Origin of the sequence: Nostoc piscinale CENA21 (assembly GCF_001298445.1) — a bacterium.
In the GTDB taxonomy this organism is placed as follows: Bacteria; Cyanobacteriota; Cyanobacteriia; order Cyanobacteriales; family Nostocaceae; genus Nostoc_B; species Nostoc_B piscinale_A.
Genome location: NZ_CP012036.1, coordinates 1,212,369 through 1,305,152, shown reverse-complemented (window position 1 = coordinate 1,305,152; position 92,784 = coordinate 1,212,369). Strand labels below are relative to the sequence as shown.

Genomic DNA, 92,784 nt, shown 5'->3' with positions numbered 1-92,784 from the left:
TTCGCCCTTCAAGATTCGCCACTTGAAGATTCGCCCGTTGAAGAATCGCCCGTTGAAGAATCGCCCGTTGAAGAATCGCCCGTTGAAGAATCGCCCGTTGAAGAATCGCCCGTTGAAGATTCGCCTCGTAAAGATTCGCCTCGTAAAGATTCGCCTCGTAAAGATTCGCCCCTTGAAGATTTGCCCACAAAAAATCTTTCGCAACTAAAATACAGTTTTGTAAATCTAAAAAACTGAGACAATCTAAGCACAATACATCAGCACCCCAACTAACTCGTTGCCCATGTAAACGAGAAATCCAAGCCCCAAAAGCATTAGAGGCTTTTGGTTTTTCAGATACTTCAGAAGTTTCAAGATCAGGCCATTCAATCTTGGAAATCTTTTGCGTCACCCTAGCGCAAGCATTTAAAACAACTAATAATGCTTCTTCTGCGTTACGTGCTTGTTGATTGGCTTGATGAAAGCTTTTGATTTCCGGCAAAAGTTCCATCGGCATTCCGTGACGTAGCATAAAACCAATTAAGCTGCACAACATCTCTTGCCATTTGCCAACATCAACTTTATCTTTATCTTGCTGTAAACGAATTTCATTAATCACGAACTGAAAGAGGTAATTATCCATAGCAGTTGAACCAAAAAGCTCTGCCCACTTTTTTAAAGCATCTTTTTCTGTCCAGGTTATATATGAATTTTTTTTTACTCAGTTCTTGCATTTCATACAGGCGTTTTACTTCCCAGACTATACGCCTTGCAGTTAGATACTCACCAAAGCTTTTATGCGTAAATTCAAAAGTTTCTTCATCTTGTTTATACCCACTCTTACGGAAATAAAAAGCAGTTAACAGACGAGTTATACCAGCTTTGCTATCTGAAGCTTTAAAAACATCTAAAACACGTTTGAGAATCTCCTGTTCACAAAGACTTTCGATTTTTTTAACTGTTGTGGTGCGTCCATCACCTCCATGCCACGCCGCAATAGCAATACCTTCTAGGATTCTGATAAAATCTTCCTCCTCAACGCCCCTAATATGCGGATTATCATCAGCCCAAACTCGCCGATAAACTCGCGTTAATAAAGATGCGTAAATATCATTGAGGTTACTATTTTCAGAAAGGAATGACTGATCTTGGTCATAACTTAAAGCAACTAAATAATTTAGCAAAGGTTGAGCAGTAATTTCTCGCAACTGGCCTTTGTCTAATTCTGTTGGTAAACCATCATATCCGCGATTACTAGCTGAACCGTAAGAACGCCACCACAAATGTCTTTGGTCTTCATCTAACAATTTCTTTTCATCAACGTAATCAGTTTTTTGTGCCTCCTCTATTAAATAAGGCAGAATATACAAGATTTGTTTTTCTTTGCGAAACTCACTGCTGTTATTTTGGACTACTAATTCTCGACCACTAATTAAAACTTGCAAACGAGTCTGACTGGTGTTTGCTCTAGTTACTTCTCCTCTGACTTCGCTTACAAATTTTTGAGCAACATCAGCGCCTAGTTTTCCTTGCATTGATAGTTCATCTAAACCATCAAATATAATTAGCAACCTTGGCACAAAATTATCTTGCTCTAATGGATTAGATGACAGAGGTGTATCTCGTCGCATTGAGTTGATAAATTTGCCAATTTCAGTAACTAAATCACCTTCTGGATTAAACAAGTGTAGAGGAATAAATAAAACATAAACTTTTGGTTGATTAGTTTCTTTGCTTAACCAAGTTTTTGCCTGTTTAGCAGCAAATATTTTAGTAAAAGATGATTTACCACTGCCTGGACTACCACTAATAACCCGAATAGCATCTTTAGGGTTAGCTGCATCTAGCCAAGTTTGAAGCTCTGTGTCTAAATCAACAACAACTTTTTGAATTTTTTGTTCTCTTTTTTCATCGTTACGTTCTTCATAATAAGCACGCAATGATATATAAACTTGCTGCAAGGTAAAAACTTCATCAAACATTCTTTGATTAATTTGGTTTTGCAGCCAAGCAAAATAACGTCGCCAAGAAAGTTCCCGTTTAGCTTCTCGTTCTACTGCTTTAATAAATGGAGTGTCTAGTTCTGCTTGTAAACGAGCATATTTATCAGAATTATTTGCCCATTCTTCATGCAACGCCGAGATAAACTGAATTGGTAAACGTTGACTGATAGCTTCTGATTGTGCTTGGTTGAGATTTAAACTTTGTAACCACTCAGCAAAAGGAGTTTTAATAGCTGCAACAATAGATAAGTCTTGGGGATTTTCAAAAAAGTCTTGGTAAATAGTAATTTCTTCTTGGTCGAGTTTTTCTAAAGATTGGCTGAGGCGATGTTCTGAAATTATTTTTAAATCATCAAGGTTGACTTCTTGATGTTTGTTAGCTTGTAGGATTAAATCTTGATTGTCTTCGACTAAACTAGCCATTGTTTTGATGAGAGACTGAAAAATCAACACCCAAGCAAGTTCTCCTGGTTCTTTGGCTAACCCAACGGCTGCACCAATATCAACAATATTCTCTGGTAAGTTCCCCCAATTAGCAGTAGCCGCATTCGCTCCAACTTTAATAATTCCTGTAAAGAAACTCCGCCAATCAACATTAATATCTTTGTTTAAAATACCGATAGGCTTGGTAATGAGAATCCCAGGTCTTTTACTCATAGGTGTTGGGTAGTGCTGGTAAAGACATTTAATTTGTAAGTAAGTAGACAAAAATATTTACAATCATTGCGAGTGTAGCGAAACAATCTCACCTTTTGCGATCGCTACCATTCGGGAAGCCGCTTTTTGTCTAAGTTCTGCTTCGCTCTATTTGCAATGACATTGTGTAATTAATTGTGTCTCACTACTTATATATACACAACATTAGTACAACAAGGCAAAAGTACAAAGTCAAAAGGAAAAAGAAAGAATAGTCATACCACAAGCCTTTTAGCAACTCCTCTGCAAATGTCAATTTACGCCGCGCTGTACTAGTTGTTTAATCAGCAATGTCATAATATAGCCTCACATTGTAAATTCACTCAGTTACATTGTTAATGGGTTGGCTTACACTATGAATGTACCAAATCATATTGTGAATGCGTTGCCTCACATTGTTAATCTACCAAGTCACATTGTGAATGCGTCGCCTTACATTGTTAATGCGCTGGGCTTACTTATTAATTCATCATGAGAAGTCTTTTAAAGAACAAAATATAAGGCAATACAGTTTATTTAAGTCTTAAACTATTGGTTCAAGTCAATTTTTTGAACGAACCGCAAAGAGCGCAAAGAGCGCAAAGAGAAAGAAGAGATTACTAATTGAACCTGTGTATACAGTAGGGGTATGAGAGGATGTTTGAAAAGTCTCTGGTGGTGTATCAAATAATTTTAGATCCCCCTAAATCCCCCTTAAAAAGGGGGACTTGAAGAGGCTCTTAGCCCCCCTTTTTAAGGGGGGTTGGGGGGATCTATAAGTGCCGATATACACAACCAACCACTTTTCAAACAACCTTTAAGATAGAAAAAGTTTTTTTAGCTACTTAATTGCAACTAAATTGTTGTAAGTTGAGTGGAGCGATCGCTCTACCCAACTTACTTTTTTATAACCTGTTAGCTGTCGCCTCTTCCCTGAATATTTAAAGCTCGTCCTTGAACTGTGGGAGCGGAGGGAACGTTTAGTAAACTGTTGATGGTTGGTGCAATATCAATATTGCGAATTCTGCCAATATTACCACGACGCTGAATGTCAGGGCCAGCAGCATAAAAGATGGCACTGAGACTTGGTATTGTAGGATCATAACCATGCGCCCCGTAAAAATTTGGTACAGAAAATACAGAATTATCATTGTCTCCTAAACGGGTGACGATGGGGCTTTGTGTACCGTCAAAGTTGTATCCCGATCGCATGATTGCAAACACATCACCAGTATCTTGACCAACAAATTCGCTTGTACCCAAGCCAAATTTTGGATCGTTGACATCGCTGGGTAATGGGCGGGGGTAAATTAAGTCAAAGACTGCTTGTTGTCTTCCCCGGACGTAATTAGGATTGGTATCAAGCAATTCTCGCAATGCTGTGATTAGTTGCTGTTGTAAAGTAATATATTCCGCACGACTGACAACACCGTTTGGTTCACGTCCTTGCAGATTAATATAAATGTTGGCGGCTGGCCCTGATGTGACAGCGCGGACTTTAGTTAAGTCAAAGCCGCGATTTCTGAGGTAGTTATTTAAGTTAACGGCTGTGTGGAAGGGAGCAAAGCCGTGATCGGAAACAACTAAAATGTTACTGTTGGGTGTACTTTGGCGATTTGTCCCCACTGCGTCGATGATGCGCTGAACGGCATTGTTAGCAGCTTGATAACCGACTTGTACGTAAGTTCTATATCGCGCCACTTTGGCTTTATCTTGTCTAGCGCCAATCGATAATGGATTTGTCGGATCACTAGGTTGACGGGAATCAGTTAATAAAAATTGGTGTTCTGAGCCATCTGGTTGTTCAATATAAACCATGACTAAATCTGCATTGGGATTTTTGTTAATGGCTCTCAATGCTAGTCGAGTTTGATAATCGACAAACAGTTGTACTTGGTCTTCGTAAATTGCTTCTAATTCACTGTCAGGGAAAGTGGTAAATCCTGGGCTGAGGCGTTCTGGAATGCGGAAATCAGCTTGGGGAGACCAAAAACCAACATGAGTCAGGATATCATCGACACTGGTTTGTACTCCGGGATTGCGAGGAATTGCATTTGCAGAATAACGTGCAATGCGAACAGTACTCAAGTCTGGCGCAAGATTGCTGACGTAAAATGCTGTACCTGCTTGATTAGAACTGCCTTCGAGATAAAATAAACTAGATTTGCGATCGCTCGCTTTCACATAAGCCGGGCCAGTTGCAGGTAAACTAAAAATACCTGTGGGAATGCCAATTTGAGCATCAAAAAATACTAATGTATCGTAGTTGGTGCGGCGATCGTTAGTTGTATCTAGTGCCGCAACTTGAATATCATAATTGACACCACCAACAGTAAACTGATCATTTAAACTTGCTTGTAAAATCGGACTGTAAGAAATTCTGCCTGCGTTATTCAATTGTGTCACTATCAAACTAGCAGCAGAACTAAAGTTAGCAGTAGTTAAACTAAAACCCCTCGCACCTGTTCCAGCAAATGCCCCAAAGGGAACGGTGTAAGATACAGTTCTGGTGCTGGCTGGTTGAATAATTGGACTATTAGTCAAACCGGGGACGCGCACATCAACTCCATCTGCACCGGGAAATGTAGCCGCCACCACTTGCTTACCATTGCGCTGAAGCCCGACCCAAATTGGTTCCGCCGTTGGTTGTACACTGGCGCTAGGGCCGATTGTGGAATAACCGCCAATTGGTGCGCCAAAACCACTAATGTTAGAGGTAAAGGGACTGGCGACTAAATGGAATGTATTAGAGTTAATATCGTTGCGAGCAGCAGTGGAACCTGTGCCAATGGCTACGTGACAAGCCGCAGTTAAAGAAGCACTGCAAGTAATATTTCTTTCAGCATAAACACCTTGTCTTCTGAGTAATCCCAATCCCTGGCGGCGATTTAATACACCATCTCTTAAGTACTGCTCGACAAAATCTGGTGTGGCACCATCAAGAGAAATTAAAATTACTTTGGGGCTTGGTGTATTTGATGCTGGTTGAGATGCGAGAGAATGCACACCAAAACTCAAGAAAACAGTCACCAGCATTATTGCAGACAGGCGGAAAAATAACTTATGTCTAAAAGTCTGCCTTAGCCACTGCCATGTTTGATTTATGCCATAAAATTTTAAATACTTGCTCACTTGTCCTCCGTTAGTCTGCGACCGTCATTTGTTTGGGATGATTGCAGATCAAATTTATTGACGGTACGTTAACGAAAGACTATGAAAATTTTAAGCCAAGAATTCTATCAGAATCTGGTTTGATAGGTGAATAGACAAGGGAGAGAGGAGAGACAAGGTAGATAAGGGAGATCAGGGACAATTGCCAGCGCCGAACCATTTGGGAGAAAATAACAATGGAATGCGCTCTCACTTGGGCGATCGCATTTTAGAAGCCACAGCAATAGCGGTGAATGCTTTACTTAGCATTGATAACTTTGATGAAGCGGTGAAGACGGCTTTGCAAGTGATGGGAGAAAGTTTAGATTGCGATCGCTTGGGTGTGATTGAACATTTTCCCATTCCATCAGCGACTTTACCAGGTTGGCGATCATTGTATGAATGGAATGCACCGAATATCATTGCTCAAATCTCCCATCCCACTTCAGCCCAAGGAACCTACGCCGGGATTGAGGAATGGTATCAACGGCTGCAAGCAGGTAAAAGTATTAGCTGTTTGCTAGAAGAAATGCCAGAACCGTTTCGCAGTGGACAAGCTGTTCTGGGCGTGAAAGCATTGTTCGCTGTACCGATTTTTGTCGAAGAACTATTTTGGGGAGTTTTGAGTTTTGATCACTGTCGTCAAGTCAAACACACTAGTACTGCCGAATTAACATTGTTAAAAACTGCCGCCGCTTGTATTGGTAGTGCTATTCAGCGTCAACGTATCCGCCAAACCGAGCAAAAACGCACGGAAGAATTAGCAAAAGTTAACCAAGAATTACAACAACGCGATCGCTTACTTTCTGTAGTTGCTCAAGTTACCAAAAATCTCTTAGACACAGAAGATATTGATGTGGCAATTCCTCAAGCTTTACAAGCCATTGGTGAAGTTGCCAAAATTAGTCGCGTGCAAGTCATCCTCGAACGCCAAAACCCAACCACTCACAAATTACAACACTGCGTCACTTACGAATGGGTAGCTGGAGGTATTTCTGCTCAAATTCATCATCCAACAATGGCAATTATTGATAATGATGATGCCGAATTTTTACTGCGAGAACTATATGCAGGTCGTTCCATCTGGCATTTAGTAGATAACTTACCCCATCCCATCAAAGAGCAATTCCAATCACTAAACATTAAATCATCTGGAGGTGTACCCTTATTCATCGAAGGGCGCTACATCGGTTGTGTGGCTTTTGATGATTGTGTCACACCGCGCCATTGGAATCAGCAAGAAATGGATGTCCTCACCACTGCGGCGGAGGGAATTGGAGCCGCACTGCACCGCAAACAATTGGTTGCACATCTCATTCAAGAACGCGCCAGTACTGTAGAAAAACGAGTTGCAGAATTAGTCAGAGCCAATGAATCACTGCGTGGTTGTGTGAATCGATTGGCAGATGAACCAGATTTAGAAACCTTCTGGGAACATATTTTACTAGAAGCATCCGCCCAAGCTCAATCTTATGCCGCCGCTTTGTTTCTGTATGACGCATCAACTAACACGAGTTTGATGAAACGTTATGTCAGAGAAGGTAAAGTGATTCCAATTCACACAGATCCAGAATTTGTGCAATTTCGCCTGCCAATTTCCGCAAATATTTTTTCTTATTGGCAAGAGGCGCTATTTAAAGGCGAGGTAATTTTTTTTTAATGTTGAAGATAACAAGAAACTGCTCGGCGCAAGAATTAAATGGCATCGCGCTCAAGGACATCGTTCCATTGTACGTGTACCTTTAATTTTGGGCGATCGCCCCTTGGGATTCATTGGTTTGTGTTTTCGAGAACCCAGAACTAGTTTACCTGCAAATATTGAATTAATTATCGCCTTAGCACAGCAAGCCACCTTAGCCATCCATTTAACTTCTCTTGCTGAACAAAGTCGTCAAGCCGCAATTTTAGAAGAACGCAACCGGATGGCTAGAGAAATTCATGATACTTTAGCGCAAGCCTTCACTGGTGTGATTGTCCAATTGGGTGCAGCTTCCCGCATCATCCCCCAAGATTTACCAGAAGTCCAAGAACACATCACCCAAGCCAGAGAACTAGCGCGAGAAGGTTTAGCCGAAGCGAGGCGTTCGGTAAATGCTTTACGTCCCCAAATTTTAGAAACGCAAAATTTACCTACAGCTTTTCATCACTTAGTAACGCAGATGTCGGCGGTGATTGATACTCAGATTATCTGCAAAGTGATTGGGGACGCTTATCCCTTAACAGTCGATGTTGAAAATAACTTGTTACGCATCGGCCAAGAAGCATTGACAAACGCCATTAAACATGCGTTCGCCAGCAAAATTGTGATTGAATTGGTGTATGAACCGACGCAGTTTATTTTAAGGGTGAAAGACAATGGTAAGGGATTTGCACCAGAAAGTTTAGCTGTTGTTAAAGGTTTTGGCTTGATGGGAATCAAAGAAAGAAGCGATCGCATCAAAGCCCAGTTAACCATTAAAAGTTTGCCACAACCAGGCACAGAAATTACCATCCTGATTCGTCGAGACTAAACCATGACTGACAACCACCCCATCCGCATCTTGATAGTTGATGATCATCCCGTCGTGCGTCAAGGTTTAGCCGCCATGATTGATCGCGAATCAGATATGACAGTTGTCGGACAAGTTTCTAATGGATATCAAGCAGTAGAGATATTTCGTCAACTGCAACCTGATGTCACCTTAATGGATTTGCGAATGCCAGAAATGGACGGCGTAGCAGCAATTACTACTATATGTAGTGAATTTGCCAATGCTAACATTATTGTCCTCACCACCTACGACGGCGACGAAGATATTTATCGTGGGTTGAAAGCTGGGGCGAAGGGTTATTTACTCAAAGATGCAGAACCAGATGAATTACTCTTAGCAATTCGCATCGTCAACACCGGACAAAAATACATTCCCACATCCGTCGGCGCTAAATTAGCCGAACGAGTGGGGATATTGCAACTCAGCAGTCGGGAACTAGAAGTGATTCGGTTGATGTCCACAGGGAAAACCAACCAAGAAATTGCGGCGGTATTGCAGATTTCCGAAGGCACTGTAAAATATCACGTCAATCATATTCTCAGTAAACTGGGCGTAAGCGATCGCATTCAAGCCGTCATCACCGCCCTCAAACGCGGAATTGTCACTTTGCAATAAATGAATTTATATCATTACTATTCGTGAAATAGAATGACTACACAATTTTCTTCATTTCATACTTCACACTTTTTCCACTAGCCAAAAGTTAAGGTCATATCCCTATCTCTTAGTTAGTCATCAACTCACCTTGTGGTCTATGTAAAACTTCAACTTTGGACTAGGGACAAATGTTAACTGATTTTATAAAGTAAACCATAGATGTTGAAAGCCATACCAAGAGTGATGTTCGGGGTTTTGGTGTTAGTTTCTATACCGAAGAAGAGAATTTAGACATAGTAATATCATGTCAAAACAAAAACTGAGCCGGATTTTGCTTTCAGTTGTAATTCTGAATACAGCAGTGGTTTCTGTAGCAGTGGATTGGAATGCCACCCATATCTTCAATCCCACTTGGGTACCTCATGCCCGATTTCATGATGTAGTGATGTTGTGGCTACTTAGTAGTTTATCGGTAGTTGCTCTTTGGTTACTGTGGAGGCGATCGCCAGAACCAGATATCAGTGTCACTGTGGCAACTTTAGTTCCTGTACTTTTCTGGACACCTTTTTTCTTCACAACCTTACTAGTTCCCGGTACTGATTTGAGTGCATTACCGGATGAACCCCTACCCGTAATTGTTGGGATACCAATTTATCCTAACGTTGTCGTTGCTACCATTAACGAAATCTTAGCGGCAATTGGTTACTGGCTCTACCGCAGTAGCCCCAAGACATCTACAAAAATTATCTAGCTGGTTCAGATGTGGAGGTAGGGAATGACAATTAACACTAAATCTTCAATTTAGCGTGGTGTTTCACCATCTATTCATTCGCGGCTTCGTACAGAATTTATACTGAATTCTACTTCGATAATTTATTTTTGGAGTACCCTTGTGCTACCTGGATTGCTAGTACTGGCTCATATTGGACATAGCGAATTTTATACCAAAATCTTGATTCACCAACAGCTCACTCCAAGTTTGATCATCACTGGATTGGGTATAGCCTTTTTATTTGGAGCCGGACACGCCTTTTCACCAGGACATGGCAAAACAATGGTGGCGGCTTATCTTGTCGGTTCACAGGGAACACCAAAACAGGCGCTAGTATTGGGACTTGTCACCACTATTACTCATACATTAGGAGTTTTTATCTTGGGACTTGCGGCTTTGGTGGCTGCACAGTATGTCTTGCCGGAAACACTATATCCAATTCTCGGTTTGCTCAGTGGTCTAACTGTATGCGGAGTTGGTTTTTGGCTTTTAGATGAACGCCTTACTACTCCTGAACATACACATAAGCATCATCATCACCATCATTCACCAACCAAATCGCTGATTGCATTAGGAATTGCTGGAGGTATTGTACCTTGTCCATCGGCACTGGTTTTATTATTGAGTGCGATCGCTCTGCATCAAGCGGCTTACGGTGTAGTGTTAGTTAGTGCATTTAGCTTCGGATTAGCATCGGTGTTGGTTGCAATTGGTTTGGTTGTTGTTTATGCCCATCAATGGATAGATCATTTACCCAACAGTGCCAAACTGCTGCAAAACTTATCGATGGTGGGTGCTGTTGGCGTAATTGTCATCGGTGCAGCATTAACTGCAATTTCTGTGATTTAGGGCAGTCAAAGTTTGGCACTACGTTTGCAATATGGCAGTGGCAGAATTTTTGGCAGTGATTTTGCCGCTTGAGGATTACAAATTACAAATTATGAAAGAACCATGTCAATACCCATCGCCTGGTGTGATTGCGATCGCTCGGCGTGTCAAACCAGGGTTAGAAGAAGCTTTTGAGGAAGCAACCAAAGGCGTGATTCTAGCAGCCAGCACCTTTCCCGGCTATATGGGGAGTGATGTGTTATATCCGCTAACGAAAAAAGGCGAGTGGCAGTTAATTTTACGGTTTGACACCGCTAAACATTTACAAGAGTGGGAAGAATCTGTAATCTGTCAAGGTTGGATTGCTCGCGCTGAAGCTCTCACAGTAGATGGAGCCAAGGTGATGCGCGTCAATAGCCTAGAAGCTTGGTTTGCTCTCCCAGAAATTCCCAACGCCTTACCGCCACCCAAATGGAAAACTGCGATCGTCAGTGCAGTTGGTCTTTATCCCGTGATTTCAACTCTGCCGAATTTTCTCAGACCAATTACCAGTGGGCTACCTATTTGGATAGCTAGTTTGGTGAACATTAGCATTATGATGCCCTTGATGACTTGGGTGATTATGCCCCAGGTAACACGTTTATTTAAAGGTTGGCTTTATCCATCTCAGAGTAAGAAGAAGTAGGACGCATAACACATGACCAACAATCAAGATTTATTCTCACCCATCCAGCTTGGTGACTACACATTACCCAACCGAATTGTGATGGCTCCGATGACACGCAATCGTGCTGGGGAAGGCAATGCACCAACACTACTAAATGCTACATACTACGCTCAACGTGCCACGGCTGGATTAATTGTCACAGAAGGTTCGCAAGTATCACCCCAAGCTCTGGGTTATCCGGCTACACCCGGAATTCACTCTCAAGCACAGATTACAGGTTGGGAAGAAGTGACAAGAGCAGTACATAGTGCAGGTGGCAAAATCTTTTTGCAACTATGGCATACAGGACGCATTTCTCACCCTTCTTTACAAGCAGATGGCGCATTACCTGTGGCTCCTTCAGCGATCGCACCTGCTGGTAAAGCCATGACTTACACTGGTGATCAACCCTTTGTTACACCTCGCCCATTGGATTTAGATGAGATTCCCAGTGTGATTGATCAATTCCGTCAAGGCGCGAAGAATGCCCTAGAAGCTGGTTTTGATGGTGTGGAAATTCACGGAGCCTTTGGGTATTTAATTGATCAGTTTTTACAAGATGGCACTAATCAACGCAGCGATCGCTATGGTGGTTCCATTGAAAATCGGGCGCGATTTCTGTTGGAAGTCACAGAAGCAGTATGTAGTGTTTGGGGTTCAGCACGGGTAGGCGTGAAACTATCCCCCAGCAACACATTTAACGATATCCATGATTCTGATCCAAAATCAACATTCAGCTATGCGATCGCTGCCCTCAAAAACCTTAACTTAGGATATCTGCATTTAATGGAACCCACACCAGCCGATATTCGCCACGGTGGTAAACCAATTCCCGTTGCAGAATTTCGCCCTTTATATCCTGGTGTGTTAATTGCCAATGGTGGTTACGATAAACAAAAAGGTAATGTTGCGATCGCGAATGGCATTGCAGACTTAATTTCTTTTGGTGCATTATTTCTCGCTAATCCCGACTTACCCAAACGTTTCCAGTTGGATGCACCCCTAAATCAAGGCGATCGCAATACATATTATGGTGGTGATGAAAAAGGTTACACAGACTATCCTTTTTTACCTTCTTAGTGCTGAGTGCTGAGTTAGAAAAAAGTACTCAGCACTTTGCGCCTATAGCAATCCTAAATCATTGATAAACATCTCTCCCTTGTCCCCCTTGTCTCCCCTATCTCCCTTGTCTCCGTTCTTCAAACACCTATAGCCTTAAGCTCTCAACCCTAATTAGCTTGACTAATCGTAGAACTAGAAAAACTACGTTTGAGCATAAACACAGCTAACACAATTCCTAAAATTGCTAGTGCTGTTGTTGGATAAAAGAAAACTGTATAACTGCCAAAAATATCTCGAATTCTGCCAGCTAACAAAGTTCCGCCTAATGCACCTGCGCCATAAGCTGTGAAAACTACACCGTAATTTTTGGCATAGTCGGCGGCGGAGAACAAAATTAAGGTGGTGGTTGGAGCGATCGCTAACCAGCCACCAAAAGAAAAATAAAATAGGGCAAATGCTATTAAATAAGTAGCTACAGTTCCTTGACCAGCTTTTAGCATCATCAAGGATGCAATTAATACTAAAGTAAAAGAAACAATTGCTGCTAACTTCGGACTAAAACGGTCAGTAAACCACCCAAAAAACAACCGACCTAAAGCATTAAATACTGCAAATAAAGAAACTGTACCTGCGGCTGTGGTTGCATCTAGTTTAATGATTTCTTGAGCTAGAGGGCTAGAAATACCAATTGCTGCCAATCCTGAGAATGTGCCGATGGTGTAGCACAGCCACAAACCATAAAATGCTGGTGTTTGCAAGATTGTCTCGGAATTGGTGAGTGCTGTACTTCCCGAAACTGCAACATTGGGATTCCAATTGGCTGGTTTCCAATCTGGAGGCGGTGTTTTTAAAACAGTGGCGATCGCTAAAATAATCAGTGTAAAAGTTATACCTAGAATCACAAAAGTTTGCCGTACTCCGTAAGCATCAATTAGTGTTTTCGTCAAAGGTGCAGTAATTAACGGCGACAACCCAAAACCAATCACAGTTAAACCCACTGCAATACCTTTCTTATCAGGAAACCACTTAGCGATTACAGCCAACGGTACACCATAAACTATACCTACACCCGCACCAGCGATCGCACCGTAGGTAAAAGTTAATAATTGTAAATTGCCATCCAAACTCGACAAAATATAACCCAGTCCCATAATTACACCACCAACTGCGGTAATCGTCCGAGAACCAAAGCGGTTAATGTAAAAGCCGGTAATTGGCATCAATATGGCAAACATGATTAGCAAAACCGTAAATGGCAACAAACTTTCTGTTGCATTAATATTCAGTAATTTTTCTAGAGGTTTTCTAAAAATACTCCATGAATAAACAGTGCCAAGACAAAGTAAAACAATTGCACCTAAAGGAATTAGCAACCATCTGCCTTTTTCTACGGGCATACCAAAAAGCCGCATATATTACATCTATCCTGTGAAATTATTTTTTCAACAGTATCTCACTTTTTGGTCTGGAAAATAATGTGAACTAATGCTTTTCCCACAATCTCCTAGTCTCTCTTTTGACTTTTTATTTTTAACTTTTGCCTTGTTTTCCCAGCCTGTGTTTAAAAAAACCTAAAAGTCTGGAGATAGATAAAACTAACAGCTAAATTTGTTACAGTTACCTAGCAATCACAGTTAAGTAGTTTGAATGAGTAGCCAAGCAGCCCGCACCTACGCTTTTTTATCAATTGCAGCAGCAGTTGTAACTATTGGTTTAAAGTTTGGAGCTTACCTGCTAACAGGATCAGTAGGGCTACTTTCTGATGCTATTGAATCATGTGTAAATTTGCTGGCGGCACTAGTGGCATTATGGGCATTGACTTATGCAGCGAAACCCGCCGATGCTGAACATACCTTTGGACATTCTAAAGCCGAGTATTTTTCGAGCGGTGCTGAAGGCGCATTGATTGTTGTGGCAGCTATGAGCATTGCTCTAGAAGCTTGGGGACGCTTGCAGCATCCCGAACCACTGACTCAACTGGGATTAGGGCTAGTGCTTTCATTAGTAGCTACAGTAGTGAATGGTGTGGTGGCTGTTGTCTTACTCAAAGCCGGCAAACGCTTACGTTCTATTACCTTGCGAGCAGATGCTCATCACCTCTTAACCGATGTCTGGACTTCTGGTGGTGTGATACTCGGAATTTTGCTGGTGCAGGTAACAGGTTGGTTGGTACTTGACCCCATCATTGCCCTATTGGTAGCAGTTAATATTATTTGGGCAGGATTTAATTTACTGCGAGAAACCTTTTCTGGACTACTAGACACGGCTTTACCAAAAGAAGAACAAGAAATTATCCGGCAGATATTTAGTGAATACGAACATCAAAATATCCAGTTCCATGCCATGCGCTCTCGATTAGCAGGAACTCGTCGCTTTATTTCCTTTCACGTATTAGTACCAGGAGCCTGGACAGTACGCCAAGGACATGATCTATGTGAAGAGATTGAATTGAAAATTATTCAAGCACTACCAGGAAGCAGTGTTATTACTCATCTTGAGCCTGTGGAAGACCCTACATCTTGGGACGATTTGGAATTGGAACGTCTGAGTCAACATTAATAGGACTGACATACAAAAATTGTTTGTAGAGACTGGGTGTCAGGGTTTAAAGGTATCAGCACTCAGCACTATCAGGACTTACGCACCAAGATTGTCTATGAAGATTGGGTGTAAGGGTGTAAGGGTGTGTGGCGGAAGGGTTTTAGATACATACACCCCTATACCCCTGTACCCCTACACCCTCGCCAAAACCCTTGATTTTTCGTTTTTATGCGTAAGTCCTAACTATTTCGGTAATCAGCCACAAGTAGTATGAAAAAACTGAGATGTCGTTAATTTTTCTTTCTTAGGATACAAGACATCTCAAGAAAAAATAATGCACATTAAAAGTAGTGCGAAAATTCTCAAATTACGATTCATATTTAATTTCTGAAAAAAAGTATACCCGACAAATACTTTTGCCTACTCTCTACTCTCCACTGACACAGATAATTTCACAAAACACAACAGATTACTGTAGGAGATGAATTATTATGGCACTACAAAATGCTGCAAGATTTTTTAAGGCAGTCAAAGCAGATCAAGCATTGCAACAAAAACTCAAAGCCACAGCTAATCCCGAAGCATTTGTCAAAATGGCGAAAGAACGTGGCTATGATTTCACAGTCGCAGAATTAGAGGATGAAATAGATCATTTATCACCCGAAGATTTAGCTGCGATCATAAATCCAGGCTGGGGGCCAAGACGGCATATTAATCCCAGATAGTTCGGGAAATAAAAGGCAAAAAGCCTATACTCAAGACATAAACAGGATTTACACACCAAGATTGTCTGTGGAAATTGGGTGTAAGGGTATATGTATCAAACACCTCTACACCTTTACACCCTTGTCCAAATCCTTGATTTTCCATCTCACTGCGTAAGTCCTAGATCACTTGTATATGCTTTTTGTCTTGGATTTATGATGCTGAACGCGCCTGTGCTAAATCACGTATCAGCAAAGTCTTAGAATTAATGTAATCCGTCAAATTCAGAGTTTCTTCATAATTTAGGACTTTGTTGCTTTCAATCTGTCCTAACAATAACTTAACCAAGTCTTTGTCGTTAAGTCCAAGAAGAGTACTGCTTTGGGTTTGTTCCACTACAGCCCAAAACTGACGTAATATTTTGGAGTTGACAACGCACATCTTCATTACCATCGCTCCTGGCTGAAATGAACTCAGATCAGTGCTGACACAATCTAAAGAAAATCTTAAATTATTGAGTTTAACAGAATCTCATATATTACAAAAACTTATTAATTATATTTAGATTTACATATTCAACAAAATTTATTCATTAAAACCTTCGTCTTTCGTCAGTACAAGTTACCAATGATTCATGACACCCCTACACCCTTACACCAAGTCTCTAGAGATAATCTTTGTGCGTAAGTGCTACACTTATCCTCCTATATTGGTAGACGAGTCATACTTGTAACCGATGGCAAAGACTCTCAAAAACTGGTCAAATACAAGTAGTGTTGCCCATACCGGAGTAATGACAGACCGCGTTTTAATTCTTGGAGGCAGGGGGCGAATTGGTAGTAGTGTCGCGCAGGACATTGCGAACCATACGCAAGCTAAAATCACCATCACTGGGCGTACTCCAGAGATGAGAAATTTGCCATTGGCAGAACGAGAGCAGTATTTAGTTTTAGACTTGGCGGAAGTTGATAAACTACGAGAAGCGATCGCTAATTCTGATTTAGTCGTTCACTGTGCTGGCCCGTTTCACTACCGCGATGCCAATGTTCTGAAACTATGTATTGAACAAGGCGTTAACTATGTAGATGTTAGTGACCATCGTTCTTTTACTAGCAAAGCTTTAAGTTATCACGAAGACGCTGTTGCTGCTGGGGTTACAGCAGTAATTAATACAGGCATCTTCCCTGGTATTTCTAACAGTATGGTGCGCCAGGGTGTGGAACAATTTGATGAAGCAGAAACAATCAAGCTCTATTATTTAGTAGCTGGTTCTGGTGGTGCTGGTATCACAGTTATGCGAACAACTTTTTTAGGCTTGCAGCATCCGTTTGAAGCTTGGTTAGATGGTAAATGGCAGCAAGTCAAACCTTATAGTGAAAGAGAAATTGTTAACTTTCCTTACTATCAACGTAATGGAGTTTACTGGTTTGATATGCCAGAAACCTTCACATTGCCCTACGCCTTTCCTACTGTTAAAAATGTAATTACTAAGTTTGGTTCATTTCCTGATTACTATAATCATCTGACTTGGATAGCAGCACATATTTTTCCTAAATGGTTAATGCAGCGTCGTGGCATGATTGAGTTTTTATCTCATGTCAGCCATACAATGACAGATTTTACCAATCTTTTTAGCGGTATTGGTGTAGCAGTTAGAGCAGAAGTTACAGGCAAAAAGAACGGTTCAACAGGGGTTTATGCTTCTACTGTACTGCACGATAATGCTGCTGTAGCAACTGGCTGTGGTACAGGTACAGTTGCTCAATTAATTCTTGAAGGTAAACTAAATAAACCTGGAGTTTTACCTGTAGAAAATGCCTTACCAACAGATTTATTTACTCAAGTGATGGACAGTCGAGGCATTAAAATTGAACATTTCACTAAATCTGCCTAAAATCATCAGCAACATCCTCATTAAAATCAATAAAATAGTTATCACTGCTTGGTTTAATTACAATAAACCATTTTAATATTTATCTATTAATGGGGTAGCGATCGCATTTTGTTCTTCTGCTGGTAATTTTTCAACTTCTGCGATCGCAATCACAGTTGATATCATCATTAATAGTTCACCAAAGTTACATTCTAGTAAGATGAATCTTATTTGTGAAGCTATTTTTCAGCAACCTTTATCCTAGTGTCAATATTTCTGCTAAAAAAATTTACAGATAAAGGCAATATTTTCAACCACTGTAAACCCAACAGAGGCTCAGGAATCCCATTACCAGCTAAAACAGGAATTATATACTCCTGTCCATCTAATTTTACTTTTCCTTCATAGACATCAAAAAAACGCCTCACCCCGTGCCATTTGCATAGTTCGATTTTGTTCAATTAAATTCCATCCCAGGCTTGCAGCATCTTGAATATCAATTGCTAACCAACCTGTAGTAAATCCTGTATCTAATAGCAAGTCAATCGAATACTCCTCTCCATCAACAGCTATTAGCTCTATCTCAAAAATTAGCTCCCCAATTTCCCCAAACTTGCCTGAAATCATATTCTGTCGCAAGCACCTGTTTCATTGAGACGGAAAGTGACTAGCCACCCATCAGAATATTTTTGACGTGCTTTTTGTTCAGCAATTTCTATATCTGGATCAACAAAATAATCACCACTATTTGGTTCAATTACAATAAAGCAGTTGTAATGTTCATCTATTAATTGCGGAAAAACCTCATCAAAAACGACACGCGCTTTTTGTCCACGAACATTTTTTTTCAGCTTCCCGTCTAGCTAACTCTTCTGGTGGTACTGTAAATTCTGGAAATATTCTACCTTGATGACGACGGCGAACAGGCTTTGTATTCGTCATAGTTGCTTTACCATAGGCTTGTGTTTATCGTAGCTTACAATAATGTTGTGAGCGATCGCTCCAGTTAGAGTAATTACAAAATGCTGAGATAAACAATAACAGTTGCTCAAAAATATTCAACTACCGCAGCAATAGCTGTAGCTATTTCTTCCATAAATTCACTTGAACATTCTCCAACTTTGCGAATTAATCTTTGCACATCCATACCGCGCAATTGTAAAACATCTACAGCAGAAACTTTTGTCAGATTATTAGTTGTGTCTGGTTCAATTTTGACGTGCCAAATATTGCCAGTGTAATATTCTTTCCAGTCTGTTATGGGTGCAATTAATTTAATTGGTAATTGACCAACACCATCAGAACTGACCACCACAGCAGGTCTGATTTTTTTTGATTTCTGCTCCTAGTGTTGGGTCAAAATTAGCCAGCTAAATATCACCCCGTCTAGGTATAGGAGAGCTAGTAGTCAAGCAAGTCTCCTGTCTCTAATTCTTGCCACTCTTTATTTTGTTGGTAATGTAGTAACATTCGCTCGGCTTGTTCTGCTAATATGCGTCGCCGTTCTTCTAATGGCAACTTCATAAACTCGCGTCTGTTGATAGTTTGAGGTTTTACAGATATGGCTTTTGTCTCAATTTGTGTGTTTTCTATCTCAGAAGTAAATTTTGGTATTTCCATAAATTAACGTTTGAATAGCTTTTTACAATTTATGATATCAAGTATTTGATTTTGTTAGCGTAGCTTACCGTAGGTATCACCTATGCTGAACCCTTCTCCTTTAAGCTTTCTCTGCTGAGAAAATAAACACCTCTTCTGATGTAGTTGTCCAAACAAACAAGTTTTGCTTGTCAATATCCAACTCTATCGCAACTGCTTCTAGTTGATGGATAGTGTTATCTTCATCTCTGTATTTAACTAAAGTAGTGAATTGACCAATTTCTAAACTTGGTTCGGTAATTGTAAATTTAACTGGTCGATTAAGCTTGTCTGGTTTCCATCCAGCTATGCCAGTATTTTTTATGCTTTCAGTATGATATTTTGTCACCAATTTATTATCTAAATTATGCCACCATTCAGTAATTATCTGAGATTGTTTTTTATATTTTTCTGTATTATCACAGTACCAACGAATAGAATTATTACTGTACCTGATTGCCTCTATGACTTTTTCTTCCCAATTCTCATCATCTGGATTTATAGAAGTCATTTTCCCTTCAGCTTTTGAGAGTTCTACATAGGCATAAAAGGCTTCAGTATCTTCTCTGTGTTTGAGAACATAATCACGTAGTTCATCACGATTCATACCTTGATACTTAGCTAAAGTCATGCTTTATCCTCCGATGATTTATAGTATCCACTCGGTTCAATCTCGAATTCTATATTTTCTCCAGCAAGTACGTATAAATTACCTGTACGTTCGTCCAGCCTTACCAGTTCTATACTTTTATATATTTTAGTAAGTCGATAACAAATTCTATAGAGTGCTTGAGTTTGTGCGTTTGTGGGTTCCATGTACCCTGTACTTGGTATATTTATTATATATTTTTCAATTAACAGTATATATGTCTTAGGTTAAGAGACGAAACCCAACAATGGTAACGTGTTTGTTAGGTTTCGCTATTGCTTACCCCGACCTACAACTTAAATTTCAAGGTAGTCTCAAATGACCTCCTTCTTTACGAATTTTTTCTAACCCTTCAGGATCATTCACTTCAACTATTCCATCTACTAAATATTCCCACTTTGGAACTTGTGGGTCTAGCGGCACACCTTGCCAATATTTTTCAATGTACTCTTGCTTGGAATCAGTGTAGTACAGATCAACCATGCGTATCGAACTTTTGACACACCAGTTGCACTTGGAATTGTTACTTTTAGTATTAAAGTATTTGCGCCTAGCATCGAGCGGATATGTGCGTATCCAATAGATGTATTTTCCGCAACCCAAATACAAGCCAATCTACTTACAGCATTTGGTGCAATATTTCGACGTACTTCCTCGAAAGCTAATTCCATATCACCAATCGCAACATTTCTATCTATGTCCGATTTTTGAAGCCACTTTGTATCAATACTACCAACTCCAACATAACCACCTGAACGAATAATAGCAGCAGTCGATACATACCAAGCGGTGCGAGGTGATACAACACCCATCGGTATACGACTTTTTTTCAAAATTTCTATAGGAAGGTCTTGTACGCAAAGGTAAGATACTGAAAGGCCAGGATCGGAAATTGCAAGAAAATTTGGAGAAGATAGACGACCAGATGAGGCAATATTAGAACATGGATACCAATCATCTAAATTAATGCCATGAATGAAATCACCAGGATAAGGACTGATCCTCATAAATTTTTGTCCACTGCTTGCTATAAAACTTCATAACAGCCTAGCCATAATATCAATAAAACAAAAACGGTAGAGAAATTTCTCCTCTACCGTTTTCTAAAATTTACTTGAGACTTAATCCCAAACGTTAATTACGACTCAATTCCTTGAGGTAACAATTCCCGGCGCTGTTGAGAACTGACTTGCACATTGCCGTTTTCATCGACATCAACAAGGGCAGTATCGCCATCTTTGATGCGACCAGAGAGAATCTCTTCAGCAAGGCTATCTTCTAACAAGCGCATAATTGCCCTACGTAACGGTCTTGCACCGTAGCTGGGGCTGTAACCTTCTTGGATGAGCCTGTCTTTGAAGCGTTCGGTGACTTCTAAGGTGATGCCTTTTTCTGTCAGGCGACCAAACACTTCTTTGAGCATGATGTCGGCGATTTGGGTGACTTCTTCGCGGTTGAGTTGACGGAAGACGATAATTTCATCCAAACGGTTGAGGAATTCTGGGCGGAAGTACTGTTTGAGTTCTTCGTTAACCAGAGTTTTAATGCGGTTATATTGCGATTCACCAGCATCTTCATTAAATTCAAAGCCGATGGTGGAAGCGCCTTTTTCAATTACCTTAGAACCGATGTTGGATGTCAAAATCAGCAAGGTGTTCTTGAAGTCAACGGTGCGACCTTTAGCATCGGTTAACCGACCGTCTTCTAAAATTTGCAGCAGCATATTGAAGACATCGGGGTGGGCTTTTTCGATTTCGTCGAACAGCACCACGGTATAAGGACGACGACGCACAGCTTCGGTTAATTGACCACCTTCGTTATAACCAACGTAGCCTGGAGGCGAACCAATTAGTTTGCTGACGGTGTGGCGTTCCATATATTCCGACATATCCAGGCGGATCATTGCTTCTTCGGAACCGAAGAAGTAAGAAGCCAAGGATTTTGCCAACTCAGTTTTACCTACCCCAGTCGGCCCGGAGAAGATAAAGCTGGCGATGGGTCGGTTGGGGTTTTTCAAACCGACACGCGCCCGACGGATTGCCCGTGAAACTGCTTTCACTGCGTCTTCTTGTCCGATGAGGCGCTGATGCAAGGTGTCTTCCATGTGCAGCAACTTCTCGGATTCAGACTCGGTGAGCTTGTTGACTGGTACACCTGTCCAGGAAGCGACGATGTGAGCAATGTCTTCTTCGGTAACAACTGGTTCTACACCGTCACCACTTGCACCGTTGGTTTTGCTTTGGGCGATCGCGCGGATTTCGGCTTTGATTTCCATTTCCCGATCGCGCAGTTCCCCGGCTCTGTCAAAGTCTTGGGAACGCACTGCATCATCTTTTTCTTTTAAGATTTGGCGCAGTTCTTTATCTAACTCTTTGGCTGCGGGGGGCAGTTGGGAGTTGATTAACCGCACGCGCGAACCTGCTTCATCAATCAAGTCGATGGCTTTATCTGGCAAGTAGCGATCGCTGATATAACGGTCAGACAATTTCGCTGCTGCGATTAAAGCTTCATCAGAAATTTTCAACTTGTGATGTTGCTCGTAGCGATCGCGCAATCCATGCAATATTTCTATAGTTTCATCAACTGATGGCTCACCTACCATGACTGGCTGGAAGCGGCGTTCTAAGGCTGCATCGCGCTCGATGTGTTTGCGGTATTCGTCGAGGGTGGTGGCACCAATACACTGCAATTCACCTCTTGCCAAGGCGGGTTTGAGGATATTTGCTGCGTCGATCGCACCTTCGGCTGCACCTGCACCAATTAGGGTGTGTACCTCGTCAATTACGAGAATTACGTTACCCGCCTGGCGAATTTCATCCATGATTTTCTTCAGGCGTTCTTCAAATTCACCCCGGTATTTGGTACCTGCTACCAGCAAACCAATATCTAGTGTGACTACGCGCTTGTCTTCCAGGATGTCGGGGACATCTTTGTTGGCAATGCGGCTCGCTAAACCTTCCGCGATCGCAGTTTTACCAACCCCTGGTTCACCAATCAGCACTGGGTTATTTTTTGTCCGGCGACCCAAGATTTGAATTACACGCTCAATTTCTTTCGCGCGTCCTACGACTGGATCAAGTTTATTGTCCGTCGCCATCTGGGTTAGGTTCGAGCCGAATTCATCCAAGGTAGGAGTTTTAGTGCGTCCCGATTGCCCGGTCGCCGAAACCTCTGCTGTTTCTCCCAGCATTCGGATGACTTGGGTTCTTACCTTAGATAGATCCACCCCAAGGTTTTCTAGCACCCTGGCTGCTACACCTTCCCCTTCCCGGATCAGGCCCAACAGCAGATGCTCGGTGCCAATGTAGTTATGCCCTAATTGGCGCGCTTCTTCTAGGGATAGTTCCAGAACCCGCTTTGCCCGTGGCGTAAACGGAATTTCCACGGCCACAAAGCCTGAACCCCGGCCTATGATTTTTTCAACTTCAATACGGGCATCTTTGAGATTGACACCCATTGATTTCAGCACCTTGGCCGCAACTCCTGTGCCTTCCCCAATCAGACCCAGGAGGATCTGCTCGGTTCCCACAAAGTTGTGACCTAAACGGCGGGCCTCTTCTTGGGCCAGCATGATTACCTTAATGGCTTTTTCTGTGAAGCGTTCAAACATGGCATTTTTCCCATCACCTGCGTCGTGCCGGTACGCTGATTTTAGCACAGGCTAAGGTTTTGGGTGTCTGTATCAGAGATAATAGACATCCAAGGGAGACTACTCAAATTGATGGGTGGATTTGTCAACTGTTGATGAATTTTGCTACGGCTACCGAGTTGAGGAGCTTTGATTTACTAGCTTTTCAGCTTGAGTTGTAAATAGTTAGCCGTTGTTATGATAATTTAATTTTACCAGTCACAAATATTAATTATTAGCATATTTTGAATTCAAAAGTCAAAATTTTTCTAAAAATATTTTTTATTTAAAATATAAAAATTTTTCTTATTAAAAATTCTAATGAATTAACTAGAGGGCTAGGGGCTAGAGAAGATGGTTTTCTTGTTTGGTTATGAGTTTTCCCCTGAGTAACTGATACTATGTCGCCAAAAAATGAGCCAGATACGGAAGTTGTACCTCAATCTAACCTTTCAATATCATTCCGGCTAACCCCCAGCCTCTAGCCTCTAACCCCTAACTAATCAACTGCCAAGAAAATTCACTCAACTGTTTGCTCACAATGGTGTGCCACTGGTCTAAAGTTTTTTGAAAATGTGGATATTGCAATTCTGATAACCACAAAATCAAAGCATCTTCGTTGTTGTCTTTGTAATAATGTCGTCGCCGCCCCGCCGTTTTAAAGCCAAATTTCTCATATAAGGATATGGCGGCAATGTTAGAAGCTCTAACTTCCAGGGTGGCGCGTTCTAAACCGCGATCGCAAGCAGTCTTCAACAGAGCATACAATAAAGCCTGACCCAAACCCTGACGGTGGTATTGGGGATGAATCGCCAAAATAGTAATGTGGGCTTCATCGACAATCGACCAAAAGCACCCCATACCCAAGAGTTTAATGCTTGACAATGGTGCAAACAAACCCAGTAACTCGCTGTTCGGGCTTTCTAGTTCGCGTTGATAACCTGCTAAAGTCCAAAGACCACCAAAACAAGTTTGATCAAGTTCGAGGATGGTACTAAGGTCATCAGTTGTGAGCGGCCGCAATTTTAATTCTGATGAAATCACATTTAACTGATCAAAATTATAAGGGGGACTTACTGGCAAGGTTTTCAACAAAACTCTGGTGTTCTGGACTAGCCAAACCTTGCTGCAAAACTGCTAAAACTTTTGCTAAATTCCCGGCTAATAATGCCGCTTTATCTAAGCATAAACCCGGAAAGACACGAGAGTAAATCACACCCTCATGATTAGGTGCAAGTTTGATATATTCCCCTTGCTCTAACTTGAACCAATCAAATTCATTATCATACACACGCCAGACTAAATATTCTTGCACTTGATTGCGGCGGTATACTTTTAACTTGTCGTGTAAATCCAAAGAAACACTACTAGCAGCAACTTCTACAATTAACTCTGGCGCACCTTCAATATAATCATCATCGCTAACACTGGCCTGTCCGCCATTAGTAATTAGCAAACAAGCATCTGGTTGGGGTTCATTATCGGCATCTAAGCAGACAGTGGCATTATCTCCCAACTCTACTCCAGGCGTAGCAGATTCATATAAACCCAACCAAGCCATAACATAAGCATGGGGTTTACCATGACTTCTAAAACGTAAGGGAGATGCCATATAAACAATTCCTTCAATCAGTTCCGCTTTTTTCACTTCCGGCATAGCATGATAACGACGCTCAAATTCTATACGGGTGAGTTTGTCGCCGTTTTCCAAAGGTGGCAGGGTTGATAGAAGAGTAATAGGAGAACTAAGCGTCATAATTTTTTCTCCAAAAATTCGACTGTGAGCCATAAACCCTAATAATCAATAGATTAAAAGGATCATGGTCAACTGAAACAGCGTTGATCAAAAGTGCTGCATTCAAACTAACTGACCTTAAGAGTTGATTTCCGGCTATGGGAAACTTTTCTTGTACTTTTTACTCAGCACTGAGTTGGTAAACTGAAAATCGGGACACTTCCTCAAGCTCTTAATTTGTATAAGGACAACTTACATAGTTATGGTATCGACTCACCCCACTGAGGTTCAACATACTGGGACTCAGTATTTACCTCAAAAGCGCAATCCAAACGAAACTGTTTCGCCAAACCAGGAACTTTTACCTTTAACAGCTAAGGTTAATAGTGATGACTGTCTGGAAATTGGTGGGTGTGATGTCACAACCCTAGTGCAGCAGTTTGGTTCGCCACTCTATATTTTAGATGAAGAAACTCTCCGTGCGGCTTGTCGGCAATACCGAGATGCTTTTAAGCAATATTACCCTGGTGTATCTCAAGTATTATATGCTTCTAAAGCCTGGAATTGTTTAGCCGTTTGTGCGATCGCAGCCTCGGAAGGTTTGGGAATTGATGTCGTCTCTGGCGGCGAACTTTACACAGCTTTAGCTGCTGGCGTTAGTCCTGAAAAAATTTACCTCCACGGTAATAATAAATCCCAGCCAGAGCTAGTTTTAGCAATTGAATCAGGTGTGACCATTGTTGTCGATAACTGGCAAGAATTACACAATTTGGTGCAATTGACCCAAAACACCCAGCCAGTTCGGATCATGCTGCGGCTAACTCCGGGGATTGAATGCCATACCCACGAATATATTCGTACAGGACACTTAGATAGTAAATTTGGCTTTGATCCCAACGACTTAGACGAAGTATTTTCCTTTGTCAGCAAGCAACCTTCCTTGAACTGCATAGGCTTGCACGCTCATATTGGTTCCCAAATTTTTGAACTGCAACCCCATCAAGATTTAGGGGCTGTGATGGTGCAGTGGTTCCGTGATACTGCTAAGTATGGTTTAAGTTTAACGGAATTAAATATTGGTGGTGGATTAGGCATTCGCTATACAGAATCCGATGATCCCCCAAGTATTGAAGATTGGGTAAAGGTAATTTGTGAAGTTGTTCAAGAAACTTGTGCTGCGGAGAATTTGCCTTTACCAAAGCTATTATGTGAGCCAGGGCGATCATTGATTGCCACAGCTTGTGTTACTGCCTATACCGTTGGCGCAACAAAAGTAGTACCAGAAATTCGTACCTACGTATCTGTTGATGGTGGGATGTCCGATAATCCCCGACCCATCACTTACCAGTCAGTTTATCGGGCTGTAGTTGCTAATAAAATGTCTGCTAATGTAACAGAAACAGTCACTGTAGCTGGCAAACATTGTGAATCAGGAGATATCCTAATTAAAAATGCCCAACTACCCAAGACTGAACCAGGAGATATTCTCGTGGTTATGGCAACTGGTGCGTACAATTACAGTATGGCATCTAACTACAACCGCTTACCCCGACCCGCAGCCGTAGTAGTAGCCAATGGCGAAGCAAATTTGATTTTGCAACGCGAAACTTATCAAGACTTGATTCGGCAAGATTGCCTCCCGGAAAGACTAAAAAGAGGTAATTAGTCCTTGGTCATTAGTCATTTGCAAAAAACTAATGACTAATGACAAATGACAAATGACCTACAGTATTAAAGACAGAAAGATAATCCAGATGTCATGAAAGATTGGTCAAAGCATTGGCTGACAAACCTAGGATGGTCACAGTCCTTGCTACTTGGGACTCTGGATATAGTATTAGTGCTGGCGCTGACGTACATGATACTAGTGATTATTAGTGAGCGCCGGACACTTTGGATGGTGCGAGGATTTATTATTTTAATGTTGGCATCGGCACTCAGCGGTAGATTAGGCTTACCACTGCTGAACTTTGTCTTGGAAAAATTAGTGATTGGTTGTGCTGTGGCGATGGCGGTAGCCTTACAATCAGAATTTCGGCGTTTTTTGGAACAATTAGGGCGCGGAGAATTACGCCAGTTGTTTCAAACATCAAGTTTATCCATCCCCAAATCTGATAGTGTGATTGATGAAATTGTGGATGCGGTGAAAGAACTTTCCAAAAACCGAATTGGAGCTTTGCTAATTCTGGAAACCACTGGCCCAATTGACGAGCGAGATTTTTCTGTGCCTGGAGTTAAGCTGAATGCCGAGGTCTCTAAAGAACTTATACAAACAATTTTTCAGCCAAAAACTTTGTTACATGATGGAGCGACATTAATTCGCGGCTCACGAATTGTATCATCAGGTATAATTCTACCACTTTCGGGACGCACAGCCTCGCGCCAGTTGGGTACACGCCATCGGGCAGCGATGGGAATTACTGAGCGGGTCGAAAATTGTATTTGTGTAGTTGTATCAGAAGAAACTGGTTCTATTTCCTTAGCGGAACGGGGAACTCTAAATAGACCACTGACCATTAGAAAACTAAAAGAGTCCTTAGAGACTCGATTATCTCCAACTGTAGATCGGGAAGCCGTTGCTCCGGGATTATTAAGTTGGGTGCGTCAGATTGGTAGTAAAGCACTGGTACTAGTTTCACGTTTACTTGGATTACCATCGACCGCTTCACGAGACAAAAAATGACTGTACAACAAACTGAACTGCTATATTTGCCTCCCGACTTGAAACGGGAACTACTGCCCAAACACGTTGCGGTGATTATGGATGGCAATGGTCGATGGGCTAAACGTCAAGGCTTACCGCGAATTATGGGACATAAGCGTGGTGTCGATGCTTTGAAAGATTTGCTGCGTTGTTGCAAAGATTGGGGAATTGAGGCACTGACAGCTTATGCGTTTTCCACGGAAAACTGGAAAAGACCGCAGGAAGAAGTAGATTTTTTGATGACTTTATTCCAAGTAGTTTTACGTCAAGAACTGCGGGAAATGGTTGAGGAAAATGTGCAAATTCAGTTTGTAGGAAATTTGCAGGCTTTACCAAGGTCGCTGCAAGCAGAAATTACCCGTTCAATGGAAGCTACCAAGAATAATCGCAGTATTAAATTTTCTGTGGCAACTAATTATGGCGGACGACAGGAAATTTTACAAGCTTGTCGAGCGATCGCCCAAAAAGTCGAGCAAGGTATCCTCAAACCAGATGAAATCGATGAAGCGGTCTTTGAAAGTCATCTGTACACAGCCGGAATTGATGACCCTGATTTATTAATCCGTACTAGCGGTGAAATGCGCCTTTCTAATTTCCTCCTCTGGCAAATGGCCTACGGAGAAATTTACATTACTGATACGCTTTGGCCGGATTTTGACCGGGCTGAATTTCACCGGGCTTTGTGTGCTTATCAGCAACGCGACCGGAGATTTGGGAAAGTGTAACAAAGGGAGTAGAGAATGGGGAATAGGTATTAGTGAAAGAAGATACAAGGGAGACAAGATACTAGGACTTACGCATAAAAACGAAAAATCAAGGGTTTTGGCGAGGGTGTAGGGGTACAGGGTATAGGGGTGTATGTATCTAAAACCCTTCCGCCACACACCCTTACACCCTTACACCCAATCTTCATAGACAATCTTGGTGCGTAAGTCCTGGGTACATAGGGTAAAGGGAGAGATTTTTCCTCTTCTCCCTGCCCTCTGCCCCGTTTCCTCTTACCACTCACCAGTTCACGGGCCAGAAAACACAGCTTGTTCAATATCTTCCCGGCTGAGAGAATACTTGAATGAGCGTTGAATTTCTTGGCGATTTTCTCCAGCTTCAAGATATCTCACTACGATTTGTTCAATATCTAGCCAAAGTTCAGCTTGCCAATCAGGTCTTTGCACGCGCCAACAATGAAGTTGTGTTTCATCTTGTTGACAACCTTGGTCTTTTAACCATTGCTCAATTTGTGGCAGAGGATGATTATATAAAGGAGTATCTGCTGGCAGAAGAGACATAAGAATTTGAGATGGTGCGTTAAGAAATGGTTGATTTGAAGAAGGGAAAGTTATAGTTTGGCAATTCCCCAGAACTAGGGAATTGGGAGAGGGAAGATATTTGCTGTTTTGGGGTTAGTTGGGGTGATTGAGTTTGAAAAGCTGCTTCACCACGAGCGAAGCCAATGGCGATCGCCAGTAATAAACATCCCACAAAAGTCAGCCCCAGAATAAATAAAGCAAAAATTTCCCCAGAAGAAAGGGGGCGATCGCTGGCATCCAGGTAAGCCGATTTCGAGTAATCATAAGAATAACGCACCGGACGATGCAAATCCGCAGGCGCTTGAATTACACCAAAGCGGGAATAACCAATTTTCAAATCATAGCTGAGTCGCCTGTCTGGATGGCTTAAAGTGGCGTAGGCTTCATTAATTTGCTGAAATTTAGCAGTAGCAAGGGACGCAGGTAATTCTGTAGTGTCAGGATGATAGCGTTTACTCAGTTCCCGATAAGCACGGCGAATGTCGATTACCGATGCTGAGGGATGCAGTCCTAATAAAGAATAGTAGGAGGTTTCACGACTTTGTGGCATTGCCCCGTTTTGGTTCACGGCTGTTTGAGGTTTGCAATCAAGTTTTTTCTAATATTGTAAACCTGCCTGCCTGTTCCACAGAGGGAAAAATCATTAGACTTCAACGCTATTTTTCAGTACAGACTCCTAGCAAATCCAATAATTGTCAGGACTTACTGTTTTTTGAGAATGGGTGTAGGTATGTAGAATTAATAGGGGTGATGAGGGAGACAAGGAGGACAAGGGAGACAAGGGAAATAAGATAGATTATTTATTGGTATTGCTGAAAGCAGTGTGAACCGATGCAAAAAATTATCCCCACACTCAACAATACCAATAGTATTTCGATACTTACATTATTTTTTCTGCATTTCTTGGCGCTTTTGTTCTAAAGTCGCCAGTAATTTCAGCACAGGCGCTTCAAATTCGGCATTTCTTTTGTTGACGGCTTCAATAGGTGGTACAGAAAGAGTATCTGGAAAATTGAAAACTAAATCACCGATACGGATTCCTAAAGGTCTTAAATGTCCACCCTGGAGTTTGGCGCGGAAATTTTCTGGTGGCTTTTGCAAGCTATTATAGAACCATTCCCTTGTAGATTTGCCAATGTTATCTAAAGGAAAATAAACTAAACCCAGCAAATTAAATAAATTACTGTTTTTAATTAAAGCCTCGGTTTCTTGGGGAGTTGGTTTAACGTTAAAACCAAGACTGATAATAAAATCTGCTAAGGCTTTGGGTTTAATTGCGCTGTCTAGTCCAGTATTAACTGGTGCTAATAATAGAGATGCTTGGCTTTTAATAAAAAGACTGTTAATCTTGACATTCGATGAATCAAAATATGTTTGGTTCTGGTCTATATCTTGATTAACATAATAGGAAGTTAATTCTTTAGCATTGGTACGTTGCTTTTCTAAGTCACGAATTAGGTTTAATAAATCATTGACGATACTTTGAACTTTTTTTAGCTTGTTTTTCTGGGGATAAATTTCCTGAAGTTTCTTTGATTATTTCCCAAACAAAAGCTTCTATTTTTTCTGGCTCTTTAGGTAAAGCACTAAAAGCTTCTAAAAGAGCAATATACTTACAACCAATACTGTGACCTATCCAAGAAAAGTTAGAATCATCTAGATATATTTTATAGTCATAACCTGCTACTTCTGCCATTCTGACTAGTTCTGGTATGAGCTTATATTGTTCTCGAATGAGAAATCCTGACTCCCTATAATGGTCAAAAGTAAAGTTGAATGGCAAGAGAATAATTGTATAGCCTTGCTTATACAAGCATTCCAGCAAATAGCGATAAAAAAACATTGGCCCAAATGTGCCGAAAAAAGCTCCACCAATGAATTGAATTACGCCTTTAGGTTGGGGATGTAGTGCTACCCAGCTAAAAGAAACTGGTTGAAATCTCAATTTTAAATTCTTCATGTTTGTGCTTGATAAACAGTACAAATTGCGGGTGTGCTGATGAATCAGAACACGCCTGAGAAAGATAAGATGAGATAACTAATAACTTCTCAGAATCTCATTTGATTCGGAAGTAGCAGTAATTTACAGCAGATGATAAGTGACTGAAGTACAAAGTTTAGTTCTCGAATTGAGATAGAGGACGATTGTGATTTTGAATTCTGCTGTATGTTTGTGGTTTGTCATTAAATACTGCACGTTAAGTAATAATTACGTTAACTGTAATCTTTCTTTACAATTGATGATATTGTCTTGTAGTGTCTTCATCTGAACTACTGTGGCAAATAGGTTGATAAAATCTAGACGCAGATAGCAATTATGCACCAAAAATAGTGGAATTTGGAGATTTTATGCCCAAGCTCAACGTTAAACAAAAAAACTGGTTACTTTCAGCCCATGTTGCATTTGGTAGTATTTGGTTTGGTACAGCGTTGAGCATGATAGCGATCGCCTTAAAAAATAGTCATACTACTAACGGTGATGAATTGTATGCGGTTAATGCTGCTTTGAAATTGCTTGATGATTTTGTGATTATTCCCTCTGCGAACCTGTCTTTACTGACTGGTGGACTGCTTTGCTGGCTAACTATTTGGGGATTTTTCAAACATTATTGGGTAATCTTCAAATGGGTTGCGACAGTGACTTTGATTACAACTGGAACTGTGTGGTTAGGGCCTTGGTTGAATGCTGCTACTAGTATTTCAGATGTTGAGCGATCGCAAGCCTTGAGTAATCCTCTGTACAATTTTGATATCAAAGGTGTTTTAATCGGTGGTGCTATTCAAACTTGCTTTATACTTGCGATTATTGCCGTTTCCGTACTGAAACCTTGGGGTAGAAGAATTATCAAATCCGCAGAAGCATCTCCGGCTTTAAAAACTGAGACGAAAGTAAATTAAGTGTCGGAAATCAGAATTCAGAATTTTGAATGAATCATTCTGAATTCTGACTCCTGAGTTCTGAATTCTTACATTTTTTGATAGCGCATTCCAGGGAGTTGGGAAACCAAACCCATGAGTTCGAGTTGTAATAACAAACCAGAAACAGAACTAGCGGGAATGCCGGTTGTTTGGACGATCGCATCAAAGGGTAAAGTATTACAGGCGATCGCATCAATTATTTGTTGCATTTGTGGTGATAAATTCGGTAAACTCAACGGTTCTGGGCTTGGGGAAGGTGTGACTGTATCTAATTTGGGGACAGCTCCCAACAAAGTTAATAGTTCATCTAATTCTCGAAAAATTATCGAAGCACCTTGGGAAATTAACTTTAAACAACCTTGGGATGGATAATCATCTAATCTTCCTGGTAGTGCATAAACATCTCTGCCAAAATCGTTGGCGTAAGTAGCAGTAATCAACGCACCAGATTTTAAAGGCGCTTCCATCACTAAAATTGCCCGACTTAAGCCGGCAATAATTCGATTACGTCGCGGAAAATGAGTCCGGTCAGGTGGGGTTTTGGCGGGATATTCACTTAAAACTAAACCTGCGCCTAAAATCTGCTTGTACAAATCTCGGTTTTTGTGGGGATAAATCACATCTACACCCGTTCCTAAAACAGCGAGTGTACGTCCGCCAGCTTTGATTGTGGCGCTGTGGGTTTCGGTGTCAATTCCCTCCGCCATCCCAGAAACCACGGTAAAGCCATTTTTCGCCAAAGCTGTGCTGATTTGACGAGTCCAACGAATCCCATACTCCGAAGGTTGACGAGTCCCAACAATTCCCACCATCGGTTTTTGCCCGAAGTTTTCAGCTAAATCAACTTCACCCCGATAATACAAAACAGGCGGCGGACTAGGTGTTTCTAGTAATAAGCGGGGATATTCAGCATCGGCTGGTGTCCAAAAATGCGAGTTTTCTTGCTGGTGTTGGGTAAGTAATTGTTCTGGATGTAATTGCGATCGCATTTTGATTACTTTGCCCAAAGTTTGCAAACCAAAACCCTCAACTTCCCCTAATTCAGCTTTACTAGCCTCCCAAGCTGTAGATAAACTACCAAAATGCTGTTTTAAACGTTGCAATAAAACTGGGCCAATTCCCGAAATTTGCCCCCAAGCTAACCAATATGCGCGTTCTTCTACCACTTACTGACCTCACACCCACTCTAGTTGAGTATTCCCAAATCATCCGCAGTAGCTACAGTTTTTTCATTTCAACTTTTTTGATGGAGCAGCACCTTAATTTTTAACAACTTTTAAAGTTTGCAAACTTGAATCTGCACATCCACTGATTATCCCGCCCATTGCTTGAATTTGTTGCAGATATGCTAAAGCTGCTTTAGTAATTATTTCTCCTGGCATTAAAACGGGGATTCCCGGAGGGTAAGGACAGACAATTTCGGCACAAATGCGATCAATTGTTTGTTCTATTGATAAAGTTTCACTAGGGGCAAAAAAACGCTGTCCGGGGAGATACCTGCACCTTGTACTCAGCAAAATTCTGCTCAATTGGAGTCTTAATCAAGATTCTGTGACGGTGATACTTTTCGGCAAGAATTTGGCAAGCTGTAATTAATTGCTCAATATCGTTGATTGTGTTTCCCAAACTAATAATAAAAGTCAAATTATGTAAGGAAGAAAATTCCGCAGTTACCCCCAACTTTTCATCTAAAATTTCCTCCGCCTCAAACCCAGTTAAACCTAATTTACTGACGTTAATTGTCAACCGAGTTCTATCTAATTCCCGAAAACCAGGTGATAATTGTGGCGACAAAATTGATAAACCGAGAATTTGACTGATTTTGTTCCTGGCTATATCTGCAAGTTGCAAAGTCCGTGACATGAGTTGTTCACCATTCAGCGCCATTTGTTGACGTGCAGCATCTAACGAAGCTAAAAGTATGTAACTCGGACTGGTAGACTGAACTAGTTGCAAAGCTTGACTAATGCGATCGCTATCTATTCTCTGTCCTTGAATATGCAGCATCGATGCTTGTGTCATCGCACCAAGAACTTTATGAATTGACTGCACAGTTAAATCTGCACCTGCGGCTAAAGCTGGGGTAGGTAATTCAGGATGAAAAGCGAAATGTGCGCTGTGGGCTTCATCAACCAACAAAGGAATATTATATTGATGGGTAATGTTGGCGATCGCACCTAAATCTCCACAAACACCGTAATATGTGGGATACACTATCAACACCGCTTTGGTATCGGGATGCTGTTGTAAGGTAGTTGCGACAGCTTCGGGCGTGATACTGTGGGCAATATCAAAAACCGAGTCATATTCAGGATTGATAAAAATTGGGATCGCACCAGAAAGAATTAAACCCGCGATCGCTGAAGAATGCACATTGCGCGGCAAAATGATTTTATCGTCTGTACCACAAGTAGCGAGAATTGCTGCCTCAATGCCACAAGTAGAACCATTGACAAGAAACCATGTTTGTGAAGCACCAAACGCCTCTGCTGCTAATGCTTGGGCGGCTTGAATTACACCTTGGGGAGAAAACAAACTATCTAACTCAGCTAATTCGGTTAAATCTGTCCGAAATAACTTTTCACCCAGTAAATCAGCCAATACTGGCGATATTCCTTGACCCCGCTTATGTCCAGGAGTGTAAAACGGCGCATGAGGCTTAATTGTACAAGCTTTGAGCGCATCTAATAAAGGTGTTTGGTATTGATTAGGCATGAATAAGTTTCAGACTTCACACTTCATACTTTTAATATCTTCTTAATCTCCGCTTGATTGTCGGTTGATAACTTCATCGCATTTATACAGCAAATTCATTAAGGGTGGATATGGATTTTATCAATTGCGATCGCCTCTTATCAAATCGTTATAAACGGCGGAGTGTTTTACTGGGTGCGGGATTTTTTACAGGTTTAGCATTAACCAGCCAATGGGAACCAGCATTAGCAACATCGAGATTTTCTAGCTATCCCTTTACTTTGGGTGTAGCGTCTGGCGACCCATTACCAGATAGTGTGGTGTTATGGACAAGGTTAGCACCAGACCCCTTAAATGGCGGTGGAATGCCATCAAGAAACGTGGTGGTACATTGGGAAGTCGCCCTAGATGAGAAGATGCGAAAAGTTGTCCGACGTGGTAAAACTTTAGCGATCGCAGATTTAGCCCATTCAGTACATATTGATGTTCAAGGCTTAGAATCTAACCGTTGGTATTGGTATCAGTTTCGCGTTGGTAATGAACTTAGCCCCATTGGTCGGACTCGCACAGCGCCAGCCTTTCATAGTTACATCAGACAACTAAACTACGCCTTTGTTTCTTGCCAAGATTGGCAAAATGGCTTTTACACCGCCTACCGCCATCTAGCCGAAGAAGATATTGAGTTAGTTGTACATCTAGGTGATTACATTTACGAGTACGGGCCAGAAACAGGCGGGCCGCGTCAGCATAATAGCCCAGAAATTATGACTCTGACAGACTACCGTAACCGTCACGCCCTTTATAAAACCGACCCAAATTTACAAGCGGTTCATGCAGCCTTTCCTTGGATAGTCACCTGGGATGACCACGAAGTAGAAAACAACTACGCCAACTTAATTTCCGAAGATAACATCAACCCAGAAGTCTTTGCCCAACGTCGCGCTAACGCCTACAAAGCCTACTACGAACACATACCATTGCGTTTATCTTCATTTCCTAATGGTGCGAACCTGCAACTTTATCGACGCTTGAGTTATGGCAACTTAGCCCAGTTCCACGTTTTAGATACTCGTCAATATCGCACAGACCAACCCTGTAATGATGGACTCAAGCCCCGTTGTGTGCAAGCCTTTGACGCAAATGCCACAATGACAGGCTCACTGCAAGAACGCTGGCTATTCAACGGATTAGACCTATCTCGCGCCTGTTGGAATATTATTGCCCAACAGACAATGTTTGCTCAATTTGATTTTGATGCCCGTCCTGAGATTGGATTATTCAATGTAGACCAATGGGATGGCTATGTAGCGGCACGTAATCGAATTGTGAACTATCTCAACTATCGCCGACCTTCTAACCCTGTAGTAATTACAGGCGATATCCATTCCAGTTGGGTACACGACATTAAACTTGATTTTAATAATCCCGCTTCCGTAACCGTAGCGACTGAATTCGTTGGTACTTCCATCACCTCAGACTTCCCCACCTCATTCATTGCACCAGTGCAAGCCGCCTTGAGAACTAATCCTCATACCAAGTTTTTTGATGGTGCATTCCGGGGTTACGTCCGTTGCCAAGTTACTCCTAAACAATGGCAAAGTGATTATCGGGCAGTTTCTAGCATTGTTGATCCCAATGCTTCTATCAGCACCCTAGCTTCCTTCGTTGTCCAAAATGGGCAACCAGGAGCATATCGGCAAGCTTAATTTTGCCAATCCTGTTAATAACTAGATTGTTGTAGGTGGGCAAATACCACCTACAATTTTTGCGTAATTTCATAGAGGAAAATCTGAAGTTTTGTTAACCAATGCGTAATTCTTCGTAGTCACTCTGAAGTTATAAATAGAGAGAAAAAGTTCACACCTCAAGCTTGTGACTTTTAACTCAGCAATGCTAAACAGCCAAATTCATTTGTCTACTAAATTAAAAGGTCAACCAAAATCTATGCAATCCCAAGAAACAGAACCAACAGTTATTGATTCGCAAATATTACCAGAGTTACACGCTGAGTTATCCAAAGAAATATACAGTAATCTGAATCATGATAAACTAGCTGAATTATTAGAAAAATATGGTCTGTCAGATCTAGAATCATTTCAATTACAGTTCTTAATCGACCTAAGTCAAGTTAAATCTAGCCAAGAAAATCAAGGAATTTTGCCTAGTATTACCCCGCCAAAGGTTAAATTACAAGGTTATTACTACAATGGACAATGGTATAGCTGTGGTTTTCCTTAAAAATACACTGCATCTTGCTCATACAAGACAAAAAGCAGATTGAGAAACATTTTTTCTGTAGTAAATATTAGAATGGTGTAATCTTTCTTTTACTATTACTAATAAGTTACGAAAACAAAATAAAAATTTTCTCAATCAAAAAAAGTGGTGTTGTCTTTATTCAAGATAACACCGCTTTTTTCATACATTTAGTAATATTTGATAAAACTCTTTTCTCTAAAAATAAAGTTGCAGAATAGCAGTAAAAATAAACTTTGATAATAAGCACAACAAACGAATTTTGTCAATTATTCAACAGGTTATTGCATTTTAAAAGTACAATCACAATTGTTCAGTGAGTTGTGCGGAGATATGAGCAATCTTCATTGGTGGTCAAGAATTTTAGGCAGTGCAATAGGCAGTGTTATAGCTTTTTCTGCTAACTCAACTTCTGCCCAAATCATGCAGGATGGGACATTACCCACCAATTCTCAAGTTACAACCCAGAACAATACTACAACAATTACAGGGGGTACTCGCGTCGGTGATAACCTCTTCCATAGTTTTTTGAATTTTTCTGTCCCTGCTAACACTACAGCTAGTTTTCAAAATACTGCTGGTATTCAAAACATTATCAGCCGCGTCACAGGTAATTCTATTTCTGAAATTGATGGTACTCTCCAAGCTGGAGGTACAGCTAACCTGTTTTTGATTAACCCCAACGGAATTGTGTTTGGGTCTCAAGCGACATTAAATATTGGCGGTTCTTTTCTGGCAAGTACAGCTAGTAGGATTAACTTTGCTGATGGCAAGACATTTAGTGCGACAGATACACAAGTTTCATCTCTATTATCTGTCAGTATTCCCATTGGTTTACAATTCACAGCGATCGCGGCTCCTATCCGCAATTTATCTCAAGCAAGTCCCAATGGTGCAATGAATGTGATTGATCAACCTGTTGGCTTACAGGTGCAGTCAGGTAAAACATTAGCACTAGTGGGTGGTGATTTATTCTTAGATGGAGGAAATATAACAGCGAAGTCGGGAAATATTGAATTAGGAAGTGTTTCCCCTAATAGTCTAGTTACTCTCAAGCCTATCAGCCAAGGTTGGGTCTTGGGATATGAAAGTGTCAATAATTTTCAAAATATTCGACTAGTTCCACGAGTAGTTGGTAGCACGACGATAGGTTCTGTCATAGATGCTAGTGGTGTAGATGGTGGTGGCAGAATTACAGTACAAGGTAACATTGTCGAACTAATTAGCCGCCATGCAATTGTTACAAGTCAAACTCTAGGTATGAGAGACGGACAAGACTTAACAATTAACGCTAAGAACTTAATTCTTCGGGATGGCGCACAAATTCGTGTTTCTACCTTCAACAAGGGAGATGGGGGAAATTTGAATGTCAATGCTTCTGATTCAGTGGAGTTAATTGGTGGGAGTTTTGAGCCAGTTATGAATCGTCCTATAGCCACTGCATTGGTGAGTGATACTGCTGGTGATGGTCATGCGGGTGATATTACAGTTAACACTAGTAGATTGCGCCTACAAAATGGCGCAGAAATATCAGCTAGCTCTGGTGGTAATATAAATCCTTCAACTTCGACCTTGATACCAGCTAAAGGTAACGGAGGAAATATCACAATAAATGCTTCTGATTCAGTGGAGATAACTGGTATCTTAGCAGTAGGTTTTCCTAGCAATTTGTCTGCCACAACCATAGGCCCTGGAGCAGCAGGTACAGTGGCAGTTAATACAGCAAAATTATTGATAAGAGATGGCGGTATAACTGTTACTAGTCGAATTCCAAGACTTCCACCTGGTACTAAATATCAAGGAAATGTCAATGAACTAGGTACAGCAGGTGAAATAAATGTAAATGCTGGCTCTATTCTACTGGATGAGAAAGGACAAATCACCTCTAATAGTCAAGGTGGTGGAGGTGGGGATATTACGTTGCAGGTGCAAGATGTATTATTATTACGCCGCAGTAGTCAAATATCCACTAATGCAGGTACAGCCAACGCTCCAGGGGATGGTGGCAATATTACTGTTAATGCGCCTAATGGTTTTATCGTCGCTACTCCCCAAGGGAATAATGACATTACAGCCAATGCCTTTTCTGGTGCTGGTGGTAGGATTATCATCAATGCCAATAATATATTTGGCTTTGTGCAACGGAGTCGCGCTGACTTAGTACAAATATTAGGTACTGAAGATTCTAGACAACTAAACCCCAACCGACTCCCCACCAGCGATATTACCGCCTTTTCGCAACAAAACCCTTCATTAAACGGTACTATTCAAATCAATACTCCCGATGTTGACCCCAGTCGCGGTTTGCTCGAACTTCCCGCAGAACCTTTTGATGCTTCGCGGCAAATTGCCACATATTGTAAACCAGGGGGTAAATTCAAAAAAGGTTCTTTGATTGCTACAGGTAAAGGCGGAATTGCACCTAGTCCTACAGACCCCTTAATGGATGATTCAGTTTTAGTAAATTGGATTACTCTTGATGGTGAAAGTGAAAATAGTGTTAGTCATTTACCCCATCATATAAGCAGGCAAAAATTAGATTCTGTAACTCAAGAAACTCAAATTGTCCCCGCTCAAGGCTGGGTACAAGATGGTAAAGGTAATGTAACTTTAGTTTCCCAAGCGCCAACTGTGACACCCCATAGTCCATTACTTAATCCTGTGTCTTGTGCTGCTAATTTGTAATTAGGAGTGTGTTGTGTCAAAACTTAATGCACAGAAAAAAATGGTGTATTACGGCTAATTCGCACTGTCTTAAGTGCTGAATCTTTGCATAGCTGTAATACACCCTAATTATATGTAGCAGTCCTAGTTGATATGTGAACAACAAAGACAAGGGAGAGAGATGTTTATTCTGAGTTATGAGCCAATTTTTCTAAGATAAAGAATCTAAATCCAGGGCTTGCATTCCTTGAGTTTTGGCAAAGGTGAGCATACTGATCAATTGCAACCATACTAATAAGCAAGTCAATAAACTCATTGGTAAACCAACTCCCAAGGCCAGAATAGGGGGAAAACCAAAGATGGCTAAACCTGAATAGAGAAAAAGGCTAATACCAAAAGTAATACCGATAAATGGTACTAATAATTGTTGGGAATAAACATTAGATTTGGATTTTTCTGTACTATTTTTTTGCCATTTCTGCACAATAGTTTTAAGTGTGCCAGATAACCCAGCACCAGAAGTTACAGCAATGAATAAGCCAATAGCTAGGAGAAAATAAGGTGGTTGTTCTGGGAAGTAGTACATGGAAACTCCGAATTATATTAAAAGGTCAGAAAATTTAGTGTTTGTAATAGTGTGCTATCAAAATGATAGGAGGTAAAATTACCTCCTGTTATCCGATGGGAGTTTACAGGTTTTAGTGTGTGATACCTGATGCCGAATCTCCTAAATTAACAAAAGCTGTAGCTCTTGGTAAAATAGCGGCTACTCCTTCTCTAGAAAATTCTGTCAACAAGCGAATTGCGACATCGATTAAACGATTGGGTTTAATGTCATCTTTGACTAAATCCCACAGGCGTTGTACTTCTTCTGTATGCAGACGGTCATCTTCTGTGAGGGCTAATACTAATTGTCGCCGCAGAAATTTACCTTCTTCTGATAACAGAAATTGCAGTCCCATTTGGGCTGTCGGTAATACATCAAAGTTAATATCTGTGCGAGCGATCGCAATTAAATTTTCCAATCGCTGCCATTGGAATTTACCATCTTTGAATAGCACATTCAGCAACCGTCGGCGCAATTGGGGAGACTCGCCTGTAAGTAAGCGTCGGGCAATGTAAGGATAACCAACCTCAACAATTTTAAAATTGGGGTTGAGGCTGAGGGCAATTCCTTCTTGTGTGACTAATGACCGAATAATTAACGCAAACTTAGCCGGGACTCGAAAGGGATATTCATACATTAATTCCGAAAATTCATCGGTAATGGTTTTGAAGTTAAAATCCCCAACGTTTTTACCAATTGCATCACCTAACACAGCTTCTAGTGCTGGTACAATTGGCTCAATATTTGTGTCGGCAGTCAGAAAACCCAATTTGACAAAATCTGTAGCTAAGTCCAGATAGTCTTTGTTGACCAAATGTACTAAAGCATCAACTAAATTTTCTTTGCTGGTTTCTTCTAACTGATCCATCATGCCAAAGTCGATGTAAGCCATACGACCGTCGGGCATAGCAAATAAGTTACCAGGATGGGGGTCAGCGTGGAAAAAGCCGAACTCTAGCAGTTGACGCAACCCACAAGTGACAGCAATTTGGATAAGAGCTTCTGGGTCTAACCCAGCAGCGCGGATACTTTTTGTATCTGTTAGCTTCAAGCCATTAATCCATTCTAGGGTTAATACTCGACTGCTAGTGTAACGCCAGTAAATTGCCGGGACTTTTACCTGTGGGTCGTTGCGGAAGTTGTTGGCAAATTTTTCGGCGTTCCGGCTTTCGTTGATGTAGTCAATTTCTTCAAATAATTTTGTCCCGAACTCGTCCACAATTAAGGTCAAATCGTGACCGAGATTTAGGGGTAGCCAAGGTGCAAGCCAACCAGCAGCCCAGCGCATTAAATAAAGGTCTAAGGTGAGAACTGGTCGGAGGTTGGGGCGTTGTACTTTGACGGCAACTTCTTCACCACTAATCAAACGTCCCCGATAAACTTGACCTAAACTTGCCGCCGCTACAGGTTTTGGTGATAATTCGCTGTAAACGGCTGATATTGGGCAATCAAGTTCTTTTTCGATAATTGCATAAGCGATCGCATTATCGAAAGGTGGCAGTTGGTCTTGTAATTTTACCAACTCTTCTAAGAAATCTTTGCGAATCAAGTCAGGCCGGGTGGAGAGGGCTTGACCGACTTTAATGAATGTGGGGCCTAGGCTTGTGAGTAGTTGACGCAACTGGGTAGCTCGCTTTCCCCGATTCTGCTCTACTTGATTTTGCCATTCATCCCACTTTAGACTCAAAATGAATCCAGCAAAAGACCAGATAATTCTCAGCAAGCGTCCCCATGCTGACCAGGGGCGGTAACGATAGTGACGAGCGATCGCTTCTGGATTATATCGCTTTAGCTGAGCAGGTTGATACTGACCCACGCTTTTGTTTGCCTCTTCAACTGGGAAATCTACACTGTTGTTTTTCAGCATCCTAAAATACAAGCTGATTGCTCGTTAGGATAACCTGAGCTTTTTATAAAAAACTATTAAACTTTACCTTTTTTCGGGTACACACGCAGCCATAAAAGCTTACCGTGCTTACCTAAATTTTTTATCTTTTTCTTAATTATACTTTATAAAAGTACAAAAAATCACCGCGAATCGGGCAAAAATCAATGTGCAATAGTTAAAGAATTGTTAAGAAAAGGCTTTTTTGGGTATATTGTTACTGAGCCGGGATGTAATTATGTTTATTTGCTACAAGTTATCAAGTTTGGAGGGTGACTTGTAGCGATCGCACTTGCTTACTAGTGGTTCTTGTCAGTTTGCTGCATTTGAGTTGTTAGATCGCGCTTGGCTGACAAGCTAACAACTGTTCTACCGCTTTCTGCTTGCTTCTTTTGCCAGTCTGCAAACATCGCGTCTAAGTCGTATTTAAAAGACTTGAAGTGTTCTTCACGGATTTTATGAATTTCATCTAAAATTTCGTCTTGTAAAATGATTCAATCTCCTAATAGTTCGTAGGGAGTTCAAATTACGGGTAACTGATATCCAAAATCAAAGCTAATCTCTGCAAGTTTTCTTTGAATTTGAGCATTTGCAATATGCTTACAGTTCCACGTTAGCAAGTAATCCAGGCTGTGAAAGGTTGCTGCTGCAATATGAACCGCATCGTCAGATGCTTTGGGAGGAAGATTGCTTCGTCTGAGAAATTGCGCCACCAGATTTTGTACAGCTTGATTAAGTTCTACTAATGGCATCCTGTTAAGAAGTTCTAGACGATTAGCTGCAATTTCAGAGTCTCCCCGCGACACCTCATCTATGACAACTTGTGAAATGTAAAGTGTAAAGGTACTTCTGCGAGATTCTCACCACTCTTTTGTGACTTCTATGTTTGCTGCCAGAACTAGATTTATGGTTGGTCTAGCTGTCAGGAAAAACGTGCCTTATTTACTAATAAAAACTAACTAAATTGTCAAAATAGTCTAGATAATTGCAAAAATTAAAAAATAGATAAACAAATTAAATTAATTATTTACTAAATCGTAAATTAGTTTATTTTTCAGGAAATAAATCTTGATTCAGCTAAAATTAGCTGAATATCTAGGAATAAATAAGTAAACTTATGACTCAAAATAAGTGAAACTCTCAGTTTCATTATTCACAAGTTAGTTTAAGCTAATGATCAAACTCTCTCTAAATAGTTATTATCCGTTGCTGCCAGAAACTGTTTATTTTTAATTCCGCATTTGATCCACTTTTCTTTACCTAACAGATTTACTGTTATCTGCCTCATGAGTGCAAAATTTTGTGGAGCATTATCTTTTCTAATCCGACAGTCATCTTCTTTTAAAGCTACATCCAATAACGGCAGTCGCTACAACGGGGGGAACCCCCGCAACGCGCTGCCTCCCCAATGTAATGAATTTTCTATTCCCCAGTGATGGCGAACAGAGTTAGTAAATTGTTTGGCATCATCTTCAAGACTACAGAAAATATTATCTCTTTACCTGATACACCTGCAGAATGTAGGTTATATGTAAATTTCTTAACTAATTTCTGGATTCAGTAATATTCTTATTGTATGTAAATGTATAGTTAATTCTCCAGTCTTATGTCTAACCAAAAATCAAACACTAACCCACAACCCAATAAAAAATCTAATGAAACCTCAGCGCCCCGCAAGAAACCTCTGAACAATGGTAAGCCTAATAAAACCGAACCCTGATTATCAATAATTATTGATTACAAATAATGCCTCAACAGTAGAGACGTAATTACTAATTACGTCTCTAAATTAATGTCTATTTATTCTTCACCTGACTTTTGGCTTGTTCTAATGCAATTTCTTTAATGGCTTGGTAAGAATTGACATTTGCAGTTCCTTCAATCGCCTTAACTGCTAAATCTTGTACTTGTTTCAGTGCAGAGTCTAGTTGTTTCGAGAGATTTTGAATACGTGTTTCTTGATTGGTGATAGTTTGTTCTAGAGATTGTAATCTTTGTTCATAAAAACGCTTTTGTCCTTCGACTTCTTTGCCATATAAATCAGCTTTTACTTTAGCTTGGTAATGAGCAATTCCTTTACCTTCTTCTGTAGCTTTTTTGATAGCTGCTTCTTTCTCTTTCGGAAATGCTTCTACCTTTGCTTTTGCTTCTTCAAATTGCTTTTCGCGTTCCGCAATTTGTTTTTCCTTTTCAGACAATTGCTTTTCTGTTTCTTGCTGAAATTCTTCTAACTGTTTATATAAAGTTTTTTGAGCTTGTTCATATTCATCAGAGCTTAACTTACGTTGCAATTCCAAATCATATTTATACTCGGCTGTATCCCGCTGTCTGGTTTTATTTAAATTATCATTGCGTTCTTTAATTGATTGCTTATATTCATCCTGTTCTTTTTGCCAAGCAATGCGTTGCTCAAGTATTTCTTGTGATAATACTTCATAACGCTGATTATATTCTTCTTGATATGCCTTAGAATTATCTTCATAGGCTGTAATCAAAGTGTCTAAGGTATCCTCAGCAATTTCTAAATTATGTAGTTGCTTTAAGGCGGTAATTTCTGTTTCTACAGATTGTCTAATTTCTCCTAATTTAGAAGCTTGGGTGGTTAACTGTTCTGATAACTCATTTGCCGCACTACCAAAACCCAATTGAATTTTAGCTAAACTTTCAATTGTATAATTCATCTTTTGTTGGATAGTTGTAGGCTGAGTCATAGTTGTATTTTGCTCTAATTTTGGCTTTTCTACGTTGGCATTTTGATTTGCTTTTAAGGCTTGATTTAGTTGAGTTTTTAGCCCTGATGTTTCTTTTGTTAACTCTTCATAAGCTTGCAGAATTTCAGCTTTAGTATTCTTATCTGTGAGTTTCTTACTAGCCATATTTAACCTCCAATGATTATCAATAATTCAGATAAGAATTATCTATTTAGTCGCCGAATTACCAAAAGCTCTCATTGCTAAATCTTGCGCTTGCTTCAGAGTGGCTTGTAATTGTGTGGAAATACTTTCAATTTGTTCGACTTGCTTGGTAATTGTCTGTTCTAAGCTTTGGATTTTGAGTTCATAGCTTTGCTTAGTAGATTCCCATTCTTTCTCAAATAAATCAGCCTCTATTTTGGCTTTTTGACTAGTTTCTTTAATTGCTTCTTCTCGCGCCTTTTTCACTGCTTCTTCCAACTCAGTGGGGAAGGCTGCTACTTTTTGCTGATATTCTTTAAATAAAGCTTGATTACTAGAGAAAACTTTCTCCCGTTCAGTCCAGTTTTTTTCTTTTTCTTGTGTCTTTTCTTGGATATCTCTTTCTAAGTGACGTTTCTTGGCTTCATAAGCATCTGTGTTAAGCTTACGAGTAGTTTCTAATTTATATTGATATTCTTCTTGTTCTTGTTGACGTTCTTTGTTGGTAGTATCACTGTATGCTGTGACAGCTTCTTCATACTCTGATTGTTCTTTTTGCCATTCTTTGCGCTTGATAGCAATTTCTTTTTCAATAGCTTCTTTTTTACTGGTAGTATCTTGTTCTAAAGTTTTTAACTTTTCTTGATGTTCTTGTGTGAGGATATCTAATGTATCTGCGACAATTCTAATTCTTTGCAGTTCTTGAAGGTTTTGAGTAGCAATTTCTATCGCTCGGTTGAGTTCATCTAGTTTGGAGTTTTCTTTAGCCAGTTTTTCTGATAGGGAGGTGACAATGCTACCAAATTCTAGTTGTAAATCTGCTAAACCTTTAACAATGCTATCAACTGTATATGTAGAAGCCGCAGTTAAAATTTCTTGGTTTTTGGCTTTTTCAGCTTCTTCTTGTTTAGTTGCAATTTTTGATTCTAATTTTTTTTTGTTCAGCTAAAATCTGTTGAAATGCTTGCATAAGTTGCTGTTTACTGTCTTTAACTGCAACTGAAGTCATACTCAAACTCCCTTAATTAGCAATGAATTGATTGGGTAGCAAACCATACCAATAGCTACCCTATGCAGACATCAGAGTAACCTTTAAAACAGTGATTTTTGTTCAGTACAAATACTGGAATGAAGAAATACTGAAAATCCAGTACGATGTTGATTAATCGTACTGCTTTGTTGTTGGTATGGCTTCTACGAGAAGCTTTATAGTAATTTTGTACTAACAAATATACTCAAACTCATTCACCCTTGTCAAGAGAGAATGATGGTTGACGTGAAAAGCTTGTTTTTGGGAGATGTGGCAGTGTAGAATCACCTAGTCTGCAACTTAAAGCAGATAACAGCAAACTACATAACACCTGAGTGTGAAGTTTGACAACAAGTTTTTTGCTAATATGCAACAAATGTGCTTTATAATGTTTGTAGACATGACTGTTATATATGTTACTTTTTGCAAAGTAATTTGCTCAGGTGCGACAGTAAATGCACCGAGAGATTAGATAATTGACTCGTTTCTCATATTGATACAAGCACAGGGCAGACTTTTGTGATATCAATGTACACCAGTGAATCGACCAAGTATTCTGCCAGAGCAGATATCGGACACACAAGTCAGATTCTAGTGGTAGAAGATGAAGAGTTAATCCAAGAGATGCTATCTGTAGCACTGGAGGAGGAAGGCTATGGGGTCGTGACAGCGCCAGATGGAAGGGTTGCGATCGAGTATCTCAAAAGTTATGAACCCAACTCCGGTGAGTTTCCTTTTGATTTGGTGATTCTTGACTTGATGTTGCCGCAAATCAATGGTTTAGATATTTGTCGCTTACTGCGCCATCAAGGCAATCCAGTGCCGATTTTGATGTTGAGTGCTAAGGGTAGTGAAACTGATCGCGTGTTGGGTTTAGAAGTTGGCGCAGATGACTATCTCACCAAACCATTTAGTATGCGGGAATTAGTGGCTCGCTGTCGCGCACTGCTGCGTCGTCAACGTTTAAGCACTTTACCGCAATTACCAGTTCTGAAATACAAAGACGTTACCTTAAACCCCCAAGAATGTCGGGTACTAGTGCGGGGTCAAGAAGTCAATCTTTCCCCGAAAGAATTCCGGTTGTTGGAATTGTTTATGAGTTATGCGCGGCGAGTTTGGTCGCGGGAGCAGTTGTTAGATCAGGTTTGGGGGCCAGATTTTGTTGGGGATAGCAAGACTGTGGATGTTCACATTCGCTGGTTGCGTGAGAAGTTAGAGTTAGACCCTAGCCACCCCGAATATATTGTGACTGTGAGAGGATTTGGCTATCGTTTCGGATAATTGGTGAAGATAGTTGTTAGTTTTTATTAATCACGACGCAACTAGCAACTGGGACTCACAATGTTCTTATTGGGATTAATTCTAGGTTTGGCGGTAGGTATTGGGTTTTGGATTTGGCAACAGATTCAATTAAACCGTTACTTGGGGAGAGTTCTTCAACCCTACTCTAGTTCTAAGGATGTTGCTCTACCGCTATTACCTCGTTTGCGTCAGGAAATCAAGACATTACAGCATCAGCGCCAAGATTTACAGCAATCCCTACAAACTTATCAAGACCTATTGGATTTTGCACCGATAGGATATTTGCAAGTAGATGAAGAAAATCAATTGCTGTGGTGCAACGAACAAGCGCGAGAAATTTTATATCTGCAACGATGGCAACCAGGACAGGTGCGCTTGTTGTTAGAATTGGTGCGGTCGTATGAATTAGATCGGTTGGTTGAGCAAACACGCGATCGCCAAAAACCCCAAACCAAAGAGTGGTTATTTCATCCCTCATCCGACAATCCAGCCGAATTACCTACCATCAAGTCTATGACCTTACGCGCCTCTGGTTTGCCCTTACCCAATGGTCAAGTAGGCGTATTTTTAGAAAATCGTCAACCACTTTTGGACGTAAATCAACAACGCGATCGCTCATTTTCCGATTTAGCACACGAACTCAGAACACCATTAACTTCTATTCGGCTGGTTGCAGAAACCTTACAACATCGCTTAGAACCACCTTTAAATCGCTGGGTTGACCGCCTGATGCAAGAAGTTGACCGACTGATTAGCTTGGTACAAGGCTGGTTAGAACTGACGCAAATCGAAGCTAACCCCAAAATGCAATTGCATTTGGAACCAGTGGAAATGCGATCGCTCATTACATCTGTTTGGGAAACATTAGAACCCTTAGCACAAAGACAACACCTTTCCCTGCACTATTCTGGGCCGGAAGATATTTGGGTAAAAGCTGATCAAGCCAGGATTTATCAAGTTTTTCTCAATTTGCTTGACAATAGTATTAAATACAGTTCTCCTAGCACCAACATTCAAGTAGAAGCAAAAATTAAATTTTCTGAAGATAATCATCAAAATAATTCGATATCTCCCTTGTTAGAAATAAATTTAATTGATGCTGGGACAGGTTTTTCCGAAGCAGATTTACCGCATATTTTTGAGCGATTTTATCGCGGAGATCAAGCCAGAACTCATTCCCCTTTACAAGATAATTCCATTGGTTCAATTGTTGGGAATGGTTTGGGTTTAGCGATCGTCCGGCAAATTCTCTTAGCACATGGTGGTTCCATTAAAGCCATGAACCATCCCCAAACAGGTGGGGCTTGGATGCAGCTAACCCTCCCTGAAGTTGTGGCGAACTCTCAAAGCCAAGACTATAGTTAATAGTATCTTCACTTTTGAGAATACAAGTGTGGAAGCTGTCGTTTATAATCCCAACCCTGACAGTTCTCAGTTGGCGCGTGCCATCAGGCGCTTAGAACGAGATGTTTTACGTATGGGGGCTTTGGTAGAACAATCATTTCGCCTCAGCCACCAAGCGTTATTTGCTCGTAACCTCACAGCTGCTGAAGAACTTCCTCAATTAGATAAAAAAAATTGACCGTTTTTATAGACAAATAGAATCAGACTGTACAGCTATCATGACCCAAGCACCAACAGAGCAAGATTTGCGCTGTTTGAGTGCTTTTATGCAATTAGTCCGAGATTTAGAACGTATAGGAGATTATGCCAAAGATTTAGGCAAAATCGCAGTTAAACTTTTCCCTTATACACCTCATACATCTTTACCAGAAATTGAAATCATGTCACACCATGCCCAAGCGATGTTAGCAACTAGCTTGGTAGCTTTGGCCGATTTAGATGAAGCTGGCGGACGGGGAATTAAGCACTTAGATGATGCTGTAGATAATGCTTACGATCGCCTTTATCAAACTTTAGCTCAACAACGGGATATTCCGGGAGTGGTAGAGCCAATTATTTTGTTGGCACTGGCAATTCGTTGTCTAGAACGGATGGCAGATCACGCTACTAATATTGGTCAGAGAGTAGCATATATTGTCACTGGTCAACGTGGTTAATAACAATCGATGAGAAATTTTTCCCAATTATTGAATTGATGATTTAGCAAATCTTTTGTTACTAAATACAACATAAAAAAATGGAGAATTGGAAATTTAGATATGCCAATTCTCCATTTTTTTAGCTGAGAAATCAAGAGATCCTCGACTTCTTTGAGAAGTCGAGGATCTGAACTTGCTAGTATTTTGAATTACCAAAAAGTTAAAACTTGCTTAACTGAGTTAGATTTCACTGAATTTTTACCTATTCTTAACCTTGGGTGATTAAAGTATCGGAAATCACAGGAACTATCGCTTTACTGATATAAATGAGTATCAAGCGTCGAGATTTATTGCTATTAATGGGAGGTAGCGCAAGTGCATTGGCACTGGCTAATCTCACAAGTTGCGGTCAAAAGACAACGACGCAAAGAAACACATCATCAGTAGGAGAATCGGCATTTTCGTTTAAACCCATCAAAGGGCCGATTCCTTTAGAAACGGCAGACTTCAATCGAGAACAACAAGTCCAATATAGTAGTTATGAAGTCGTAGATGACTTGGTACTGCCAGAAGGGTTTGGATATCAAGTCATTGCTGCTTGGGGTGATCAAGTCGGGGATTCGCGGTTTGGTTACAACAACGATTATTTATCGTTTATCTCCACCACAGAAAATGCTGGCTATCTGGCAGTGAACTTTGAGTATATCAGTGCGATTCCTTGGATGGAAACCTATCAGCAAGTCATTGGTCAATCATTACCGTTTGCTGAGGTGAAAACAGCTTTAAACAGCCCAAATTCAGTAAAAACTGCCATTAACGCATATAATTTGCCAGATAATGACCCAGTAAAATCTCAAATTGCCGAAATTTGTCAAGCAGCCTTAATCGACCAAGGGTTAGGTGTCATTTCCCTGCAAAAAACAGCCAATGGCAAGTGGGAAAGAACCAATTCCCCAGCAGATAGACGCATTAGTGGAATTTCGGGCTTAAAAGATAATCGCTATTTAAAAGCTACAGGCCCAGCCGTGGCAATATTTCGCAAGCAAACAGGTCAGGGGTATATAGATAAACTGGGCGATCGCATCATTGGTACTTTTGCCAACTGTGCAGGGGGAACAACACCTTGGGGTACAGTGCTGAGTGCCGAAGAAAACTTCCAAGCCCAAGTACCTGAACCAGTTTATGCTGATGGTACAGCTTTTGACCCTGGGACATTGCCCTTTGCTTTGGGTGATGAAGAATTATTCGGACAAGGAAATGTGTTTGGTTTAGCCGGTAATAAATATGGTTGGATTGTGGAAATTGACCCCGCTAACCCCCAAGATTACGGGACGAAACACACTTGGTTAGGACGTTATCGCCATGAAGCTGTCGGTGTGTGGGTAGAAGCAGGTAAACCACTAGCCTTTTATTCAGGATGCGATCGCCGTGGTGGACATATATATAAATTTGTCAGCCGTGATCAAGTCAAAAATCCCCAAGACAAGGCAAATTCACGGCTATTACAACAGGGAATGCTGTACGCCGCCAAATTCAACGCCGATGGTACTGGTATCTGGATACCCCTAAAAGCCGAGACTCCTGTAAATCCAGATGTGCCGAGTCAGATTGCTGGTAATATCATTTTGTTGCCACTCGGAACCAAAGCTGAAACAACCGAACCCACTGCGGGTTATTTTGCAGTCACCAAAGATGAAGCGATCGCCCAGTACAAACAAAAGTATCAAAAACTCGCAGACCTTTACACAGGCAACTCCGAAGAAAAGCAAGGCGCAATTTTAATTGATGCACATTACGCAGCCAATGCCGCAGGTGCTACCTGCACAGCGCGTCCAGAAGATACAGAAATTGCCCCCAACGGCGATTTATACATCAGTTTTACTTCTGGTGCGCCAGACAAACAAGGTGGTTCCGACGTGCGAGTGTTTAAAAGTCCCCAAGGTGAAACAGGTTATGAATACGGCTGGGTGATGCGCTTAACTGAAGATAACAAAGACCCCGCCGCTATGAGTTTTCGTTGGCAAATGTTAGCCACAGGTGGAGAACCAGCCGCAGGTGGGATGGGTTTTGCCAATCCAGATAACTTATTACTAGACCGTCAAGGTAATGTCTGGATGGTGACAGATATTTCCACCACCAAACTCAATAACGCCGTGAACAACCGCAACACAGAACCCGGAAAATCTGTGAGTTTATCTGGGTTGTTTGGCAATAATTCTATGTGGTTTATCCCTACTAGTGGTGGAGATGCAGGCAAAGCATTTTTATTTGCAATGGGGCCAATGGAATGTGAAACTACAGGCCCTTGTTTCACAAATGATCAAACAACTATGTTTTTATCTATACAACATCCAGGTGAAACAAATGGGACAAGAAAAAACCAAGCAATGGAAACCAGACAATTTGTAGTTACCTCTACCACGGGTGAAGAATTTTTGCAAACTCGTCAAGTTCCCATTGGTTCTAATTGGCCTGACAAAACACCAAATGCACCACCAAAACCTGCGGTTATCTCTATCACAAAAACGACAATATCTACTAACAAAACATATCAAAATATTCAATTAGCCACATAATCAAACATTTATTATTTAGCTAGAAATTATTATAAATTTATCAAGCAAATAGCTGTTAGAAATTAACCTCAATAATTTTGCTGCGATCGCCTTGTAAAAAATCAAAACTTTCACCAGATACCATAAAATTTATAATGACATCTACTAGTTTGACACCAACATTATCCACGGCATCTGTTAGTGAACAATTATCACTAAAAATCTTTGCCCGCAAAGAAATTATTCCCCTAAGAAACGAGGTCATCTGGCGCATCGAACGTGGTGCAGTTCGTACCCTCACTTGGGCTGAGGATGGAACCTTCATCACTTTAGGTTATTGGGGGCCAGGAGATTTGATTGGCTCTCCCCTATCGAAAGTCAAACCCTACCAAATTGAATGTCTAACCAGTGTCGAAGTAAGTATTGTACCTGCTTATCTCTGGCATCAAGATATAGCAGGTTTATTTGCTCATATTCAACAATCAGAAGAGCTTTTAAGCATTGTCCATCTCAAGCCCATTTCCCTGCGTTTATGGAAATTTTTGGTTTGGCTGAGTGACAAATTTGGACGGAATGTTGAACAAGATCGAGTTATCGACATCAACATCACCCATCAAGAAATTGCCGAAGTTTTAAACACCACTAGGGTGACAATTACCAGACTATTACAACAATTTGAAGAAGAAGGGGTATTGTTAAGATACAAGCGGCGGATTATTTTGCGTTTACCAAATAAATTTACTACCCAAACTATAGTTAAAAACAATGTTTATTAACTTGTGTTGGTTGCATCCCTTCTGATATATTGATGCCTGTAATTATTAGTGAATACCCTGAAAAAAAGCAGCAATTGTAGCCAAAATACAGCCATATATTGCACTAGTGGGTGTGAGTGAGAGTTAAGATAATGAGCAAAATTTTTTGGAATGTACTAAAAGTTAGTCCAGCAGTTTTAGCTGCGTCTTTATTAGCAGCTAACAGCGCCTTAGCTGGAGAAGCTAACGAGCAGATTACAACTGTTGCACAATTAACCCAACAAAATGACAGTATGGGTCAAGTAACATCCGTATCCCAGTTTTCGGATGTACAACCAACAGATTGGGCATTCCAAGCGTTACAGTCTTTAGTAGAACGTTACGGTTGTATTGCAGGTTATCCCAACGGTACATATCGGGGTAACCGGGCTTTAACTCGTTATGAGTTTGCGGCTGGTTTGAATGCTTGTTTAGACAGGGTTAACGAACTAATTGCGACAGCTACAGCCGATTTAGTTACCAAAGAAGACTTAGCCACATTACAACGTTTACAAGAAGAGTTTTCTGCGGAATTGGCAACTCTGCGTGGTCGAGTAGATGCGCTAGAAGCTCGCACTGCTGAATTAGAAGCAAACCAATTTTCTACTACCACCAAGTTAGTTGGTGAAGCAGTTTTTGACGCAACTCAAGTTTTTGGTGACAACCAAGCAGTACCCAATCCTCAGACACCAACACGGGATTTAACTTCTAACACTACTTTTGACTACCGGGTACGTTTAAACTTATTAAGCAGCTTCACAGGCACAGATCAACTGCAAGTCCGGTTACAATCTGGGAATAACGTCAATGCTACACCCAATGTAACTGGTACAAATCAAACCCGCCTGGCTTTTGTAGACAATACTTCTAACCAAGTTCAAGTTGATAAACTTAACTACGCTTTCAATTTGAGCGATTATATTCGGGTAAAAGTTGATGCCAACACTGCTGAGTTGTGGGAGAACGTCAACGTTTTCAACCCAGACTTTAGAAGCAGTGGTACAGGTGCAATTTCACGTTACGGACGTTTCAGCCCGATTTATCGTCTAGGTTCTGGTGGTGCTGGTTTAACAGTTACTCTCAACCCTAAAGGTGCTATTAGCTTGACCGGAGCTTATTTAGCATCTAAAGCCAGTAACCCCGATGCAGGTTTTGGCTTGTTCAACGGCGACTATGCAGCTTTTGGACAACTAGAATTTAAACCCAGTAAAGCCTTTAATATTGGTTTCGCTTACGCCCATACTTATGACGGTGCCAGAAATGGTGGAACTAACAACGTTAATTTCACAGGAAATACTGGTAGTTTCAATGCGATCGCTCCCTTTGGTACTGGTGTTGCTACCACAGGTAATCACTACGGTATACAGGCGAGCTTTCAGCCTAGTTCTAAATTAACCATTGGTGGTTGGGCTGGCTACTCCAATGCTGTAGCCGAAACTGGCCCAAATAGAGGTAGAGATGCAGAAGTTGTCTACTGGGCTGGAACCTTAGCCCTCAAAGATTTTGGTAAAGAAGGTAACGTACTAGGTGTTGTATTTGGTCAGCAGCCAACAGTTACGGATACTCCTGTTGCTAATCGTAGAGATGGAGACACAGCTTATCATTTGGAAGGTCTCTACAAAATCAAAGTTAGCAACAACATTCAAGTGACTCCTGGCTTGTTGGTGATTTTCAATCCTGAAAATAACGATCGAAACGATACCATCTATGTCGGTACACTCCGCACAACTTTCACTTTCTAAAATCACACCTACGTGATATAATAAAAACAAGATTTATGGGTATTTTCCCTTAAAAAATAATAAGGGAAATACCCATAAACTTTGACGGTATGGTGTGAGTGAAAGCAAACAAAATCATGAGAAATTCTTTCTGGAATGTATTAAAAGTTAGTCCAGCAATTTTGGCTGCGTCTTTATTAGCAGCTAACAGCGCCTTAGCTGGAGAAGCTAACGAGCAGATTACAACTGTTGCACAATTAACCCAACAAAATGACAGTATGGGTCAAGTAACATCCGTATCCCAGTTTTCGGATGTACAACCAACAGATTGGGCATTCCAAGCGTTACAGTCTTTAGTAGAACGTTACGGTTGTATTGCAGGTTATCCCAACGGTACATATCGGGGTAACCGGGCTTTAACTCGTTATGAGTTTGCGGCTGGTTTGAATGCTTGTTTAGACAGGGTTAACGAACTAATTGCGACAGCTACAGCCGATTTAGTTACCAAAGAAGATTTAGCCACATTACAGCGTTTACAAGAAGAATTTTCTGCGGAATTGGCAACTCTACGTGGTCGGGTAGATGCGCTAGAAGCTCGCACTGCTGAGTTAGAAGCAAACCAATTCTCTACTACTACCAAGTTGGTTGGGGAAGCAATCTTTACCATAGCTGCACCGTTTGGTGATGATCGCGCTGATACAGACACAGATTCCAGCAACAATGCCGATCTAAATGAAAACGTGATCTTTGCTGACCGGGTGCGGTTGAACTTGTATACCAGCTTCACAGGTTCAGATAGATTGCAAACTCGTTTACAAGCTCGAAATGTTACCCCATTTGGTACTTCTGTTACAGGAACCAACATGACTCGCTTAGGCCATGATGGTGACAACGGTAACAGCGTTGAAATTGATAAACTTAACTATGAATTCAACCTGGGAAGTGATGCAGTGCGAGTCAAGGTTGATGCGTTTGGCGCACAATTATGGGATAACGTCAATGTCTTCAACCCAGATTTAAGAAGCAGTGGTACAGGTGCAATTTCACGCTTTGGACGTTTCAGCCAAATTTATCGTGCGTCATCTCCTGGTGGCGCTGGTTTGACTGTGACAGTCAACCCCAAAGGCCCTATTAGCCTCACAGGTGCGTATCTTGCGCCCAACGCTAGTGACCCCTCTCAAGGTAATGGTCTGTTCAACGGATCTAATGCCTACTTTGGTCAAATAGACTTTAAACCAAGCAAACAGATCAACGTTGGTTTTGCCTACTCTCGCACTTATCAAAATGATGGTGCTGATATTGATGTCAACTTGTTTGGTAGCCAAGGTAGTTCTCTTTCCAACAGACCTTTTGGTAATATTGGTACCACAGCTAATAACTACAGTTTCATGGCTAACTTCCGCCCTACTGACAACATTGGTGTTGGTGGTTGGGTAGGCTACACAGATGCGGAAGCTGTACAGGGTACAACCTCTGGCAGTGCAGATATTTGGTATTGGGCTGCTAATTTATCTATCAAAGATCTGGGTAGAGAAGGTAACACCTTGGGCATCATTTTTGGTCAACCACCCAAAGTTACTGACCTAAATTTTGGTACTAGAGCAAATACCGACAGAGACACTTCTTATCATTTAGAAGGTCTTTATAAAATCAAAGTCAGCGATAACATCTTAGTGACTCCTGGCTTGTTGGTTATCTTCAACCCAGAACATAACGACAATAACGATACTATCTACGTAGGTACATTGCGTACCACCTTCTCTTTCTAGATTTCAGTTTTGGATGAGATGAATAAAACCCCACCTTTAGGTGGGGTTTTATTTAATGTGAGTTCGACTACTGATTATGCCTAAATCTAGACTATCGTTAAGCTTCAGAAAGAATTATATTAAACGAAGTACGAATATCCTCTAGTGGTTTTGCCAATAAAAGACTCCATTCCACACCAAATAGAGGTTGAGCCTGTTTTCCCATTAGCCATCCTCTGGTAATTGCATCCATATATTTTGTTGAAACCTCAATATTGTAAATAGTAGCTTTAACAAGATTCTTAGCTAATAAACCCAACCAAAAACGTGAAAATTGTAGTTGGGCAACATAGAAAGCTTCTAATTGAATTTCTCCGAAAATATCTGTTTTGCAATCAGTGACAATATGCCAAATGTCATGTGTCTCTGTGAGATGCGCTCCTAAAAATTGATAATCATCCTCTACTTTTCCTGCTGCTAAAGGTTTCAAATTATTTTTGAGCAGATGATTAGCGTAAGCATATCCCAAGGTATTAGTTGGTAAACGATAGAGTGTTTCTAAATCCACATTATCCAATCTGGGACGTTGCTCAAATGCTTGCTGTCCTTGAGGAGTAGTACGAAGAAATTCTACTAATTTTTGTAAACTTTGCTCATCTCCAACGGCATTTGCAAGTTTACCAAGACTATCAAAGTCACCATCAGGTGCTTTTATCATATTTATAATGCTTGATAGTGCTTGATCGTGCCATGTTTTCTCTAGTTCTTCTATAGCACTCATGGTTAATAACCTTTGTCTGATTTCCGCTTTTTAGTGTGACATAAAGAAAACAACGTGGGAAGGCGGCGCTTGATATCAAATTTCACTCCACATAATGGGCCTGTTATAAATATTTATCAGAAATATTTCAGGTTATTTGTATATTAATTAGTGCCAGTAAAATTACTGTTTAATTCTAGGTTAAGAATTAGACCTATTTTCCCACGACGAACAAAAATTAGTAAGGAAGATATAGAGTGAAACGCCAGTTTCCAAAATACTACAGACTACTTATCTTATTTGTCTGTACAGTGTTTATTGCCTTTACAGGTCAAGTAGCCCTTGCCCAATATAATTATCGTTGGGGCAATCAACACAGACAGCAAGTAGAAATGATTGTTGGCGGTGATTTTGTTGTCACCATGAATGATGCACAACCCGTAATTAAAAATGGAGCGGTAGCCATCAACAACGGCAAAATTGTTGCCGTAGATACACAAGATAAAATTTTGGCAGCTTACAGAGCCTCTAAGAGATTACCAGGTGAAGGTAAAGTACTGATGCCAGGACTGGTAAACGGTCACTCTCATACCGCAATGGTTTTGTTTCGCGGTTTAGCGGATGATTTAAGCTTACAAGATTGGCTACAAAATTATATATTTCCCGCAGAAGGACAGTTCGTTAACGAAAATTTCATCCGTGTTGGCGAGACACTGGCTTGTTGGGAAATGATTAGTGGTGGTACTACGACGTTTGTTGATATGTACTTCAAACCGGATGTTGCAGCTAGAGTAGTTGAGAGATGTGGACTGCGGGCTGTAATTGCACCTTCATCTATAGATTTCCCTAGCCCTGGTTTTCGTGGTTGGGATGATGCGTTTGCTGCGGCTGTGGATTTCGTGAAACGCTGGAAAGGACGTAACCCACGAATTATCCCTGCCCTCGCTCCCCACGCCCCTTATACTGTCTCGCCAGAACATCTAACACAGGCTATACAGGCAGCACGTCAATATGATGTGCCTTTGACTATTCATTTGGCAGAGACACAAACCGAAGTCCAAGACATCCAACAACGCTATAATGCCACCCCAGTACAACATCTAGAAAATCTCAGTTTTCTGGAATCGCGCGTTTTTGCTGCCCATGTAGTCTGGCCTAATGAAAGTGAAATTGAGCTGATGGCAAAACGCGGTGTTGGCGTGATTCATAATCCTGACTCTAATTTGAAGTTGGCTTCTGGCTTTGCACCAGTTCCAGCAATGGTGCAGGCGGGAATTCAGGTTGGGCTGGGTACGGATGGTGCTGCATCCAATAATGATTTGGATATGTGGGAAGCAATTCGTCTTACTGCCCTTATCCATAAAGGCAAAACCCTTGACCCCACTACTTTACCTGCCAAGACAGTTTTACGGATGGCAACCTTGGGAGGTGCAGAAGCTCTTGGTTTGGCAGATAAAATTGGTGCAATTAAGGTAGGGCTTCAAGCAGATTTAATTCAAGTAGACCTCACATCTGCACACTTGACTCCTCTTTACGATGTTATTTCCCATCTCGTTTATGCAGCGAAAGCCCAAGATGTTGATACTGTGATTGTAGATGGTCAGGTTCTGATGTCTGAGCGTAGGGTATTCACAGTTAATACTGAGCAAATTCGGCGTGAAGCGATCAGAATTGGTGAGCAAATTCAAGCCGAGTTACGACCATCGAATTAACTACTGTTATTACTAAACAGAATTGTTCCTTATCATTTGAAAACCCATATCTTTGTATATTGATTCGGTGGTGTGGGTTTTTTAATTGGTAAATCAAGATGGCGTGTTCGCCTGATATCGAACACGCCTCTAACTATAAACAAACTGCTGAAAATAGCTTTTTATCTTACTGGCAATATTCGTCCACGAATTTGACTTAGGTTTTTTACGTTCTTTATAGTGACAAATCAGAGTTAAGCACGATTTTCACAAATTAAAATTATCTTCTGGTTTGACTAAATCTGATGGCGGTCTGTCGCTACTCCAAGCCCACCATACACAACCACAATGGCATTGATAAAACTCTTGCCATTTGCGGCGATGTTCTTCTGAGAATACAGGCGATCGCCGATTGATCCAAACCTGTAATGCTTCTAAACTACTAGAACGGCAGGTAGGACAGCAAAATTCATAGGCGTGAACTGCCTTAGATGTCCATTCAGGTGGGATGGGAGCAAAAGCGTCCATGTAATTTAAAATTTAATCTCAGTAGGCAGCATATCAGCCCGAATTAATATATATCTGTTTATCGGGTATTTTGCTAAATTCGTCTGTTTTTTTACAACTCTTAATTTGTCTAAAGTCACCTTAAGCCCCGACGAATGGAATTCGCGGCTATGAAAACAAAGTCCGCCTGCGCGGACTAATAGAAAATTAAGAGGTGATTCTAAGCATTATTTTGCCTGTATTTCTTACAAAAATCACAAAAATGGAACAGAATGCTGAAATTCGCCGATTATTAGATGTGATGCCGGCTTCTGGGAGAATGACAATTAAAATCGTCAGTAAACCAGAACAGGCACAGGTAATTGATGCTACTTTTCCCTTACCTTGGCAACAGTATAGACCGATATGTATTAATTTTGATTTGTGGGGACGTTTAACCAAGCCACAACGGGATTTATTGCTGTTGCAGAAAGTGAGTTGGTTGAGTGGGGTGAGATGGTTTAAACCGGATATTTATCAAGGTGTAGTGCTGCTGGGATTGTTGGCAGGATTAATTGAATCCTCACAGTCGGATGCTGTGGGTGTGGGTGTGGCTGTGGGATTAAGTGCGATCGCAGCTTTCCGCATTTGGCGCAGCAATAAATCATCAGAATCAGAGTTAAATGCAGATAAAGCAGCTATTAAAATCGCCCAACGTCGGGGTTATTCAGAAACAGAAGCGGCTCAATTTTTACTATCTGCTATTGAAGCAATGGCAAAAATAGAAAAACGTTCTGGGTTAAATTTTACCGAGTTAATTCGTTGTCAAAATTTGCGAGCGATCGCTGGTTTATCACCTGTGGGTATTCCTGAAACTTACAATTAAAAAAATTCACAAAGAAATTTAGCTCTTTCTCTGACTAATTTTTTGTTGGCATCACTGACTGTCATGATTCAGAAATGATTTTGGCATTGAGCAAAGTAAAAATTCTATCAAGTTCTAATATACCAGCCAATTCAGCATCTTCCTCTGAAGTTAGCAATCCGGCTTTTTTCTTCTCGGACAACTCTTCGAGTCGAGACTGTAATTCTTCAGCGAATTTAAATAAATATACGTTTCTAATTTGACTGAGTTTGATTCCAGATTCTACCCAGAATGAGGGTTGAACCATCATTTGAGTAATCATAAGCTGTGTGTCTCGTTTAATTGAGTGAATTGGTCGTATTGTAACAGTGACTTGCCAGCTTTGCTTGAGTTTGTATGGTATTTTAGTTGACTATTCACAATGATAAATCTTGTATTCATAGCCGTTGACTGCTGGTAAAGATTTAGTTTCAGCAATACATTTTTCGGTTTCTGCTGCTATGGGTGCATGGAAATTTACTAACCACAAATCAAAAGGTTTTGGTAAGGTTTTTAAAATATTATTGAGGGTGTTTGTAGATTTATTTGGGTCTTGGTCTTGATGAGCAAGAATAAACTGTAGTGATGGTGAGGGTTGATTTTGAATTTTCCATTCTCTGGCAACACCCATCATTTCACCTATTTGGACATGAGTAATTTGAGTAGTGGCAATTACTGCCGGAACTTGAGATGTTTGTCTGATGAGTTGTAAAAATAAATCAGGACGATAGTATTTTTGATATCCCAAATTACAAATTACAGTGACGGCACTACAAAACCCCATTAGCCAAATTATAGCTAGGGCTTGTTGACCTGTGATTTTATAATTGTTGTGCTGAGTTTGCCAACGAACTGCTAAACTGGCTCCGAGTAAAAGTATGACAGCCGGAAAGTAAACAAAGTTATAACGTGCGCCTCTAGTTAAATCAATTCCCAGGAAATAAGTGAAGACAAAAAATAAAGCGATCGCAGCTAAAATAATTCCCCAAATCACCTGAGTTTCTGGTTGTTGTAATTGCACTTTGATGCCCCGAATCAATATTGGTAAAAACCAAATAAAGAAAATCAACATTACTAAACCAGAAATTAAAATAATTGCTAGTTGTGGGGATTCAATTGGTAATAAAAATAGCATTGTCACCCAAGCAGCAAAGGCTTGAAAGAATGGGTTTAGCCATTCAAATCCTTGACGCGGTTGTTGTATCCAATCGGTTAATTTATCACCATAGTTATTCTCTAAAAATATGGGTAGCCAAACTATGCCTGAAACAGCAGTCCCAGCAGCAACCGCATAAATTCGCCGCCAAGGTGGAGAGATAAAATTACGTTGTCGCCAACCGAGGAAAAGTAATACTAAAGCTTCACTACCAAGGGTAAGAACAAAAAAGTAATGTGTCGCAATTCCGAAAGCGTTAATTACTACCCAAGCTAGTGCTGTAGTGATGGGTAACGGTGTCCGATTTTGAATGTGGCGTGTAGCGATAATGAAGCAAGCCAAAGATGCAATTACCCACAAAATTGCTAAAGTGTAATGACGTGCTTCTTGTGCCAAAAAAATTGCGTAGGGTGATACCGCCATAATGGCAGCAGCGATATGTGCAATCAAGCGAGAGCGAAAAGTTAGCCATCCTAAACCATAAATAGCGGGAATAGATATCGCACCAAAGATTGCGGCGAGCGATCGCGCCCCCCATAATGAAACTAGACCTTGTTGTGTGGGAAATAACTGCATCCACCAATGAGCCAAGAAAAAATATAGTGGCGGATGATTAGTTTCGTGGCTCAAGTGCGTCCAAACATCTTGGATAGTATCACTTGCTTGGGGTTGCAATGGTTGTAATAAAATATCAGGTGCGATCGCTTGGTCTAAGGGTACTGGTAAAAAACTATTCCCCAAGCTAAACACTAAAGTCGAAAATTCATCAGTCCAAGGTGGCTTGGCTGTTAAATTAGTTAACCGCAAACCCAGACCGATAATCAACCACAGCAGTAACAGCAAAGGATGAAACCAGCGACTATTAGTCACAAAATGCCAATGTCCCGACATGGTTTGTGGGGTAACGCGGCGGTTAGCAAAGGTAGATAACAACAGGATCGCATTTTGATAAAACTTCGATGCACTCCAAAACAAAACTTTCATAGCCGCGCCATTTACAAGTCAACTCTTTGCTATTTTGACTTGATTTGTAAATTTAAGTTCATTTAGGGTCATCCAAAAAAGAAATCAATAACACTTATATCCCCCTTGTCTTCCTTGTCTCCCGTGTCCCCCTTGCCTTTTTTATCTCCCTTCCCCTCAAACAACGAACTCCCTCATTTCACATCAGTTACGCGCCAACTCAGTTTTAAATTCACCCAAAAATTCCAGATAGTCGCAACTGCGATCGCAATCAAATTAGCAATATAACGATTGGGAATCACAAAATTAAACACTAAATTTAACACCAAAACATTGATTAACAACCCCGCCAAGCACACCAAATTAAATTTCAAAAACCTCTTTGCACGATGATGCCATTCTTGCTGCTGCATCGCCACATCGGCAAATGTCCAAGCATCATTCCACAAAAAATTGTTGAAAATGGCAATTTCACCCGCAATGATTTTACTGCGTGTCAACGGTAAAGCTAAGGTCGATGGGTCACTCAGTAAATAAAGTATTGCCATATCTACAAATACACCACTTAGCCCTACCAAGCCAAAGCGGAGAAATCGACCAATAGGAAAAGAAAATTTTTGTCCCACTTGTGTTGTAGTCAGCCGTAAACGCAATAAGTGATGCAAGTATTCTACATATTGCTTCCAGGTAACTTTGCTTTCACCTTGTTTGCGCTCACAGAATACATAACCCACCTCCGCGATTTCTGCTACATTTCCCCTAGCAATTACTTCTAAGAGAATTTTGTAGCCTACGGGATTAAGTGTCACCCCTGCAATACAACGGCGACGCACCATAAAATAACCACTCATCGGGTCAGAAACTCTCCCTAATACCCCTGGTAAGAAAATCAAACCCAAAACTTGAGCGCCACGAGATAAAAAACGTCTTACCGCACTCCAACGGCTTACCCCACCACCGTCTATATGACGACTAGCAACAGCCAAGTCTGCACCTTGTTCAATACTGCGTAACAACTGTGCCAATACTTCTGGCGGATGTTGCAAATCCCCATCAATCACTCCTAACACACTTCCCCTCGCAACTTGCCAACCCCGAATAACTGCTGAAGATAATCCCCGTTCTTGTTGGCGACGCATCACCCGCAAATTGGGATATTCTGCCATCATTGATTGCGCGACTTCCCAAGTGCGATCGGGACTATCATCATCTACCACAATTAACTCATAATCATCGGGAATCACTTCCTCTAGCAGTTCACTCAGTACTTTGACGAGCCTAACGATGTTTTCACGTTCTTTATAAGTAGGAATGATCAGCGAAAAATAAATTTTTGTTTTATCTGTTATGAGCTGGGGAGGTGGAAATTCTGAAATCTGCAAACCGCCAGATGGCACTGATAATAATGTATTGCTTGGGCTGTTTCTCATAAAGCTAAATTTCGGAGGGGAAGAGAAAATCAGAATGCTAACCTATTTTATGTTTCTTTACATAATTTATTTATCCCCAAGTTTACCCATAACAGGAAATTAGCTCAACTCCCTGCCGGAGAGGAAACCCTTTGACAAGCTCAAAACATCGCCAGGAACAGGCAACAGGATAAGTTTGTTTGTTCCCTCTTTCCACCGATGGGTTTGAGTTTCTCACCTTGGATGGTAGTAAGTTGCAAAGGGGCGCTGAAATTTCCTGTCATAAGCACTTCTTGCCCCCTGCGATTTTAATGATGAGTTTGTTGCCGAACATCATATAAGTCAGATCACTTATAAAACAAATGCACCTAACAAGTAGGTGCAATAATTAGGTAATTACAGAATTAGTACTACTATGTAAAAATAAGTAGGTAATAACTCAGGAGCTAATAGAGTTTATCTGAATCACGAATAAATCGTTTCCGTATAACTACTGAATTTTCTATTAAAAAACATCAAATATTTTTTAATAAGTATTTTTACGATTAGCAAATTTTCTTAAGTAATAAATCTTAGATTTATAATGTATAAATGAAAATTCCTAGACAAAGCCCTATATCTTCGCTAGATAAGAGCAGTAAAGAAGAATTCAGGAGCGATGCCGCCAACGATACACGGAGTCTGCCGAAATGTTGTACCGAATTACCCTACTGAATTCTGACTTCTGACCCCTGAATTTTGTTTTGATAAAAGTTATAGGATTAAAAAACAGCCAGGGTTTACTAAAAACAATACATTTTTAGTTATTAATTGTGATCAACACTTCTGTTACAAACATTCTTGAGCGTGCCTTAATGGGATACGATTTATCTCCTCAAGAGGGAGTATTGTTGTTAAGGCAGACTGAACAAGAAGCGATCGCGGCAATTCGTCACACAGCTGATCGACTCCGCTACAATCAGGTAGGCGACACTATTACTTACGTAATTAACCGTAATATTAATTTTACTAACATTTGCGAACAGCATTGTAGTTTTTGTGCTTTCCGCCGAGATAGCGATGATGTTGGTGCGTATTGGTTAGACTGGGGGCAAATTTTAGAAAAGTCCCAAGATGCAGTTCGGCGGGGGGCAACGGAAATTTGTATGCAGGGCGGATTAAACCCCCAAGCACAGATTGACGGGAAATCTTTACCTTATTACCTGAAGTTAGTTGAAACTATTAAACAGGAATTTCCTCAAATTCACTTACACGCCTTTTCGCCCCAAGAGGTGCAGTTTATCGCCAGAAATGACGGGCTAGATTATGCAACGGTGATCGCAGCTTTGCGGGATGCTGGTGTTGGTTCCATGCCAGGAACGGCGGCTGAGGTGTTGGATGATGAAGTGCGAAAAGTATTGTGTCCTGAGAAAATTAACACAGCGACTTGGTTAGAAATTATCTCCACAGCCCATAAATTAGGTTTACCTACCACCAGTACCATGTTATCGGGGCATATCGAAACCCCAGAACAACAAATTGGGCATTTAGAAAAATTGCGATCGCTCCAACAAACAGCCATTAATCAAGGCTATGCAGCACGTATTACAGAATTTATTTTATTACCCTTTGTGGGTCAAGAAGCGCCAAAATCTTTACGCCGTCGGGTAGGACGTGATCAACCAGTTTTAGCGGATGCTTTACTTTTAGGTGCAGTCGCGCGAATTTACTTAGGTAATTGGATTCCTAACCATCAACCCAGTTGGGTAAAGTTAGGGTTAACTGGGGCAACAGAAGCGTTAGTTTGGGGTTGTAACGATATTGGTGGCACATTGATGGAAGAACACATCACCACAATGGCTGGTGCTGTGGGTGGTACTTGTATGGAAGTGGACACCTTACAAACTGCGATCGCATCTTTAGGAAGACCTTACCAACAAAGAGATACTTTGTATCAAAAAGTGTGAAGAAGAATTCAGAAGTCAGGAGTCAGGAGTCAGAATTCATACGGAATCTGGAATACTCACCTCTTTGATAAAATTTGTTGCTGATTGTAGCCTTCATGCTTCTCATGATCCCCTAGATACCATTCCAAGATAGGATGGACGATGATTTATGTGTAGTTTCAAATAATGCTTATGAAACGCTATTGGTCGCGTCTGCTTGCTTTGGTTTTAGTTTTAGCTATTGGCTTAATCGGTTGTTCTAGCCCTGATAGCTTAACAGGGGATTATCGCCAAGACACATTGACTGTAGTGAGTACCCTAAGAAAAGCCCTAGAAGTAACTGACGATTCACCGGATAAAGCAGAACTTCAAGCAGATGCGCGGCAAAAAATTAACGATTTCTCAGCCCGCTATCAACGCGCTGGTTCAATTTCTGGTTTAAGTTCTTTTACAACCATGCGTACCGCCCTTAACTCTCTAGCGGGACACTACAGTTCTTACCCAAACCGTCCAGTTCCGCAAAAACTGAAAAGTCGTCTAGAACAGGAGTTTCAGCAAGTAGAGTCTGCACTGAAGCGTGGTGCTTAACTATTCCTTTAGTTATATTTTTTCAGATTCAAGAGTCCAGAGTTATGACTTTGGACTCTTGATTTATTTATTTTGACAAAGTTATATCTGTTAGGGCTTACGCACAAAGATTATCGGTTGAGACTAGGTGTAAGAGGGTAAGGGTATAGGGGTGTAAGGGTTGTTAATACCTAAACCCTAGTTACTGAGTGCAGTCGAAGTACACCCCTATACCCCTACATCCTTAATTTTTCGTGTCATAGCGTAATTCTTAGATGCAATAGCTGTATTTAAATGAAAGAGGATTTTCTCAGCGTCAACGCTAGAAATACTAATACTTTCATCTGATACCTCTTGCTATAACAATTGATACACCTTAATCCTCAATGCCCGTGAATTTGTACATCTACCTTGTCGGCATATCTAACCGTTCCGCAAAATTATTATGGCAACGCTTGTGGGTTGTGGTTTTTAGTAGTAGTCTTTTGCTGCCTAACTTGATCAGCCAACCAGCACAAGCACAAGTTAACCAAGATTGTCAGTTATCAACCACGGCGGCGCAAACAAAGGAAAAATTACGTTTGTTGGCACTCAAAGGCGATCGCGATGCCCAAAGCCAATATCAAAAGCTAGTACGCCAACACGCCCAAGATGTACAAAAATGTCGCAATCGTACTTGGCCCAAAATTCAAGCTGTTTGGTTGCGTTTATATCCCTGTGACATTCAACCAGGGATAATTGACCAAATTATGGATCGGATGGTCAACCGCGGCTATAACCAAATCTATATAGAAACATTTTATGATGGGCAGGTATTATTGCCCGCATCTGATAATCCTACAGCTTGGCCTTCCGTACTCCGGACTCCAGGGACGGAAAAGATGGATTTACTTTCTGTAGCGATTCAAAAAGGGCGAGAAAGGGGACTCAAGGTTTATTCCTGGATGTTTACCATCAATTTTGGCTATACTTACGCCAAAAGAGCAGATCGAGAATCTGCGATCGCCCGTAATGGCAAGGGGCAAACTAGTTTATATGTTGTAGATAACGGTTCGCAGGTATTTATCGATCCCTACAATATGCAAGCCAAACGCGATTACTTCCAGATGGTACAGCAAGTACTACGCCGTCGCCCGGATGGTTTGCTATTTGATTATGTGCGTTATCCCAGACAAGCCGGTACGGATTCTATTGCCACAAAAGTCACGGATTTATGGCTATTTACCCCAGCTACTCAAGAAGCTTTATTTCGGCGGGCTTTGAATACTAAAGGGTTGGATTTGATGCGGCGGTTCTTGAGTAAGGGATATGTCACCGCCGGAGATATTGATGAAGTTGATAAACTGTATCCCCAACAAGGGGAACCGATGTGGCAAGGGCGCATTCCACCACCACAGGAAAAAGCACTGTTACCAGCAACTGACAGACAACCGACTTTGCAAGTTGAACTCTGGCAGTTAATGGTTGCCCATGCTATGCAAGGTATCTTAGATTTTGTCGCTTTAGCCAGTTACCCAGCACAGCAGCTAGGCATTCCCGCCGGAGTAGTGTTTTTCCCCGATGGCAACCAAATGGTGGGACAAGGCTATGATTCCCGCTTGCAACCTTGGGATAGATTTCCCAGTAACTTGCAATGGCACGCAATGGCTTATGCAACTTGTAGTGATGTTAGCTGCATTGCCGAGCAAGTGCAACGGGTGATTAGTGCTGCCAAACCGGGGACAAAAATTATTCCTGCCTTAGCAGGCGCATGGGGACAATCCACCAGTACTCGCCCATCCCTAGAAGCCCAAATGCAAGCCCTACGCAAGTATGCACCACAATTAGCAGGTGTTAGCCATTTTGCCTATTCTTGGCAATACCCAGAAAATGATAGCGATCGCAAATTCTGTCGCCTTCGTTAATCACGCTATGTCCGGGATTTTCTAAACTTCAATCAGAGTGTTTATAGACTCACATCCCCAATTTTCATATTCTTGACTAACTCTGATTTTGAATTTTCCTCTGCTTAGAGTGACAAATGACGGTTATTTAATCTCAAAACACACCGACTTTATCTGTTTTTTCCCAGGGTAAATCTATATCCATTCTTCCTACATGACCATAAACTGCAAGCTGGCGATAAAAACCGCCTGGATTAATTGTGGGTAAATGTCTTAAATTAAATTGTTTAATAATTCCTGCCAAGCGGAAATCAAAATGCTTTTCTAATAAATTAGTAATTTCTTCATCCGAAATTTTGCCTGTACCAAAGGTTTCTACTTGAATACTCACGGGACGAGACAAACCAATGGAATAACTGAGTTGTACTTCGCATTCATCTGCAAGTTTAGCGGCGACTATATTTTTGGCTGCATAACGGGCAATGTAAGCGCCGATTCTATCAATTCTAATTGGGTCTTTACCACTTAATGCTGAACCGCTATGTTTAGAATATTCACCATAAGTATCGATGGCATTTTTTCTGCCGGTTAAGCCTGAATGCACTGCTGGCCCGCCTTTAATAAACGGCCCATCAGGATTAATAAATATTCGGGTTTTGGCATCAGGGCGAATTTCTTCATTTTCAAACACAGGATTAATCACTGTTTCTTGAATATCATTTTGTAATTGTTGATAATCTGGTTTACCTGCTTTATTTTGACTGGCAATGACGGTAATACTATGGATTCGATAAGGACGGCGATCGCGGTATTCTACTCCTACTTGAGTTTTACCATCAGGTGTTAAATAGGGTAGAATATTTTTGTGTCGGACTTCACTTAATTGTCTGGCTAATTTATGCGCTAACCAAATTGGCAAGGGCATAAGTGTATAGGTTTGATTGCAGGCAAAGCCAAAGACTGTAACTTGATTTGTCACAGTAATTTTTTCAATCTCTTCATCAGATAAATTCTTTTCATCAAATAAGTGAGTTTGACTGGCTGGTAATTCTCGCAAGCTGGTCAAAATACTACATGTTTTACTATTAAATTGTTTTTGTTCATAACCAATTTGTTCGATTATTTGTCTGGCAATATTGGTAAAGTCTACGTTGGCATTTGGTTCAAATCGGGCAGCAATAAATAATATGCCTGTAGATGCGGCACATTCGGTAATGACTCTGGCGTAGGGATCTTGTTGTAAGAATCTGTCTACTATGGCATCGCTGATTTGATCGCACAATTTATCAGGATGTCCTTCGGTGACTGATTCTGATGTGAACATGAAGTCTTTTTTCATAAGATTTTACGAACCGCAGAGACGCAGAGGACGCAGAGTTTAAGTTAAATGTATTGCATTGTTATTTGGAGGAAGTGAGGGTAAGGAGCGATTTTGTGGCGGAATAGATTTTGTTGATTCACTTAATAATAAAGGCCACAATGCACTACCAATAATGACGGCGGTATCGATAAAGTTAATTGGGGTAATCTTTAAGAGGTTTCGCAAAGGTGGCAAGGCGATCGCTAAAATTTGAATAGCAAAGGAACCAACAATGGCAGTATTTAAATAACCATTGCGTGGGAGTTTTTCTCTACTAAATACGCTGTGATGTTCGGAACGACAGCTAATTGTATGCAGCAATTGGCTTGAGGTTAGGGTGAAAAAGGCAATTGTACTGGCTTGAGGGCTAAAACCATATCTGCGGATAGCGTAGGCGTAAGCGAGTAAGGTACTGACAGATAAACCAGCAGATTCAAAGACGATTCGCCCAAAGTCGGATTTTTTAATGATTGGTTCGTCGGGGTTGCGGGGTGGCTGACTCAAAACTTCTGGTTCTGGGGCTTCCATTGCTAAGGACAAACCGGGGAAGATGTCGGTAACTAAGTTTAGCCAGAGTAGTTGAATTGCATTTAAGGGTTCGCCAATACCTGCGGCGGTGGCTACTGTCATCACCATGATTTCGCTGAGGTTGGTGGCGAGGAGGAAATGTACAGATTTGCGGATGTTGTTGTAAATTGTCCTTCCCCGACTGACGGCGACAATCATTGTTTCGAGGCGGTCGTCTTCCAGGACAATATCTGCAACTTCTCTGGCGACATCTGTACCACCTTTACCCATAGCCACACCCACTTGGGCGGCTTTTAAGGCGGGTGCGTCGTTAATTCCATCGCCTGTCATGGCGACGACTTTACCAGCTGCTTGCAAGGCTTGGACTATTTGCAGTTTATTGCTGGGACTGATGCGGGCAAAGACATCTACTTTGTCGCTGAGGGCGGTTAAGGCTTCGGGGGTGAGATTATTGATGTTGCTGGAGTCGAGAATTTCTAACTGTTGTTCTTGACTTAATTCTAGTTCTTTGGCGATCGCATAAGCTGTGGGGCTTTGGTCTCCGGTAATCATCACAGTAGCAATTCCGGCTTGATGGAAGTCCCCAATCAGTTCTTTTGCACCTTTCCTAATGGGGTCAGCCATTCCGACTAAACCTAACCAAATCAAGTCTGTTTCATGGTTATTGTTGGTTTGTGACTGGTTAATCTGGTTATAAGCTATCCCTAAAACTCGTAATGCTTTCCCAGCCATACGATCATTTTCAATAGCGATCGCACTTTTATCGGCTGGGGTTAATTCTACAATTTGCCCATTTTTTACCCAAGTTTGGCACAGTTCCACAACTTCGGCGGGGCTACCTTTGACGGCGATAAACTCTTTACCATCGTGGGTTTGATGAATTGTACTCATCAAGTTGCGATTTTCTGACCGCAAGTTTGTCTGCACTAAGGGATATTTTTCTCTCAGGTCAATAATATCCACCCCAGAACTAATAGCCATATAAATCAAGGCGTTTTCTGTAGCGGAACCGATGACTTCATACTGACCATTTCTCTCGCGGCTGACTTGGCTTTCGTTGCAGAGAACTGAGACATGAATTAGTTTTAATAGTTCGTCGTTGCTGTAGGGGTTGATGGTTTTTTCCTTGGTGATAAATTCCCCGTCTGTAACTTTAATGTTATGGGTGTTGCTTTGAATTTCGACGACTGACATTTTATTTTCTGTCAGTGTACCGGTTTTATCCATGCAAATTGTCTGCACAGAACCCAAGGCTTCAACTGCACTCAAACTCCTTACTAGTACACGGTTACGGCGCATATCTCGGATACCAAGGGCGAGGGTGGTAGTCGCCACGGTGGGTAAGCCTTCGGGAACCGCAGCCACGGCTAGAGATATGGATGATTTCAACATCTGTACTAAACCATATCCCCGCCACACGCCCAAACCAAAGACCAGACCGCAAATACCCATACTGATTAAGACTAACTGGCTACCTACTTGGTCTAATTGTTTGGCGAGGGGAGTTTCCATTGCGGTGGCTTCGCCCACAAGTTGTTGGATGTTGCCCATTTCGGTATTCTGCCCTGTGGCGACTACAACAGCCAGCCCTTGACCACCTGTAACAAAAGTGCCTTTATAGGCCATGTTCAAGCGATCGCCTAATGGGATATCATCGCCTATCAGGGAATCATTGATTTTCGTGACAGGGAGACTTTCACCTGTTAAGGCAGATTCATCAACACTCAGGTTATCGGCTTCAATTAATCGTGCATCTGCGGCTACATAACTGCCGGGTTTGAGGGTTAAAACATCCCCTAAAACGACATTTTCTGTGGGGATTTCTCGCTGTTTGCCGTCTCTAATTACCCATGTTGATGGTTGGTCTCGATTTTTTAGGGAGTGAATGATTTTTTCTGATTGACTTTCGGTGGTGTAACCAATGGCAGCATTGAGAATTACTACACCTAAAATTACCGCCGCGTCAATTACTCCACCCGTGAATATCGATACCCCCGCCGCTACACCTAGTAATGCCACGGGTAGAGATTGAAATTGTTCAATAATAATGCTTAAATCAGAGCGTGTTTCTGTGTGTGCCAAGACATTAGCACCATATTTATGCAGATTGATACTGGCTAATTCACTGGATAACCCCCATGTTGGCGAGGTATTTAATTTGTGAACAACTTTATCGGACGGGATTAAATACCAGTCTTCTTGATTTTGCGGTTGATGATTATTAACTTTTTGTTTGTGAGTTTTTAAGTTTTTATCTTTTTTCTTGGTGGGAAGTAACTTACTCTTACCTGAGTAAGTTAATAAAACACTTTCGATAATAATCGCTATGTCTTTATAGCTTTTTTCTTGAGGAAAATAGACTAAAATTTTGCTAGTTAAAGGATTAGCATTCACAAACTTTATTTCTGGATAATTTAATAGCGATCGCTCCAGATAATTTTTGAGTGCTGCTGAATTGCGAAGTTCTTCTACTTTATATCTAGCTCTGCCTTTAACCTTTGTATGTACTGCTTGAATCACTGCAATTTTTGCCCCCGTATTTGCTCTTGCAAAACTGCAATTTTGATATATATCTCCATTAAAGAAATTATAAGGTATTTGACTGTATTACCGTTGATAGAAATATTAAGAGCTTCAAAGTCAATAACTCAATAATTTAGGCAGACTTGATTAATTTTTATTTGTGTTGATTGACGTTGAGTTTTCAGTATCATTAAGTTTTATGAAACTATCAAAGGCAAACCAGACTAATATGTACCAAGGTATATCTTCTAACTTAAAACCTTGTTTGATTAACTGAGTAAGTGCAAATAAACCCAACCCTAATGGTATTATTAACCGTAAATCAGCAGCACCGTTAGTCATTTTATAAACATCGGCATTAAAATCAGACATTATATTTAACAAATCTTTAGCGATCGCCGATTGACCATCTGTTAAATAAGTTTGAGAAATTGGCTGATTTCGATAATTTTGCTCTGTTTGTCGAGTGTGAACATTATCTGTTATTGCTGTAACCGCTTCTTGATAACTTTGTGATAGATTAATACCTTCTTTAATAGCTGTTTTGACTAAAGGTTGTTTGATAACCTCAGCCACAGGTACAATCATCGGGGAAAAAATAATTGCGCTCAACCCCTCAACAATTTCCGGTAAATTCACTTTTTCCCAATCAAAGTTAGACTCCATTATAAATATCTCCTCTACAAGCAACTCATCACTATAGAAGCGTAATCAAACTATTAACTGTTTCCATCATCCAAAAGTCACAGAGAGAATTTTAAATTTATATCTCAAGTATTAATTATGTTTGGACAATTTAGCTCCCCGACTTTTCAAATAAATCAGAATTATATTAGTCTATGCAACAAAATTCTGTCTTTAGGCTCAAGCCATAAATTAAGGTAAACGTTAAGAATAAAAAATAGATTGCACCAGGATTGAATATTGGTTGTAATCAAAAAACTATCCAAATAAATTAACAGAAAAATCTAAGATTATGACAGTTTCTACAAACAGCGATCGCCAAGTTCAACAACTGCAAGAATTAATCCAAGATATTAACTCTGGAATGTTGACCACAGTCAATGATGATGGTAGTCTGCACAGTTGTCCTATGTACTCAATCAATGAAATAGATGCAGAAGGGAGACTCTGGTTTTTTACCAGTGCTAACTCCCATAGGGTCAGTGAAATTGAACAGAATCAGCAGGTGAATGTGAGTTTTTCCTCTTGTGAACAGCAGCGTTACGTTTCCATTTCTGGTACAGCACAACTCCTCAAAGACCGTCAAAAAATGGCAGAATTATGGAAACCAGAATTAGAGACTTGGTTTTCTCAAGGCTTAGATCAGCCGGATTTAGCATTACTCCAAGTCAATATTAAACAAGCCGATTATTGGGATAGCAGTTCGAGTTATCATCCCCAAACCATAAAGTTTTCTTAACTATCACAGCTTTAAAATAGCGGGGTTGATATTTTATGCCATATCAACAAATTGATGAATTACCAGATTCAGTAAAAGACCATTTACCCAAACACGCCCAAGAAATATTCCGGGCTGCATTTAATAATGCGGAAACAGAATATGATGATGAAGAAAGTGCTTTTCGGGTTGCTTGGAGTGCAGTAAAGCGCGATTACGAAAAAGGCGAAGATGGACAGTGGCACAAAAAGCCAAATAACTAATGTGTGATCGATTCTACTATTGATCCAATTAACTGCCAAAAACCTATTTCTTTAGTTAGACGCTAACACAACTACTATAAAGATATTTTTCTTACTGGCAGTAGTAGTAAACTTCCGTCCTGGGAATATAAGCAAATCACAGTAAAACTCTTGATTATTCAAGATGAGTAGCTGAAAGTTTGCCATATTCCCAGGTTATTTCTTATGGGAAAATCGTCTGGAATTGCGATCGCATCATCCAATACGCAAAAATTCTCTCCAACGCTGATAACTTCGTCTCTATGCTGATAAAGCCCAAGCACTGCGTCAGGCGATGCTAACAACCATGAAAACTTATCTCAGTCCTGTTGATTGAGTGGTTTTTACTTTGATTGGAGAGTATTGAATTCTTAAAATTTATCTCTGTATTGGCTAAGAATAGCCACTTACGTAATAAATTACAAACAGGACTTACGCAAAAATAACGTAACTCCGTCATTACGAGCGATAGCGAAATAATCCCCCTGATATTGAGATTGCTTTTCTACACTCGGTTCCGGCCGCAATGACAATATTGGCGTTGCGTAAGTCATAACAAAATATTTATATGTAAAAGCACATGTCTTATCGCACTATTGGCTTAACTGCACTTACTACACTGATATTAGCTGTTGGATTTATCCCTGCAAATTCTTTCATCTTGCAATCAACGCAGGTATTGGCACAAACTCAAAACAGTCAAGAAGTAGAAGCCGACAAATTTTTCAAACAAGGTGTGGAATATTTAAACAATCAAAAAGTTGCTGAAGCTAGACAGTCTTTTGAAAAAGCATTGACACTTTATCAAGCAGCAAAAAAGCCGCAAAGTGAATCTGCAATGCTGCTATTGTTGGGAATTACTTACGGTAAAGAAACTAACTATGATACCGCGATTAATTACTATCAACGCGCTTTAAAAATTGTCCAGCAATTGCCAAAACGAGAAAATGAATATGCCATTATCCGTTTATTAGGCGATACTTATCAACAAGCCAAAAACTATCCCCAAGCCATTACATATTATCAACAAGCCTTGGTGTTGGCTAGAAAAAATAAAGATACAAAAAATGAAAAAGAATTACTAGGTAATTTAGGAATTGGTCATATTTTAGTCAAAAATTATGCCGCAGCTATTGAAGTATCTCAGCAAGGTTTAGCACTAGTCAAAAATTTACAAGATAAACCAGGTGCAATGTTTTTTCTAGAAAAATTAGGTGAAGCTCACTATCACTTAAAACAATATGATAAATCTTTAGAATATGTCCAACAGAGTTTAAACATTGCCCGTGAGATCAATGATAAAGAAACAGAGTCGAGATTAACTAATATTCTTGGCATTCTTAGTTATGAAAGAGATCAAAACCAAAAACGTTAATTGATAAGCTGCTGCACATTCAATTTGCATAATATGGGCAATATATCCATCCCCATCAGAATTTAATTTAGATATGCAAACTAAATGTTTTTTAGCTGATTACAATAGTAATTCTAAATAACAAGCACTCTCCCTTATCTTCCTTCTCTATCTATTTTGTTCATATATCAAATACTAGATAAAAATATGAGCAATTTCCACAACGGGCTACGCCTACACAAAATAAATTTAACCGCATTTTTCACAGCTATTTTGACTATTTATCTTACCCCGGTAAACTTGCCTTTACTATTTTTTAGTTCACCAGTATTAGCACAAACATCTAATAACCAAGCACAACAAGCAAATACATTAATTAGACAAGCGGTTGCACTTTTAGGTAACAAACAAATCACTCCAGCAAGGCAAACTTTACAACAGGCTTTAAGTATTTATCAACAAATTAATGATCGTCAAGGTGAGTCTGTTGCTTTGGTATTTTTAGGAATTAGTTATGAACAGGAAAATAACTATAAAACAGCAATTGATTATTATGAAAAATCTTGGCAGATAATCCAAAAATTACCTAAACGCCCCAATGCAGGCGAAATTTTAGTTAAGTTAGCTAATGCTCACCGCCTACAAAAAAAACTACAATCAAGCGATACAATATTATCAACAATATTTAGCCCTAGACCAGCAAAACCAAGATAGTCAAAATCGCATAGCCGCCCTCGGAAATTTAGGGAGAACTTACGCCGCCCTGAATAATTTACCACAAGCTCTTGATTATTACCAACAAGCTTTAGCACTTTCGAGAGCTACTAATAACCGACAAAGTGAGTTAATATCGCTGTTAAATCTAGGTGAGACTTATCTTAATTTAGAAAACTATGCTGCTGCTATTGAAGTTTCTCAAAAAGGCTTAGTCATTGCTAAAGAATTAACTAATAGTACAGCAGTTATAGATTTTCTACGACATATCAGCAGTGCTTATTATTTTATTGCTGATTATAATCAAGCGATTCAATACAATCAGCAGAGCTTAGAAATTGCTCGAATAATTCAAGATAAAGATAGTGAACGTCAAACACTCAACTCTCTTGGCAATATTTACTATTACCTCAACGATTATGATAAAGCGATTCATTACTATGAGCAAGTTTTGTCTATTGCGCGTTCCCAATCTAACCGTAGATCCGAGGGATTAGCATTAGGAAATATTGGACTAGCATATATTAATAAAGGTGAGGCGGCAAAGGCAATAGATTATTTAGAAAAAGATTTGGCAGTATCTAGAACAGTAGGCGATCGCCTCAACGAAAGTCAAACTTTAGGCTACTTGGGCAGTGCTTATCTGCAAGTGAACAATTATAGTAAGTCTGTAGAATATTATCAGCAAGCTTTGGTAGCTACGAGAGAGGCGAAATATACTAGAGGGGAAGGAATTACACTCTATAATTTAAGTATTCCTTTGATAGAGTTAGGCAAACTCCAAGAAGCAGAAAAAGCTTTATACTCTTCCATTGAAATCTGGGAATCACTGCGCGAAAGATTAGGACAAAATGATAGTTATAAAATATCATTTTTTGAGCAGCCAATTCAAGCTTATCAATTATTACAAAGAGTTTTAATTGCCCAAGATAAAACGAATGAAGCTCTAGAAGTTTCGGAACGAGGTAGAGCAAGAGCGTTTATAGATTTATTATCTTCCCGCCAGCCTAGAAATAGAACTCGCGGTAATGCACCACAATTACCAACAGTAGCAAAACCAACATTATCCCTTCTTAAACAAATCGCTAAACAGCAAAATGCTACTCTCGTTCAATACTCGATTGATTCTAAAACCATCTTTAACTTAGGAGGTTCAGGAAAAGTCGGAAATATTGACCAGGCAATATATATTTGGGTAGTAAAACCCACAGGTGAAATTAGCTTTCGCATAACTGACCTCAGACCCTTACAAGAAAAAGATAAAACTTCTCTTGCAGAATTAGTGACAGTGAGTCGTCAATCAATTGGTGTTAGAGGACGCGGCGGAATTCAAGTTACGGCTAACCCAAATGTCACCAAGGCAAAAAACTCTTTTAGACAATTACATGACTTATTAATTAAACCCATCGCCGACATTTTACCTAACAAAGAAAGCGAAAAAGTGATTTTTATTCCTCAAGAATCTTTGTTTTTAGTTCCCTTCTCGGCACTGCAAGATGAACAAGGCAAATACTTAATTCAAAAGCATACAATTCTCACCGCGCCATCAATTCAAGTCTTAGATTTAACTCGTAAACAAAAGTTAGGGCATCAAAATTCGAGCCAAGGAGAAGTTTTAATCGTGGGTAATCCCACAATGCCAAAAGTAGCTTTAGAACCTGGTAAACCATTGGTACAATTACCAGCGTTACCAGGTGCAGAAAAAGAAGCAAAAGAAATTGCACCGTTGTTCAAAACTAAAGCAATTACTGGTAGCCAAGCGACAAAAGCTGCCATTCTACAGCAAATTTCAAAAGCGCGAATTGTGCATTTAGCAACCCACGGCCTATTAGATGATAACCAAGGATTAGGAAGCGCCATAGCCCTCGCACCCTCCGGTAAAGATAACGGTTTATTGACAGCAGAAGAAATCCTCAATTTAAAATTAAATGCAGACTTAGTAGTTTTAAGTGCTTGCGACACCGGACGCGGGAGAGTAACAGGTGATGGTGTAATTGGTTTATCTCGTTCTTTAATTAGTGCTGGTGTTCCAAGCGTCATAGTTTCTTTATGGGCAGTTGATGATAACTCGACATCGTTTTTAATGACCGAATTTTATAAAAATCTCCAACAAAAACAAGATAAAGCCACTGCATTACGCCAAGCCATGTTAACAACAATGAAGCAAGATAAATATCAAAATCCCTTACATTGGGCTGCTTTTAGTTTAATTGGTGAAGCTGAGTAGATTTTGAAAATTTACGCCTCGTGTGATTTATAACAAATTATGTCTAATATCAAACGCCGCCATTTTCTGCAATTTTCTGCTGCTACCTTCGCCGCATTGGGTTTAAGCCAATGGGATATTATGCAGCAGGGTAATAATCTGGGTAAAGTTTTGGCACAAAATACAGGTCGTAAACTAGCTTTATTAGTAGGCATTAATGAGTATTCTGAAGATGATGGTTTGTCGCCTCTGTTTGGTTGTGTTACTGATGTCAGACTACAGCAAGAATTATTAATTCATCGTTTTGGCTTTAAACCCCAAGATATTCTCACCCTGACTGACAAACAAGCCACTCGTCAAGGCATCCTGACAGCATTTGAAGAACATTTAATTAAACAAGCCAAGCCCAGTGATGTAGTATTATTTCACTTTTCTGGACATGGTACACGAGTCAAAGATCCAGATAGTGATGCACCCGATGGACTGAATAGTACATTTATTCCGATAGATGGCAAATTACCACCTAACGGACGCGGTTCGGTAAATCATATTATGGGACACACATTGTTTTTGTTGATGTCTGCATTAAAAACTGAGAATGTGACTGTTGTACTAGACAGTTGTCATTCTGGTGGTGGTAAACGGGGAAATTTGCGCGTTCGTTCGGTGAATGGTGGTACATCACTACAACCCAGTCCAGAAGAATTGGAATATCAACGCCAATGGCTGAAGCGCCTGGGACTTTCACCGCAAGAATTTATCCAAAAACGCAGACAAGCGGTGGCGAAGGGAGTTGTGATTGCTAGTGCTAGAAGTGATCAGTTTGCGGCTGATGCACCGTTTGAGGGCTTTCATGCTGGGGCGTTTACTTATTTGTTGACACAGTATCTTTGGCAACAAACTGGTAATGAATCTGTAAATAGTGCGATCGCAAATATTGGACGCAGTACTAAAATATTAGCGAGGGAAAATGGTAATCTCCAAGACCCAGAGTTTGAATTAAATCTTAGCCGCAACAAAAACAACCCACCGATTTATTTTATTCCGATTCAAGCTGTGCCGGCTGAAGCTGTTGTGACTCAAGTTAAGGGTAATCAAGTTCAATTGTGGTTGGGTGGTATAGATCCACAAAGCTTAGAAGCCTTCACAGATAATCCCTTATTTTCCGTTGTCAATCCTCAAGGTGATGAAGTTGCTTTAATCAAATTAGAATCCCGTCAAGGATTAATTGGTAAAGGTACATTAGTCAATACAGGTACACGCCAACCTTTAAAATTAAAGCCAGGAGCTTTATTACAAGAACGGATTCGCAGTATTCCCAATAATCCTACTTTAAAAATAGGTATTGATGAATCTCTCAATAATAATAATGCCCAGCAAGCAATCAAAGCTCTCAAATCCTTGAAGCGTGTTGAACCGCAACTTTTAGGGAAACAAGCAGTACAGTATATTCTAGGGCAGATGACTCAGCCTAAATATCAAGAATTACAAAAAAAAGGCATTTCTCAGTTACCAGAAGTTGGTAGTTTTGGTATATTTCTCCCTAGTCAAGATGAAATTATTCCTAAGTCTTTTGGTCAAGCTGGTGAATCTGTTACTGAAGCTGTAAAACGTTTACAGCCGAAGTTCAAATCATTACTGGCTGCCAGAGTAGTTAAGCAAATTTTGGGTAACATTAATTCATCCCGCATTAACGTTGCTGTTTCGATGAATGTGGCTGATAGCAATGAACTACTAGCAGAATCTTTCCCAGTTCGCGGATCTATCTCGAAACAGCCAAAACCACCAAAAGCTGCTATTAAATTGTCTAATTCCGGCTTGACTCAACTTGCTGTCGGCACCAAAATTGCTTTTAAAATTCAAAATAATGAAAATCAACCAATTTATGTCAGCATTTTAGTAATTGATGCGGAAGGAGAAATGACGGTTATATTCCCTAATAATTGGTCTGCCACCCAAAATGCGGCTTTAGTAGAAGCACAAAAAACAAAACTCATTCCCCAAACAGATGATGAGTTTATCTTAGCTGTTGATAGACCTTTAGGAATTTCAGAAGCGTTAATTATTGCTAGTACAACACCCCTAAGAAATTCACTTTTAGCCTTGCAAAAAATTGCTAGTTTAAGAAATGTCGCTAATCGTAGTACTCCTATTGCTGTAACCGATGAAATTTTAGATGTAACCAACAATATATTAGATGATTTAGATGCAGGCACTCGTGGCGGTATTTCTGCACAGCAAGTACAATTACCATCAGGAGTGCGTGGTATTGATAGTAAAAAATTAGCCGCAATGTCTATTTCTTTTGAGGTTGTTGATTCTAAAAATAACTAATAAGCTGTTATACATTTAACTTGATGTAAACTCAACAAGTCTGTTTTTACCTCTACCCTAACCCCTCTTCGAGGCGTAGAAGAGAAAAAAATGTTGTACGTTTTTAACGAAAAATTAGATATTTTAAATATGCAACCTAGTACAGTTCGGTGTAAATAAACAGACCATAAGAAATTGCTAAAAGGCTTGTTTTATTGTTATTCTTTCTTTTTACTTTTGCCTTTTTACTTTTGCCTTATTGTACTAGATACGCCAAACAAACTATTCAGATTCACCAATTAAGGTAAATGCAGCCCAATTTTTTGGGAGAGGATATTTCTGCATTGTTGTCAGCATAGCTTGGCGTAATGCGCTGACTTTATCTTGTTTTTGTTGGAGATTTTTATAAAATTCGGTCATTAAAAACGATGTCGAGTTATCATCAACTGCCCATAAAGAAACGATAACACTAGGAACACCTGCGCTAATTAAAGAACGAGATAAGCCAATAACACCATCACCAGTTACTCTCCCACGTCCGGTATCGCAAGCACTTAAAACAACCAAGTCTGCATTTAATTTTAAATTGAGAATTTCTTCAGCAGTAAGCAACCCGTTATCCTTATCGGAAGGTGCTAATGCTATGGCACTTCCCAATCCCCGGTTATCATCAAGTAAACCGTGAGTAGCAAAGTGAATAATTCTTGCTTGCGAAATCTTCTCTAAAATAGTTGTTTTGCTGGCTTCTTTACCTATCAGTGCTTGAGTTTTGAATATTGCAGCAACATTTTTAGCTTCCTGTTCTGCACCTGGTAAGGATGGTAATTGTTCCAACGATTTGCCAAATTCTAAGGCTAATTTTGGCATTGTCGGATTACCCACTACTAAAATTTCCTCTTTACTCAATTCCTGACTTGCCAACTTTTGTTTGCGGGTTAAATCTAAAACCTGAATTGATGGTGCAGTTAGAATTGTATGTTTTTCAATTAAGTATTTGCCTTGTTTATCTTGTAATGCAGGAAAGGGAACAAGGAACAGAGAAGCTTGAGGGATGAAGATAACTTTTTCGCTTTCTTTTGTGGGGAGAAATTCGGCAATAGGTTTGATTAGTAGTTCATGTAGTCTTCGGAATCTTTGTTTTGTTTTCAAAGTATCAGGATTTTGACTGATAATAATACCACGCCCTCTGACACCAATAGATTGACGACTCATGGTAACTAATTGAGAAAGAGTCGTATTTTCTTTCTGCCACAGAGGCTTGATATCCACTTTTTGGAAAGTACCTTTACCTGTGGGTTTGATTACCCAAATGTAGAGTTCTGATTCCTTAGTTTGTTGTTTACCCTGAATCTTAAACTCATCATAAATAATTGAATATTCAACAAGTGTTGCGTTTTGCTGTTGAGCAACTTCTTGCACGTTCGGTAATTGAGTTCCTAAATCTTGGGTAATACTATCATTAGTTTTAGTAGATAAACGTGTATTTAGTAAATCAACAAATGCTCTTGCACGACCTTTTTCAGCAGTTTCTAGAGCATTATCATAATTTTGCTGCTCAATGAAAACTTGTTGTAATATTTGATAAGCATCAGCTTGTGTTTCAAAAACAGATATTTTATTGATATCTGTTAAATTTTTTTCTGACATCTTCCCATGTATCAATTGCATAATATAGTGCTTTGACCGCTTCATCAAGATTGCCAGATTTACGATAAGCATTGCCTAGCTTGGTTAAAATTTCACCTCTCTCTTGATAACCATTCTGCTCTGATACAGTTCTTTTTAAGAAAATTTCTGAACTTCTTTCTAAATAATCAATTGCTTTTGAATAATTAGTTTCTTGAAGATGAAGATTTCCTATATTACCCAAAGCAGTTGCCTCCATATAAGAGTTTTGAGTTTCTCTTGCTATTTTTAAGGATTGCTGATATTTCTCAAGAGCTTTAGCGTAATCACCCGCTAAAAAATAAGCCTTACCTAAATTACTCAATAGCCATAATTCTCGATTAGTCAAATTATCTAATATAAAAAATTCTGTATTATCATCTTTAATTTCTTTGTTAAATACTAGGCTTTGATTCAAAAAATCAATAGCTTTAGCTGATTCAACCATTTTGATATAAACCAGCCCTAAAAATCCCAAACTCCAACTTTCGTTGTAACGGTCTTTAGCTTTTCTAGCAATAGCTAAACTCTTTTGAAAATAGTCAATAGCAGTAGGAAAGTTACCTAAGTCAATATAGGACATCCCTAAATATCTTAGAGTCTTACTTTCTCCGTAGGAGTCTTTGATTTTTATATATAGATTTAGAGATTTTTGCCAACTTTCTAATGTTGTTTCAAAATCTAAATTTTGATACGAGTTCAATCCTTCTCCATTTATTCGTTCAGCTTCAGCTTTAAGAAACGCAGTAGTCTTGGTTAATGCTTGTGATGTTCTTAATGGTGGGAGTAAATTAGCTGGTAAAGGTGTGGGAAGTTTTTTGATTAAATCTAGATATTCTTGTTTGTATTTAATTGCTGTTTCATAATCACCTAAAGTTAAATAAGATTTATACAAATTCATCAAGGCAGATACTTGTCCTTGGTAATCATTTATTTCTTTGGCGATCGCTAGAGATTTTTCGTAAGATTCAATCGCTTTTTTATCAAAGATAATTGCATGTTTCCAAATCAAATAAGTATAATAAAAATAAAAGTCTCCCAAATTTTCTAAATTCCATAATTCACCTTGACGATATTTGATTTCTTTCGCTATATCTAAACTTTTTGTATAGTATTCAAGGGCTTTTTGATAGTCTCTAAATAAATAATAAGAATGAGTAAAGCCTAAATAGCCTAAAGCCAAGCTTTCGCCTTGACGGTCTTTAATTTCTTGGGCAATAAGTAAAGATTTTTGAAGATAATCAATAGCTTTATTGTAATTATATAAATAGCTGTAAGCAATTCCTATATTTCCTAAAATTCTCCCTTCGCTTTGACGGTCTTTATTTTTTCGATACAGAGACAATGCTTGTTCCCAAGATTGTAATGCTGCTGAAAATTGAATGTTATCAAACTGTTCAATACCTTTGAGCCAGAGTTTATCTGCTTCAGCTTGATGATTTGTAAATGTTTGCGCTAAAACCTGTTTTGTAAAGAGAAATTTGTAGGAATTATTTGCAAATGTCGGTGCAATTGTTACTAGAAAAGTATTGAAAGCTATTAAAATAATTTTGCTTTTGCGTATGTAGATATCACTCATAATTCTCATCCTAATTTCAAATTACAACAAGCCAATTAAAGTAAAAGCTGCCCAATCTCTGGGGTTTGGGTATTTTTTCTTAGTTTCTAGCATCGCATAACGCAAGGCTGCTGCTTTATCTGGTTTTTCATGGAGTTTTTGATAAAATTTTGTCATTAAAAATGCGGTTGGTTGATCTGATATATCCCATAAAGAAGCAATCACACTGGAAACTCCCGCCGACAAGAAAGAACGTGATAAGCCAATAACACCATCATTTGTGATTTTCCCGATTGCCGTATCGTTGGCACTTAAGACAACTAAATCTGCTGTTAATTTTAATTTTTGAATTTCTGCGGGTGTGAGTAAGCCGTCATCTTGAGTGGAGGGTGTGAAAGCTAAACCTTGCTGATTATTGAGATATGCTTTTGTTGCTAAATGAATAATTTTGGCTTGCGGCATTCGTTGTACAACTGCGGTTTCGGTTGCGGCATTACCTATGAGTGGTTGGGTGTTAAATAACTGCGCGATCGCTTTTGCTTCTTGTTCTGCACCTAGTAGCTGAAGCGGTTCTCTTCGATCAGATTGTATTATAGGATTACCCACTACTAAAATATCTCGATTGACATTTTTAATATTGTTTTTTTTCGCTGATAAAGTAAATTTAAGGCTTGAATAGAAGGTGCAGTGGCAATTGCATATTGCTCAATTAAATATTTACCTTTTGTATCTTGTAAGGCGGCAAAAGGTACAAGAAATAATTCGCCTTGGGAAATAAAAACAACATCTGTATTTTGTTGCTGTGGTAATAATTTTTTAATAGGTTTAATTAATAATTCATATAGTTTTTGGAAGTCATCTTTAAGTTGATTACGCTTGAGATAATTATAATTACCTCTCACCCCAATAGACAAACGACTGCGAGCAATTAAATCAGCTAGGGATGTGTTTTGTTTTTGCCACAATGATTTAATATCAACTTTACGAAAGGCTATATCTCCTGTTGGTTGAATTACCCAAATATAGAGTTCTGATTCTCTAGTTTGTTTTTTGCCAGCAATCGTAAATTCATCATTAATAATTGAATACTGCACAAGGGTGGCATTTTGTTGTTTAGCAACTTGCTGAATCTGTTCAGTAGCAGAATTAACAGCGATCGCATCCACATTCAGCACATAGCCCTCAGACTGAAGTCTGGGGCTATACAAACTAAACCCCTTCGGGTTCGGGGGGTCGCAATCGACGGGAACCGCCAAGACTGCGACCCCCTCACCTCCTGCGCGGGTTTTAAGATAATCAGTATAGGCGGACTTTGTTTGTGTAGCTGTGATTGCCAATGGCCTAGTGTTTCTTTCAAAAATGGATGCAGTCTTGACTGCTAATGTAAATATACGATCGCCTAATATATTTACTGGGAATTGCTCTGCATTTATAGTTTGGGCTACAACCTGATCTTTGAAGAAAATATTGATATTATTCAAAGATGCGATCGCCATCATAATTAGGCAAATTGATTGTGTGAAGTAACTCGGCATTTTATCTTTCTCAGTATTTTTATATATAAAATACATTCCTCATCCGCTACAGGATATGTAAATTAACGATTAATCGACAAAAGTTAATTTAGCTACACTTTTTCAGACTCTGTTAGTATACTGTTAATACCAACTTTACTGGTATAGATCCAAGATCATCTAATTTTTACAGATATAGCAGGCGAAGCAGATGTTAGGACTATGTTTATGTTTGAAAAACCTGAGAATACCGGATTCCTACTCAGCACTTCGCTATAGTTAGCATCGTCCCACGATGCCGCATACCTGTATCTGTGCTTACTTTGTCTTTACAGAATGTATGCTAAAGTTTCTCAACTACTGGTTTTTATTAAATTCGCAAAGTTTAAATAATTATGGCAGATCAATCAGATTTTCTCTCAAATCTCTCTGATTTTCTTTATCCTCGCAGTTGCTATTATGGTCAATTCAAACCAGAATACCTAGTGTTTAACGCGAGTCTACAAGAATTTGCTCAAAGAGTCAGCTACATTAGTAATCTGCAAACTAACGGTAAACTTTCCCCAGAAGAAGCTTATCAGCAAATCAAGACTTTGTGGAAACAATTAAAACGTGCCAAAAAACAACTAGAAATTACCAAAGAGGCACTTGGTAGCAATAATCCTCAACAATAGTCAATCATTTTTAATAAAAAGCTTTTTGTTCCTCGGCGCTAACTTCTGCGTTAAAACTAATAGCACTCGGCTTTATATCAATTCGCAATTCACAATTCGCAATTCGCAATGACGCGACGCTCGTTCCTCGCTAACGCAATTAAAAAACTTAGATTTAGCAAGGATTTTAGAGTTTACATCTGTATCAGATTTTTTGTGAAATGGGATTACTCCAACGGCAAAACATCATGGAAATTGTTGTAGTCGATGTAACGATGTCCATTGGAGGTGTGATGCAGGATATCGACAAATCGATGATTCCATAAAATATCGTTAGCACCGTAACTATGACGTGCATGAACAACTTGTGCGACTGTTTCATCAATGCCTGTTAAAGAGATCATCAACATACTATTGGTTTGATTTAAAGAATCTGGTGTCACCCCATATAAAGGGCTAGATTCATCAATGATGTGCATAACTGACCAACTTAAAGCGAAGCCAGGGGTTTGCTGTCGGACAAGTTTGAGGTCATAAATGCGGCGCATAAACTCACCTTCGGCGGTAATTTCATCACGCATCAGATAAACCCGCATCTGCGCTTCTACAATGAAATTACGTCGCTGGTTGGCGGTGCGAAACATAAGAGTTGGCGCTTGTTCATAGGGAACAATCACCGCCACACGGCTAAAAATGACACGGGCTGTTGGCCGAGAAAACCGGGCAAAGGCCAACCCCGTCATCATGGCAATTCCCATGACACCTGCGATCGCTTCAATCGTCACAATAATATTGGCATAGTTTGTCTTGGGATACATTGCCCCATAACCAATAGATGCCAGAGTTTGCACACTAAAGAAAAAAACATCTAAAAAAGAACCGGGACGGGCATTAGCAATGCAATCTCCGCCCAATAAATACGCCAAAGCAAATAGGGTATTAATAGCTACGTAAACAACAAAAATTACTAGTACAAATCCAGACCAGGGAATTGTCAAGAGTAAATGGTAGGGATCGCGCCAGTAAGAATGCCAGACACCTAAACCCTTAATCTCGATATTACCATTGTGGTACTTGAGGTGGACAATGGGTTGTGAACGTTGTCGTTGCTGGCGTGCAGGTTTTTTAAATTGAAATTTCATTGGTGTAGCTAAAATAACGGCAAATCATTATGATCACTAGAGTTACAAGCCCCTGTTTTCTGATACAGTGCAGTGGCTAAGTAATACTGGGCGCTGTGACACTGCCAATGAACCGAAATTTCTGGATTACCGCTTTAGTTGCCTTTATTAATTCCCTCAGTCTGACAATTTTAATTCCTATTATCTATCTTTATGGCAAACAATTTGGCTTGAGTGATTTTCAGACCAGTTTGTTATTTTCGATTTATTCAATATCTCAGTTTTTTGCTACCCCAGTCATTGGTAAATTATCCGATCGCTTTGGACGTAAACCTTTATTAATCATTAGTTTGGCGGGGACTGTGATTGCTAATGCGATCGCAGGTACAGCAACCACCGCAACTTGGCTATTCTTCGCCCGATTTCTGGATGGGATTACGGGCGGAAATGCTTCGGTGGCCCAGGCGATTATTTCTGATGTCACCACACCGGAAAACCGCGCCAAAGCCTTTGGCATTAACGGTGCCGCCTTTGGTTTAGGCTTTGTGTTGGGGCCAGTTACGAGTTTGCTGGCGCAGCAATTTTCTCTGGGGGCAGCATTTTTAGTTTCTGGTGCGATCGCATTTTTAGCACTATTAATTACTATTTTCTTTTTGCCAGAAACACTACAAACCAAAGCAGCGAAAGCAAATAATCTTTTTGACCTCGGCTTAGGTAATTTAATTCGCGGTTTAGCAATCCCAAAAATAGGTATCTTGCTAATTATTAATTTTTTTATTGGGACAACTTTTACAATTTTTACCTATGCCTTTCAACCTTACTTTATTCAGGTTTTAGGACAAAATAGCCAATCTTTGACACTCGTGTTCATCTTATTTGGGGCGCTGGGTACAATTATGCAAACTTGGGGAGTGTCAATTCTCAGCCGCAAATTTAATATTGTGAGTATATTATTTTTGGCTTTATTTATCCGCAGTTTATCATTTATCATCATGCCAATTTGGCACAATATTATTTATTTTGTCGTAGTTAGTATTGTCTATTCACTATTTAACTCTTTAGTTCAACCCATGATTAATACGTTGATTTCCCTCAACGCCAAATCTCAAGAACAAGGTACAGCAATGGGTTTGAACGCTTCTTATTTAAGCATTTCCAACGGCGTTGGGCCTGTGATTGCAGGTATGCTCATCAATCAATCTTATCCCCAAACCTATAGCTATCCCTTGTATTTAGCTGGTACTCTTACCTTTCTGGTTTTATGTTTCGCTGTCTTGACGCGGAAAAACTATACACCTTCAGAAATAAGGGTGTAGGGGTATGAGGTTGAAGGGGTGTATATATTCCAAACCCTTACACCCCTTCACCCTTACACCCACTCTCCACAGATAATCCTTGTCCTTGTGCGTCAGTTCTATTCTTACACCCCATTCTCTACTCCCAATTCCCCACTCCCCAAATCTATAACAGTAATATCCAACTGTGGGTCATAGGTTTGTACAACGGGTTTTCGGGTTCTGTAAGGAATTTCTTCGATCGCTAAATTATCGTTATCGAGGTCATCGTAAATTAGCTGCAAATGTTTTTCGCCCAGATGATGAATGATTTTACCACTGTATTTACTGGCATCTGCGCCTAAACCTTGGATGCGAATTAAACCATTAAATACGGTCGCCCTGGCTAAATAAATTACTGGGTCATCGCGGAAGGGGACATTGACGGTAGTGGTAGCGGTGAGATGCGCCATACCTCTTTCATCCATTTCTTTGCCTAAAGCAATGGCTGTTTTTTCCAGTCCGCGAATAGCGACGATCGCAGCTGCCACAGCCATTGTAATATCTGTACCATCGTCAGCTAAAATCTGCTGGGATGAAAGAAACTCGTAATTTTCTTCGCCGATGTCACGGCGTAGGCGTTGATGGACGATGTTGCGGGAATTGAAATGTGTCAGTGCGCCGACAATTGCCCCACAAGCCGCACGGGGTTCACGCCACAAAGATTCTTGGGTTTTGCCGTAGATTAATTGTTCGCCTAAATCTAAACGTCCGACATGGGTTTTTAAATCGAGGGCGGCGAGAATAAAAGATTGAGAATTACCTGCATAAATTTGGCTGCGCCAAGTTTCATCTAATTGATGGGCGATGGTGACATGGGCTAAGGTTGCACCATCATCAGTCCCGCCACCGGTGGGGAAAAACGTCTCTGTTTTTAACTCGCCAATTTCTGATAAAGTGGCAAACCGGGAAGCAACCACATCACGATAAGTTCTGGTAGACTCGCCTTGGTGAATGCGATCGCCACAGTTAGTATATGCCAAAGTTGTGACAACACTCGGTAAACTCAAATCGGCCGCACAAGCTTTTAAATCCGAAATACTCGCCCCAGCAAATTGTAATTCATCCCGGAGTATTTGCAGACCATTCACCAGAGTATAGCGATCGCTGACAATTTCATTTAAGTAGATGTTTTTTGCACTATCCTCTTGTCCAAATCTGGCGGATAGTTCCCAAAACTTGTCAATTCTGGCACTCGCTAAAGATGGATCAAACGCTGAAGACATAAGTATTTGGCGGTAATAACGGAGTAAATAATAGGACAAGGGGCGCTGACTGGGAGTAGAGGTGTAATTTCAACCTGCCACTGTATAAAATTTATGATGAATTTCGGCTTTTGGCTTACATATAAACAATTTATGCGGAATTTTGATCCCAAACTTGTAGAGATTTTGTATACAACTTCTCTACAATCACTGGGGTTTATTTTTATCGCAGAAGGCAGCCCCGATAAAACCAGTTTTATGCTTGGCGATGAAAGTGGTATTAGTATTTTTACTCAGCACTCAGCACTTTCAAGTCAGCTAGATAAAAAATAAAGCAAAAGACAAAAGGCAAGTGATTTTACCTTTTATCTTTTGCTACATAGCTAACCTTTGTCGTCGGGAGAAACTCTTAACCCACATCATCGTGAGCAAAACGATTGAACAGGAAGTCTAAGGCATAGTTACGCAGCTTGTAATATTGTGGATCTTCCATGATGCGGGCGCGATCGCGGGGACGAGAAAAGGGAATTTCCATGACTTCGCCAATTTTGGCATGAGGGCCATTAGTCATCATCACTAACTTATCTGCTAAAAACAACGCTTCATCGATGTCATGGGTAATCATCAACACTGTGCAGCGATTATCGTTCCAAATTTTCAGCAGTTCTTCTTGTAATTCTTCTTTGGTAATTGCATCTAACGCCCCGAAAGGTTCATCTAAAATTAGCACTTTCGGACGAATTGCCAAAGCCCGCGCGATCGAAACGCGCTGTCTCATCCCGCCAGACATTTGCATCGGCTTTTTGTCCATTGCGTCAGCTAGTCCCACCATTGCCAAATGGTCGCGGACAATTGCCCTTTTCTCTGCTTCCATTTTGTTGGGGTAAACTGCATTCACCGCTAAGTAAATATTTTCAAATGCAGTCCGCCAAGGTAACAGGGCGTAGTTTTGAAACACAACCATCCGGTCTGGGCCTGGCTTGGTGATGGGTTGACCTTCGAGTAACACTTGCCCAGATGTGGGGAAATTGAAACCAGAAACCATATTCAGCAGTGTAGATTTGCCACAACCAGAGTGACCAATCACACAAATAAATTCACCTTGGTTCACCTGGAGGTTAACACCATCCAGTACAGTGAAAGGGCCTTTCTTGGTGGGGTAAACTTTGCTAACGTCTCTGATTTCAAGGAAGCATCTGCTATTGTCGCTCAGAGTTGGTAATGGTCTTCTGGAAGTGCCGGTGACGGTAGACAAATTGCGGTTTTGCATGGTGGTGGGTGAAGGGTGAAGAAATTTAGATTTGTGTGGGTTAAGATTTTTTCTAAACCAAAGAGGCAAAAGACTAGGGCGGGTTTTCCTAGTATTCATTTAGCTGCTTAATTTTTTAGATCCCCCCAACCTGCCTTAAAAAGGGGGGCTAAGAGTCTCTCAAATTCCCCCTTAAGAAGGGGGATTTAGGGGGATCGCAGAGTTGAAAAACAGTCCCTAGGATATTAAGCGGTGCGTTAATGGAGTTCCGAGGCTCATTAAAAGAGTTCTAAGGTTCATTAATGAAGCTCTAAGGTTCATTAAAGGAGTTCTGAGGCTCATTAAAGGAGTTCCAAGGTTCATTAATGAAGCTCAAAGGTTTATTAATTAAGTTCTGAGGTTTATTAATGAAGCCCAAAGGCTCATTAAAGGAGTTTCGAGGTTCATTAATGAGGCTCAAAGGTTCATTAATGAAGTTCCAACGCTCAATTGTCAGTTACGCAACTCTTCTCATGGGTGAATCTAGGATGACTTCAGCGATGGAAAAGTCGCGTTTAATGGGTAAGCTATTGAGGTAGGCGATGGGGTCATCAGCATTAAAGGGAGTACCATCAAATAATTGAATAGGTTGGCGAGTGTAGCTGATATCTAAACCTAATTCTCTGGCGGCGGTACTGAAAACGCGCACCCGACAAACTCGTTCTACAACTTCTACCCAATTTCTGGGGAAGGGAGTATCACCCCAACGCGCCAACTGAGTCATAATCCAAATTTGTTCTGTACGACTGGGGCGGTTAATAGCCGACTCAGAGTAAAACTGGTGATGGGCGTAGTCACGCAGGGGGTGGTCTAGGTCACAAGTCAGGTTATTCGGGTCTTCTAACTGGATGTACTCTAAATCAGTGCTGACGTAATCTCTCCCCGCTACAATTCTTCTGACTTCTTCGGTGTTTTGGGGATCTGCACAGTATTGGCAGGCTTCTAACAACGCTTTAGTTAAGGCAATATGGGTGTTAGGATACATTTCTGCCCAATCTTCCCGCACACCGAGAACTTTACCGGGGTGTCCTAACCAAACTTCTAAGTCTGTGGCGATGGTAAAGCCGACATTTTCGACGGCGGCGCGATAATTCCAAGGTTCGCCCACGCAGTAACCGTCAATACTCTTGTTTTGTAGGTCAGCCACCATCTGGGCGGGTGGAATAATGTGCATATCCACATCTGTATCTGGGTCAATACCACCAGCCGCCAACCAATAACGTAGCAGCATATTGTGCATCGAGGCGGGATGGACTACGCCCATTGTGTGGCGTTGTTCGCGGGTGCGGAGTAAGTAATTTTTGAAGTCTGATAAGGTGCGGACACCTTCATCATAAAAGCGTTTGGCTAGGGTGATGGCGTTACCGTTGCGGGTCATGGTGAGGGCGGTAACTACAGGGAGGGGTTGGTTTTTATTCCCGCCCAAGCTTAACCACATCGGCATCCCGGAAGGCATTTGGGCTGCGTCCAAGTAACCGCCAGAGATACCATCCACGATACCCCGCCAGCTAGTTTCCCGGACTAAGTTAACTTCATCTAAACCATGCTTGGCAAAGAAACCTTTTTCTTTGGCGACAGCAAGGGGGGCGCAGGCGGTGAGGGGGAGAAAGCCAATTTCTAAGTTAACTTTTTCTAAACCGTGGCGAGAAATGGCCGCTGTTTTCCGCGCCCGCAGTTTCTTAATCCGTTTTTGCTGGTTGAGGAAGTAAATCATCTCACTCCGCAAGCTGTAGTAGCTGGGGTGTTCCACAACTTCCATGCGTTTGCGGGGACGGGGGATATCTACTTCGAGGATGTCGCCAATTTTCGATTCAGGGCCATTGGTCA

79 protein-coding genes and 3 pseudogenes (1 of these 82 cut by a window edge) are annotated in these 92,784 nt (G+C 40.4%); 38 read left to right on the top strand and 44 right to left on the bottom strand.

Going from position 1 to position 92,784, the window contains the following annotated elements; genetic code table 11:
- The 3 genes from ACX27_RS33415 to ACX27_RS05805 all read right to left on the bottom strand — a co-directional run.
- Nucleotides 1-622, bottom strand: a 622-nt coding sequence (locus ACX27_RS33415) for a pentapeptide repeat-containing protein (protein ID WP_235526517.1), incomplete at its 3' end; no start/stop codon positions are given.
- Entirely contained in the window at nt 615-2,639 is a 2,025-nt protein-coding gene (locus ACX27_RS05810; protein WP_062289602.1) for an NACHT domain-containing protein, read from the bottom strand. The genes ACX27_RS05810 and ACX27_RS33415, both read right to left, overlap by 8 nt.
- Nucleotides 2,640-3,572: 933 nt before the next feature.
- Entirely contained in the window at nt 3,573-5,789 is a 2,217-nt protein-coding gene (locus ACX27_RS05805; RefSeq protein WP_083468678.1) for an alkaline phosphatase family protein, read from the bottom strand.
- A 181-nt stretch (nt 5,790-5,970) separates the two neighbouring features.
- On the opposite strand from ACX27_RS05805, the gene ACX27_RS05800 reads away from it, so the two are divergent.
- The 7 genes from ACX27_RS05800 to ACX27_RS05770 all read left to right on the top strand — a co-directional run bounded on the left by ACX27_RS05800 (nt 5,971) and on the right by ACX27_RS05770 (nt 12,321).
- Nucleotides 5,971-7,467 (top strand): GAF domain-containing protein, encoded by a 1,497-nt coding sequence (locus tag ACX27_RS05800; RefSeq protein WP_062289596.1) that lies wholly within the window; start codon nt 5,971-5,973, stop codon nt 7,465-7,467.
- A gap of 88 nt (nt 7,468-7,555) precedes the next feature.
- Complete coding sequence (locus ACX27_RS05795; protein ID WP_062289593.1) at nt 7,556-8,317, top strand: sensor histidine kinase; 762 nt, start codon at nt 7,556-7,558, stop codon at nt 8,315-8,317.
- 3 nt (nt 8,318-8,320) lie between these two features.
- Entirely contained in the window at nt 8,321-8,953 is a 633-nt protein-coding gene (locus tag ACX27_RS05790; RefSeq protein ID WP_062289590.1) for a response regulator, read from the top strand.
- Between the two features lie 286 nt (nt 8,954-9,239).
- The gene (locus ACX27_RS05785) at nt 9,240-9,686 is read left to right on the top strand and encodes a DUF6640 family protein (RefSeq protein WP_062289587.1); all 447 of its coding nucleotides are present in this window, start codon (nt 9,240-9,242) and stop codon (nt 9,684-9,686) included.
- Nucleotides 9,687-9,827: 141 nt separating this feature from the next.
- The gene (locus ACX27_RS05780; RefSeq protein WP_083468677.1) at nt 9,828-10,556 is read left to right on the top strand and encodes a nickel/cobalt transporter; all 729 of its coding nucleotides are present in this window, start codon (nt 9,828-9,830) and stop codon (nt 10,554-10,556) included.
- Between the two features lie 31 nt (nt 10,557-10,587).
- A complete protein-coding gene (locus tag ACX27_RS05775) occupies nt 10,588-11,220 on the top strand; it encodes an antibiotic biosynthesis monooxygenase (protein ID WP_200929907.1) in 633 nt (210 codons plus the stop codon).
- Nucleotides 11,221-11,232: 12 nt separating this feature from the next.
- A complete protein-coding gene (locus ACX27_RS05770) occupies nt 11,233-12,321 on the top strand; it encodes an alkene reductase (protein ID WP_062289584.1) in 1,089 nt (362 codons plus the stop codon).
- A gap of 149 nt (nt 12,322-12,470) precedes the next feature.
- Here the strand turns inward: ACX27_RS05770 and ACX27_RS05765 are convergent, their stop codons facing one another.
- Nucleotides 12,471-13,715 carry an L-lactate MFS transporter gene (locus tag ACX27_RS05765; RefSeq protein ID WP_062289582.1) on the bottom strand — a complete coding sequence of 415 codons (1,245 nt, stop codon included), beginning with the start codon at nt 13,713-13,715 and terminating at the stop codon, nt 12,471-12,473.
- Between the two features lie 235 nt (nt 13,716-13,950).
- Here ACX27_RS05765 and ACX27_RS05760 point away from each other — a divergent pair, with 235 nt between their 5' ends.
- Nucleotides 13,951-14,862, top strand: coding sequence for a cation diffusion facilitator family transporter (locus ACX27_RS05760; RefSeq protein ID WP_062289578.1), 912 nt, complete (start codon nt 13,951-13,953; stop codon nt 14,860-14,862).
- A 473-nt stretch (nt 14,863-15,335) separates the two neighbouring features.
- Nucleotides 15,336-15,569, top strand: a complete 234-nt coding sequence (locus ACX27_RS05755; RefSeq protein WP_062289575.1) for a Nif11-like leader peptide family natural product precursor — start codon at nt 15,336-15,338, stop codon at nt 15,567-15,569.
- A gap of 193 nt (nt 15,570-15,762) precedes the next feature.
- Here the strand turns inward: ACX27_RS05755 and ACX27_RS05750 are convergent, their stop codons facing one another.
- Nucleotides 15,763-15,996, bottom strand: a complete 234-nt coding sequence (locus ACX27_RS05750) for a hypothetical protein (RefSeq protein WP_062298174.1) — start codon at nt 15,994-15,996, stop codon at nt 15,763-15,765.
- A gap of 346 nt (nt 15,997-16,342) precedes the next feature.
- Between ACX27_RS05750 and ACX27_RS05745 the strand changes: the two genes are divergently transcribed.
- A complete protein-coding gene (locus tag ACX27_RS05745; RefSeq protein ID WP_062289572.1) occupies nt 16,343-17,443 on the top strand; it encodes a saccharopine dehydrogenase family protein in 1,101 nt (366 codons plus the stop codon).
- 390 nt (nt 17,444-17,833) lie between these two features.
- On the opposite strand, the gene ACX27_RS35160 is transcribed toward ACX27_RS05745, so the two are convergent.
- From ACX27_RS35160 to ACX27_RS05700, 10 genes are all read right to left on the bottom strand, one after another.
- Nucleotides 17,834-18,049 carry a hypothetical protein gene (locus ACX27_RS35160; RefSeq protein WP_335337763.1) on the bottom strand — a complete coding sequence of 72 codons (216 nt, stop codon included), beginning with the start codon at nt 18,047-18,049 and terminating at the stop codon, nt 17,834-17,836.
- A gap of 180 nt (nt 18,050-18,229) precedes the next feature.
- Entirely contained in the window at nt 18,230-18,364 is a 135-nt protein-coding gene (locus ACX27_RS34840; protein WP_256364387.1) for a hypothetical protein, read from the bottom strand.
- 106 nt (nt 18,365-18,470) lie between these two features.
- Nucleotides 18,471-18,737 (bottom strand): type II toxin-antitoxin system PemK/MazF family toxin, encoded by a 267-nt coding sequence (locus ACX27_RS05735; RefSeq protein ID WP_062289569.1) that lies wholly within the window; start codon nt 18,735-18,737, stop codon nt 18,471-18,473.
- Between the two features lie 86 nt (nt 18,738-18,823).
- Nucleotides 18,824-19,042: a hypothetical protein gene (locus ACX27_RS05730; RefSeq protein ID WP_062289567.1), complete on the bottom strand. Its 219-nt coding sequence runs from the start codon at nt 19,040-19,042 to the stop codon at nt 18,824-18,826.
- 100 nt (nt 19,043-19,142) lie between these two features.
- Entirely contained in the window at nt 19,143-19,691 is a 549-nt protein-coding gene (locus tag ACX27_RS33410; protein ID WP_235526516.1) for a DUF6887 family protein, read from the bottom strand.
- A complete protein-coding gene (locus ACX27_RS33405) occupies nt 19,688-19,876 on the bottom strand; it encodes a DUF6888 family protein (protein WP_062289565.1) in 189 nt (62 codons plus the stop codon). The genes ACX27_RS33410 and ACX27_RS33405 overlap by 4 nt, the downstream gene beginning before the upstream one ends.
- A 246-nt stretch (nt 19,877-20,122) precedes the next feature.
- Nucleotides 20,123-20,716, bottom strand: a complete 594-nt coding sequence (locus tag ACX27_RS05715; RefSeq protein ID WP_062289562.1) for a hypothetical protein — start codon at nt 20,714-20,716, stop codon at nt 20,123-20,125.
- A gap of 131 nt (nt 20,717-20,847) precedes the next feature.
- Nucleotides 20,848-23,319 (bottom strand): ATP-dependent Clp protease ATP-binding subunit, encoded by a 2,472-nt coding sequence (locus ACX27_RS05710; RefSeq protein WP_062289558.1) that lies wholly within the window; start codon nt 23,317-23,319, stop codon nt 20,848-20,850.
- A 513-nt stretch (nt 23,320-23,832) separates the two neighbouring features.
- Nucleotides 23,833-24,381, bottom strand: a complete 549-nt coding sequence (gene rimI, locus ACX27_RS05705; RefSeq protein WP_062298173.1) for a ribosomal protein S18-alanine N-acetyltransferase — start codon at nt 24,379-24,381, stop codon at nt 23,833-23,835.
- A 16-nt stretch (nt 24,382-24,397) separates the two neighbouring features.
- Nucleotides 24,398-25,093, bottom strand: coding sequence for a Uma2 family endonuclease (locus tag ACX27_RS05700; protein ID WP_062289554.1), 696 nt, complete (start codon nt 25,091-25,093; stop codon nt 24,398-24,400).
- Nucleotides 25,094-25,334: 241 nt separating this feature from the next.
- On the opposite strand from ACX27_RS05700, the gene lysA reads away from it, so the two are divergent.
- The 3 genes from lysA (at nt 25,335) to ACX27_RS05685 (ending at nt 28,501) form a co-directional block, all read left to right on the top strand.
- Nucleotides 25,335-26,738 (top strand): diaminopimelate decarboxylase, encoded by a 1,404-nt coding sequence (gene lysA, locus ACX27_RS05695; RefSeq protein WP_062289549.1) that lies wholly within the window; start codon nt 25,335-25,337, stop codon nt 26,736-26,738.
- Between the two features lie 93 nt (nt 26,739-26,831).
- Nucleotides 26,832-27,755, top strand: coding sequence for a diadenylate cyclase CdaA (gene cdaA / locus ACX27_RS05690; RefSeq protein WP_062289546.1), 924 nt, complete (start codon nt 26,832-26,834; stop codon nt 27,753-27,755).
- Entirely contained in the window at nt 27,752-28,501 is a 750-nt protein-coding gene (locus tag ACX27_RS05685) for an isoprenyl transferase (protein ID WP_062289541.1), read from the top strand. Before cdaA ends, ACX27_RS05685 begins: the two co-directional genes overlap by 4 nt.
- A 288-nt stretch (nt 28,502-28,789) precedes the next feature.
- Here ACX27_RS05685 and ACX27_RS05680 read toward each other — a convergent pair whose 3' ends face one another.
- The 4 genes from ACX27_RS05680 to ACX27_RS33395 all read right to left on the bottom strand — a co-directional run bounded on the left by ACX27_RS05680 (nt 28,790) and on the right by ACX27_RS33395 (nt 31,043).
- On the bottom strand, nt 28,790-29,062 hold the full coding sequence (locus tag ACX27_RS05680; RefSeq protein WP_062289537.1) for a DUF3143 domain-containing protein: 273 nt from the start codon (nt 29,060-29,062) through the stop codon (nt 28,790-28,792).
- A 19-nt stretch (nt 29,063-29,081) separates the two neighbouring features.
- Nucleotides 29,082-29,633, bottom strand: a complete 552-nt coding sequence (locus tag ACX27_RS05675; protein ID WP_062289533.1) for a J domain-containing protein — start codon at nt 29,631-29,633, stop codon at nt 29,082-29,084.
- A gap of 335 nt (nt 29,634-29,968) precedes the next feature.
- Nucleotides 29,969-30,253: a hypothetical protein gene (locus ACX27_RS33400; protein WP_235526515.1), complete on the bottom strand. Its 285-nt coding sequence runs from the start codon at nt 30,251-30,253 to the stop codon at nt 29,969-29,971.
- A 298-nt stretch (nt 30,254-30,551) separates the two neighbouring features.
- Nucleotides 30,552-31,043, bottom strand: a complete 492-nt coding sequence (locus ACX27_RS33395; protein ID WP_235526514.1) for a DUF1350 family protein — start codon at nt 31,041-31,043, stop codon at nt 30,552-30,554.
- Nucleotides 31,044-31,432: 389 nt separating this feature from the next.
- Between ACX27_RS33395 and ACX27_RS05665 the strand changes: the two genes are divergently transcribed.
- On the top strand, nt 31,433-31,981 hold the full coding sequence (locus tag ACX27_RS05665) for a hypothetical protein (RefSeq protein WP_062298171.1): 549 nt from the start codon (nt 31,433-31,435) through the stop codon (nt 31,979-31,981).
- A gap of 68 nt (nt 31,982-32,049) precedes the next feature.
- Here the strand turns inward: ACX27_RS05665 and dprA are convergent, their stop codons facing one another.
- From dprA to ACX27_RS05655, 3 genes are all read right to left on the bottom strand, one after another.
- Nucleotides 32,050-33,168 carry a DNA-processing protein DprA gene (gene dprA, locus ACX27_RS05660; RefSeq protein WP_062289529.1) on the bottom strand — a complete coding sequence of 373 codons (1,119 nt, stop codon included), beginning with the start codon at nt 33,166-33,168 and terminating at the stop codon, nt 32,050-32,052.
- 93 nt (nt 33,169-33,261) lie between these two features.
- On the bottom strand, nt 33,262-33,519 hold the full coding sequence (locus tag ACX27_RS35640; protein WP_418006774.1) for an Orn/Lys/Arg family decarboxylase: 258 nt from the start codon (nt 33,517-33,519) through the stop codon (nt 33,262-33,264).
- Entirely contained in the window at nt 33,467-34,717 is a 1,251-nt protein-coding gene (locus ACX27_RS05655) for an aminotransferase class I/II-fold pyridoxal phosphate-dependent enzyme (RefSeq protein WP_418006773.1), read from the bottom strand. Before ACX27_RS05655 ends, ACX27_RS35640 begins: the two co-directional genes overlap by 53 nt.
- 110 nt (nt 34,718-34,827) lie before the next feature.
- On the opposite strand from ACX27_RS05655, the gene ACX27_RS05650 reads away from it, so the two are divergent.
- The 3 genes from ACX27_RS05650 (at nt 34,828) to ACX27_RS05640 (ending at nt 39,637) form a co-directional block, all read left to right on the top strand.
- Nucleotides 34,828-36,402, top strand: coding sequence for an alkaline phosphatase D family protein (locus ACX27_RS05650; RefSeq protein ID WP_062289527.1), 1,575 nt, complete (start codon nt 34,828-34,830; stop codon nt 36,400-36,402).
- 184 nt (nt 36,403-36,586) lie between these two features.
- Nucleotides 36,587-36,934 carry a hypothetical protein gene (locus ACX27_RS05645; RefSeq protein WP_062289522.1) on the top strand — a complete coding sequence of 116 codons (348 nt, stop codon included), beginning with the start codon at nt 36,587-36,589 and terminating at the stop codon, nt 36,932-36,934.
- Between the two features lie 351 nt (nt 36,935-37,285).
- Nucleotides 37,286-39,637 (top strand): two-partner secretion domain-containing protein, encoded by a 2,352-nt coding sequence (locus tag ACX27_RS05640; protein WP_062289519.1) that lies wholly within the window; start codon nt 37,286-37,288, stop codon nt 39,635-39,637.
- Nucleotides 39,638-39,827: 190 nt separating this feature from the next.
- On the opposite strand, the gene ACX27_RS05635 is transcribed toward ACX27_RS05640, so the two are convergent.
- The 6 genes and pseudogenes from ACX27_RS05635 to ACX27_RS05605 all read right to left on the bottom strand — a co-directional run bounded on the left by ACX27_RS05635 (nt 39,828) and on the right by ACX27_RS05605 (nt 46,011).
- Complete coding sequence (locus tag ACX27_RS05635; RefSeq protein WP_062289515.1) at nt 39,828-40,202, bottom strand: hypothetical protein; 375 nt, start codon at nt 40,200-40,202, stop codon at nt 39,828-39,830.
- A gap of 112 nt (nt 40,203-40,314) precedes the next feature.
- Nucleotides 40,315-42,039: an ABC1 kinase family protein gene (locus ACX27_RS05630; protein WP_062298170.1), complete on the bottom strand. Its 1,725-nt coding sequence runs from the start codon at nt 42,037-42,039 to the stop codon at nt 40,315-40,317.
- A gap of 590 nt (nt 42,040-42,629) precedes the next feature.
- The gene (locus ACX27_RS05620; RefSeq protein WP_235526513.1) at nt 42,630-42,914 is read right to left on the bottom strand and encodes a type II toxin-antitoxin system VapC family toxin; all 285 of its coding nucleotides are present in this window, start codon (nt 42,912-42,914) and stop codon (nt 42,630-42,632) included.
- Between the two features lie 371 nt (nt 42,915-43,285).
- Nucleotides 43,286-43,588: pseudogene (locus ACX27_RS33390) on the bottom strand (transposase); the annotation flags it as partial.
- Nucleotides 43,589-43,904: 316 nt separating this feature from the next.
- Nucleotides 43,905-44,984 carry a coiled-coil domain-containing protein gene (locus ACX27_RS05610; RefSeq protein WP_062289506.1) on the bottom strand — a complete coding sequence of 360 codons (1,080 nt, stop codon included), beginning with the start codon at nt 44,982-44,984 and terminating at the stop codon, nt 43,905-43,907.
- A 42-nt stretch (nt 44,985-45,026) separates the two neighbouring features.
- Nucleotides 45,027-46,011: pseudogene (locus ACX27_RS05605) on the bottom strand (hypothetical protein).
- Nucleotides 46,012-46,560: 549 nt separating this feature from the next.
- On the opposite strand from ACX27_RS05605, the gene ACX27_RS05600 reads away from it, so the two are divergent.
- The 7 genes and pseudogenes from ACX27_RS05600 (at nt 46,561) to ACX27_RS05570 (ending at nt 56,215) form a co-directional block, all read left to right on the top strand.
- Nucleotides 46,561-47,313 (top strand): winged helix-turn-helix domain-containing protein, encoded by a 753-nt coding sequence (locus tag ACX27_RS05600; RefSeq protein WP_062289504.1) that lies wholly within the window; start codon nt 46,561-46,563, stop codon nt 47,311-47,313.
- A 60-nt stretch (nt 47,314-47,373) separates the two neighbouring features.
- Nucleotides 47,374-48,699: a sensor histidine kinase gene (locus tag ACX27_RS05595; protein WP_062289502.1), complete on the top strand. Its 1,326-nt coding sequence runs from the start codon at nt 47,374-47,376 to the stop codon at nt 48,697-48,699.
- A 28-nt stretch (nt 48,700-48,727) separates the two neighbouring features.
- Nucleotides 48,728-49,394, top strand: a pseudogene (gene phoU, locus ACX27_RS05590) (phosphate signaling complex protein PhoU).
- Nucleotides 49,395-49,702: 308 nt separating this feature from the next.
- Nucleotides 49,703-51,952, top strand: a complete 2,250-nt coding sequence (locus tag ACX27_RS05585; protein ID WP_062289500.1) for a PhoX family protein — start codon at nt 49,703-49,705, stop codon at nt 51,950-51,952.
- Nucleotides 51,953-52,086: 134 nt separating this feature from the next.
- Nucleotides 52,087-52,707, top strand: a complete 621-nt coding sequence (locus ACX27_RS05580) for a Crp/Fnr family transcriptional regulator (protein ID WP_062289498.1) — start codon at nt 52,087-52,089, stop codon at nt 52,705-52,707.
- Between the two features lie 131 nt (nt 52,708-52,838).
- Nucleotides 52,839-54,467: an iron uptake porin gene (locus ACX27_RS05575; RefSeq protein ID WP_062289495.1), complete on the top strand. Its 1,629-nt coding sequence runs from the start codon at nt 52,839-52,841 to the stop codon at nt 54,465-54,467.
- Between the two features lie 116 nt (nt 54,468-54,583).
- The gene (locus ACX27_RS05570; protein WP_062289492.1) at nt 54,584-56,215 is read left to right on the top strand and encodes an iron uptake porin; all 1,632 of its coding nucleotides are present in this window, start codon (nt 54,584-54,586) and stop codon (nt 56,213-56,215) included.
- A gap of 97 nt (nt 56,216-56,312) precedes the next feature.
- Here ACX27_RS05570 and ACX27_RS05565 read toward each other — a convergent pair whose 3' ends face one another.
- Nucleotides 56,313-56,975 carry a Coq4 family protein gene (locus ACX27_RS05565; RefSeq protein WP_062289490.1) on the bottom strand — a complete coding sequence of 221 codons (663 nt, stop codon included), beginning with the start codon at nt 56,973-56,975 and terminating at the stop codon, nt 56,313-56,315.
- Between the two features lie 236 nt (nt 56,976-57,211).
- Here ACX27_RS05565 and ACX27_RS05560 point away from each other — a divergent pair, with 236 nt between their 5' ends.
- The gene (locus ACX27_RS05560; protein WP_235526512.1) at nt 57,212-58,666 is read left to right on the top strand and encodes an amidohydrolase; all 1,455 of its coding nucleotides are present in this window, start codon (nt 57,212-57,214) and stop codon (nt 58,664-58,666) included.
- A 246-nt stretch (nt 58,667-58,912) separates the two neighbouring features.
- Here the strand turns inward: ACX27_RS05560 and ACX27_RS05555 are convergent, their stop codons facing one another.
- Nucleotides 58,913-59,173 (bottom strand): hypothetical protein, encoded by a 261-nt coding sequence (locus ACX27_RS05555; protein WP_062289484.1) that lies wholly within the window; start codon nt 59,171-59,173, stop codon nt 58,913-58,915.
- Between the two features lie 241 nt (nt 59,174-59,414).
- Between ACX27_RS05555 and ACX27_RS05550 the strand changes: the two genes are divergently transcribed.
- On the top strand, nt 59,415-60,017 hold the full coding sequence (locus ACX27_RS05550; protein ID WP_062289481.1) for a DUF3318 domain-containing protein: 603 nt from the start codon (nt 59,415-59,417) through the stop codon (nt 60,015-60,017).
- Between the two features lie 61 nt (nt 60,018-60,078).
- On the opposite strand, the gene ACX27_RS05545 is transcribed toward ACX27_RS05550, so the two are convergent.
- From ACX27_RS05545 to ACX27_RS05535, 3 genes are all read right to left on the bottom strand, one after another.
- Entirely contained in the window at nt 60,079-60,318 is a 240-nt protein-coding gene (locus ACX27_RS05545) for a hypothetical protein (protein WP_062289478.1), read from the bottom strand.
- Nucleotides 60,319-60,408: 90 nt separating this feature from the next.
- Complete coding sequence (locus tag ACX27_RS05540; RefSeq protein WP_062298168.1) at nt 60,409-62,082, bottom strand: glycosyltransferase family 39 protein; 1,674 nt, start codon at nt 62,080-62,082, stop codon at nt 60,409-60,411.
- 266 nt (nt 62,083-62,348) lie between these two features.
- Nucleotides 62,349-63,584, bottom strand: coding sequence for a glycosyltransferase (locus tag ACX27_RS05535; protein ID WP_062289477.1), 1,236 nt, complete (start codon nt 63,582-63,584; stop codon nt 62,349-62,351).
- Between the two features lie 791 nt (nt 63,585-64,375).
- Here ACX27_RS05535 and cofH point away from each other — a divergent pair.
- The 3 genes from cofH to ACX27_RS05520 all read left to right on the top strand — a co-directional run bounded on the left by cofH (nt 64,376) and on the right by ACX27_RS05520 (nt 67,959).
- Nucleotides 64,376-65,509, top strand: coding sequence for a 7,8-didemethyl-8-hydroxy-5-deazariboflavin synthase subunit CofH (gene cofH, locus ACX27_RS05530; RefSeq protein ID WP_062289474.1), 1,134 nt, complete (start codon nt 64,376-64,378; stop codon nt 65,507-65,509).
- Nucleotides 65,510-65,680: 171 nt separating this feature from the next.
- Nucleotides 65,681-66,076: a photosystem II protein Psb27 gene (gene psb27, locus ACX27_RS05525; protein ID WP_062289471.1), complete on the top strand. Its 396-nt coding sequence runs from the start codon at nt 65,681-65,683 to the stop codon at nt 66,074-66,076.
- 365 nt (nt 66,077-66,441) lie between these two features.
- Entirely contained in the window at nt 66,442-67,959 is a 1,518-nt protein-coding gene (locus ACX27_RS05520; protein WP_062289469.1) for a family 10 glycosylhydrolase, read from the top strand.
- A 133-nt stretch (nt 67,960-68,092) separates the two neighbouring features.
- On the opposite strand, the gene metK is transcribed toward ACX27_RS05520, so the two are convergent.
- From metK to ACX27_RS05505, 3 genes are all read right to left on the bottom strand, one after another.
- The gene (metK, locus tag ACX27_RS05515) at nt 68,093-69,277 is read right to left on the bottom strand and encodes a methionine adenosyltransferase (protein WP_062289466.1); all 1,185 of its coding nucleotides are present in this window, start codon (nt 69,275-69,277) and stop codon (nt 68,093-68,095) included.
- 39 nt (nt 69,278-69,316) lie between these two features.
- Nucleotides 69,317-72,346, bottom strand: a complete 3,030-nt coding sequence (locus ACX27_RS05510) for a cation-translocating P-type ATPase (RefSeq protein ID WP_062289463.1) — start codon at nt 72,344-72,346, stop codon at nt 69,317-69,319.
- A 150-nt stretch (nt 72,347-72,496) separates the two neighbouring features.
- Nucleotides 72,497-73,015 (bottom strand): hypothetical protein, encoded by a 519-nt coding sequence (locus tag ACX27_RS05505; protein WP_062289461.1) that lies wholly within the window; start codon nt 73,013-73,015, stop codon nt 72,497-72,499.
- Nucleotides 73,016-73,325: 310 nt separating this feature from the next.
- Here ACX27_RS05505 and ACX27_RS05500 point away from each other — a divergent pair, with 310 nt between their 5' ends.
- From ACX27_RS05500 to ACX27_RS05475, 6 genes are all read left to right on the top strand, one after another.
- A complete protein-coding gene (locus ACX27_RS05500; RefSeq protein ID WP_062289457.1) occupies nt 73,326-73,772 on the top strand; it encodes a pyridoxamine 5'-phosphate oxidase family protein in 447 nt (148 codons plus the stop codon).
- A 35-nt stretch (nt 73,773-73,807) separates the two neighbouring features.
- Entirely contained in the window at nt 73,808-74,014 is a 207-nt protein-coding gene (locus tag ACX27_RS05495; protein WP_062289454.1) for a ChaB family protein, read from the top strand.
- 598 nt (nt 74,015-74,612) lie between these two features.
- Nucleotides 74,613-75,407 carry a tetratricopeptide repeat protein gene (locus ACX27_RS05490; RefSeq protein ID WP_062289451.1) on the top strand — a complete coding sequence of 265 codons (795 nt, stop codon included), beginning with the start codon at nt 74,613-74,615 and terminating at the stop codon, nt 75,405-75,407.
- Between the two features lie 186 nt (nt 75,408-75,593).
- The gene (locus ACX27_RS33385) at nt 75,594-76,100 is read left to right on the top strand and encodes a tetratricopeptide repeat protein (protein ID WP_062289448.1); all 507 of its coding nucleotides are present in this window, start codon (nt 75,594-75,596) and stop codon (nt 76,098-76,100) included.
- Nucleotides 76,015-78,327 (top strand): CHAT domain-containing protein, encoded by a 2,313-nt coding sequence (locus ACX27_RS05480; RefSeq protein WP_062289445.1) that lies wholly within the window; start codon nt 76,015-76,017, stop codon nt 78,325-78,327. The genes ACX27_RS33385 and ACX27_RS05480 overlap by 86 nt, the downstream gene beginning before the upstream one ends.
- A gap of 39 nt (nt 78,328-78,366) precedes the next feature.
- The gene (locus ACX27_RS05475; RefSeq protein ID WP_062289443.1) at nt 78,367-80,640 is read left to right on the top strand and encodes a caspase family protein; all 2,274 of its coding nucleotides are present in this window, start codon (nt 78,367-78,369) and stop codon (nt 80,638-80,640) included.
- A gap of 261 nt (nt 80,641-80,901) precedes the next feature.
- Here ACX27_RS05475 and ACX27_RS05470 read toward each other — a convergent pair whose 3' ends face one another.
- From ACX27_RS05470 to ACX27_RS34600, 4 genes are read right to left on the bottom strand one after another with little or no spacing between them, the layout of a single operon-like run.
- A complete protein-coding gene (locus tag ACX27_RS05470; RefSeq protein ID WP_062289438.1) occupies nt 80,902-82,266 on the bottom strand; it encodes a CHAT domain-containing protein in 1,365 nt (454 codons plus the stop codon).
- A complete protein-coding gene (locus ACX27_RS05465; RefSeq protein ID WP_062289435.1) occupies nt 82,235-83,863 on the bottom strand; it encodes a tetratricopeptide repeat protein in 1,629 nt (542 codons plus the stop codon). Before ACX27_RS05465 ends, ACX27_RS05470 begins: the two co-directional genes overlap by 32 nt.
- A gap of 21 nt (nt 83,864-83,884) precedes the next feature.
- Complete coding sequence (locus tag ACX27_RS34605) at nt 83,885-84,448, bottom strand: CHAT domain-containing protein (RefSeq protein ID WP_062289433.1); 564 nt, start codon at nt 84,446-84,448, stop codon at nt 83,885-83,887.
- A gap of 2 nt (nt 84,449-84,450) precedes the next feature.
- Nucleotides 84,451-85,377: a CHAT domain-containing protein gene (locus ACX27_RS34600; protein ID WP_250635692.1), complete on the bottom strand. Its 927-nt coding sequence runs from the start codon at nt 85,375-85,377 to the stop codon at nt 84,451-84,453.
- 374 nt (nt 85,378-85,751) lie between these two features.
- Here ACX27_RS34600 and ACX27_RS05450 point away from each other — a divergent pair, with 374 nt between their 5' ends.
- Complete coding sequence (locus ACX27_RS05450; RefSeq protein WP_062289428.1) at nt 85,752-86,030, top strand: DUF7219 family protein; 279 nt, start codon at nt 85,752-85,754, stop codon at nt 86,028-86,030.
- A 206-nt stretch (nt 86,031-86,236) separates the two neighbouring features.
- On the opposite strand, the gene ACX27_RS05445 is transcribed toward ACX27_RS05450, so the two are convergent.
- Nucleotides 86,237-87,151, bottom strand: coding sequence for an ion channel (locus tag ACX27_RS05445; RefSeq protein WP_062289424.1), 915 nt, complete (start codon nt 87,149-87,151; stop codon nt 86,237-86,239).
- Nucleotides 87,152-87,258: 107 nt separating this feature from the next.
- Here ACX27_RS05445 and ACX27_RS05440 point away from each other — a divergent pair, with 107 nt between their 5' ends.
- Nucleotides 87,259-88,446 carry an MFS transporter gene (locus tag ACX27_RS05440; RefSeq protein ID WP_062289422.1) on the top strand — a complete coding sequence of 396 codons (1,188 nt, stop codon included), beginning with the start codon at nt 87,259-87,261 and terminating at the stop codon, nt 88,444-88,446.
- A gap of 104 nt (nt 88,447-88,550) precedes the next feature.
- On the opposite strand, the gene ACX27_RS05435 is transcribed toward ACX27_RS05440, so the two are convergent.
- Complete coding sequence (locus tag ACX27_RS05435) at nt 88,551-89,690, bottom strand: hypothetical protein (RefSeq protein ID WP_062289419.1); 1,140 nt, start codon at nt 89,688-89,690, stop codon at nt 88,551-88,553.
- A gap of 132 nt (nt 89,691-89,822) precedes the next feature.
- On the opposite strand from ACX27_RS05435, the gene ACX27_RS05430 reads away from it, so the two are divergent.
- Nucleotides 89,823-90,002 carry a hypothetical protein gene (locus ACX27_RS05430; protein WP_144427406.1) on the top strand — a complete coding sequence of 60 codons (180 nt, stop codon included), beginning with the start codon at nt 89,823-89,825 and terminating at the stop codon, nt 90,000-90,002.
- 76 nt (nt 90,003-90,078) lie between these two features.
- On the opposite strand, the gene ACX27_RS05425 is transcribed toward ACX27_RS05430, so the two are convergent.
- Nucleotides 90,079-90,939, bottom strand: a complete 861-nt coding sequence (locus tag ACX27_RS05425; protein WP_062289413.1) for a nitrate ABC transporter ATP-binding protein — start codon at nt 90,937-90,939, stop codon at nt 90,079-90,081.
- A gap of 475 nt (nt 90,940-91,414) precedes the next feature.
- A protein-coding gene (locus ACX27_RS05420; protein WP_062289410.1) for an ABC transporter ATP-binding/substrate-binding protein crosses the window boundary here: on the bottom strand, nt 91,415-92,784 show its 3' portion. 634 nt of this gene lie beyond the right edge of the window; the window shows 1,370 of its 2,004 coding nt (coding positions 635-2,004); the start codon falls outside the window, past its right edge — the gene reads right to left on this strand; it ends in the stop codon at nt 91,415-91,417.

Excerpts from the sequence above, each read along its gene's own strand:
- ACX27_RS05440 (WP_062289422.1), top strand. The coding sequence starts at position 87,259 with ATGAACCGAAATTTCTGGATTACCGCTTTAGTTGCCTTTATTAATTCC.
- ACX27_RS05765 (WP_062289582.1), bottom strand. The coding sequence starts at position 13,715 with ATGCGGCTTTTTGGTATGCCCGTAGAAAAAGGCAGATGGTTGCTAATT.
- ACX27_RS05430 (WP_144427406.1), top strand. The coding sequence starts at position 89,823 with ATGCGGAATTTTGATCCCAAACTTGTAGAGATTTTGTATACAACTTCT.
- ACX27_RS05655 (WP_418006773.1), bottom strand. The coding sequence starts at position 34,717 with ATGCCTAATCAATACCAAACACCTTTATTAGATGCGCTCAAAGCTTGT.
- ACX27_RS05475 (WP_062289443.1), top strand. The coding sequence starts at position 78,367 with ATGTCTAATATCAAACGCCGCCATTTTCTGCAATTTTCTGCTGCTACC.
- ACX27_RS05790 (WP_062289590.1), top strand. The coding sequence starts at position 8,321 with ATGACTGACAACCACCCCATCCGCATCTTGATAGTTGATGATCATCCC.
- ACX27_RS34600 (WP_250635692.1), bottom strand. The coding sequence starts at position 85,377 with ATGCCGAGTTACTTCACACAATCAATTTGCCTAATTATGATGGCGATC.
- ACX27_RS05435 (WP_062289419.1), bottom strand. The coding sequence starts at position 89,690 with ATGTCTTCAGCGTTTGATCCATCTTTAGCGAGTGCCAGAATTGACAAG.
- ACX27_RS05570 (WP_062289492.1), top strand. The coding sequence starts at position 54,584 with ATGAGAAATTCTTTCTGGAATGTATTAAAAGTTAGTCCAGCAATTTTG.
- ACX27_RS05650 (WP_062289527.1), top strand. The coding sequence starts at position 34,828 with ATGGATTTTATCAATTGCGATCGCCTCTTATCAAATCGTTATAAACGG.
- ACX27_RS05600 (WP_062289504.1), top strand. The coding sequence starts at position 46,561 with ATGTACACCAGTGAATCGACCAAGTATTCTGCCAGAGCAGATATCGGA.
- ACX27_RS05465 (WP_062289435.1), bottom strand. The coding sequence starts at position 83,863 with ATGAGTGATATCTACATACGCAAAAGCAAAATTATTTTAATAGCTTTC.
- ACX27_RS05610 (WP_062289506.1), bottom strand. The coding sequence starts at position 44,984 with ATGGCTAGTAAGAAACTCACAGATAAGAATACTAAAGCTGAAATTCTG.
- ACX27_RS05520 (WP_062289469.1), top strand. The coding sequence starts at position 66,442 with ATGCCCGTGAATTTGTACATCTACCTTGTCGGCATATCTAACCGTTCC.
- ACX27_RS05640 (WP_062289519.1), top strand. The coding sequence starts at position 37,286 with ATGAGCAATCTTCATTGGTGGTCAAGAATTTTAGGCAGTGCAATAGGC.
- psb27 (WP_062289471.1), top strand. The coding sequence starts at position 65,681 with ATGAAACGCTATTGGTCGCGTCTGCTTGCTTTGGTTTTAGTTTTAGCT.
- metK (WP_062289466.1), bottom strand. The coding sequence starts at position 69,277 with ATGAAAAAAGACTTCATGTTCACATCAGAATCAGTCACCGAAGGACAT.
- ACX27_RS05710 (WP_062289558.1), bottom strand. The coding sequence starts at position 23,319 with ATGTTTGAACGCTTCACAGAAAAAGCCATTAAGGTAATCATGCTGGCC.
- ACX27_RS05450 (WP_062289428.1), top strand. The coding sequence starts at position 85,752 with ATGGCAGATCAATCAGATTTTCTCTCAAATCTCTCTGATTTTCTTTAT.
- ACX27_RS05715 (WP_062289562.1), bottom strand. The coding sequence starts at position 20,716 with ATGAGGATCAGTCCTTATCCTGGTGATTTCATTCATGGCATTAATTTA.
- ACX27_RS05445 (WP_062289424.1), bottom strand. The coding sequence starts at position 87,151 with ATGAAATTTCAATTTAAAAAACCTGCACGCCAGCAACGACAACGTTCA.
- ACX27_RS05580 (WP_062289498.1), top strand. The coding sequence starts at position 52,087 with ATGACATCTACTAGTTTGACACCAACATTATCCACGGCATCTGTTAGT.
- ACX27_RS05730 (WP_062289567.1), bottom strand. The coding sequence starts at position 19,042 with ATGGAAATACCAAAATTTACTTCTGAGATAGAAAACACACAAATTGAG.
- ACX27_RS33410 (WP_235526516.1), bottom strand. The coding sequence starts at position 19,691 with ATGACTTTAGCTAAGTATCAAGGTATGAATCGTGATGAACTACGTGAT.
- ACX27_RS33395 (WP_235526514.1), bottom strand. The coding sequence starts at position 31,043 with ATGAAGAATTTAAAATTGAGATTTCAACCAGTTTCTTTTAGCTGGGTA.
- ACX27_RS05555 (WP_062289484.1), bottom strand. The coding sequence starts at position 59,173 with ATGGACGCTTTTGCTCCCATCCCACCTGAATGGACATCTAAGGCAGTT.
- ACX27_RS05535 (WP_062289477.1), bottom strand. The coding sequence starts at position 63,584 with ATGAGAAACAGCCCAAGCAATACATTATTATCAGTGCCATCTGGCGGT.
- ACX27_RS05700 (WP_062289554.1), bottom strand. The coding sequence starts at position 25,093 with ATGACGCTTAGTTCTCCTATTACTCTTCTATCAACCCTGCCACCTTTG.
- ACX27_RS05645 (WP_062289522.1), top strand. The coding sequence starts at position 36,587 with ATGCTAAACAGCCAAATTCATTTGTCTACTAAATTAAAAGGTCAACCA.
- ACX27_RS05500 (WP_062289457.1), top strand. The coding sequence starts at position 73,326 with ATGACAGTTTCTACAAACAGCGATCGCCAAGTTCAACAACTGCAAGAA.
- ACX27_RS05770 (WP_062289584.1), top strand. The coding sequence starts at position 11,233 with ATGACCAACAATCAAGATTTATTCTCACCCATCCAGCTTGGTGACTAC.
- ACX27_RS05540 (WP_062298168.1), bottom strand. The coding sequence starts at position 62,082 with ATGTCGGGACATTGGCATTTTGTGACTAATAGTCGCTGGTTTCATCCT.
- ACX27_RS05785 (WP_062289587.1), top strand. The coding sequence starts at position 9,240 with ATGTCAAAACAAAAACTGAGCCGGATTTTGCTTTCAGTTGTAATTCTG.
- ACX27_RS05665 (WP_062298171.1), top strand. The coding sequence starts at position 31,433 with ATGCCCAAGCTCAACGTTAAACAAAAAAACTGGTTACTTTCAGCCCAT.
- ACX27_RS05545 (WP_062289478.1), bottom strand. The coding sequence starts at position 60,318 with ATGATTACTCAAATGATGGTTCAACCCTCATTCTGGGTAGAATCTGGA.
- ACX27_RS05585 (WP_062289500.1), top strand. The coding sequence starts at position 49,703 with ATGAGTATCAAGCGTCGAGATTTATTGCTATTAATGGGAGGTAGCGCA.
- ACX27_RS05635 (WP_062289515.1), bottom strand. The coding sequence starts at position 40,202 with ATGTACTACTTCCCAGAACAACCACCTTATTTTCTCCTAGCTATTGGC.
- ACX27_RS05595 (WP_062289502.1), top strand. The coding sequence starts at position 47,374 with ATGTTCTTATTGGGATTAATTCTAGGTTTGGCGGTAGGTATTGGGTTT.
- ACX27_RS35160 (WP_335337763.1), bottom strand. The coding sequence starts at position 18,049 with ATGATTTCAGGCAAGTTTGGGGAAATTGGGGAGCTAATTTTTGAGATA.
- ACX27_RS05680 (WP_062289537.1), bottom strand. The coding sequence starts at position 29,062 with ATGTCTCTTCTGCCAGCAGATACTCCTTTATATAATCATCCTCTGCCA.
- ACX27_RS05470 (WP_062289438.1), bottom strand. The coding sequence starts at position 82,266 with ATGTCAGAAAAAAATTTAACAGATATCAATAAAATATCTGTTTTTGAA.
- ACX27_RS05810 (WP_062289602.1), bottom strand. The coding sequence starts at position 2,639 with ATGAGTAAAAGACCTGGGATTCTCATTACCAAGCCTATCGGTATTTTA.
- ACX27_RS05480 (WP_062289445.1), top strand. The coding sequence starts at position 76,015 with ATGCTCACCGCCTACAAAAAAAACTACAATCAAGCGATACAATATTAT.
- ACX27_RS05685 (WP_062289541.1), top strand. The coding sequence starts at position 27,752 with ATGACTGTACAACAAACTGAACTGCTATATTTGCCTCCCGACTTGAAA.
- ACX27_RS05675 (WP_062289533.1), bottom strand. The coding sequence starts at position 29,633 with ATGCCACAAAGTCGTGAAACCTCCTACTATTCTTTATTAGGACTGCAT.
- ACX27_RS05495 (WP_062289454.1), top strand. The coding sequence starts at position 73,808 with ATGCCATATCAACAAATTGATGAATTACCAGATTCAGTAAAAGACCAT.
- ACX27_RS05565 (WP_062289490.1), bottom strand. The coding sequence starts at position 56,975 with ATGAGTGCTATAGAAGAACTAGAGAAAACATGGCACGATCAAGCACTA.
- ACX27_RS05505 (WP_062289461.1), bottom strand. The coding sequence starts at position 73,015 with ATGGAGTCTAACTTTGATTGGGAAAAAGTGAATTTACCGGAAATTGTT.
- ACX27_RS05490 (WP_062289451.1), top strand. The coding sequence starts at position 74,613 with ATGTCTTATCGCACTATTGGCTTAACTGCACTTACTACACTGATATTA.
- ACX27_RS05425 (WP_062289413.1), bottom strand. The coding sequence starts at position 90,939 with ATGCAAAACCGCAATTTGTCTACCGTCACCGGCACTTCCAGAAGACCA.
- ACX27_RS05550 (WP_062289481.1), top strand. The coding sequence starts at position 59,415 with ATGGAACAGAATGCTGAAATTCGCCGATTATTAGATGTGATGCCGGCT.
- ACX27_RS33405 (WP_062289565.1), bottom strand. The coding sequence starts at position 19,876 with ATGGAACCCACAAACGCACAAACTCAAGCACTCTATAGAATTTGTTAT.
- ACX27_RS05775 (WP_200929907.1), top strand. The coding sequence starts at position 10,588 with ATGGCAGTGGCAGAATTTTTGGCAGTGATTTTGCCGCTTGAGGATTAC.
- lysA (WP_062289549.1), top strand. The coding sequence starts at position 25,335 with ATGGTATCGACTCACCCCACTGAGGTTCAACATACTGGGACTCAGTAT.
- ACX27_RS34840 (WP_256364387.1), bottom strand. The coding sequence starts at position 18,364 with ATGACGAATACAAAGCCTGTTCGCCGTCGTCATCAAGGTAGAATATTT.
- ACX27_RS33385 (WP_062289448.1), top strand. The coding sequence starts at position 75,594 with ATGAGCAATTTCCACAACGGGCTACGCCTACACAAAATAAATTTAACC.
- ACX27_RS05745 (WP_062289572.1), top strand. The coding sequence starts at position 16,343 with ATGACAGACCGCGTTTTAATTCTTGGAGGCAGGGGGCGAATTGGTAGT.
- ACX27_RS05755 (WP_062289575.1), top strand. The coding sequence starts at position 15,336 with ATGGCACTACAAAATGCTGCAAGATTTTTTAAGGCAGTCAAAGCAGAT.
- ACX27_RS05750 (WP_062298174.1), bottom strand. The coding sequence starts at position 15,996 with ATGAAGATGTGCGTTGTCAACTCCAAAATATTACGTCAGTTTTGGGCT.
- cdaA (WP_062289546.1), top strand. The coding sequence starts at position 26,832 with ATGAAAGATTGGTCAAAGCATTGGCTGACAAACCTAGGATGGTCACAG.
- ACX27_RS05760 (WP_062289578.1), top strand. The coding sequence starts at position 13,951 with ATGAGTAGCCAAGCAGCCCGCACCTACGCTTTTTTATCAATTGCAGCA.
- ACX27_RS05575 (WP_062289495.1), top strand. The coding sequence starts at position 52,839 with ATGAGCAAAATTTTTTGGAATGTACTAAAAGTTAGTCCAGCAGTTTTA.